The sequence below is a fragment of the Ensifer oleiphilus genome (assembly GCF_013371465.1).
GTDB classification, from domain to species: domain Bacteria; phylum Pseudomonadota; class Alphaproteobacteria; order Rhizobiales; family Rhizobiaceae; genus Ensifer; species Ensifer oleiphilus.
This window is the reverse complement of record NZ_JABWDU010000003.1, coordinates 1-114,637: the sequence shown is the minus strand read 5'-3', so window position 1 is coordinate 114,637 and position 114,637 is coordinate 1. Positions and strand designations below refer to the sequence as shown.

General features: G+C 57.8%; 105 protein-coding genes, 7 pseudogenes and 2 riboswitches (1 of these 114 cut by a window edge). Of the genes and pseudogenes, 74 read left to right on the top strand and 38 right to left on the bottom strand.

Annotated features, from left to right (window positions below; genetic code table 11):
* Both HT585_RS13270 and HT585_RS13265 read right to left on the bottom strand, forming a co-directional pair.
* Window positions 1–264, bottom strand: the 5' portion of a protein-coding gene (locus HT585_RS13270) for a phage tail protein (RefSeq protein ID WP_246707675.1). The gene continues 237 nt to the left of window position 1, outside the view; 264 of the gene's 501 nt are visible here — the first part of the coding sequence; its start codon is at window positions 262–264; its stop codon lies beyond the left edge, outside the window.
* A 53-nt stretch (window positions 265–317) separates the two neighbouring features.
* A complete protein-coding gene (locus HT585_RS13265) occupies window positions 318–848 on the bottom strand; it encodes a phage tail protein (protein WP_176353388.1) in 531 nt (176 codons plus the stop codon).
* A gap of 298 nt (window positions 849–1,146) precedes the next feature.
* Here HT585_RS13265 and HT585_RS13260 point away from each other — a divergent pair, with 298 nt between their 5' ends.
* Window positions 1,147–7,554: a putative Ig domain-containing protein gene (locus HT585_RS13260; protein WP_176353387.1), complete on the top strand. Its 6,408-nt coding sequence runs from the start codon at window positions 1,147–1,149 to the stop codon at window positions 7,552–7,554.
* 166 nt (window positions 7,555–7,720) lie between these two features.
* Here HT585_RS13260 and HT585_RS32245 read toward each other — a convergent pair whose 3' ends face one another.
* The 4 genes from HT585_RS32245 to HT585_RS13240 form a co-directional block, all read right to left on the bottom strand.
* On the bottom strand, window positions 7,721–7,882 hold the full coding sequence (locus tag HT585_RS32245) for a cryptochrome/photolyase family protein (protein ID WP_425513756.1): 162 nt from the start codon (window positions 7,880–7,882) through the stop codon (window positions 7,721–7,723).
* Window positions 7,883–8,076: 194 nt separating this feature from the next.
* Window positions 8,077–8,658 (bottom strand): universal stress protein, encoded by a 582-nt coding sequence (locus HT585_RS13250; RefSeq protein WP_246707674.1) that lies wholly within the window; start codon window positions 8,656–8,658, stop codon window positions 8,077–8,079.
* Between the two features lie 262 nt (window positions 8,659–8,920).
* Window positions 8,921–9,271 carry a c-type cytochrome gene (locus HT585_RS13245; protein ID WP_343213974.1) on the bottom strand — a complete coding sequence of 117 codons (351 nt, stop codon included), beginning with the start codon at window positions 9,269–9,271 and terminating at the stop codon, window positions 8,921–8,923.
* 12 nt (window positions 9,272–9,283) lie between these two features.
* Window positions 9,284–9,682, bottom strand: coding sequence for a hypothetical protein (locus tag HT585_RS13240; RefSeq protein ID WP_176353386.1), 399 nt, complete (start codon window positions 9,680–9,682; stop codon window positions 9,284–9,286).
* Between the two features lie 248 nt (window positions 9,683–9,930).
* Between HT585_RS13240 and HT585_RS13235 the strand changes: the two genes are divergently transcribed.
* From HT585_RS13235 to HT585_RS13220, 4 genes are all read left to right on the top strand, one after another.
* On the top strand, window positions 9,931–10,623 hold the full coding sequence (locus HT585_RS13235; RefSeq protein ID WP_176353385.1) for a CBS domain-containing protein: 693 nt from the start codon (window positions 9,931–9,933) through the stop codon (window positions 10,621–10,623).
* Between the two features lie 196 nt (window positions 10,624–10,819).
* Window positions 10,820–11,161, top strand: coding sequence for a DUF5335 family protein (locus HT585_RS13230; RefSeq protein ID WP_176353384.1), 342 nt, complete (start codon window positions 10,820–10,822; stop codon window positions 11,159–11,161).
* Window positions 11,162–11,263: 102 nt separating this feature from the next.
* The gene (locus tag HT585_RS13225) at window positions 11,264–12,247 is read left to right on the top strand and encodes a zinc-dependent alcohol dehydrogenase family protein (protein WP_176353383.1); all 984 of its coding nucleotides are present in this window, start codon (window positions 11,264–11,266) and stop codon (window positions 12,245–12,247) included.
* A gap of 277 nt (window positions 12,248–12,524) precedes the next feature.
* The gene (locus tag HT585_RS13220; RefSeq protein ID WP_176353382.1) at window positions 12,525–13,166 is read left to right on the top strand and encodes a phosphoribosyltransferase; all 642 of its coding nucleotides are present in this window, start codon (window positions 12,525–12,527) and stop codon (window positions 13,164–13,166) included.
* A 663-nt stretch (window positions 13,167–13,829) separates the two neighbouring features.
* Here the strand turns inward: HT585_RS13220 and HT585_RS13215 are convergent.
* The 4 genes from HT585_RS13215 to HT585_RS13200 all read right to left on the bottom strand — a co-directional run bounded on the left by HT585_RS13215 (window position 13,830) and on the right by HT585_RS13200 (window position 18,578).
* A complete protein-coding gene (locus HT585_RS13215) occupies window positions 13,830–14,855 on the bottom strand; it encodes an ABC transporter permease (RefSeq protein ID WP_176353381.1) in 1,026 nt (341 codons plus the stop codon).
* A gap of 35 nt (window positions 14,856–14,890) precedes the next feature.
* Complete coding sequence (locus HT585_RS13210) at window positions 14,891–16,432, bottom strand: sugar ABC transporter ATP-binding protein (protein ID WP_176353380.1); 1,542 nt, start codon at window positions 16,430–16,432, stop codon at window positions 14,891–14,893.
* Between the two features lie 166 nt (window positions 16,433–16,598).
* Window positions 16,599–17,528 carry a sugar ABC transporter substrate-binding protein gene (locus HT585_RS13205; RefSeq protein WP_176353379.1) on the bottom strand — a complete coding sequence of 310 codons (930 nt, stop codon included), beginning with the start codon at window positions 17,526–17,528 and terminating at the stop codon, window positions 16,599–16,601.
* A 237-nt stretch (window positions 17,529–17,765) separates the two neighbouring features.
* Window positions 17,766–18,578 carry a TIM barrel protein gene (locus HT585_RS13200; RefSeq protein WP_176353378.1) on the bottom strand — a complete coding sequence of 271 codons (813 nt, stop codon included), beginning with the start codon at window positions 18,576–18,578 and terminating at the stop codon, window positions 17,766–17,768.
* Window positions 18,579–18,729: 151 nt separating this feature from the next.
* On the opposite strand from HT585_RS13200, the gene HT585_RS13195 reads away from it, so the two are divergent.
* The gene (locus tag HT585_RS13195; protein WP_343213973.1) at window positions 18,730–19,974 is read left to right on the top strand and encodes a capsular polysaccharide export protein, LipB/KpsS family; all 1,245 of its coding nucleotides are present in this window, start codon (window positions 18,730–18,732) and stop codon (window positions 19,972–19,974) included.
* 27 nt (window positions 19,975–20,001) lie between these two features.
* On the opposite strand, the gene HT585_RS13190 is transcribed toward HT585_RS13195, so the two are convergent.
* Complete coding sequence (locus HT585_RS13190; protein WP_176353377.1) at window positions 20,002–21,033, bottom strand: LacI family DNA-binding transcriptional regulator; 1,032 nt, start codon at window positions 21,031–21,033, stop codon at window positions 20,002–20,004.
* Window positions 21,034–21,198: 165 nt separating this feature from the next.
* Here HT585_RS13190 and HT585_RS13185 point away from each other — a divergent pair, with 165 nt between their 5' ends.
* From HT585_RS13185 to HT585_RS13135, 11 genes are all read left to right on the top strand, one after another.
* On the top strand, window positions 21,199–22,290 hold the full coding sequence (locus HT585_RS13185) for a fatty acid desaturase family protein (protein WP_176353376.1): 1,092 nt from the start codon (window positions 21,199–21,201) through the stop codon (window positions 22,288–22,290).
* Window positions 22,291–22,326: 36 nt separating this feature from the next.
* Entirely contained in the window at window positions 22,327–22,644 is a 318-nt protein-coding gene (locus tag HT585_RS13180; protein WP_025428998.1) for a MocE family 2Fe-2S type ferredoxin, read from the top strand.
* 54 nt (window positions 22,645–22,698) lie between these two features.
* Window positions 22,699–23,925, top strand: a complete 1,227-nt coding sequence (locus HT585_RS13175; RefSeq protein ID WP_176353375.1) for an NAD(P)/FAD-dependent oxidoreductase — start codon at window positions 22,699–22,701, stop codon at window positions 23,923–23,925.
* Window positions 23,926–23,977: 52 nt separating this feature from the next.
* Window positions 23,978–24,775: a 3-methyl-2-oxobutanoate hydroxymethyltransferase gene (locus HT585_RS13170; RefSeq protein ID WP_176353374.1), complete on the top strand. Its 798-nt coding sequence runs from the start codon at window positions 23,978–23,980 to the stop codon at window positions 24,773–24,775.
* A gap of 87 nt (window positions 24,776–24,862) precedes the next feature.
* Entirely contained in the window at window positions 24,863–25,681 is an 819-nt protein-coding gene (locus HT585_RS13165; protein WP_176353373.1) for a sterol desaturase family protein, read from the top strand.
* 160 nt (window positions 25,682–25,841) lie between these two features.
* Entirely contained in the window at window positions 25,842–26,828 is a 987-nt protein-coding gene (gene cysP, locus HT585_RS13160) for a thiosulfate ABC transporter substrate-binding protein CysP (RefSeq protein WP_176353372.1), read from the top strand.
* A 90-nt stretch (window positions 26,829–26,918) separates the two neighbouring features.
* A complete protein-coding gene (gene cysT, locus HT585_RS13155) occupies window positions 26,919–27,740 on the top strand; it encodes a sulfate ABC transporter permease subunit CysT (RefSeq protein WP_176353371.1) in 822 nt (273 codons plus the stop codon).
* Between the two features lie 2 nt (window positions 27,741–27,742).
* A complete protein-coding gene (gene cysW, locus HT585_RS13150; RefSeq protein ID WP_425513742.1) occupies window positions 27,743–28,630 on the top strand; it encodes a sulfate ABC transporter permease subunit CysW in 888 nt (295 codons plus the stop codon).
* Window positions 28,627–29,646 (top strand): sulfate/molybdate ABC transporter ATP-binding protein, encoded by a 1,020-nt coding sequence (locus HT585_RS13145; RefSeq protein WP_176353370.1) that lies wholly within the window; start codon window positions 28,627–28,629, stop codon window positions 29,644–29,646. Before cysW ends, HT585_RS13145 begins: the two co-directional genes overlap by 4 nt.
* A 126-nt stretch (window positions 29,647–29,772) precedes the next feature.
* A complete protein-coding gene (locus HT585_RS13140; protein ID WP_176353369.1) occupies window positions 29,773–31,707 on the top strand; it encodes a glycosyltransferase family 2 protein in 1,935 nt (644 codons plus the stop codon).
* Window positions 31,704–32,849, top strand: coding sequence for a glycosyltransferase family protein (locus HT585_RS13135; RefSeq protein ID WP_176353368.1), 1,146 nt, complete (start codon window positions 31,704–31,706; stop codon window positions 32,847–32,849). The genes HT585_RS13140 and HT585_RS13135 overlap by 4 nt, the downstream gene beginning before the upstream one ends.
* Here HT585_RS13135 and HT585_RS13130 read toward each other — a convergent pair.
* Window positions 32,841–34,054, bottom strand: a protein-coding gene (locus HT585_RS13130) for an IS3 family transposase (RefSeq protein ID WP_176353367.1) whose coding sequence is annotated in 2 segments (ribosomal slippage) — window positions 32,841–33,718 and window positions 33,718–34,054 — 1,215 coding nt in all. Because the reading frame shifts where the segments join, the coding sequence is not laid out codon by codon here. The genes HT585_RS13135 and HT585_RS13130 overlap by 9 nt on opposite strands.
* A 570-nt stretch (window positions 34,055–34,624) precedes the next feature.
* On the opposite strand from HT585_RS13130, the gene HT585_RS13125 reads away from it, so the two are divergent.
* The 12 genes from HT585_RS13125 (at window position 34,625) to rfbA (ending at window position 51,304) form a co-directional block, all read left to right on the top strand.
* Window positions 34,625–35,278 carry an ABC transporter ATP-binding protein gene (locus HT585_RS13125; protein WP_176353366.1) on the top strand — a complete coding sequence of 218 codons (654 nt, stop codon included), beginning with the start codon at window positions 34,625–34,627 and terminating at the stop codon, window positions 35,276–35,278.
* Window positions 35,279–35,295: 17 nt separating this feature from the next.
* Window positions 35,296–36,561 (top strand): KpsE/RkpR family capsule polysaccharide export protein, encoded by a 1,266-nt coding sequence (locus HT585_RS13120; RefSeq protein ID WP_176353365.1) that lies wholly within the window; start codon window positions 35,296–35,298, stop codon window positions 36,559–36,561.
* 14 nt (window positions 36,562–36,575) lie between these two features.
* A complete protein-coding gene (locus HT585_RS13115) occupies window positions 36,576–37,631 on the top strand; it encodes a hypothetical protein (RefSeq protein WP_176353364.1) in 1,056 nt (351 codons plus the stop codon).
* Window positions 37,632–37,657: 26 nt separating this feature from the next.
* Entirely contained in the window at window positions 37,658–38,992 is a 1,335-nt protein-coding gene (locus tag HT585_RS13110) for a KpsE/RkpR family capsule polysaccharide export protein (RefSeq protein WP_176353363.1), read from the top strand.
* Between the two features lie 158 nt (window positions 38,993–39,150).
* Window positions 39,151–40,092, top strand: coding sequence for an NAD-dependent epimerase/dehydratase family protein (locus tag HT585_RS13105; RefSeq protein ID WP_176353362.1), 942 nt, complete (start codon window positions 39,151–39,153; stop codon window positions 40,090–40,092).
* A gap of 148 nt (window positions 40,093–40,240) precedes the next feature.
* Complete coding sequence (locus tag HT585_RS13100) at window positions 40,241–42,445, top strand: class I SAM-dependent methyltransferase (protein ID WP_176353361.1); 2,205 nt, start codon at window positions 40,241–40,243, stop codon at window positions 42,443–42,445.
* Window positions 42,446–42,519: 74 nt separating this feature from the next.
* Window positions 42,520–46,956: a glycosyltransferase gene (locus HT585_RS32180; RefSeq protein WP_176353360.1), complete on the top strand. Its 4,437-nt coding sequence runs from the start codon at window positions 42,520–42,522 to the stop codon at window positions 46,954–46,956.
* Between the two features lie 125 nt (window positions 46,957–47,081).
* Window positions 47,082–47,753 (top strand): class I SAM-dependent methyltransferase, encoded by a 672-nt coding sequence (locus HT585_RS13090; protein WP_176353359.1) that lies wholly within the window; start codon window positions 47,082–47,084, stop codon window positions 47,751–47,753.
* Window positions 47,754–47,880: 127 nt separating this feature from the next.
* Window positions 47,881–48,450, top strand: a complete 570-nt coding sequence (gene rfbC, locus HT585_RS13085; RefSeq protein WP_176353358.1) for a dTDP-4-dehydrorhamnose 3,5-epimerase — start codon at window positions 47,881–47,883, stop codon at window positions 48,448–48,450.
* A gap of 18 nt (window positions 48,451–48,468) precedes the next feature.
* Window positions 48,469–49,524: a dTDP-glucose 4,6-dehydratase gene (gene rfbB, locus HT585_RS13080; protein WP_176353357.1), complete on the top strand. Its 1,056-nt coding sequence runs from the start codon at window positions 48,469–48,471 to the stop codon at window positions 49,522–49,524.
* Window positions 49,525–49,529: 5 nt separating this feature from the next.
* Complete coding sequence (gene rfbD / locus HT585_RS13075; protein ID WP_176353356.1) at window positions 49,530–50,441, top strand: dTDP-4-dehydrorhamnose reductase; 912 nt, start codon at window positions 49,530–49,532, stop codon at window positions 50,439–50,441.
* Window positions 50,438–51,304 carry a glucose-1-phosphate thymidylyltransferase RfbA gene (rfbA, locus tag HT585_RS13070; RefSeq protein ID WP_176353355.1) on the top strand — a complete coding sequence of 289 codons (867 nt, stop codon included), beginning with the start codon at window positions 50,438–50,440 and terminating at the stop codon, window positions 51,302–51,304. Before rfbD ends, rfbA begins: the two co-directional genes overlap by 4 nt.
* A gap of 539 nt (window positions 51,305–51,843) precedes the next feature.
* On the opposite strand, the gene HT585_RS13065 is transcribed toward rfbA, so the two are convergent.
* Together HT585_RS13065 and HT585_RS13060 are read right to left on the bottom strand one after the other, a co-directional pair.
* Entirely contained in the window at window positions 51,844–52,986 is a 1,143-nt protein-coding gene (locus tag HT585_RS13065; RefSeq protein ID WP_246707724.1) for a glycosyltransferase family 2 protein, read from the bottom strand.
* Window positions 52,987–53,009: 23 nt separating this feature from the next.
* A complete protein-coding gene (locus tag HT585_RS13060; RefSeq protein WP_176353353.1) occupies window positions 53,010–53,579 on the bottom strand; it encodes a polysaccharide biosynthesis C-terminal domain-containing protein in 570 nt (189 codons plus the stop codon).
* A 46-nt stretch (window positions 53,580–53,625) separates the two neighbouring features.
* On the opposite strand from HT585_RS13060, the pseudogene HT585_RS13055 reads away from it, so the two are divergent.
* Together HT585_RS13055 and HT585_RS13050 are read left to right on the top strand one after the other, a co-directional pair.
* Window positions 53,626–54,214 (top strand): annotated as a pseudogene (locus HT585_RS13055) (IS21 family transposase); the annotation flags it as partial.
* Window positions 54,205–54,384, top strand: a pseudogene (locus HT585_RS13050) (ATP-binding protein); the annotation flags it as partial. The pseudogenes HT585_RS13055 and HT585_RS13050, both read left to right, overlap by 10 nt.
* A 223-nt stretch (window positions 54,385–54,607) precedes the next feature.
* On the opposite strand, the gene HT585_RS13045 reads toward HT585_RS13050, so the two are convergent.
* Entirely contained in the window at window positions 54,608–55,426 is an 819-nt protein-coding gene (locus HT585_RS13045) for a class I SAM-dependent methyltransferase (RefSeq protein ID WP_176353352.1), read from the bottom strand.
* Window positions 55,427–55,572: 146 nt separating this feature from the next.
* On the opposite strand from HT585_RS13045, the gene HT585_RS13040 reads away from it, so the two are divergent.
* Window positions 55,573–56,352 (top strand): ABC transporter permease, encoded by a 780-nt coding sequence (locus tag HT585_RS13040; RefSeq protein WP_176353351.1) that lies wholly within the window; start codon window positions 55,573–55,575, stop codon window positions 56,350–56,352.
* A 19-nt stretch (window positions 56,353–56,371) separates the two neighbouring features.
* Here the strand turns inward: HT585_RS13040 and HT585_RS13035 are convergent, their stop codons facing one another.
* The gene (locus HT585_RS13035) at window positions 56,372–57,568 is read right to left on the bottom strand and encodes a hypothetical protein (protein ID WP_176353350.1); all 1,197 of its coding nucleotides are present in this window, start codon (window positions 57,566–57,568) and stop codon (window positions 56,372–56,374) included.
* Window positions 57,569–57,854: 286 nt separating this feature from the next.
* Here HT585_RS13035 and HT585_RS13030 point away from each other — a divergent pair.
* The 12 genes and pseudogenes from HT585_RS13030 (at window position 57,855) to HT585_RS12985 (ending at window position 67,673) form a co-directional block, all read left to right on the top strand.
* Window positions 57,855–59,068 (top strand): IS3 family transposase gene (locus tag HT585_RS13030; protein ID WP_176353349.1). Its coding sequence is split into 2 segments (ribosomal slippage): window positions 57,855–58,191 and window positions 58,191–59,068, totalling 1,215 coding nucleotides; the frame shifts between segments, so codons are not numbered across the junction.
* Window positions 59,069–59,599: 531 nt separating this feature from the next.
* Entirely contained in the window at window positions 59,600–59,776 is a 177-nt protein-coding gene (locus HT585_RS13025; protein ID WP_176353348.1) for a hypothetical protein, read from the top strand.
* A 46-nt stretch (window positions 59,777–59,822) separates the two neighbouring features.
* Window positions 59,823–60,116, top strand: coding sequence for a glycoside hydrolase family protein (locus tag HT585_RS32240; RefSeq protein WP_425513741.1), 294 nt, complete (start codon window positions 59,823–59,825; stop codon window positions 60,114–60,116).
* Window positions 60,067–60,279, top strand: a pseudogene (locus HT585_RS32235) (glycoside hydrolase family protein); the annotation flags it as partial. The gene HT585_RS32240 and the pseudogene HT585_RS32235, both read left to right, overlap by 50 nt.
* Before the next feature lie 124 nt (window positions 60,280–60,403).
* Window positions 60,404–61,639, top strand: a complete 1,236-nt coding sequence (locus tag HT585_RS13020; protein ID WP_176353347.1) for a methyltransferase domain-containing protein — start codon at window positions 60,404–60,406, stop codon at window positions 61,637–61,639.
* A 561-nt stretch (window positions 61,640–62,200) separates the two neighbouring features.
* A complete protein-coding gene (locus tag HT585_RS13015) occupies window positions 62,201–62,455 on the top strand; it encodes a hypothetical protein (protein ID WP_176353346.1) in 255 nt (84 codons plus the stop codon).
* Between the two features lie 399 nt (window positions 62,456–62,854).
* Window positions 62,855–62,957, top strand: a riboswitch (TPP riboswitch).
* A 148-nt stretch (window positions 62,958–63,105) separates the two neighbouring features.
* Window positions 63,106–63,840 carry an ABC transporter permease gene (locus HT585_RS13010; protein ID WP_425513740.1) on the top strand — a complete coding sequence of 245 codons (735 nt, stop codon included), beginning with the start codon at window positions 63,106–63,108 and terminating at the stop codon, window positions 63,838–63,840.
* A gap of 35 nt (window positions 63,841–63,875) precedes the next feature.
* Window positions 63,876–64,823, top strand: coding sequence for an ABC transporter substrate-binding protein (locus HT585_RS13005; RefSeq protein WP_176353345.1), 948 nt, complete (start codon window positions 63,876–63,878; stop codon window positions 64,821–64,823).
* Window positions 64,820–65,560: a hydroxyethylthiazole kinase gene (locus HT585_RS13000; RefSeq protein WP_176353344.1), complete on the top strand. Its 741-nt coding sequence runs from the start codon at window positions 64,820–64,822 to the stop codon at window positions 65,558–65,560. The genes HT585_RS13005 and HT585_RS13000 overlap by 4 nt, the downstream gene beginning before the upstream one ends.
* The gene (gene thiE, locus HT585_RS12995) at window positions 65,547–66,206 is read left to right on the top strand and encodes a thiamine phosphate synthase (RefSeq protein WP_176353343.1); all 660 of its coding nucleotides are present in this window, start codon (window positions 65,547–65,549) and stop codon (window positions 66,204–66,206) included. Before HT585_RS13000 ends, thiE begins: the two co-directional genes overlap by 14 nt.
* Complete coding sequence (gene thiD, locus HT585_RS12990; RefSeq protein ID WP_176353342.1) at window positions 66,203–67,012, top strand: bifunctional hydroxymethylpyrimidine kinase/phosphomethylpyrimidine kinase; 810 nt, start codon at window positions 66,203–66,205, stop codon at window positions 67,010–67,012. Before thiE ends, thiD begins: the two co-directional genes overlap by 4 nt.
* On the top strand, window positions 67,002–67,673 hold the full coding sequence (locus HT585_RS12985) for a hypothetical protein (protein ID WP_176353341.1): 672 nt from the start codon (window positions 67,002–67,004) through the stop codon (window positions 67,671–67,673). The genes thiD and HT585_RS12985 overlap by 11 nt, the downstream gene beginning before the upstream one ends.
* Here HT585_RS12985 and HT585_RS12980 read toward each other — a convergent pair.
* Window positions 67,632–68,577: pseudogene (locus HT585_RS12980) on the bottom strand (IS630 family transposase). The gene HT585_RS12985 and the pseudogene HT585_RS12980 overlap by 42 nt on opposite strands.
* A 60-nt stretch (window positions 68,578–68,637) precedes the next feature.
* Between HT585_RS12980 and HT585_RS12975 the strand changes: the two are divergent.
* Together HT585_RS12975 and HT585_RS12970 are read left to right on the top strand one after the other, a co-directional pair.
* Window positions 68,638–68,996: pseudogene (locus tag HT585_RS12975) on the top strand (TRAP transporter large permease subunit); the annotation flags it as partial.
* A gap of 276 nt (window positions 68,997–69,272) precedes the next feature.
* Window positions 69,273–70,202, top strand: a complete 930-nt coding sequence (locus tag HT585_RS12970; RefSeq protein WP_176354146.1) for a nucleotidyltransferase and HEPN domain-containing protein — start codon at window positions 69,273–69,275, stop codon at window positions 70,200–70,202.
* 136 nt (window positions 70,203–70,338) lie between these two features.
* On the opposite strand, the gene HT585_RS12965 is transcribed toward HT585_RS12970, so the two are convergent.
* The 4 genes from HT585_RS12965 to ugpB form a co-directional block, all read right to left on the bottom strand.
* Window positions 70,339–71,391, bottom strand: coding sequence for a sn-glycerol-3-phosphate import ATP-binding protein UgpC (locus HT585_RS12965; protein ID WP_176353340.1), 1,053 nt, complete (start codon window positions 71,389–71,391; stop codon window positions 70,339–70,341).
* Window positions 71,391–72,239, bottom strand: a complete 849-nt coding sequence (gene ugpE / locus HT585_RS12960; RefSeq protein WP_176353339.1) for a sn-glycerol-3-phosphate ABC transporter permease UgpE — start codon at window positions 72,237–72,239, stop codon at window positions 71,391–71,393. The genes HT585_RS12965 and ugpE overlap by 1 nt, the downstream gene beginning before the upstream one ends.
* A 9-nt stretch (window positions 72,240–72,248) precedes the next feature.
* Window positions 72,249–73,130, bottom strand: a complete 882-nt coding sequence (gene ugpA / locus HT585_RS12955; RefSeq protein ID WP_176353338.1) for a sn-glycerol-3-phosphate ABC transporter permease UgpA — start codon at window positions 73,128–73,130, stop codon at window positions 72,249–72,251.
* Window positions 73,131–73,201: 71 nt separating this feature from the next.
* Window positions 73,202–74,509 (bottom strand): sn-glycerol-3-phosphate ABC transporter substrate-binding protein UgpB, encoded by a 1,308-nt coding sequence (ugpB, locus tag HT585_RS12950; protein ID WP_425513739.1) that lies wholly within the window; start codon window positions 74,507–74,509, stop codon window positions 73,202–73,204.
* Between the two features lie 497 nt (window positions 74,510–75,006).
* On the opposite strand from ugpB, the gene HT585_RS12945 reads away from it, so the two are divergent.
* A complete protein-coding gene (locus tag HT585_RS12945; protein ID WP_176353336.1) occupies window positions 75,007–75,174 on the top strand; it encodes a transposase domain-containing protein in 168 nt (55 codons plus the stop codon).
* Here the strand turns inward: HT585_RS12945 and HT585_RS31705 are convergent.
* On the bottom strand, window positions 75,155–75,388 hold the full coding sequence (locus tag HT585_RS31705; protein ID WP_246707672.1) for a DUF6429 family protein: 234 nt from the start codon (window positions 75,386–75,388) through the stop codon (window positions 75,155–75,157). The genes HT585_RS12945 and HT585_RS31705 overlap by 20 nt on opposite strands.
* Before the next feature lie 58 nt (window positions 75,389–75,446).
* Between HT585_RS31705 and repC the strand changes: the two are divergent.
* Window positions 75,447–75,665: pseudogene (repC, locus tag HT585_RS12940) on the top strand (replication initiation protein RepC); the annotation flags it as partial.
* A gap of 140 nt (window positions 75,666–75,805) precedes the next feature.
* On the opposite strand, the gene HT585_RS12935 reads toward repC, so the two are convergent.
* The 10 genes from HT585_RS12935 to HT585_RS12890 all read right to left on the bottom strand — a co-directional run bounded on the left by HT585_RS12935 (window position 75,806) and on the right by HT585_RS12890 (window position 84,115).
* Complete coding sequence (locus HT585_RS12935) at window positions 75,806–75,970, bottom strand: PIN domain-containing protein (RefSeq protein ID WP_176353335.1); 165 nt, start codon at window positions 75,968–75,970, stop codon at window positions 75,806–75,808.
* Between the two features lie 309 nt (window positions 75,971–76,279).
* Window positions 76,280–76,897: a thiamine phosphate synthase gene (locus tag HT585_RS12930; RefSeq protein ID WP_176353334.1), complete on the bottom strand. Its 618-nt coding sequence runs from the start codon at window positions 76,895–76,897 to the stop codon at window positions 76,280–76,282.
* Complete coding sequence (locus HT585_RS12925) at window positions 76,894–77,667, bottom strand: thiazole synthase (RefSeq protein ID WP_176353333.1); 774 nt, start codon at window positions 77,665–77,667, stop codon at window positions 76,894–76,896. The genes HT585_RS12930 and HT585_RS12925 overlap by 4 nt, the downstream gene beginning before the upstream one ends.
* 2 nt (window positions 77,668–77,669) lie before the next feature.
* On the bottom strand, window positions 77,670–77,867 hold the full coding sequence (gene thiS / locus HT585_RS12920) for a sulfur carrier protein ThiS (protein ID WP_176353332.1): 198 nt from the start codon (window positions 77,865–77,867) through the stop codon (window positions 77,670–77,672).
* A complete protein-coding gene (gene thiO, locus HT585_RS12915) occupies window positions 77,857–78,852 on the bottom strand; it encodes a glycine oxidase ThiO (RefSeq protein WP_176353331.1) in 996 nt (331 codons plus the stop codon). Before thiO ends, thiS begins: the two co-directional genes overlap by 11 nt.
* A 221-nt stretch (window positions 78,853–79,073) precedes the next feature.
* Window positions 79,074–79,205: riboswitch (TPP riboswitch) on the bottom strand.
* Window positions 79,206–79,363: 158 nt separating this feature from the next.
* Complete coding sequence (locus HT585_RS12910; RefSeq protein WP_176353330.1) at window positions 79,364–79,540, bottom strand: hypothetical protein; 177 nt, start codon at window positions 79,538–79,540, stop codon at window positions 79,364–79,366.
* Window positions 79,541–80,134: 594 nt separating this feature from the next.
* The gene (locus HT585_RS12905; RefSeq protein WP_176353329.1) at window positions 80,135–81,205 is read right to left on the bottom strand and encodes an ABC transporter substrate-binding protein; all 1,071 of its coding nucleotides are present in this window, start codon (window positions 81,203–81,205) and stop codon (window positions 80,135–80,137) included.
* A gap of 48 nt (window positions 81,206–81,253) precedes the next feature.
* Window positions 81,254–82,021 (bottom strand): ABC transporter permease, encoded by a 768-nt coding sequence (locus tag HT585_RS12900; protein ID WP_343214020.1) that lies wholly within the window; start codon window positions 82,019–82,021, stop codon window positions 81,254–81,256.
* Between the two features lie 85 nt (window positions 82,022–82,106).
* Window positions 82,107–83,006, bottom strand: coding sequence for an ABC transporter permease (locus HT585_RS12895; RefSeq protein ID WP_176353327.1), 900 nt, complete (start codon window positions 83,004–83,006; stop codon window positions 82,107–82,109).
* On the bottom strand, window positions 83,003–84,115 hold the full coding sequence (locus tag HT585_RS12890; protein WP_176354145.1) for an ABC transporter ATP-binding protein: 1,113 nt from the start codon (window positions 84,113–84,115) through the stop codon (window positions 83,003–83,005). The genes HT585_RS12895 and HT585_RS12890 overlap by 4 nt, the downstream gene beginning before the upstream one ends.
* 282 nt (window positions 84,116–84,397) lie before the next feature.
* Between HT585_RS12890 and HT585_RS12885 the strand changes: the two are divergent.
* The 6 genes and pseudogenes from HT585_RS12885 to HT585_RS12865 form a co-directional block, all read left to right on the top strand.
* Window positions 84,398–85,024 (top strand): annotated as a pseudogene (locus HT585_RS12885) (GntR family transcriptional regulator); the annotation flags it as partial.
* Window positions 85,019–85,096, top strand: coding sequence for a hypothetical protein (locus tag HT585_RS32230; protein ID WP_425513755.1), 78 nt, complete (start codon window positions 85,019–85,021; stop codon window positions 85,094–85,096). The pseudogene HT585_RS12885 and the gene HT585_RS32230, both read left to right, overlap by 6 nt.
* A gap of 102 nt (window positions 85,097–85,198) precedes the next feature.
* On the top strand, window positions 85,199–86,557 hold the full coding sequence (locus tag HT585_RS12880) for an aspartate aminotransferase family protein (RefSeq protein WP_176353325.1): 1,359 nt from the start codon (window positions 85,199–85,201) through the stop codon (window positions 86,555–86,557).
* Window positions 86,554–88,263 carry an acetolactate synthase catalytic subunit gene (locus tag HT585_RS12875; RefSeq protein ID WP_176353324.1) on the top strand — a complete coding sequence of 570 codons (1,710 nt, stop codon included), beginning with the start codon at window positions 86,554–86,556 and terminating at the stop codon, window positions 88,261–88,263. Before HT585_RS12880 ends, HT585_RS12875 begins: the two co-directional genes overlap by 4 nt.
* Entirely contained in the window at window positions 88,260–89,036 is a 777-nt protein-coding gene (locus HT585_RS12870; RefSeq protein WP_176353323.1) for an SDR family oxidoreductase, read from the top strand. The genes HT585_RS12875 and HT585_RS12870 overlap by 4 nt, the downstream gene beginning before the upstream one ends.
* A gap of 36 nt (window positions 89,037–89,072) precedes the next feature.
* The gene (locus HT585_RS12865; protein WP_176353322.1) at window positions 89,073–89,768 is read left to right on the top strand and encodes a winged helix-turn-helix transcriptional regulator; all 696 of its coding nucleotides are present in this window, start codon (window positions 89,073–89,075) and stop codon (window positions 89,766–89,768) included.
* A gap of 399 nt (window positions 89,769–90,167) precedes the next feature.
* Here the strand turns inward: HT585_RS12865 and HT585_RS12860 are convergent, their stop codons facing one another.
* Window positions 90,168–90,575: a hypothetical protein gene (locus HT585_RS12860; protein ID WP_176353321.1), complete on the bottom strand. Its 408-nt coding sequence runs from the start codon at window positions 90,573–90,575 to the stop codon at window positions 90,168–90,170.
* Window positions 90,576–90,904: 329 nt separating this feature from the next.
* Window positions 90,905–91,138, bottom strand: a complete 234-nt coding sequence (locus HT585_RS12855; RefSeq protein ID WP_210270411.1) for a hypothetical protein — start codon at window positions 91,136–91,138, stop codon at window positions 90,905–90,907.
* Window positions 91,139–91,503: 365 nt separating this feature from the next.
* Between HT585_RS12855 and HT585_RS12850 the strand changes: the two genes are divergently transcribed.
* The 3 genes from HT585_RS12850 to HT585_RS12840 all read left to right on the top strand — a co-directional run bounded on the left by HT585_RS12850 (window position 91,504) and on the right by HT585_RS12840 (window position 94,036).
* Complete coding sequence (locus HT585_RS12850) at window positions 91,504–92,259, top strand: response regulator transcription factor (protein WP_176353320.1); 756 nt, start codon at window positions 91,504–91,506, stop codon at window positions 92,257–92,259.
* Window positions 92,260–92,397: 138 nt separating this feature from the next.
* A complete protein-coding gene (locus HT585_RS12845; protein WP_176353319.1) occupies window positions 92,398–93,681 on the top strand; it encodes an 8-amino-7-oxononanoate synthase family protein in 1,284 nt (427 codons plus the stop codon).
* The gene (locus HT585_RS12840) at window positions 93,662–94,036 is read left to right on the top strand and encodes a hypothetical protein (protein WP_176353318.1); all 375 of its coding nucleotides are present in this window, start codon (window positions 93,662–93,664) and stop codon (window positions 94,034–94,036) included. Before HT585_RS12845 ends, HT585_RS12840 begins: the two co-directional genes overlap by 20 nt.
* A gap of 97 nt (window positions 94,037–94,133) precedes the next feature.
* Here the strand turns inward: HT585_RS12840 and HT585_RS12835 are convergent, their stop codons facing one another.
* A complete protein-coding gene (locus tag HT585_RS12835; RefSeq protein ID WP_343213972.1) occupies window positions 94,134–94,502 on the bottom strand; it encodes a helix-turn-helix domain-containing protein in 369 nt (122 codons plus the stop codon).
* Window positions 94,503–94,573: 71 nt separating this feature from the next.
* Here HT585_RS12835 and HT585_RS12830 point away from each other — a divergent pair, with 71 nt between their 5' ends.
* From HT585_RS12830 to HT585_RS12755, 16 genes are all read left to right on the top strand, one after another.
* The gene (locus HT585_RS12830) at window positions 94,574–95,095 is read left to right on the top strand and encodes a hypothetical protein (protein ID WP_176353317.1); all 522 of its coding nucleotides are present in this window, start codon (window positions 94,574–94,576) and stop codon (window positions 95,093–95,095) included.
* Entirely contained in the window at window positions 95,082–95,804 is a 723-nt protein-coding gene (locus HT585_RS12825; protein WP_176353316.1) for a lysozyme family protein, read from the top strand. Before HT585_RS12830 ends, HT585_RS12825 begins: the two co-directional genes overlap by 14 nt.
* Window positions 95,801–96,097: a TrbC/VirB2 family protein gene (locus tag HT585_RS12820; protein ID WP_176353315.1), complete on the top strand. Its 297-nt coding sequence runs from the start codon at window positions 95,801–95,803 to the stop codon at window positions 96,095–96,097. Before HT585_RS12825 ends, HT585_RS12820 begins: the two co-directional genes overlap by 4 nt.
* A complete protein-coding gene (locus tag HT585_RS12815) occupies window positions 96,097–96,426 on the top strand; it encodes a VirB3 family type IV secretion system protein (RefSeq protein WP_176354142.1) in 330 nt (109 codons plus the stop codon). Before HT585_RS12820 ends, HT585_RS12815 begins: the two co-directional genes overlap by 1 nt.
* 3 nt (window positions 96,427–96,429) lie before the next feature.
* Window positions 96,430–98,799 carry a VirB4 family type IV secretion/conjugal transfer ATPase gene (locus HT585_RS12810; RefSeq protein WP_176353314.1) on the top strand — a complete coding sequence of 790 codons (2,370 nt, stop codon included), beginning with the start codon at window positions 96,430–96,432 and terminating at the stop codon, window positions 98,797–98,799.
* Window positions 98,796–99,488 carry a P-type DNA transfer protein VirB5 gene (gene virB5, locus HT585_RS12805; protein WP_176353313.1) on the top strand — a complete coding sequence of 231 codons (693 nt, stop codon included), beginning with the start codon at window positions 98,796–98,798 and terminating at the stop codon, window positions 99,486–99,488. Before HT585_RS12810 ends, virB5 begins: the two co-directional genes overlap by 4 nt.
* Window positions 99,489–99,630: 142 nt before the next feature.
* Window positions 99,631–100,563: a TrbL/VirB6 family protein gene (locus tag HT585_RS12800; protein WP_176353312.1), complete on the top strand. Its 933-nt coding sequence runs from the start codon at window positions 99,631–99,633 to the stop codon at window positions 100,561–100,563.
* A gap of 79 nt (window positions 100,564–100,642) precedes the next feature.
* Complete coding sequence (locus HT585_RS12795; protein WP_176353311.1) at window positions 100,643–100,897, top strand: hypothetical protein; 255 nt, start codon at window positions 100,643–100,645, stop codon at window positions 100,895–100,897.
* Window positions 100,894–101,565 (top strand): VirB8 family type IV secretion system protein, encoded by a 672-nt coding sequence (locus HT585_RS12790; RefSeq protein WP_176353310.1) that lies wholly within the window; start codon window positions 100,894–100,896, stop codon window positions 101,563–101,565. The genes HT585_RS12795 and HT585_RS12790 overlap by 4 nt, the downstream gene beginning before the upstream one ends.
* A gap of 11 nt (window positions 101,566–101,576) precedes the next feature.
* On the top strand, window positions 101,577–102,440 hold the full coding sequence (gene virB9, locus HT585_RS12785) for a P-type conjugative transfer protein VirB9 (protein WP_176353309.1): 864 nt from the start codon (window positions 101,577–101,579) through the stop codon (window positions 102,438–102,440).
* The gene (gene virB10 / locus HT585_RS12780; protein ID WP_176353308.1) at window positions 102,437–103,609 is read left to right on the top strand and encodes a type IV secretion system protein VirB10; all 1,173 of its coding nucleotides are present in this window, start codon (window positions 102,437–102,439) and stop codon (window positions 103,607–103,609) included. The genes virB9 and virB10 overlap by 4 nt, the downstream gene beginning before the upstream one ends.
* A gap of 13 nt (window positions 103,610–103,622) precedes the next feature.
* Entirely contained in the window at window positions 103,623–104,630 is a 1,008-nt protein-coding gene (virB11, locus tag HT585_RS12775; RefSeq protein ID WP_176353307.1) for a P-type DNA transfer ATPase VirB11, read from the top strand.
* 316 nt (window positions 104,631–104,946) lie between these two features.
* Window positions 104,947–105,156: a dodecin gene (locus HT585_RS12770; protein WP_176353306.1), complete on the top strand. Its 210-nt coding sequence runs from the start codon at window positions 104,947–104,949 to the stop codon at window positions 105,154–105,156.
* A 516-nt stretch (window positions 105,157–105,672) separates the two neighbouring features.
* Window positions 105,673–105,996, top strand: coding sequence for a DUF736 domain-containing protein (locus tag HT585_RS12765; protein WP_176353305.1), 324 nt, complete (start codon window positions 105,673–105,675; stop codon window positions 105,994–105,996).
* Window positions 105,997–106,064: 68 nt separating this feature from the next.
* Window positions 106,065–106,409: a DUF2958 domain-containing protein gene (locus tag HT585_RS12760; RefSeq protein ID WP_176353304.1), complete on the top strand. Its 345-nt coding sequence runs from the start codon at window positions 106,065–106,067 to the stop codon at window positions 106,407–106,409.
* A gap of 354 nt (window positions 106,410–106,763) precedes the next feature.
* Complete coding sequence (locus tag HT585_RS12755; protein WP_176353303.1) at window positions 106,764–106,910, top strand: hypothetical protein; 147 nt, start codon at window positions 106,764–106,766, stop codon at window positions 106,908–106,910.
* Window positions 106,911–106,917: 7 nt separating this feature from the next.
* Here the strand turns inward: HT585_RS12755 and traG are convergent, their stop codons facing one another.
* The 3 genes from traG to HT585_RS12740 are packed head-to-tail and all read right to left on the bottom strand — an operon-like array spanning window position 106,918 to window position 109,344.
* Window positions 106,918–108,840 (bottom strand): Ti-type conjugative transfer system protein TraG, encoded by a 1,923-nt coding sequence (traG, locus tag HT585_RS12750; RefSeq protein ID WP_176353302.1) that lies wholly within the window; start codon window positions 108,838–108,840, stop codon window positions 106,918–106,920.
* A gap of 17 nt (window positions 108,841–108,857) precedes the next feature.
* The gene (locus HT585_RS12745) at window positions 108,858–109,070 is read right to left on the bottom strand and encodes a conjugal transfer protein TraD (RefSeq protein WP_077499001.1); all 213 of its coding nucleotides are present in this window, start codon (window positions 109,068–109,070) and stop codon (window positions 108,858–108,860) included.
* A 49-nt stretch (window positions 109,071–109,119) separates the two neighbouring features.
* The gene (locus HT585_RS12740) at window positions 109,120–109,344 is read right to left on the bottom strand and encodes a TraC family protein (RefSeq protein WP_176353301.1); all 225 of its coding nucleotides are present in this window, start codon (window positions 109,342–109,344) and stop codon (window positions 109,120–109,122) included.
* 176 nt (window positions 109,345–109,520) lie between these two features.
* On the opposite strand from HT585_RS12740, the gene traA reads away from it, so the two are divergent.
* Window positions 109,521–114,119 (top strand): Ti-type conjugative transfer relaxase TraA, encoded by a 4,599-nt coding sequence (traA, locus tag HT585_RS12735; protein WP_176353300.1) that lies wholly within the window; start codon window positions 109,521–109,523, stop codon window positions 114,117–114,119.
* Window positions 114,120–114,637 lie beyond the last annotated feature (518 nt).

Sequence of the window (114,637 nt, the reverse complement as noted above, 5' to 3'; positions counted from 1 at the left end):
ATGGTTGTGCGGCGGCAGCTGGGTCCCGAGAAGCGTCACGGTTTCGGAGCCGCCAAGTTGGCCGGGTAGGCGCGTGCTTAGGCCTTGCCCGGTGCCCTGATGCAGGGGCACGCGACCGCGAAGGTCGGGCACGCCGAACGTGTTCTGGCCATCGCCGCCATAGGTGGTGCCAAGCAGCGTGTACAGCGTGTCATAATCCGCGATAGACAGCAGCGATCCATCGCAGGCCTGCCAGCCGGTTGGCACGCGGGAAAAGCCAAACATCCGAATTTCCCCGATATAGGGAGTGCCCATTAGTTATCCTCCGGCGGCTGGGTTCAATTGCGGGACGGGTAGATGCCCTGTAGCGCAATGCAGAAATTGATGACGTTGAATGGCTGCATGTTTGAGTGCGGCTGTCCGCCGCCCGCCGCCGCGACGCTCTGGGGCGCCAGCACAACCTGCGCTTCGCCTGCTGGCGCATAGATCGGCAAGGAGGTGGTGCCGTAAAGTGTGTTCGTCGGGTTGCGCTGATTGGCCTGCGCAGTCGTCCCGTTGCCCTGATGTTGGTGGGCAGGAATCTGCTGCTGCGTGAGCGTCACAACTTCAATGCCACCGACCTCTCCAATTTCATAGGGTGTCGGGTTCCAGCTGGGGTCGACGGATGGACCGGCCGCTGCAGGCGTTCGCCCCTGCAGATTAGGCAGTGCAAAGGTGGTCGAGCCGTTGCCGCCGTAGTACGTCCCCAACAATGAGAACAGGGCCTGGTTCTGATTGATCCCCAAAATCTGGCCGTTGCACAGCGCAAAACCGCGTGGCGCAAACCCGAATCCACTCATCATGATCTGCCCCACAAAAGGTTCGCTCATGTTCCCCCATCCCGATAAAACTTGACGACTCTGGATTTATTCTGCGGCGCACTCTCTCTCATAACGAGCACGTTGGGAAGGGGTGGCCTTACAAACTTTTTGAACGAGTTTCTCGCAAAAGTCGCACGATGCTGGGTTGTGTGACTCAAAAATACATGTCAATCAGTGGGTGAGGCGGTGAACGGATTAATCGTGGCGATGGACTTCCGTCCATTTGACGTGCCGTGCGCACAAGGGCGGGATAATGGCGCAGAAATCAGTTGGTTGGGCAAACCTGGTGTGCGGATATCGCACGAACGTGGCTTATCTCCTTGCTTTGGTGATGTTCGCTTGCCTGACGGCTCTGTGGCCGATATCGGCGGCTCGGGCTGCCTGTAGTTCACCGCAGACTGCAACTATAAGCTCGGGCGGTACGGCAACCTTTACCTGCGCGGATTTCGGCTTTATTTCGCCGGCCAACGTATCCCCGTCTCACGGCAGCCTGACCTTCGGAATACCGTCAAACGTTTCGGCGCTCATCTACACTAACAACGGCGACGGTGCGACATCCGACACGTTCATCGTCAAGGATGATTTCGCAACGCCGATTACATTCAACATCACGATCAATCCGTCGACCTCCCCGCTGACGGTCACGCCCTCGGGTCTTGCCACACCCGTCATCGGCACGTCCTATAATCAGGCGCTCAGCACGAGCGGCGGAACCGGCCCCTATACCTATTCGCTCGTCGCAGGCAGCAATCTGCCGCCCGGCCTCTCCCTTTCATCCTCCGGCGTCATCTCCGGTACGCCGACCGGCTCGGGTCCCTACAATTTTACCGTCCGTGTAGTCGATTCGACGACGCCGACGGCCAATACGCTCGATAAGGCCTACAGCGTTCTCATCGCCGCGCCTGTCATCGACGTGACACCGGACACTCCGCCGGACGGCGGCGTGGGTGCGGCCTATAGCGTCCAGTTCTCCGCAAGCGGTGGTACTCCAGGCTATACCTATACCCGCGACAGCGGCAGCCTGCCCCCCGGGCTTACGCTCTCGGCCAGCGGGCTCCTGTCCGGCACGCCTTCGGCGGTTGGCAGTTCGACCTTCAACCTGAAGGTCCAGGACAGCACCACCATCTCGACCGGCGGGGTGCACTTCATCACGCAGAACGTTACCGTCACCGTCAATGCCTTCCCGCCGGTGTCGCTGACGCCGGCAAGCGGCACGGCGCTTTCGGCCGGCGTGGTGGGAACCTCCTATTCCAACGCATCGATCTCGGCGAGCGGGGGGTCTGGTACAATCACCTACGCGGTCACCGCCGGCGCACTGCCGGCAGGCCTCAGCATCAATGGATCGACTGGCGCGATTACTGGCACGCCCACAGTGGGCGCGATTGGAACCGCGAATTTCACTGTGACGGCGACGGCTGCGACTTCCGGTTCGGCTTCGGCCAGCTACTCGATAACGGTGTCAGCTCCACCGGTGGTGCTGTCGCCGGCGAGCGGCGCTTTGACCGGCGGTACCGTGGGGGTGGCCTACTCCAACACCTCGATCTCGGCGAGCGGCGGTGTCGGGACGATCACTTATGCGATAACGTCCGGCTCGCTGCCGGCGGGTCTTTCCATGAATACATCGACCGGTGCGATCAGCGGGACGCCGGCGGTGGGTGGGTTCGGCACGGCGAACTTCACGGTGATGGCGACGGCCGCGACAACGGGCTCGGCTTCGGCGAGCTACTCGCTCGCGATCGCAGCACCACCGGTGGTGCTGACGCCGGCGAGCGGCGCCTTGGTGGGCGGCACGGTTGGCGCGATCTATCCTGGTGCGTCAATCTCGGCGAGCGGTGGACTCGGAACGATCAGCTACGCGGTCACATCGGGTGCTCTTCCTGCAGGCCTCGCCCTGAACCCGTCAACCGGTTCGATCAGTGGTACGCCGACGGCCGGCGGGTTCGGCACGTCCAATTTCACGGTGACGGCAACAGGCGCAACTGCGGGCTCAGCTTCGGCCAGCTATTCCATCACGGTGGTCGCGACGCCGGTGGTGCTGATTCCGGCAGACGGAACAACGCTTACGGCAGGAACGGTTGGGGTTGCCTATTCAGACGCATCTATTTCGGCGACCGGAGGCGCGGGCCCAATCTCCTATTCGGTGACCGCTGGCGCTTTGCCTGCGGGCCTCACCCTGAATGCATCGACCGGTGCAATCAGCGGCACGCCGACGGCGGGCGGGTTCGGTACGGCCAATTTCGAGGTGACGGCCACGGCCGCGACCAGCGGCTCGGCTACCGCCAACTATACGATCATAGTCGGAGCACAACCAGTGGTGTTGACACCGGCCACAGGTACGGCTCTGACGGCCGGGACGGTCGGTTCTGCCTACTCACAGACGATTTCGGCGAGCGGCGGTGTGGGTGCGTTCACGTATGTGGTTAGCAGCGGAGCGGTACCCGATGGCCTCTCTCTGAATGCGACGACCGGCACGATCAGCGGCACGCCGACGGCGGGTGCATTCGGCACGGCGAACTTCACGGTGACAGCCACAGCGGCCACCTCTGGTTCGGCTTCGGCGACCTACTCGATTGAGGTCGGAGCTCCGCCCTTGGTCATGACACCGGCCAGCGGTGCGGCGCTTTCGGCCGGTACCGTTGGTGCGTCCTATCCGGGTGCGTCGATCTCCGCAACCGGCGGCCTGGGGAGCCTCAGCTTTTCGGTGACATCCGGTGCGCTTCCTGACGGCCTTACGATTGACCCGGCAAGCGGTGCGATAACGGGTACGCCGACTGCAGCCGCACTCGGCACGACGACTTTCACCGTGACGGCTATCGCGGCGACAAGCGGCACCGCATCAGCAAGCTATACGATCACGGTGGTGGCGCCACCGGTTGTGCTGACGCCAGCAGGCGGTACGACCCTTGCGGGCGGCATGGTCGGATCGTCCTATTCGGAGACGTCGATCTCGGCGAGCGGCGGTGTGGGTGCGATCAGCTATGCCGTGACTTCGGGCGCTCTCCCGGCGGGCCTTGCCATTGATCCGGCAACCGGCGAGATATCAGGAACGCCGACGGCCGCCGGCTTTGGCACGGCGAACTTTGGCGTGACGGCCACGGCGGCCACGGCAGGTTCTGCTTCGGCCAACTACACTATCGTAGTCGGGGCACTGCCGGTCGTAATGACGCCGGCAAGCGGCACGGCGCTTTCGGCAGGCACGGTCGGTTCGTCCTACTCCGACACTTCCGTCTCGGCGAGCGGCGGCGCAGGGGCGATCAGCTTTGCGGTGACCGCCGGATCCCTGCCTACCGGCCTCACGCTCAACGGATCGACCGGCGCGATCACCGGCACGCCCACTGATGCCGCGCTCGGCTCGGCGAATTTCACCCTGACAGCGACAGCGACGACCAGCGGGAGCAGTTCTGCAAGCTATACGATTGTCGTGGGCGCGCCGGCCGTCGTGATGACACCTGCAACCGGTACGGCGCTTTCGGGCGGGACGGTGGGTGCCGCCTATTCTGGCGCCACGATTTCTGCCAGTGGCGGTGTCGGAACGTTCAGTTACGCGGTGACATCAGGCGCTCTGCCGACTGGCCTGAGCCTCGATGTATCCACCGGGGCAATTACCGGCACGCCGACGGTTGCAGCGCTTGGAACGGCGAACTTCTCGGTGACGGCAACCGCGGCGACCAGCGGCTCGGCTGCGGCCAACTACTCGATCACCATCGCGGCCCCGCCGGTGGTGCTGACGCCGCCGGGCGGCGCACTGGCGACTGGCGTCGTCGGCGCGTCCTATTCGGATACCTCGATCTCGGCGAGCGGCGGCGTGGGTACGATCAGCTATGCCATCACGTCCGGTGCATTGCCGGCGGGTCTGAGCATCGATGCGACAACCGGTGCCATCACCGGCACGCCGACAGCGGCCGGGTTCGGTACGACAAACCTCACGGTCACGGCGACGGCTGCAACCGCTGGCTCCGCATCGGCCAGCTACACGATCACGGTGGGTGCTCCGCCCGTCGTCCTCACGCCGGCAACAGGCACAGCGCTTTCCAGCGGGACGGTGGGATCCACCTATTCGGACACATCAATCTCCGCGAGTGGCGGTGTCGGTACGTACAGCTATGCGGTGACATCCGGCGTGCTGCCGGCGGGTCTGGCACTTGATGCGGCGACCGGCGTGATATCAGGCACGCCGACGCCGGCTGGCTTCGGAGCGGCAAGTTTCACTGTTACGGTAACGGCAGCGACTAGCGGTACGGCCTCGGCCACCTATTCGATCGCCATTGGAGCGCCGGCTCTGGTGCTGACGCCGGCCACCGGCACGGCGCTTACGGCCGGCACCGTCGGCTCGTCCTATTCGGATGCGTCAATCACAACGGTCGGCGGTGTTGGTACGATCAGCTATGCGGTAACGGCCGGATCACTGCCGGCGGGCCTGAGCCTGAATGCCTCGAACGGCGCGATATCGGGCACGCCGACGGACGGCGCGCTCGGAACGGCGACCTTCACCGTGACAGCAACTGCCGCAATCAGCGGCTCTGCCTCTGCAGCCTACTCCATCACGATCGGGGCGCCGACCCTTGTGCTCTCTCCGGCCACCGGCACAGCACTTTCCGGCGGCACGGTTGGCTCGTCCTATTCGGACACTTCGATCTCAGCGAGCGGCGGTGTTGGTACGATCAGTTATGCGGTAACGGGCGGTTCGCTTCCAGCGGGCCTCAGCCTGAATGCGTCGAACGCCGCGATATCAGGCACGCCGACAGTTGGAGCGCTCGGCACTGCCAACTTCACGGTGACGGCGACTGCTGCGACCAGTGGCTCCGCCACTGCGAACTATTCGATCACGGTCGCCGCTCTACCGGTCGTGCTGACGCCGGCCACAGGCGCGGCGCTTCCATCCGGCACACTTGGCGTCGCCTACTCGGACACCTCGATTTCAGCAAGCGGCGGTGTTGGTGGTGGTTTTACTTACGCCGTGACATCAGGCGCCTTGCCAGGAGGTCTTATGCTGGATGGGGCCAGCGCCCGCATCTCCGGAACGCCGACTGCTGACGGCGACTTCCCCTTCACCGTAACAGCAACGGATGCGAGCGGTGCCACAGGGCAGGCGAACTATACGCTCTCCGTCCTTTCCACCAGTTTCGTCTTCAGCCCACCTGCCGGTGCGCTGCCAGACGCCATGGTCGGCGAAGCCTATTCCGCGCGCATTTCGGTAACCGGAGGCGTCGGCGGGCTCATTTACAGCATTAAGAGCGGCGACTTGCCGAAGGGCATGGTCCTAAACATATCCACCGGAGAGCTGACAGGGCCAATCGCCGGCGATGCGACGCCCGATGATTACCGCTTTACGATTGCCGTCGTCGACAGCCGCGGCGTAAGTGGATCGGCGGCCTATACGCTGAGACTGAAGGGGCGAGCGGTGACCGTACCCGACGTCGTCGTCGATGTTCCCGCCGGGTCGACGCCGAAGAACGTCTACCTCAACAGTGGTGCAACTGGTGGTCCATTCGTCAGCGCCGCGATTGCTTCCGTTACACCGCCCAACGCTGGCAAGGCGGAGATTATCGAAGGTGAACTCGCGGCTGCCGGCAGCTTTACACCGGTCGGCTATTACCTCAGGTTTACGCCCAATCCGTCCTATTCTGGCTCTGCCGTCATCGGTTACACGTTGCAGAGCGCGCTCGGGACTTCGAATGTCGGACGCGTTACCTACAGGATTGCCCTGGACCGAGTGGCTGCGGGAGAGGAAATCGACAGTCTTGTTCGCGATTTCGTCCGCACGAGGCAGAACCTGTTGTCATCGACAGTCAGGGTCCCAGGCCTCCTGGATCGGCGCAAGGCTGCAGGGAGCACCGATCCGGTAACGACGGCCGTCACGCCATCCGAAAGAGGCGCACGTCTTGGCTTCTCCTCCAGCCTCGCCCAGATCCAGGCGGCACGCGATGCCGCCGATGCGGCCGCGGCCGGCGAAACCTTCGTGATGACCAATCGCCCCTTCGACATCTGGATGAACGGCAGCTTCCTGTTCCATAAAGACGAAGACGACAAAAGCGACAAATGGGGTAACTTCGGGCTGCTTTCCGTCGGCGCCGACTATCTCGTCAATGACCGCATGCTCGTCGGCCTGTCGTTCCACTACGACTACATGACGGACCCAACCGACGAGGACGCCGAACTGAAGGGCAATGGTTGGCTTGCCGGCCCCTATGCCTCGTTCGAAATCGGTAAGGGCCTCTTCCTCGATGCCAACTTGCTCTTTGGCGGCTCGTCGAACGACATCGACACGGGTATCTTCCACGGCAGCTTCGACACTAGCCGCTGGATGGCGGATGTGAAGCTCACTGGCGAATGGCAACTGGACGAAATGACCGTGCTCACGCCGAAGCTCCGCGCGGTCTATTTCACCGAGGAGACTGAGGACTATTCGGTCTCCAATTCCCTCGGCGAAACAATCGATCTCAAGGGCTTCATAGAGGAACAGGCCCGCTTCAGCATCGGGTTCGATGTCGAGAGAACGCTGGAGCTGGAAAGCGGACTAACGCTATCACCTTCGATCGGCGCGGATGTCGGCTTTGCCTCGCTTGATGGCGAAGGCCTGTTCGGGAGGGTCTCGGCCGGGCTCGCTCTCTCCAACAACGACAACTGGAATATCGACTTTTCACTGCTGTTTAACGTCGAGGGCGATGGCTCACGATCGGGCGGCGCGAGAATTGGCGCTCGCGTGAACTTTTGACCAAAGCAGTTTACCACCTGTGTTCGGTGAAAATCGTATTGACAACCGGCCTGTCCGAAAGTCGCTACGCCCACCGGCAGCGGCTATGGCCCTGCACCAGTAGGTAAAAGCTTCAACCCGGTGAGTTGCTGTGACCGCCAATGTCTTGCCCGAGGTGGGTGCTGTTTTATTGACCTGCGCGACATGAGCCCGGCTTGTTCACCTCACCCTGGCCGTGCATAGCGGACGTGAGACCCGTGCGCCGTTCATCTGCAAAATGGCGCTTGGCGGAGAGAACCAGCGCAACTCTCTCAAGGTGATGGCGTACATAGGTCGTCACATGCGCCACTTCGCATATTGGATCACCACCCGCGGCGGATCGGCGCCATTTAAGCTTCACATTGCGGGCGAACGTTGGGCGGGAGTGAAGATGAGGTTCCAACAGCAGGCCATATGAACATGATCCGACTTAAAGCACAGCAATTGTACGAGCGAGGCGCTCAGACGGGTCACTAGTGTTCTGCGGATTCCACGCTGTCTGAGTCATCGCACCACCATGACGGAGCAAAGGGCCCGCTGGACGATCTTTTGCGAAACACTGCCGAGCACCATACCCGACAATCGTCCGAGGCCACGACTGCCAACAAAGATTAAGTCTGCACCAATCTCCTGGCCCACCGCCAGAACGGTCTCGGCATAGTCGCCCGGTTCGACCCTCGGGCTCACGTCCTTGACGCCGATAGCCCGGACTTCTTCCGCTGCATCTTCTGCGATGCGTTCTCCAAGCACCGCTACCGTCTCGCCGATGTCGACCTGCGCACTTTGAAACAAATCATGCATCGAGATGAAGCGTTGCTCCTGGCCAGGCAATACAACGCCCGACACGCTTCGTACCAAATGCTCGGATCGAGCCAGCCGGTTCATCTCGTCTGCCCTCACTCCGTGCAGGATGACGTGGAGGATCGTAACACTCGCCCCGATTGCCCTGGCGAAGTTTGCGGCAAGGGCTACAGCTTCTTGCGCCTTGTCTGAGCCGTCGGTTGCGACAAGTATGTGCCTGATCATAGCCATGCTCCCATTTCCAAGTCTGCCCGTGTCCAGCGGGATGGCATTGACCGTGGTCAAAACAACGACCTCCATTTTCCAGGCGAAAGACCGGGTGACCAGTTGGGTGACGTCAAGGCGGCGGCCCGTCAGACGTGACTGGCGTAGCGCGGGCTCAAATGGGTGCACGGCAATGGCCGTGACGATATCAACTATCGGCTGATCCGCGCTTGGGCTCTTTTTCGAAGTTATCGTCGATCTGTTACCTGTCTATAACGGCCGAAAGTGACGCGCCGGTTCGGCGCTGAATGCCGATAGACCCGTCGCTTTGCCTTTGATGCCTCTAGTCGCCTGAGTTCCGACCAACCTTACGCTGCGCCTTGATATAGGCGACGAGGTCGGCAATTTCGGCGCGCGTCAGCGAGAGATTGGGCATGCGCGAATGCTCGGGGGCCGACAAGAAGGCCGTCAACTGGGCTTCGTCAAGGCGATCTGAAGCCTTGATCTCCGCGAATGTTGGAACGGCATCGGAGCCGTGGCCTTGCCCGGGTGCAACCATATGGCATTCGCTGCACCATCGAACGGCAATGCTGTGGCCGCGGGTGAGGTCGGCCGCCGCACCCTCCTTGAAGGACAGCAGGAAGATGGCAATGACGACCGCGTTCTTGAGACTTTCCGCCCTGATGAATGGCACGGTCTTGCCTCGCTATATTACTGACTGTACGGCCAAATTTTCGACCAAGTTCTTCTCGTCTTGCTGAAGACGATTTGCGGTTTTCTTAGCGAGTGACGCGCCAATTTCGGCCATCCGGGCACCCTCTTGGGCATAATCAATAAAGGCGTTTTGGCAAAAGCTGCACCAAACATCGAACAGGTCGTTGATGTGATCGGGCTGTTGGCTGTTTTCGAGGAGGCGCAAATGGCTATCGAGGCGTTTCCCAAGAAACTTCAACCCCTCAATCTGATAACGCAGGGTCGCCTCGATCGCCGCTATTTGAGCGCGTGCGACTGGCAATTGCGCACTTGCAATGTCGTTCAAAGGAAATTCGGACGACGCGTCCGGCCAGAAGGACGGCCTCGTTTGGGGAATGGCTGCTGCTTGCATGTTCTAGCTCCTTCTTGCCGAAGTTGATCGAGTTGACGTGCACGCCTTTGCTGCATCGGTGCCGCTTGAGCGATACCGGCAGACTGCAACCATCCTATAGAGGTCCGGCGTCCGCATCTTTGATGCCGATCAATGCGTCATCACTCGGAGCGCGATTAAGAATCCACGTGTCCAATATTTGACGGGCATCAATCTGAAGTACCGCTCCTGGGATATAGTACTCGTCATTCAAAGCCGAGGAGGCCCAGATGCGCGCCGCGGACATCATGACCAGAACGGTCATAACGATCAGCCCCGACCACAGTGTAAGACATGCCGCACGACTGATGCTCGACAACCATATCAGTGGGTTGCCGGTATGTGACGATGAAGGGGTGCTGGTGGGTATGCTGTCGGAGGGGGACTTGCTGAGACGCGCCGAGTTGGGATCGGCAGCACTTGGAAAAAAGGAAACAAGTTTGTCAACGCAAGTCGCCGAGGCATACATCAAAGGTTATGGCTGGCGCGTAGGCGACGTGATGACACAAGGTTCCCTGACTGTTGGGACCGATACGCCAGTAGGCCAGATCGCTGAGCTGATGGCAAAGAGAGCCATAAAGCGCGTTCCCGTCGTTGCTGATGGCCGGATCGTCGGTATCGTCAGCCGTCGTGACATTCTCGAACTGATAACTGCAGCTGAACCCGAAAGATCCGCCAGCGGTGACGAGGCGATCAAGTGCGCTGTGCAGGCGCGTCTTGCATCTGATCTGGGACTCGATCGAAACCTCATCGAGGTGAGGGTCGATCGCGGTGTCGTTAGTTTGTGCGGCACGATCGAAAGTGGGGTGAAGCGCTTGGCTGCACGCGTGGCAGCTGAAGCCGTCGATGGCGTCGGATGCGTTAGAAATGAGCTTCGGATTGCCCATGAAACAGAGCGTGCGTCGCCCAAGCCGAAGCCGTGAGCGATGCGGGTGCTTGCGATACCGAGAGAGTTTCAGTCGCGCTTTTGCTTCTCCGTTTCGATCGGCGCCACGAAGAAGCGAGGTGCCGGAGCGACTGGGCGGCGGTGAAACGTCGATACGCGAAGTTCGGCAAGAAATGGGCGGTCCGTCGAAATGGGGACCGTCATCAAACAGATCAGCAAGAGGAGCATGAACCATGACTAGTCGTGTATTGGCCAGGTCGGAATGGCATTCCTTCTTCGAACGGATGGCGAAAGCCCTCCAAGGCAAGCGCGCCGACGTCGAAGTGACGGGGATTCACCTCGGTGACCAGATCCAGGCAAAATCAGTCCCGCTGCTTGGCATAACCTTTGACCACAAGGATGATCTGCTTGAGATCGCCATGGAAGGTCTTGATCATCTCATTCACAAGCCGACAAGCATTGCTGTTCTCGAGAGTGCCGACGGGCTCAGCGCTTTGGAGATTGTGGATGCCGATCAGAACCGACAGATCGTCACATTGGTGAGCCCGGTCCGTCTGCCGCCGCCAGGAGAATAATTGGTTAGAAGAACAGCGGTTCACACGCCAGCCACAGTCGCAGTCCCCGTGTGCGTGGCGTTGGTCTTCCATAAGTGTTTGTTGTGCCCGTTGAGGTATTCGATGAAGGCGATGGTGCTTGAAAGACCCGGAACGCCATTGGTCTTGAAGGAACTTGCCGATCCACAACCTGGCCCGTGCGAGATCCGCTTGCGCGTCGAGGCCTGTGCGGTATGCCGCACCGACTTGCACGTGATTGACGGCGAACTGGATCGTCCCAAACTTCCGCTGGTGCCCGGCCACGAGATTGTGGGGATCGTTGAGGCGGTTGGTCCTGGTGTGGCACCGTCTCGGCTTGGGTGCCGTGTCGGGGTTCCTTGGCTCGGCTACACCTGCGGCAGTTGCTGCTATTGTCGTTCAGGCTCTGAAAACCTCTGCGATGCACCGCTTTTTACGGGTTTCACGCGCGATGGTGGGTTTGCCACTCATGTTATCGCCGACGAACGTTTTGCCTTCGACCTCGATCAGGCAGCCGATCCCGTGGCGATGGCGCCGTTGCTTTGTGCCGGCCTTATTGGGTGGCGGGCCTTGAAAAAGGCCGGAACCGGAAAACGTATCGGCCTCTATGGCTTCGGCGCAGCCGCCCACATCATCGCACAGATCTGTGTCTGGCAGGGGCGTGAGGTTTACGCATTCACTCGGCCGGATGACCTTCGAGCTCAGCGCTTTTCAATCAGTCTCGGTGCGGCATGGGCAGGAGGGTCGAACCAGGCGCCAGCCGACTTGCTGGACGCAGCCATAATCTTCGCACCGGTGGGCGAACTGGTTCCGACAGCATTGCAGGCGGTGCGAAAGGGCGGGCGCGTGGTGTGTGGCGGCATCCACATGAGCGACATTCCTTCGATGCCCTACTCGATGCTGTGGCAGGAGCGCGAGATCGTATCCGTTGCAAACCTGACGCGCGCGGATGCGTGGGAGTTCTTCCCGCTCGCAAGGGAGGCCGGCGTCGAGACGCATACAGTGATCTACCCCCTAAAAGAGGCGAACCAGGCGCTGGACGATCTGCGCTGCGGCCGGTTGAACGGTGCAGCCGTTCTTGTCCCGTAAAGTGTCGCGCCGCGATCTCCAGGGGGCCGCTATGAGCGCTTTAACATTTTGTTTTTGCACATACTGTCAATGCAATTTCGCTGCACACTCAACACTCTTGCGCGACAGGCTTTGGGCCGGAGGCGCGTGGGATCTGCCGCGGCCGAAATGACGGACCCGAATAGAGCATAAAGCGGCTGGCATTTCGGCAAATGCGTCGACCTGGATGCGCGATAACGGTTTGACGGGCTTCCGGTGTGTACTAGGCGCCGCGCAGAACAATAGGATGGGACCTATAATGCGATTCTCCAACCGGTCGGAGGCAGGCAGACAGCTGGCGATAGCGCTTGAACACTACCGCGAACTGAACGTGGTCGTGCTCGCTCTTGCACGTGGCGGTGTTCCTGTCGGTGCGGAAGTCGCAAACGCTCTCGATGCGCCGCTTGAGGTGCTTTTGGTGCGCAAGATCGGCGTCCCCTGGCAGCCGGAAGTGGCAATGGGCGCCGTCGTCGACGGGGCCAGGCCGATTGTCGTGCGGGACGAGGCAGTCGCCGGACTGGCTGGCATTTCCGAGGCTGCATTCGAAACGCTTTGCCAGCGGGAGCTCGTCGAGATCGATCGTCGCCGTCGGCGCTATTTCTTCGGGTGCGTTCCCCTCTCGATTGCAGGACGTATCGTTATCGTCGTCGATGATGGGATTGCAACCGGTTCCAGCATGCGGGCGGCTGTGCACGGCATCAGACAACGTCAGCCATTGAAGATCGTCGTTGCTGTGCCGGTCGCTTCACCACAGGCGATTTCGAACCTGCAAGCCGAGGTTGACGAGGTTGTTTGCCTCTATATGCCGCCGGCAATGGGCGCGGTCGGCTACTACTACGACGAGTTTGCTCAAGTGAGCGACAACGACGTTGTTCGTTTGCTCGGCGCGTTCCAGAAGTGAAAATCGCTGGCGCTCCCTTTCGCCTCTTCGGCGACCGATCGATTGGTGTTGTTCCCGAGAAGTTGATTGTGGACGTCGTCGACGTGGAGCAGCATGCCGTTCAGGTTCGCGTCTTCACCAAAGATCGGTCGATTGATTGAGTTGCAGAGTATCCGTACGTGTCGCAGCGGCCTGGTGCTGGACAGACGTTTCATCGGTTGCGTCAGTCTCAGTGACTTGCTGGAATAAGGCGTAGAGAATGCCAACCTCATTGAGAGCCGGGAAATCAGGGGTGTCGGGAAGGTTGTTTCCTGCACGAACCGTTGCTGGTCGAAAACATCTATGGCCGCCCGCACAGTCCCTCACTCGCTAAAGCGCGATTGGCGCGCGCCCGCGGGCGGCTGTGCCAGCGCCGAACAACACCACTCGGCTGGCCACGATCTCGCGGCGCCGTGAGCCCGCCTCAAACGGGACCGAGAGCGCTACTGCGGTCAACACGCGCGGTTTATGACGATGCGAGTGTATAGCAATCGGAATCAGCGTCCAGTTCCTATCAGGCTCCAATAGCTCGGTTTGCTGTTGGCTGGCTGCCAGCCAGAGCGCCATCGCCGGTAAAAAAGCCGGGATGATTTTCATCATCCCGGCCAGGTGGCTCACTGGGAGGAGGGGGGCTTCTTTGGAGGATCAGGCTTTCTTGCGGTTCTTCTGTCTGTAGACGTCGATGACGACGGCAGCGACGATGATCAGACCCTTGACGATTTCCTGGTAGTAGGCGTCGACCCGAAGGAAGGTGAAGCCTGAGGTCATGACCCCGAGGATGATCGTACCGATGACGGTGCCGGTGATGCGGCCGACGCCGCCGGTCAGCGATGTGCCGCCGATGACGGTCGCCGCGATCGCGTCGAGTTCATACATCACGCCCATGCCGGCCTGCGCCGTCTGAGCGCGGGCGGCGGTGACGACGCCTGCAAGGCCCGCGAGCATGCCGGCAATGGCGTAGACCTTGATCAGATGCGCCTCAACATTGATGCCCGAGACGCGCGCAGCCTGAACGTTTGCGCCGATCGCATAGGTGAACTTGCCGTAGCGGGTGTAGCGCAGCGCAATATGGAAGATGATGGCGACGACCAGGAACACGACAACGGGCCAGATGCCGGTGCCGATGAAATTGAACTGCTCGGTTAAGCCCGAGACCGGCTGACCTTTGGTGTACCACTTGGAAATGCCCCGCGCCGAAACCATCATGCCGAGCGTGGCGATGAAGGGCGGGATCTTGGTTCGGGCGATCAACTGGCCGTTGATGAGGCCGGCAATGAGACCAACACCGATGCCAAGACCGATCGGCACGATGGCGGGAAGGTCGGTGAGCGACGGATAGAGCGCCCGCGGCCAGGTGGAGGCCTGCGCCACACTTGCCGAGAACATCGCGGTCATGCCGACGACGGAACCGGAGGAAAGGTCGATGCCGCCTGTGATGATCACTTGGGTCACACCGACGGCGATGATGCCGATCACGGCAACCTGCAGGATCATGATCGTCAGGCGCTGCGGGTTTAGGAGGAAGCTCTGCCCGACGAAAATCCAGCCGAGGATTTCGTAGACGAGCGCGATGCCGATCAGCACCAGGAAGATGCTGAATTCGGGCGGCATCCGGCGCTTGGCAGCCGGAAGGGCCGAGCCGGTGCCTTGTGCGGCGACATTGGTTTCCATTGTTTGTTCCTCCCTGTGGTCCGTTCGGTTCGCGCTTAGCTGGCGGCGAGTTCCATGACCTTGATCTGGGTTGCCTCGGCACGGTCGAGGATGCCGGTAACGCGCCCTTCATGCATGACCATGATGCGATCGCTCATGCCCAGCACCTCCGGCATTTCTGAAGAAATCATGATGACGGCGACACCGTTGCGGGCGAGTTCGGTGACGAGGCGGTGGATTTCCGCCTTGGCGCCGACATCGATCCCTCGCGTCGGCTCGTCGAGGATCAGGATGCGTGGGTTGGTCAGCAGCCAGCGACCGATCAGCACCTTCTGCTGGTTGCCGCCCGAGAGGTTCTCGATCCGCTCCTGCAGATTGGGCGTCTTGACCCGAAGCTTGCGGCTCATCTCTTCGCAAGCCGCGGTGATGTCCTTCTCCGCCACGAAGCCGCCCTTGACGAAGCGGTCCTGCAGCACTGCGATCTGCATGTTTTCGAGTACATCAAGGATCAGCAGGCAGCCGGTGTCCTTGCGGTCTTCCGTCAGGAACGCCATGCGGTTGCGGATGGCTGTGTTGGGGCTGTCGATCGAAACTGTCTTGCCTTCGATGGCGATCGTGCCCGAGCTTGCAGGCGTCACGCCAAACAGCGTCTCGGCGACATTCGAGCGGCCGGAGCCGACAAGCCCGGCGATCCCGAGGATCTCACCGGCGCGCACGTCGAAGGAAACGTCGCGGAACACGCCGTCGAGCGTCAGGTTCTTGACCGAAAGCACGACGTCGCCGATCGGTACGTCCTCTTTCGGGAACATCTGAGTGATTTCGCGGCCGACCATCATGCGGATGATGTCGTCGCGGGTGACGTCGCTCGAGGCATGTGTGCCGATGTATTTGCCGTCGCGGAACACCGAGAACTCGTCGGCGATCTCGAACAGCTCATTCATCTTGTGGGTGATGTAGACGATGCCGATGCCCTGTGAGCGGAGATCACGGATAATCTCGAACAGGTGGGCAACTTCGCGCTCCGTCAGGGCCGAGGTCGGTTCGTCCATGATCAAGACGTCGGATTCGTAGGAGACTGCCTTGGCGATCTCGACCATCTGTCTGTTGGCAACCGAGAGGTGGCGGACTTCTATTTCGGGATCGAGCTTGATGTTCAGGCGGTCGAACAGCCGGGCGGTGATGCGCCGCATTTCGCCATGATCGACGAACCCGAAACGGTTTTTCGGCTCGCGCCGGATCCAGATGTTCTCGGCGACCGTCATGAACGGCATCAGGTTCAGTTCCTGATGGATCATGGCAATGCCGTTTTCGAGTGCGTCGAGCGGCGATTTCAGCCTGATGTCGACACCCTTCAGCCGGACCTCGCCCTTGTCGGGCGTGTAGATGCCGGCAAGGATCTTCATCAGTGTCGATTTGCCGGCGCCGTTCTCGCCCATCAGCGCATGGACCGTGCCGCGCTTAAGCCGGAACGACACGTCGTCGAGCGCGACGACACCGGGAAATTCCTTGCGAATGCCTTCGACGTTGAGAAGGTATTCGGCATTGGGTACGGCGCCGCTGGCGCGCACGGCGGCCATCGTTGTCGGACTGAGCGTCATGGTCATTGCCTCCCCGTCAATTCCGGCTTTCGCGGAAAAGTCCTCGCAGCTGGTGGGTCAACCAGCCATTTTCCTCCGCAGGCGCCAGTCTACAGGATCAGCGCATCTGCCGCGGGACTGTTTTTGAATGAGAGCGCGGGGTATCCCGCGCTCTCGACGCAAACGATCAGTTCTTCGCCTGATAGCTGGCCATGTTTTCCTTGGTGACGAGTTCGAAGGGGATGTAGACCTTCTTCTCGATCGCTTCGCCCTTGGCGAGCTTGAGCGCTGCGTCGACCGAGCCCTTGCCCTGGCCGGCCGCGTTCTGGAACACCGTCACGTCGAGGTCGCCGGCGGCCATCGCAGCAAGGGCGTCCTGGGTGGCATCGATACCGCCGATGACGACGCTGTCCATCGAACGGCCAGCGGCTTTGAGCGCCTGGATCGCGCCGATCGCCATTTCGTCGTTGTTGGAGATAACGGCGTCAAATTCCAGGCCGGCAGAAAGCCAGTTGGTCACAAGGTCGGAGCCTTGGGTACGCGACCAGTTGGCGGTCTGCTCTTCGACGATCTCGATGCCCTTGCAGGCTTCCGTCGCCAAGACGTCATGGATGTCCTTGGTGCGCATGCGGGCGGCCTGGTTGGAGAGCTCGCCCATCATGACGACGGCCTTGCCCTTGCCGTTCAGCATCTTGCAGATTTCCTGGGTCTGCAGCGTGCCGGATTCTTGTTCGTTCGAAGCGACGAAAGCCTGCTTTTCCGGCAGCGTGTCGACGTTGACAGGTTCGCGGTTGACGTAGACGAGCGGAATACCCGCGTCGGCGGCGATCTTCGACATGGCGGCCGTTGCGTCGGTATCGACAGGGTTGACGATGATGGCGGTAACGCCGGCGGCGATGAAGTTCTGGATCTGGCTCTGCTGCTTCGAAACGTCGTTCTGTGCGTCTTCGATCTGCAGGTCGACGCCATTGAGCGTCTTTGCGTAGTCGGACATGCCGTTGCGCAGGACCGTCAGGAAGTTGTCGTCGAACTGCGCCATCGAGACGCCGATGGTTTCGGCATGCGCCGCCGTCGACATCATCACGGCCATGGCTGTACCCAGCAGGAACTTTTTCATTGTCTTTCTCCTCCACATTCGGTGCCCGGCTACACCTTCTCCAGCCGGAAACGCTGACCACAGCGGGTTGCGTCGGTCCCTGATCGGAAGCGGCACTCCCGCTACGCCCCAATCAAAACGGAATAAAAGAACCAGTGATTTGCAATTACGGAATATGTATTCCATTTTATGCGGACGCCGTCAAGAGTGTCTTTCGGCGTCTCGCTTCGTTTTCCAGTGATCGATCGGTGCCGCTGGTCAGAGCCCGGCTTCGATGTAAGCCATGCTGGCCTTGAGGGCGCTGACGGGGTCGACAAGCCCGTGGACTTCATCGGCAAAAGGTTCGAACGAGAACGGACCGGCATAACCCGCCGCCAGCAGGCGCCTGATCTGACCGACATTGTCGAGGGTGTCATTCTGGTCGACCAGAACGCGGTGCGAGTCGCGCAGATCTGCGATCGCCACGTTGCGGTCAGTCACGCCGGAGATATGCACAAGGCCGGTTATCTCAGGGTAGATTGCCGTTTCGCCAGCGAGATGGTGGTGGAAGGTGTCGTGCACGATACGGAAGCTGCTCTCGCCGCCAATCGCCACTATAGCGTCGACAGCCTCGGTTTTGGAGCGAAGCGAGCAGATTTCGAAGCCGAGAGGCTCGACAAGACCCATGATTCCGGCGGCATCAAGCATCGGCTTCAGTGCGACAAGAGCCTGCTTCAGATTTGCCTGGCGCTCGCCATCGGCCTGGCCGCTGCCGTCATTGACAGGCACAAGAACGAGCGCCTTTGCACCGCAATCCTTGGCATAGGAGATAAGGTGGGCGGCTTCGGTCGCGCGGATTTCGTTCCATTCATTGAAGCGCTGAAGGGCGTTGATGGAGATGATTGTCACGCCGTGACGTCGCGCAAGTGTTGCCACGTCCGCGGCGGGCGTTCCGTCGAGAATGGCGTTACCGGTCAGATCGTTGCGGATTTCGACGGCCGTCATGCCGAGCGAGCGCGCAAGGCCAAAGAATGCGTCGAGTGGCAGGGCGGGCGTGGTCATGTGGTTGAGTGCGAAGGGTAGGGTGGTCACGGGAATGTCTCCTCCAGGTTCGGTTTGTTGCTAGCAATAAATGGAACGTTCATTCCATTTATTGCTAGCGTTACAAAACGCCGATGGCTAGGAGGTGGCGAGCAAACGCGCCGTCAAAGCACTTGCATCGCTGCAAGATTGTCGATCGTCAATGATGGGATTCAATCAACTTCATGGCAGTTGCGCCGGCATGCCGTGTTCGCGCTCAATCAGGCTTGGTCTTGCGCTCATCGGCCATGGGAGCAACAAAGCTACCGTCAAACGGCGATCACGTCGAAAGTTCGGTTTGCATTTGCCTTTGCAAGGTGGTTCTTGGCGCAATCCACCGCGATGGCCGAGTGAAAAAATGGACGTGCTCGACAATTCAACGCTTGCCGTGATGCAAGCCCGCCCTTGGCACCCGAAATGGGGAGCAAGGCTCGGAGCGACTTACTTCGTGCACAAGGCTTTTCCCTGGCTGGGCCGGTATTTCGGCGAGGCGCGGCTTCGTTCGACGCTTGCGCCTGGGCTCGACGGTATCGTCTCATGGGGTGGCCGGTTGCCGGCAAAGACTGCAATGCGAATTGCGCGATTGCGCAAGCTACCGCATTGGCATCTCGAGGACGGTTTCCTGCGCTCCGTTGGTCTCGGTAAGGATGGAAGTATTCCGATCTCGATTGTCGTCGATGACAAGGCGCTGCCGGTCGATGCTGCTCGCGCCTCACGATTGGAATTGCTGATCCGCGATGCAGCGGGCGGCCTTGCGCATGACATCGGTGCACCGATCCGTGAGGCGCTGGTCGAGCATAGGCTGTCGAAATACAACAATCTCCCTCACAGCGAGCCTCGTCTCGACCCGTCGACACGGCGCAGGCTCCTGCTCGTCGATCAGGTTTTTGGCGATGTTTCCGTCGAGAAGGCGCTGGGTTCGGCTTCGGCCTTTGACAAAATGTTGGACGACGCGATTGCAAGTGGTGGCCAAGTCATCGTTCGCACGCATCCAGACGTTATCGCCGGTCACCGCAAGGGCTACATGACCGAGCGGGCATCGAAATTGCCAGGCGTGACCCTGATGGCCGACAAGGTCTCTGCGGCCGCAATCCTAGCCGTCGTGGATGAAGTCTGGACTGTCTCCAGCCAAATGGGCTTCGACGCGCTTTTGCGGGGCCTTCCCGTCCGTTGTTATGCAACGCCGTTCTATGCAGGTTGGGGGCTGACAGACGACCGCGTGGAGGATCGAGCGCAAGCGGCGCATGCGCGGCGGGCAACCGCACGCCCTACAGTCGATCAGCTAACATTCGCAGCTTTCAGTCTTTACCCCGTTTATCGCCATCCAAAGTCGTGGAAAGTCCTGGAGCCGCTACAGGCAATTGATTATTTGATCGAGGAAATCGCCGCAAATAAATCGAAAGGCTAACTTTTTCTTCAGTTTGTCTATTCGCCGTCAGATGTTCTCCGGCGTGAAAAGATCAAACGGCAGGAAGGTCTGTCCGGGCGCACCTGTCGGCCCCTTGTCGATCGCCTGTATCATCAGATTGATCGTCTCCCGGGCCAAGGCTGCGGTCGGCGTCGAGATCGCGAGTGTCACGACATCGTCGGCGAGGGCGGCTCGCGATTCCGGGGTCAACTCGTTGACGACGGCGATCAGCTTGCCTTCGAGCTTTTCCTCGCGGATCGCCGAGATCGCGCCTTCCATTCCGCCGCCGCAGACGTAGAAGCCGGTCAGATCCGGGTGACGCTGCAACAGATTGAGTGTCGCTTCGTGGGTGATTTCGGCCGTATCGAGATTGACCATCGTGTCGAGCACTTCGAAGTCGGGGGCGTGCTCGCGGAAATAGGAGCGGAAGCCGATTTCGCGCAATTCGTGGCCGAGAAACCGATGGCTGCCGACGAATGCTGCGACCTTGCCGGGACGCTTCGCTGCCTTGGCAATCATCCAGGCGGCAGTCCTGCCGACCTTGTGATTGTTCAAGCCGACATAGCCTTCACGCACGCCGGCGGCAAAATCCGAAAGTAGCGAGAAGATCGGAATCCCGCGCTCCTTCAATTCTTCGACGACAGTTGTCACCGCAGGATAATCCGGCGCCACAAGCGCAATAGCCTGATTGCGGGCGGCCATTGCTCGCAGTTTCTCGGTGATGCCTGTCGGTGTCGAGTTGGCGACAAATTCCACTTGTGGCACCGCACGGACGGTTGAAAGCGCAAGGGCTGCGTTCTCCATCTCCTTGGCGACAAACTGATAAAAAGCCTGCTGCGGTTTTTGCAGCAGGAAGCCGAGGCGGTATTGCGGCAGATCCTCAAAGACGCGCTGACGCAGCAGGCCGACTGCGTGATAGCCGATCCCCTTGGCGGCGTCATAGACCCGGCGGGCCGTCTCCTCGCGTACCGGATGTCGGCCGTTGAGAACGCGGTCCACGGTGGCAACGCTGACGCCTGCGGCGCGGGCGAGATCGGCGATTGTCGGTCGGTTGCTCATGGAACACCCCTGAAATGATTCCATCATTCATGAAATGCAAGATCTGATGGTATTTGAGAGAATATATCATCACTGCATTGAAGGCTTGCAAAAGTCAACCTATCGTCAGTTCCATGAGATGAGGAATGGCCGGCGAGATGCGGCCGATTGCGGGAGGAGAAAACGATGACGATCGTTCCGACGAAGCGTGATTACAGCCTGCTTGGGCGCGACGCTCAAGCGGCCGTCGCCAACGGGCTATCGGCGGCGGAGTGGTATCACACCGACATCCCGCGCAAGCAGATGAAGGAACTGATGAAGCGTGAGGATGGGCCGGCCATTCGTGATACCGCCATCTGGTTCGGCAGTCTCATTCTCTTCGGCGGCCTCGGCGTCTATTTCTGGGGCAGCTGGCTGGCTGTTCCCTTCTTTCTCGCTTACGGCGTTCTTTATGGCTCGGCTTCGGACAGCCGCTGGCACGAGTGCGGTCATGGCACGGCTTTCAAGACGATGTGGATGAACGACGTCGTCTACCAGGTCGCCTGTTTCATGATCATGCGCAATCCGGTGACCTGGCGCTGGAGCCATACCCGGCATCATACCGACACTGTTATCGTCGGCCGGGACCCGGAAATCGCCGTCATGCGGCCACCGGATCTGCTTCGGCTGGTGCTGAATTTCTTCGGCATTCTCGATGTCTGGCATGCGGTGGTCGACATGGTCCGCAATGCCTTCGGAGTCATCAGTGCTGCCGAGAAGACTTTCATCCCGGAAATGGAGCAGTCGAAGGCGATCCGCGTCGCGCGGATCTGGTTTGCGATCTATCTCGTTACAATCGGCCTGTCCTTTTATCTCGGCTCGATCCTGCCCTTGATGTTGATCGGCTTGCCACGCCTCTATGGTGCTTGGCACCACGTGCTGACGGGCCTGCTGCAGCATGGCGGGCTCGCCGACAACGTCACGGACCACCGGCTGAACAGCCGCACGGTCTACATGAACCCGATCAGCCGCTTCATCTACTGGAACATGAACTACCACGTCGAACATCACATGTTCCCGATGGTGCCCTACCACGCGCTGCCGCGGCTCCACGAAATGATCAAACATGACCTGCCGGAGCCGAACCCATCCATGCTCCACGGCTATCGCGAGATGATCCCGGCCTTCCTTCGGCAACTGAGGAATGAGGATTATTTCCTGAAGCGGCAGCTGCCGCCGACGGCAAAACCCTATCGCGAAGAGTTTCACAGTGACGAACTGGTGCATGCCGCCGAATAGGCAGACCAGCAAACAACCAACATTGGAGGAAAGACCATGAGCGGCAACTGGATCGAGGTCTGCGCGGCCGATGAGATCGACGAGGAGGACGTGATCCGCTTCGACCATGACGGACGTACCTTTGCCGTCTATCGCAGCCCCGACGACGAGTATTTCGCGACCGACGGGCTCTGCACCCACGAGCATATCCACCTCGCCGACGGCCTGGTGATGGACGACATCATCGAATGCCCCAAACACAACGGTCGTTTCAACTACAAGACCGGCCAGGCCAAGGGCGCCCCCGTCTGCGTCAACCTGAAGACCTATCCGGTCAAGGTCGAGGCGGGCAGCGTTTTCATAGCCGTCGCTTGAGCGGGCGCTGACGGCGGCGGACGCGAAAATTGGGAGAGGCACATGAACAGGCCCATGAACAGAATTATCATCGTCGGCGCGGGTGAGTGTGGCGCAAGAGCGGCGTTCGGCCTTCGGGAAAAGGGCTATGAGGCCGAGATCACGCTCATTGGCGCCGAGCCGCATCTGCCCTACGAGCGGCCACCGCTTTCGAAAGACGGCTTGGCTGATCCGCAGGATCCCAAATTTGTCGCTGATGCTGAACGATATCAGGCTGCGGGTATCAAAGTGCTGACGGACTCATCGGTTGAGGCCATTGATCGAGCTGCCAAGACGGTGCGAACCGCCGACGGGCGAGAACTTACCTATGACCGGCTGCTGCTCGCGACCGGTTCACGTCCCAGGCTCCTTCCAGGTCAGCCTCAGGCAACGCCGTTGATCCGGGTTCTCCGTACGCATGCCGACGCTGCTGCCATCCGTTTGCATCTCGCGCCCGGGAAGGTGATCGCCATCATTGGAGGAGGCTTCATCGGCCTGGAACTTGCGGCGACCGCCCGCAAGCGTGGCGCTGATGTTGTTCTTCTCGAGGGGTTGCCACGCGTGCTTTCCCGTGGCGTGCCCGAAGAAATCGCCACAGTCGTTGCCGAGCGGCATCGGCTGGAGGGCGTCGATATCCGCTGCAACGTCAGGATCCTTGGCATTGAGGCCGGTGAGGAGAGGGCGAAAATCGATCTTGGCGATGGAGGCTTGCTTGAAGCCGACCTGGTCGTCGTCGGCATCGGCGCCGTGCCGAATACGGCCTTGGCCGAGGCTGCGGGCCTTTTCGTAGACAATGGCATTGCCGTCGACGAGACGCTTTGCACCTCCGACCCCAACATTTTTGCAGCCGGCGATTGCTGCTCCTTTCCGCTCGGGCATTATGGCGGCCGGCGCATACGGCTTGAGGCCTGGCGCAACGCGCAGGATCAGGGAACGCTCGCCGCCGCCAATCTTTTGGGGGCAGCCGAGCCGATCGCCAGCGTGCCGTGGTTCTGGTCGGATCAATACGATCTCACCCTGCAGATTGCAGGCCTTGCCGAAGGGGCGGCAACGACGGTGCGGCGCGACCTTGGCGACGGTGCCTTCATTCTCTTCCATCTCGACGCCAGCGGCCGGCTGATCAGCGCCAGCGGCATCGGGAAAGGAAACGCCATTGCGCGCGATATCCGTCTTGCCGAGATGCTGATTGCTGCCGGCAAGCGGCCAAGTCCGCAGGCGCTACGCTCGACCGAAACCAAGCTGAAGGCTCTGCTCGCCGCCTGAGGCGCGATGCAGTTCCCTCTTTCATAACAATAACCGATATCCGGAGATTCCGATGCGAAACCGCCGCCCGACCGTTGCCGATCTCCTGTCGATCAAGGGCAAGAGACAGTTGACGATGCTGCGAGTGGAAACGCTTGAGGAGGCCGAAGCGGCCGAAGCGGCTGGTATCGACCTCGTCTCCGTGCCGCCGTCCCTCCTCGGTCCGGAGTTTCGCGAAGTCGCGCCCACCTGCTTTGCCTTTCCCGGCCTCGAATATGGCGAACTCGTCACCGCTGACGAGTACATCCGCGCCGCGTTCAAGGCGCTGAAGGCGGGAGGCGACGCCGTCTATTGTGCCGCCAGCCTCTCAACCGTCCGCCGCATGCGCGACGAGGGCATTCCGGTCTGCGGCCATGTCGGCCTCATTCCCTCCAAGGCCACCTGGACCGGTGGGTTTCGTGCGGTGGGCAAGACTGCAGCCAGTGCGCTCGAAATCTGGCGGCAGGTCAAGGCGCTGGAGGAAGCAGGTGCCTTTGCTGCCGAGATCGAAGTGGTGCCGGGCGAGGTCGCCGCGGCCATCAGCGCCAAGACGTCGATGCTGATGCTGTCTATGGGCGCGGGTACGGGCTGCGACGCGCAATACCTCTTCAGTGATGATGTGCTTGGCGCCAACCGTGGCCACGTTCCTCGCCACGCCAAAATCTACCGCAACTTTGCCGCCGAACATGAGCGCTTGCAACGCGAACGCATTGCCGCTTACTCGGAGTTTGCAGAAGACGTGCGGTCCGGGGTCTATCCGGAGAAGGGCCATCTCGTCGGGATCGACCAGGCGGAGCTGAGCGCATTCTTGTCGGATCTGGAGCGGGCGTAGGCCGGGGACGCCCTGTCTTGCCTTGCGCGATCCGGTTGGTGTATTCAGCCTGTCTGTTAGTCTCCCACCGCAGCACCGGATCTCCACTTGAACGCGTTCGTCCAGGGTACCCTGACTTTTCTCGCCATTCTTGCGGTCATCTATGCCGCGACGGTGCTCCTTTATTTTGCGCTCGGCTACGGCATCACCTGGCTCAATGATCGCAATCCGGAGCGTCGCATCCAGAAGGAGCGGCGAGGGGAGAAGCGCAAGGCGATCGAGATTCGCCAGAGCATGGCGTCGATCCTCGTGACCTGCACCTCGGTCGCAATAGGCCTCTTTGTCCAGTATCAGGGATGGACCCTGTTTGCACCCTGGGACTTCAGTTGGTGGACGGCCGTGCCGCTCTTCCTGCTATGCATGGTGCTGTTCGATGCATGGTTTTATTTTGCCCATCGGCTGCTGCACACCAAGCTGTTCTACAAATACCATCTGCTGCATCACCGCAGCGTCGCTCCGACCGTTTGGAGCAACGATTCGATCGGTCTGGTCGACACCGCCCTGTCGCAAGGCTACTACGCCGTCATCACCTTCGTGGTGCCGTTTCCGCCGTTGATCCTGCTGGCACACCGGCTATTCGACCAGATCAATGGCACGTTCGGGCACGCGGGCTTCGAATATTTTGCCTCGCCGACGGCGCGCTACCCTTGGCCGCTGCTCTGCACGACCTACCACGATCAGCATCATGCCGAGTTCAAATACAACTATGCCAACTACTTCTCCTTCTGGGATCGCGTTCTCGGCACGATCTCGCCGGTCTATGATCGGCGTGTCGAGGTGTTTGAAGGAGAGGCGCCGGCCATCAGCCTCAAGCGACCGTCGCAATCTGCGCAAGCACAAGAAGCATCAGCAACTTCCGATCGGTAGTCCGCGGGCCTCGTCCGCAACGCCATTTTCTCTGATATCCGAGATCGTTAGGTGAATTTTCCGGTTAGGGAAACAACCGCAGATCAAGGTGCCTCGTCGTCTCCGGTGGCTGCCGCTAGGTTTCATGCAACCTACCGCCTCTATTTCACCGGAGAGACCCATGAAGAAACTGCTGATTGCGGGCGCCGCCTTTGTCGCGCTGCTGAGCGGCCCGGCCTTTGCCGAGGCGCCGACCACCCTTCTCAATGCTTCCTACGATATCGCCCGGGAAATCTTTGCGGCCGAGAATGAAGCCTTCATCAAGGCGCATCCGGGCATCACCGTCGACCAGTCGCATGCCGGCACCTCGAAGCAGGCGCGTGCCATTGTCGAAGGTCTTGAGGCTGACGTCGTCACCTTCAACCAGGTCACCGACATCGACTTCCTGGCAAAGAATGGTTTCGTCGCCGAGGGCTGGCAGAAGGAGTTTCCCAACAACGCTTCGCCCTTCTATTCCTTCCCGTCCTTCCTGGTGCGCGCCGGCAACCCGAAGGGCATCAAGGACTGGGGCGATCTCGCCCGTGACGACGTGAAGGTGATCTTCCCCAACCCGAAGACCTCGGGCAATGCGCGCTACACCTATCTGGCGGCAACGGCCTATGCCAAGGAAGCATTCAAGGATGATCCGGCCAAGGTCACCGAATTCGTCAAGAAGATCTTCGACAACGTTCCGGTCTTCGACACCGGTGGGCGTGCTGCTACCACGACCTTCGTCGAGCGCGAAATCGGCGACGTGATCATCACGTTTGAGGCAGAGACCCGCTCGATCGCCAAGCAATACGGTACCGACAAGTTCGAAAGCGTCGTGCCTTCCGTCAGCCTGCTTGCCGAATTCCCGGTCGCCGTCGTCGACAAGGTCGCCGAGAAGCGCGGCTCGCGCGAGTTGGCCAAGTCCTACCTCGATTTCCTCTATACCGAAGAGGGCCAGAAGATCGCCGCTGAATATGGCCATCGCGTCCACAACGAGAAAGTAGCGGCCGAGTTCAAGGACCAGTTTCCCGAGATCCGCCTTGTAAAGGTCGAAGACGTGTTCGGCGGTTGGGGCAAGATCAAGGACGAGCACTTTGCCGCCGGCGCCGCGCTCGATCAGATCTACGGCAATCGCTAACGAGCGATAACAAGTCAACCTTTTGCCCGGCGAGTTCTGCTCGCCGGGTTCTGCCATGTATGAAAGCCAAGCCGCCGCGGAGGCGAAATCTTGAAACGCAATGTCCTGCCCGGCCTGCCCCTGTCGCTGGGCATCACCCTATTTTATGTCGGGTTGATCGTCGTACTGCCCTTGGCGGCGCTCGTCTTCAAGGCGGCGAGCCTGGGTCCCGCAGAATACTGGGCGATCGTGTCGTCCCCGCGCGCCGTCGCCAGCTATCGCGTCACCGTGCTTTCAGCGCTTGTCGCCACTGCCTTCAATCTCGTCTTCGGCCTGGCGCTTGCCTGGGTCCTCGTTCGCTATCGCTTTCCGGGGCGGCGCATCGTCGACGCGATCGTCGATCTGCCCTTTGCCTTGCCAACGGCTGTCGCCGGCATCGCCTTGACGACGCTCTTTGCCTCGAACGGCTGGTTCGGTTCGCTTCTGGCGCCCCTCGGCATCAAGGTGGCCTACACCCCGCTCGGCATCATGGTCGCCATGTGCTTCACCAGCCTGCCCTTCATCGTCCGCACGGTACAGCCAGTGCTTGAAGACCTCGATCCGGCGCTGGAGGAGGCGGCACAATCGCTCGGCGGATCGGATCGCGCCATTTTCCTGCGTGTCATCCTGCCCTTGCTGATGCCTGCGCTGCTTGCCGGCCTGTCGCTCTCCTTTGCCCGGTCACTCGGCGAGTTCGGCGCGATCATCTTTATTGCCGGCAATCAGCCGATGGAAACTGAAATCACCGCATTGCTCGCCTTCATTCGGCTTGAGGAATACGACTACCAGGCGGCCGCTGCGATCGCCTCGGTGCTGTTGATCACCGCCTTCCTGATGTTGGCCGCCACCAATCTGTTGCAGGCGCGTGCCTTGCGCTACACCGCGAGGTCCTGACGATGACCCCGACCAGACGCAAGCCGCCGCGTGTCGGCGACGGGCCGATTATCCGCCGTCTACTGATCGGCACGACACTGTTCTTTGGCGCCATTCTCGTGTTAGCACCACTGCTCGTGATTGCCGTCGAAGCCTTCGGCCAAGGTTTGAAGGCCTATGCCGCGACCATCGCCCATCCCGATACGCGCCACGCTATTTTCATGACCGTTGCGACGGCGTTGATCGCGGTGCCCGTCAATACCGCCTTCGGTCTCGCCGCCGCCTGGGCAATCACCAAGTTCGATTTTTGGGGAAGGCGCTTCCTACTCGTCGTCATCGAGATCCCGTTTTCGATCTCGCCGATCGTTGCCGGCGTCGCCTATCTCTTCGTCTATGGCCTGCAGGGCCTGTTCGGGCCAATGCTTGAGGCGGCTGACATCAAGATCCTGTTTGCTCTGCCAGGTATCGTCCTTGCCTCGATGTTCGTGACCGCACCCTTCGTTGCGCGAGAACTCATCCCGTTGATGCAGGCGCAGGGCAGGGACCTTGAAGAGGCGGCAACCTCGCTTGGCGCATCAGGCTGGCGCACGTTCTTTTCCGTTACGCTGCCGAATGTGAAATGGGCGCTGCTTTACGGTGTTGTTCTCTGCAACGCCCGCGTCATGGGTGAGTTTGGCGCTGTCTCCGTGGTCTCCGGCAACATTCGCGGCCAGACCAACACACTGCCGCTTCATATCGAGCTGCTCTATCACGACTACCAGGCGGCCGGCGCCTTTGCCGCTGCCTCCATCCTCGCGACGCTCGCCGTCGTCACCATCATTGCCAAGGTCGCGCTTGAGCGCCGCGGTGCTGGCCGCAGGCCGGCGCTTGCCGCCGTGGCCAAAGAACAGAATGCAGGAACCCGCCCATGAAAATCCGTCTCGACCAGGTCGTAAAGACCTTCGACACGTTCCGCGCCGTGCACGGCGTCTCGCTCGACATCGAGAGCGGTCAGCTGGTGGCACTCCTTGGCCCTTCGGGCTCCGGCAAGACGACAATCCTGCGCATGGTGGCCGGGCTCGAATATGCCGATGGTGGCCACATCTATTTCGGCGATCAGGACGCGACCGATATTCCCGTGCGCGACCGCGGCGTCGGCTTCGTCTTTCAGCACTACGCGCTCTTCCCGCATATGACGGTGGCCGAAAACATTGCCTTCGGCATGAAAGTTTCCAAGACCAAGCGCAGCAAGCCGGAAATCGCCACGCGCGTGGATGAGCTGCTGCGCCTCGTCAAGCTCGAAGGGCTCGACGACCGCTTCCCCGGCCAGATCTCCGGCGGCCAGCGTCAGCGCGTGGCGCTGGCCCGCGCGCTTGCTGTCGATCCGAAGGTGCTGCTGCTAGACGAACCGTTCGGCGCGCTCGATGCCAACGTCCGCCGGGACTTGCGCCGCTGGCTGCGTGAGATCCACGATGAACTCGGGATCACGACCCTGTTCGTGACGCACGACCAAGAGGAGGCACTGGACCTTGCCGACCGGGTGGTCATCCTCGACCAAGGCAGGATCGTTCAGGAGGGTACACCTGCAGAGGTCTGCCGTGCGCCAAATTCGGCATTCGTCATGCAGTTCCTGGGCGATGCGAACCGCATATCGGCGACCGTTCGGGACGGCCAAGCCTATATCGGCGAGACCGTGGTCGACGCTCCGACTTCACTTGACGGCCCAATCGACATTTACCTCCGGCCGGGCGACGTCGACTGGCGTCCCGAGGGCGATGGCATACCTGCAACTGTCATCCGTGTGCTTGATCGACCCGGCGGCAGACGGGTTCTCGCCAACGTGGAAGGCGGAACGGCGCTGGAGTTCGATGTCGCACCCGAGATGGCTGTAAGGTCCGGTCAAGTCGGAAAGTTGTCGATCAAGCGGTCACGCCTCTATCCTGCCTGATACACAATCGAAAACGTTGCGCCTTGCTTTGTGCCGGTTGCGGACATTTACGAGTTAATTTTCGTTCGAAGCTCTGGCATAAGCGGATATCGAATCCGGTTTCGCTGACTTGCAAGATAGAGAACGATGGCTGACGTTTCGCAGGATAAACTCGAGGTACCGCTCAAAGCGGCGCCCGAATGTTATGCCGACAGCCCCATCGTTCTCACGGTTCATGACCCGGAGCATCGCTTGGGGTTTCGTCCGCAGATCGCGTTGCATCTAAAGGACAGGGTGCCCGCGACGGTCTTCCGCTCCTTCTTGATCAATCGCCGTGGGCGCGGACGGTTTTACGGCTGGATGCCGGAGCAACTCGAAGGTGCCACTCTTCTCGCCGATAAGGCGACGGCAGAAGCATCAGGGAGAGCGAACCCTGAGATCAGTGTGCGTCGGTTATCGTTGCTCGAGCTCGCGCTGCTTCTCGTGCTGCGGCGACCCGTGTTCGTGCTCCGCATCCTACGCCTGCTCATGGTGGGCAATGTCAAAGGCGCTAAATTTCGTTTCGTCCGGCAATGCGACGCCCTGTCGGCACCAGATTACAACGAATGGGTAGCGGCTCAGGAGGCGGCGGAGCGGGCGGAGGCGCCGGATTCACCGAACAACTGGCCGGTAAGACCCATTGTCCTCGTGTCGATCGGGCGAGGTACGGAGAAGGCAGTAGCTGCGACACGCGCCTCACTGGCGAAGCAGACGTGGGGCGATTATGTCGAAGCTTCTGCCGAGGAAGTTGCCGCGATGGAAGATGCGGGTTCGGCTCGACCGCAACTCTGGATGCGGCTTCCCGCCGGCATGCGTCTGGCGCCTCGGGCCTTGGAACGGCTGGTCAGACCTTTTGCCTTTTCGGCTGCGGTTGCGGCGGTCTATTGCGACGAAGACCGCATAAATAGCCGTGGTCGGCGAACCCTACCGTTCTTCAAACCCGCCTGGAACCCGCCGCTTGCGCAATCCGGTTGGCTACCGTTGGACGGAGCAATTATTCGCCTGGCCGATCTGCCTGATGGCCTCGATCTCGAAAACATGCCGTTTGGAGAGTTGATCGCAAAAGCTGCAACGGGGCGGCGAGGCGCGGTTCTTCATGTGCCACGGGTGCTTTTGCACAGGAACCCGCCCCACCGACGAGCGACGAGAGCTGTCGCGCCTCCGGCTCGGGCTGCTGAGACGCCGAAGGTCAGCGTCATCATCCCGACACGCGACCGGGCAGACCTGCTTGAGGCCTGTCTCAACGGACTTTTTGAAGGAACCAAGGGCGTTGAACTGGATGTAATCGTCATCGACAATGATAGCAGCGATACCGCCGCGCTTGCCCTCATGAACCGTTATCAGGAGGCAGGGCGTATCCGTCGTCTGCCGCTCCCGGGCGAGTTCAATTTTTCGACGGCCTGCAATCTCGGCGTCGAAGCATCGCGCCACGAACTCATCCTGCTGCTCAACAACGACGTTGAGCCATTGCAATTGGGTTGGCTCGCCAATCTTGCCGGGGAACTAAATGATCCAGATGTCGGTGCTGCGGGCTGCCTCTTATTATTCCCTGACGGCTACGTGCAACATGGCGGCGTGACGCTCGGCGCCGGCACTGTTGCCCGCCACAGCTTTCATTTCCTGCACCCTCGATCAGGCGAGGATAATGGCCTGCTGCGAGAGCGACGCGAGATCTCCGCGGTCACTGCAGCCTGCCTGTTGACGCGCAAGAGCCTGTGGGCGCGTCTCGGCGGTATGGATGAGGACAATCTCACTGTTGCGTTCAATGATGTGGACTACTGCGTCAAGGTGGTGCGACAAGCGGGCATGAAGATAATCTGGACGCCCGATAGCGCCATGCTGCATAGAGAGTCGGTATCGCGAGGTGCAGACAATACACCGGAAAAGCTGCGCCGCTTCGCGCGCGAGGAAAAGACCGTGTACGAGCGGTGGGGCGCTATCTTGCAGAACGATCCATACCACAACCCGAACCTTTCGCTGATCACAGAGGATCTCGTTCTGCAGGCTCACCCGCGCGATCTGTCGCCGAGGTCGTCAGGATGATCGATTTCAGAGAACAGCTCGCACTATGGATTGAGCGCAAGCTGCCACAGCCGAAACTGCGACGTGGTGCAACAGGTTGCCCGCGCAAGCCTGTCAAGCACATCATCGTCTTCGGACGTATGCCGAACCCGACGTTTGACTATTATTTGGCCGCTCGGCTCAATGCGCCGGGCATGCCCCCTTCGCAGGCCGTCGATATCAGGCATGGCAATCTTTCGGACCTTGATGCAGAGAGTGCCTTCATCATCATCTGTCGCTATGCGTCGCCTGACGTGCTGACTTGGCTGGATACCAATGCTGATCGGCTGTCAGGTGTGGGACTGTTTCTCGATGATAATATACCGGCCGTGGTGACCGGCCAGGATGCGGATTTTCTCTACCGCATACGCCTCTGCTATCGCGCGCTCTGGCCTCTACGCCGTCTCAATCGCCACCTCGATATTGTCTGGGCCTCGACGCCGCATTTGGCTTCGACCTTGCGGCTTGAAGAAGCCCAGGTCTTGCCTCCAGCGCCGCCGGAAAGGTTGTGGAAGCGGGAAGACACAACAAATCTCGCTCCAAACCAGGCTTCAGACCAGGTTCTGATTGCATACCATGCGACTGGCGTTCATCTCAAAGAACACCGATTTCTCCGTCCGATCATCGCGGACGTCCTTGCGCAGCGCCCACAGGCTCGTTTCGAGGTCTTCGCCGATGGTCGAGCGGCATCGATTTGGGCCGGCATGGAACGTGTATCGATCCGAAGGCCGCTACCTTGGGAGGACTATCTCGAGGATGCCAACCATCGCACCATCGATATCATGCTAATACCACTCGATCCTTCACGGGTGAATGATTGCCGTGCGCCGACCAAGCGAATTGATGTTGTACGGTACGGCGCCGCAGGATTGTTCTCGTCAGGTCCGGCCTATGGCGCGTCTGTCGAGTTAGGAGAGTCGCTGCTGTCATATGACCGGGATATTTGGGTGTGCGCCATTCTCGATTTGCTGCGTAATAGAGAGGCGCGACATGTTAGCGCTTCGGCCACCGCACATTCGGTTGAATTGATGGCAATCGCGCGTGGAGATCTGGTGCGGACGTTCGCCAATCCTAATAACAAGCTGGAGTGCACCCCGTTTGACCGGACATGTCGGCTAGTTTGATTTAGCCCTGATGAACTGCCGAGGGGAAGCCATCTTGAGCGCGGAATGGGGATGGATTTCGTTGTAATCCTCGATCCATCCGTCGATGAGCCGGAGCGCCGTTTCTGCGTCCGGTAGTGCTGAGATGCGGATATAATCCCGCTTCAGGGTTTTGACGAAGGCTTCCGACATGCCGTTTGACTGCGGGCTGGCCACCGGCGTGAAGCAAGGCGTCAGATTGAGCGCCTGGGCAAACAGCCTCGTGTCCCTCGCGGTGTAAGCAGAACCATTGTCCGAGAGATGCTCGATTGCGTGCGGGGCTCGCGTTGATACGAACCGCTTCTCGACTGCTTCCAGCATCATGTCGCGCACGTCAGAGCCGGAGATGCCCGCGTTGGCGACCGCCGTCCAGGCAATGATCTCCCGGTCGAAGGCATCGATGATGAAGGTGAGACGGATGACCTCGCCATTCCAGCAGGTGAACTCCAGACCGTCCGAGCACCAGCGCAGGTTCGAGCGCATCACCATGACTTTGCCGTCGTGGATGCGACCTTTGCGAACGGCCGTATGCTTCTCCAGCAGCATGGCGTGGTTGCCCATGATGCGATGAACCCGTTTGGCGTTGACGACAGGCTTATCGGCGGCTCGCCTTTCGCGATTGAGGAGCGCGGCAATCCGCCGATAGCCATAGGTTGGCCTTTGATCCACCAGTCTGCGGATGACAGGCAGAAGCTCCGCATCCTCGGCCTTGTGATAGGCTCCGCGCGGCTTTGATCTGCCTTTCAACCGCTCCACGAGGTTGGAACGGGAGACGCCCAGCGTGTCTGCGACGGCTTTCATAGGGAACCGTCCTTCGGCAACAAGATCGGCCGCGATATCCGTTTTTTTGAGTCTGCTTTCGAAAGTGCTTCGCGGAGTATCTCGACCTCCATCGTCTTGCGGCCGAGCATGCGCTCCAACTCGCGGACGCGGTCTTCAAGCTTCTTCACTTCCGAATTGCCGACAACCGGCTCGTCTGAATCCACGGCTGCAGCACCTCCCTCGCTCAACAGCCTGCGCCACCGGTAAAGCAGATTGGGCGCAACGCCATGGCGGCGAGCGGTGGAAGACACCGTCTCGCCCGGTTCGAAACTCTGCTCAATGATCGTCAGCTTCTGCTCGGTTGTCCACCGCCTGCGGCGAACATCACCCGTCAGCAATTCAACCTGTCGATACTCGTTAGGCATAAGCCTGTCCTCAAGCCTGTGCTTGAGCCTTTCTGCTTATGCCGACTGTCCGGTCGAATTGGGGGGCAGTTCACAAGCCAATTGCCCAAACCACCATTTTTTCTAAGATCTAACGCATAGTGCAATAGATTGGCTTCTCTGATACATAAACCTCAGCCGATGATCGAATGCTTGCGTACGATCTGAGTCGCTGAACCGCCATGTCCTCAGCAGTGCTTTTTCGCCGCAAGGCCTATTGGTCGGCATCGTGAACCGCAACTCAACCGCGGTTCAGGATGCAATGGTCATCCTGGTTCAGCAGCGAATGCTTTTCTCGGAACGATGCTTGTTGGGGTCTCAATCAATTTTGTCATAAATTAGCGCTAAAAATCTTCGTACGGCTTATGGGCTGGGTTGATTGAGCCTGTGGCATTCGACTATGGACTGCGAAGCGAACATTAACGTGGATCGAAAAGCTTGTTTGACGAGCCGCCACAATGTTTGCGTTGACTCTGTGAGACAGCAGGATGCAAGTCGCTTGAACTCCCCGTACCTGTTTGAGCACTTTGTTCGAGGAAAACTGTTGTCAATATGATTGCCCTGTCAAATGTCTTCAAATTTTACCGCACGAGCGGGCGTCCGAAGATCATTCTTGATCATGTGACGACCGAGTTTCGGGCTGGTACCTCTTACGCGATCCTGGGTATCAACGGTGCCGGAAAATCCACGACCATGCGCATGTTGGGTGGTACGGAACTCCCTAATTCGGGCAAGATCACCCGCAAGGCACGTGTCTCCTGGCCCCTCGGTTTCGCTGGCGGGTTGCATGGCGCGCTGACAGGGCGAGAGAATGTTCAATTTGTCGCGCGCGTGTACGGTCATGATCCTCGAAAGGTGGTTGATTTTGTCGAAGACTTTGCTGAGATCGGGGCATACATCGACGAGCCGTTTAAGACGTATTCATCTGGGATGATGCAACGGTTGGCATTCGGGCTCTCTATGGCTATAGACTTTGAATGCTACCTTATCGATGAGGTCACGGCCGTTGGCGACGCCCGTTTTCAAGCGCGGTGTTTGGAGGAGTTCGACAAACGTCGAGAGCGTTCGGACATAATTATGGTTTCTCACTCGATGGAGACCATTAGAAGTTACTGCAAGCGGGCGATCGTATTGGCGCACGGCGCAATTCATGAGTTCTCCAACATTGATGATGCTATCGAGCTTTACAAGAAATTGAATCAGTGAGCACGGAGGCTTGCAATATGGCTTCAGTAGCTGAGAAGACGAATACCGCAATGTCCGAAGGCGCAGCCCAAACTGCAAATGCCATCTCAATAGAGCTCAGGCGTGCTGCAAGGAAGGCGCGTACTCCTCGCCCTGTAACAAGTGGGGGCGGCGGATTTCGGGCGCGGCAAAGCGATCGCTACTTTTACGCGCTTATCGCACTCAACTTTGTGCTATTTTTTGCGCTGCCCGTTTCCTTGGCAACGATTTATTATGGCTTTGTCGCTGCCAATCAGTACGTATCCGAGGCTCGTTTTGCTGTTCGAGCAGGCCAGGATATGTCCATTGCTGGACTGTCTAAAATGTCGGGGATTAGCGCCCTTGTCGATACAGGCCAAGCGCGAGATGGGTTAATTATAGCGGACTATGTCGAAAGCAGAGCCCTTGTTGACGTGCTCTCCCCGCAATTCGACCTTCCCGGAATATTCTCCAAAGCCGGCGCGGATCTGATCGCGAGTTTTGATCCCAGTGATTCCATTGAGGACTTTGTCGATTATTGGAAGGACCAAGTCGATATCTCAGTGGATAGGAACTCAGGTCTCATATCGATTAAGTTGCGCGCGTTTACGGCAGAGGACAGCCTCGCCTTGACTGAAGCTGTAGTCAAGGCCTCCGAGCGTATGGTTAATAAACTGACGAGACGGAATGAAACCGACTCATTGGTCAGGGCGGAAGAGGAGGTGGAAACTAAGAAGGGCCAACTGTCCAAAGCGGTTTCTGAGCTTAGAGATGCACGGAATAAAGCTGGAGTGCTCGATATTGAAACGGCAGCGACGGGCTATTCGGAATTGATAACCGAGCTGCGGCTCGAGCTATCTAAATTGGAGACGGTCATCAGCACGACAGCGACCGACGCTCCGCAACTCGCGTCGCTCACTAGCCGAGCAAGTTCTCTGCGGGCGCAGATCGAATCGTATGAAGGCGCTATTGCTGGCGGAGGCAGGTCGACAAGCGTCCAAGGTTCAAACCTAGCGGAATTGGCGACAGGCATACAGCAAAAGGATACTGAGGTGTCGATTGCACGGTCGGAGTATGCGTCCGCAGTAGCAGCCTATGAACAGGCTAGGTTGACGTTGGAGAGACAGAGGTCATATTTGTTGACATATATTGAGCCACAGCTAGCTGAGGAAGCGCTGTACCCGAGGAGGTTCCTTATGTGGATATCAGTTTTTGGGACTAGTCTTCTGATTTCTGCCACGGTCGCGGGCCTATCGATCGTTGTTCGCGACCATATGGCCAGCTAAAGATAATCACGCAGATGTACTTTGCTATTGATTCAGACCAGGGCCACACAATCTCAGGCTGGCTTATCCTCGACAATCCTGCTGACGTTCCGCAGTTCGTAATCCGAATCCCCGGCAAAGCTCCGATAACATTCAACGCGAATGTAATTCGCCCGGATTTGCGCGACCACGGATTGCACAGTACAGGGCTGGTCGGGTTCCAGATCGACGGGCAGCTGATTCCAGATCTAACTCATGTATCTGAACTGACCTTGGCGGAGGTAGAAAGCGATCTGCCGATTTTCAGGCGTAACGCGAACGCCCGATCCGTGCAAAAGAGGCTTCTCCTTATGGAGGTTGGAGCCATTCCCCAAGTTAAACTGATGCGCCGCGTAATTGATATGTTTGACCTAGCATATCCCGTTGTCGATCGGTTCCCATTGGAAACCGTCAGTTCCATCATCGGCAGTTTCACTTCTTCACTGTTTGTCTCAGGTCAACCGAGTTGGCAGCGCCATGGCTCTCTTGCACGCGAGAAAGGGTTTGTGACGGCCGCATTATTGCGGGATCCCTTTGAAGAACTCGCCGAGCGCTTGATAGCTCTCGTCCATATGAAAAAATGGTCCGAAAAGGCATTAGGTAATTCTGTGTTCAAGCGCCATGCGACGCTCTTGAACATTGTCGATGGACTTGATCTCGGGAGCGAGAAGTCTTTGCTTGGGGGTTTTCGAAAACTTAGTGCGGAGCAATACAACCTTCTCCGGTCTCCTATGACCAGGGCGTTCGGTTGCTCGCCGGAAGAGGAGGTACAACGCCGAAGTGTTAGTATCGCGCTGGACAATCTTGCTCAGTTCGACCTGGTCGGCACACGCGAAAGATTCGGCGAATTCTCAATTCTGCTGGACGCGTTGCTAGGTGCGCCGATATTCGAAGGGGCGGAGTTGCAGACGTTACCAGGTGCGCCAGAGCTGGCTTTGATCTTGGCAAACATCGGTCTCGTTGCAGATTTGATTGATGAAGATATTGCGCTTTACTCGTTCGCAGCCGAAGCGGTGCAGAGTGGACTTGGCGAAAGAGGCGTCCATGCCTAGCAGTACGTCAATCGCCGGAGGCCGTTATGAGCGCTAGAAATCGTATTGCGGATATAGTTCGTTTGAAGCCACTCAACTCTATTCGACAAGGCAAGGGCAACCTGACGGCGGGTTCAGATCAGTCCGTGCAAGCCACAACCAAGGATCTCAAATCCCGTTTTCTCGGGATCCCGTCAATTTCGAAAACACTAGTTCCGCGTATCAAGGAGCTGCCTCAATCCGACCAGCGTCCACTTGAACCGCGGACAGCGGTGGGCGGCATCGGTGGAATGCTCCTGAAGAGCTTCTCGCTCGGGGTTCTAGCTCCGTCGGCCATCGCTCTTGCGTATTTCGCGTTCTTCGCGTCGGATGTGTTTGTTTCGGAGGCGAAACTAACGGTTCGCGATGCCATCCAGCAATCGAGCGGTAAGGATCCTTCCGCCATCTTGGGTCAATTGGGCTTGTCATCCGCTAGTAACACTACACAAGACTCCATGATTATTCTTGACTACCTCAAAAGTCGCGCAGTAATAAACGACATTGGGGGGGCGGAAAGAATCGCGAGTGTCTATGATCGTGCGGAGATCGACTGGCTATCTAGGTTGGGATCGCAGAGGGACACAGAAAATATATGGATATATTGGAAAGACCATGTGACGGCTTCTGTCGACAGCCTTTCAAGTATTCTGACGCTACGTGTGCGTGCTTACAGTCCGGAAGATTCACTTCAGTTAGCAGAGGCAGTAATAACTCAGAGCGAAAACTTAATTAATCGCATTTCCAAGAGAAGTAAGCAAGATGCACTAACGAGGGCGGAGGATGAAGTGAAGCTTGCTGCTCAATCTCTGGCTGAAGCCCGAAGCAATATGTTGAGTTTTCAGACGAAAATACAAACTATAGATCCAACAGATACTGCAAAGCAGGTCTTGAAGATAATATCATCCTTGACTATACAAAAGGTCGCTATAGAGAATGAGTTGGCGACTACAATGTCACTCGGGATAACAAATAAACCTGGTGTATCGCAACTCAAAGCGCGGCTAGCGGCAGTTTCTAAGCAGATTGCCGATTTGAATGCAAAGCTTGCCGGAACAAGTGACCCCGAGACCATATCAACGCAGTTGCGTGATTTTGAGCTGCTGAAACTCCAGGAGGAGTTTTCTGAGTACATCTATAAGCTTGCGAGGAACGGCTTCGAGAATGCCCGTCAGAACCTGGAGCGCCAACAGCTTTATGTTGCAGTCATCGTTCCGCCTACTTTGCCGGAACGAGCTCTCTATCCTAAACCTTTCGTCAACACGGCACTGATTTTCGCCGGACTGACTATAATCTGGGGCATCTTTTCACTAATGTTCGCCAGTGTTCGGGATAGCATGAGCTGAATTACTGGAGAAAGCTTACTTATACTTTTGATTTTACAAAGGTTGTGCACTCGGAGATGCCCAGGTCACGATTTTCCAAGTGTTAGCGGTACGGGTCTAACCGATGTCGGTTGACAGCGTTCATAGGGTTTCGTTCTAGGAAAGCGTTTCAAGATAGGATGACAAAAGGGAAGTCGTTGCGAGATCGAAGATGTGTCGTCCTTGGCGGCGGAGGTTTTATTGGGACGCATCTCAGCCGACGGTTGGCAGGGAAAGTCGGATCGCTTCGAGCCTTTGGGCGAAGTGAAAATCGTCCCCGTGCGCTATCGGGTATCGAATGGTTGGGCGGTGACTTCAATGACCCGCGCAGCATAAGAGGCGCATTGGAAGGTTGCGATGTTGTTTTCCACCTTATCAACGCCAGCACCCCGTCAAGTGCCAACCTCGACAAAATTGGGGACTTGAAATCGAATGTTGTTAGTACAATCCAACTGCTTGATGCATGCGTGGCTGCGGGCGTTCAGCGAGTAATCTTCGTTTCCTCCGGGGGCACCGTGTATGGGGTGCCGCAGAGTCTGCCCACGCGGGAAGATGACGCCTGTTGGCCTATAACTTCATATGGCATATCGAAGTTGGCAATCGAACGCTATCTGCATCTCTATGAGTATATCCACGGGTTGGAATACAGAATCTTGCGTGTTTCAAACCCATTCGGGCCACATCAAACGGCTGAAAGAGACCAAGGTGTAATCGGAGCCTTCTTGAGGCGGATTATCAACGAGCAGCCAATCGAGCTTTGGGGCGATGGTAGTGTAAGTCGTGATTATCTTTACGTCGACGACGTCATAGACGCGTTCGAATTGGCGATGTTGCACGAAGGCCGCAGCCGCGTCTTCAATATCGGCAGTGGTGTGTCGAGGACGCTGAACGAAGTAATTGCCGCACTCGAAAACGTCACAGGGAAGAAGATCGACATCGTCAGAAAGGATGGTCGGTTGGTCGATATACCCGTGAGCGTGCTGGATATTTCCCGTGCGCGCAACGAGCTCGGTTGGATCCCGAAGACGGAATTTGATGCTGGCTTAAGAAGCACGTTCCAATGGCTGATCGAGACGCAGTAGGTTTGCGAGATTGCACTGATTAAATCCCGCGCTCAAATTGACTGCCCTTTCGACATGAGGCATATGTCGGCGCGCGTTCGTCCAGCGGAGGATCGAGCGCTCTGTGACCTGTCGGGCCTCAAGAGATCTATCGTTTCAGGCTCGCGGATTGGAACTGGATAAAGATTTGCCAGGTATCGTGCACCCGAAGTATTCGTATGTGGCCTCAAGTAATATCTGGGTAGTTTCTGAGGGCGAAAGCGCTTTTGATTACTCAGACGGCGATCAATTTGAGACGGGACTGCTTAATTTCTTGTCTGGTCTTGAAGATAGATCCGTGAATTCTCAAGAGGTATTCCAGGGAATATACGATTGGCCATCAAAATACCACCTAAGTCTGCAGCGTTCAAACTTGCTCCGCCCATTAGTTAATACTTTACGGGGGCCGGTACTAGAGATTGGCGCGGGTTGCGGGGCGATCACACGATATATCGCGGAGCAAGGTCTTGAGGTTGTGGCGCTGGAAGGCAGCAGCCGCAGGGCGCAAATCGCAGCTGAACGTTGTCGCGGCTTTCCAAACGTCAGTGTGGTCTCCGATTCGTTTCAAGAATTTAGCTCAGACACTAAGTTTAAGACCATTCTCCTAATTGGCGTCCTGGAGTACGCGCGGGTCTTTTTTGCTGAATACAAAGATCGTGATCCCGTGGATTTGATGCTGGAGCACGTATCTAGATTTCTTGCCGACGACGGTGTCGTCATTCTGGCTATTGAGAACCAGCTTGGCCTCAAATACTTCGCAGGCTATCCGGAAGACCACATTGGACGCCCGATGTATGGGCTTGAGGATCAGTACACCAAGAGCAGCGCAGTAACATTCGGACGACACGAGCTTCGTGAGAAATTGCGTGTGGTGGGATTTGCGAAGCAGCAATGGTGGTTTCCGTTCCCCGACTACAAGCTTCCAGTGGTCGTCCTTTCCGAAGCTGCTCTGGCGGACAGCTGTTCGGCCGACTTTAGTTCGTTGATTAGGCTTGCATCTGAGACGGATTCTCAGAAACCGGCAGTGAGTACCTTTGCATTGTCGCAAGCGTGGTCAGTCGTTGCAAGAAACCGATTGCATGGTGACTTGGCGAACTCCTTCGTTGTGGTTGCTTCACGACGCGAAATTGAGATCGATAATGCGTTGGCATTCTATTTCAAGAATAGCAAGCCATCGAAGTATAATAAAGTAACAGAATTCCGTTTGGAAGATGCAGCAATAAAGGTTACCCGCACTCCACTGGCTGGAATTCAGGCTGAATCGGACGCTTTCTCGGCGCGCGCGCATCTTGAAGAGGAGGTATTTGAGCAGGGGGTGTTGTGGAAAGATCGACTGACTTTAATCGTGCTACGCGATGGGTGGTCAGTCGACGAAATTTCGGAATGGGCCAAGGTTTGGTGGAGGGCCCTACTCCTGAAGGTGCAGGAACGATCCGACGAGAGCTGTAGGGCTATTTCCTGCATGGTCAGCGGCCGCTTGGTTGACGCTATTCCCCGTAACTTGATTGTGGGTGGAGATGGGGTGCCGCGCTTCATTGACCAGGAGTGGGAGATACCGTTTGAAATCGAGCTGGGTTACATTTTTGTTCGCGGTTTGCTGGATGCGCTTTGGGGGGTCGAGCATTGTGGAGAACCTGCGGTCGGCACATCATTGCAGTTCGGAAAACTGGTAGTTGATGTTGCCTATCGCCTTGGCGTCATGTTGTCGCTTGGTGATGTCACCCGATACATCGATTTCGAACGGCAGTTCCAGGATAATGTCTCTGAGCTTACTGCGGGGCCGAGTGTATTTGAGATAAATGAAAGCATAAATCTTACGCTGGAAAGAAGCATTCCGCGTAGGGGGCGAATTGAAAGCGCTCTTGCTTTGTCGCAAGCTCTTGATGCAAAGGAGCTTCAGCTTGGGGAGTTGCACTCGGTCCTTTTGAGCGCCGAAGAGAAACTCGGGACGGTCGGATACGAGTTGGATGCCGCTACTGAAAAGAACGAGATGCTATTGGTGGAGCTCGATAAGGCGAATCAATCATCTTCCCGTTTGTTAGTTGATCTGGAGGCCGCAAATGCATCAAAGCTGGAGATTGAAGTGGTCGCGAGCCGTAACGCGGATAAGATCGCTACGGTTTCAAGGGAGTTGGAGCGTACTTCTCTAGACGCCGAGACTCTTCGCAATGGCTTGCTTACGTTGCAGGAAGAGTTGGAAGTCACCCGGCGCGAGAACGCCAAGCTGCAGGTTCTATTCCGAGAGCTTAAACACTCCTTGCGGCTCGCAAATCTAGAGCGTGATGAACTTCGTCGGTTTGGTTCTGGAGTAGGACGTTTTTTTCGCAGGAAGTAATGAAGTGGTGGCGTGCTTCCCGTGAGCGAAGGCTTCAACCGCAATTGTTTAAATTGAACGTTTGGGAATTGGCAGTGAAGAAGATTTTGAGAAGGCGGTTTGCGCGCGATTTTGATGCATTGCTTCTATCTGGTTCTCGTCTTTTCCAAGCGGACTGGTACTTGTCGAACAATCCTGATGTGGCAGCCTCCGGCTTTACTGCGGTTGAACACTACCTGCGATTTGGCGGCGTAGAGGGGCGAGCGCCGAGCCCCCTATTCTATGGTGAGGTTTATTTGGCGCGGCGGCCCGATGTTGCGCGAAGTGGCATAAATCCTCTGGTACATTTTCTTCGCTACGGCATCAGCGAGATTGGCCCTGAGTATGAAGATTACGGCGTTATGCTCAATAGCGTTAGCAAAGGTTGGGCATCTGAATCTGACCAGTTGCATTTCTGGGCCGAAGATGCGGATCTACTGAGTTCTTCAGGATACTTTGACGCCAGCTGGTACCTGGCAATGAACGCAGATGTTGCTGGGTCGGGAATTGACGCCCTCTCACACTATCTAACGTATGGTGCGGCGGAGGGGCGGCATCCTGGCCCGAATTTTGATAGCGATGCCTATTTATCGCAACATCCGGCAGTCGCCGCTAGCGGCACGAACCCTCTCGTACATTTCCTGCGCTATGGTGGTGCAGGAGCTGGGTCGTTTGGCGTCACCGGCCCCTTGGCAATCCGCGATGGTCAGGATGACGAAACGGTTGTGAGGGCGTCGAAGTACTTCGATGCGGGATGGTACCTTGGGCAGAATCGGGACGTGGAGGCGGCAGGTTTTGATCCCGTACTTCACTACATTGCTTTTGGGGCTGAGGAGGGCCGAAATCCCGGACCTTACTTCGACGGCGGCCTGTATCTTTTGCGCCGGCCCGATGTCGCCGCAAGTGGGATAAATCCGCTGGTTCATTTTCTCAGGTGGGGTTTTCTCGAAGTTAAAGATGATCTTTCCGCACACGGAATATTGCCAATCCGTGATCCGAAATCTACGTCAGACTTGCGAGACCCGAGTGGCCCGGAAGAGGACCGCAATCTAAAATTGCTGAGGTCCTGTAAATACTTTGATGCCGACTGGTATCTTCAACAAAACGCCGATGTGAAAGATGCAGGGTTGGATGCAGCCAAACACTACCTCGACTTTGGCGCTGCAGAGGGGCGGGAGCCAGGCCCCCTTTTCGACAGCAGAAAGTACATTGCACACTTCCCGGACGTCGGATTGAGAGGAATAAATCCCTTGCTTGATTTCATCCGTCGGGGCATAGCCGAAATTGCTGGTGCGCTTGAGGCACTAGGGTTCCCCGCTCGGCGCGAAATATCGTCAGAGCATAGCAACCGCCGCAGGAATAGTGGTCGAGTAGCCGTGTTTGTCACCCATGATTTAAACATCGGGGGTGCACCGACACTTCTGGCAACGATCGCGAAATGGTTTCAAGAGAGAACGAACTACGATGTTCGGATTGTGGCTATGAATGGCGGCCCCCTCGCGCCTGTTTTTGAGCAGATAGCTCCGTTACATGTGGTGGGAAAAATCGACATATCACATCGGGACATAGCTCAGTTACAGGCAAGATTGCATGAATTTGTAGGCGAAGAACCTGCGTTTACGTTCATAAACTCCGTTGCAGCCGGTGATTACTGCAAGATCGACCCTTATGAGGCACCAGTTTTTGGTTACGTGCATGAAATGCCCGCGATCTTAACTCTGTTCAAGGATCGATTGAAGAGCCTTCTCGCGCATGCCGACCATATATTTTGCGGGGGAAAGAACGTATATGAATATTTTCTGTCTACGGAAGGTTTGCCGGAAAGCAAACTAACAAATCGACCCGCATTCATTGAAGCTCTTCAAGAGCAAAGGAGTTGGACCGCCGCTGAAAAGCGGGCTCAGCGTGTTGCGCTAGGTTGGTCGCCGGATACAAAAATCGTTGTCGGTTGCGGAGTCTTACATTGGAGGAAGCAACCGGCGGTATTTGTCCGAATGGCGGCGAAGCTTGCTTTGGAGTGGAACCGAGACGTTCGCTTTGTTTGGGTCGGCGACGGCGAAGACTTATCGGAGATGCGCAAGCTCTCGCGTACGCTCAACGTATCTGATCGGATCGAATTTCTCGGCCACAGAGAAGATTTTCGCTCCATTTTTGCGGCGGCGGATGTTTTTGCGTTGACCTCTCTCGAGGATCCTTTCCCTCTCGTTTGCCTTGAGGCGTCAGTTGTCGGCGCTCCCTCGGTAATCTTTCGTGAGGCGACAGGGATGACAGCTCTTGTCGAACCTGATTGCGAGCCGCCGGCAGGATTGGCGGTTCCTTTGAACGATGAGGAGGCATATTTCGCGGCTGTAGACCGACTTCTGGGTGACGATGTATTGCGCGAGAATATGGCCCGATCGGCGCGCGAAAGGGTGCTGTCGCAGTACACCGCGGAAAGGGCGTGTGCCGAGATACTTAAGGTTATTCGGGAAATTGCCGGAATTGCCCCCTTGGTGTCGGTGGTAGTGCCTAGCTACAATTGCGGAGAATACCTCGGGCAACGGCTGCAGAGCATCGCCGGCCAATCGTTCAAGGACATAGAGATACTCCTTTTGGATGACGTTTCACAGGATAATAGTCGGGAGATACTCGAGCAGTTTGCGGCTGAGAATATTTACGCAAAGTTACATTTTGCATCTGAGAACAGCGGGTCAGTTTTCAAGGCTTGGAAAAGGGGAATCGAGGTCGCGACCGGCGAGCTAATTTGGCTAGCGGAGGCGGACGATTGGTGTGAGCCAACCTTTCTTGAAAAGGCGATCGCGGCGTTCGATGTGTCGGGGGTTCGGCTTGTTCACGGCAGATCTATCCCTGTGAGGGCGGATGGCGAGGTTGCCGGCGACTGGAACGACCTCTATCTCGATCGGATTTCCATCGGGCGCTGGCGAGAATCCTTCGTTTCTCCCTCGTTCAGAGAAGTCAATGAAACACTAGGTCGTGCGAACACGATCCCAAACGCGAGCGCCGTTGTTGTTAGGCGTCAATCAGCACTTCGTGCCATCCGTGTGGCAACAAAATTTAAGCTCGCAGGCGATTGGGCGTTTTATCTTGTGGCCATTGCAGGGGGCAGAATCGCTTACTGCCACGATGCTATCAATTATCACCGGCGGCACGATACTAGTGTGACTGCCAAAGTTGAGGGCGGCTTTGAATATTTTCAAGAACTGCAAGATGTGTACGCGATTGTGGAAGCATTGTACGGCGTCAATGACTCGCGAAAAGAGCTCTTTGACAAGCACGTTGCACAAGAAGTAAAGCGATTTGCTTTTGATCAGGTCTTGCCTGCGCCGCGGGTTCCCACGGAAATTAACGACGTCAGGCACCCCGCCGTTCTTTATGGTGTGGGAGATCTATCTGGCGGCGGCGCCCAAATGTTCGCAGTTCGCTTTGTAAATTCCTGGGTTAGTTCTGCGGCTTCCGCCGTTCTATTCGTTGCAGGGCACGAACCTGACAATCCCGGAACCGCAAGGCGCCTGTCACCGGAGGTCGCAGTAGTCAATCATCGGGATATAGAGGAAGCAGGCGGCTTGTCGCGGTTCATGGCAGATTGGGGCCTTGAAATCGTAGTGAGTGGGCATTGGTGGGGCGATCGAGCGCTCGGTAAGCTAATCGCGCGCGCCGATGCGCACATCCCCTGGATAATAATTATGCATGGGTGCTACGAAAACGTCTTAAGCAATGCCAAAGCGTTCCCTACCATGCTCGAAGACATGAAGACGGCAGAACTCTATTGTGATCACTGGGTTTGGACGGCTGAGAAAAATAAAGAGGTATTTGAAGCGGGATATATCGAGCCGAAGCGCATATCAAACATCGTGAATGGGTTTCAACCCGTATCAGGTTTTGATCTAACTCGTTCTGATGTTGGTTTGCCTGATGGGGCGCTTGTTTTTACTCTGGCAAGTCGCGCCATTGCGGCCAAAGGTTGGAACGTGGCAGTAGAAGCATTCAAAGAGCTGCGGCAGCGATTCACTCAGACGGTTGATGTTCGGCTTCTTTTGATTGGGGATGGCCCCGAGGCGGATACGCTAAGATCTGCCGGAGAGGTGGATGGGCTTCATCTTGTTCGGCACACGACCCGGCTCGCCGAATACATCAACTTAAGTGACGTATGTCTGCTCCCGAGTTGGTTTGCAGGAGAGTCGCTACCTCTTGTGTTGCTGGAGTTTCTTGCCCAGGGCAAGCCGGCGATTGTGTCTGATATCGGCCAGTGCGCTTGGGCTATTCAGGCAGGAGAGGCCACTGCTGGCTTGGTGGTCCCGCTTGATACTATCTCAGGCGAGGTGAGGTGCGACGTGCTTTCGAGGGCGATGGAGACATTCATCGTTGAGAGGTCGCGAGCGCAGATGCTCGAAAGGTGCGCCCTTCAGGCATTTGAGAAGTTTGACATGAATCGTATGGTTGGCGAGTATAAGGCGCTAACCATCGACGTTCTCAATGAAGCGTCGCCGCGGTGATCTTATCTATCGTAACGGTTTAATTTCGCCTTGCGGCGACGTGGGCGTCTTTGGAAAAACTGCTTGAGCAGTGTGGTGGATAGCTCCCGTCATCAGTTGCCGGCAATAGTTGGAGAAAAGTAGTCGTGACTAACGCATTTGAAGATTTTCTTTTTGATGACGGCGTCAATCAAAATTGGCATATGCAGTTGAGTGAGCGAGTTGCGCTTATGCATGTGTTGGGGCGAGTAAAATCTGAAGTTAGCCTTGAGATTGGTACGTTTCAATGCGGTAGTTTGAGACCCATTGCTGCTGCAAGTAAGCGCGTAATCACTTTCGATATCGATGAGAATCAGCATCGTATTAGCCCTCTGTTTCCCAACGTAAAATTCGTTACTGGCGATTCTGCTCAAACGCTGCCTCCCATTATTGAAGCGCTTAATTCTGGAGATGAGGAAGTTAATTTTATACTGGTAGATGGGAGTCACGAAGAAGACGGCGTTAGGCGAGATCTCATTGAGTGTATAAAATATGTACCGAAGCGACGGCCAACCGTGATACTCGCGCACGATAGCGCGAATCCGGCTGTCCGGGCTGGTATTACATCGGTTCCCTGGGTCGGATGCCCATATGTACATGCGATAAATTTGGATTTTGTACCGGGTATGCTTTATGATCGAGCGGATATAAACGGCCAGATTTGGGGAGGGTTAGCAGCGATCCTGATGTTGCCTGAGCCACGTAAATCAGAGATTGATATATCAGCGACCTTTGAGCCGTCCCGAAGAGCGCTTCTTGAAAAGTCTGTGTACAACTAGCTAGGTCAAAATGCCGATCGTGTAATCGCGCTGCAGCGGCCGTCATTGAAGTAAGAATTTGTGCGCAGGTTTGCGGCGGCGCAGCTGCATCGTCTGCGTTGGCCTTAATGTGGAACGGGAGCTGAATATGTCATCGGTTGCGTTGCTGCAGCCCAAGCGCTTTGGTGATGCGCGTGGATGGTTTGCCGAGGTTTATAGCGAGACGACGTTTCAAGGCTATGGCATCACAGAAAGGTTCGTTCAGGACAATCACTCCCTTTCTATCGTCCAATATACACTTCGGGGGTTGCACTTTCAGACCGAGCCTTTTGCCCAGGCAAAATTGGTGCGGTGCGTCCGTGGCAGTATATTCGACGTTGCGGTCGATCTACGTTCGAAGTCGCCAACTTTTGGACAGTGGGTAGGTGCCGAGCTCTCTGCGGAAAATGGCAACCAATTGTATATACCGGTCGGTTTTGCACATGGATTTTTGACACTCGAACCGATGACTGAAGTCGTCTACAAAGTTTCGAACGTCTACTCGCCTGCCTGTGATTGTGGATTGAAGTGGGACGACCCTGCTGTTGGTGTCATTTGGCCTCTTCCAAAGGGAGCGTCACCAATTTTAAGTGACAAGGATCAGCGGCAGCCACCGCTGTCAGAGATCGGAGATGTGTTCGAATATGATGGCACTCCGATGAGCCTTGTTCAGATCTGAGTTTGAAACGGAGCATTTATGCGCGTACTTGTTACTGGGGGATCAGGTTTTATCGGGTCTGCTTTGGTCCGTCACCTTATTGAGCACACGACTCATGAGGTGCTGAATTTCGACAAGATGACCTATGCGGCAACGTCAGGGTCGACCGCCAAGGTCTCAGGGTCTTGCCGGTACAAATTCGTCAAAGCGGACATTTGCGACGAATTGGCGGTAGCGAAGGCGATCTCGAATTTTCAGCCTGACGTCATCACGCACCTTGCCGCAGAATCGCACGTAGATCGATCAATCGATGGCCCCGCGGCGTTCGTGCAGACGAATTTGCTGGGGACATATACGGTACTTGCGAAGGCGCTCGAATATTGGAAGGGGCTCGATGAAGGCCGTAGCAATTCGTTTCGGTTCCACCATATCTCGACCGACGAAGTATTTGGGTCACTTGGTGACACGGGATACTTCACTGAAGCGACAGCCTACGATCCGCGATCGCCTTATTCTGCAACAAAGGCAGGGTCGGACCATTTGGTATCAGCTTGGGGGCACACTTTCGGGTTGCCTGTGTTGATTACTAACTGTTCGAATAATTATGGTCCTTATCACTTTCCTGAAAAGCTCATCCCGTTGGTGATCGTTAAGGCGTTGGCTGGTGAAAGGCTTCCTGTCTACGGCACCGGAACCAACGTTCGGGATTGGCTTTTTGTCGAGGATCATGTGCGCGCGTTGCAGACGGTGTTCGAGCAAGGTATCCCTGGTCAGACCTATAATATTGGCGGCAACAGCGAGCGACAGAACATCGAGGTTGTCGAAGCAATCTGCGCAACGCTTGACAGGTTGCGGCCACGTGCAGACGGTAAGTTGTATAGAGAGCAAATCAGTTTCGTTGCCGATCGGCCAGGGCATGATCAAAGGTACGCAATTGATGCAACCAAAATTCGCAATGAGCTTGGCTGGGCACCGCTGGAAACCTTTGAAAGTGGTGTGGAGAAAACAGTCTCTTGGTACTTGCAGGAACAGGCTTGGTGGCGTGAGATACTTGCGCGACAGAAGGCGGATGACCGCCGCGGTTTGGGCAACTAGTCCTCATGAAGATTCTCGTTACCGGTGGTGGAGGGCAGGTTGGAACAGAGTTTCAGCGTCTTCCGTGGAGCCAAAGCGTTGATGTCTGTGCGCCGCATCGGTCGGAGCTCAATCTCACTGACCCGGAGCGCTTGCAGGATTTTGTTCTACAGGGTCGCTTCGATGCGGTGATCAATCTAGCTGCTTATACGGCGGTGGATAATGCCGAACACGATATCGTCAACGCATGGCGGGTGAACGCTTTAGCGGTCGCTGCACTTGCCGAAGCTACGAAGCGTGCAGAGGTGCCACTGGTTCACGTTTCCACGGATTACGTGTTCAATGGTTCGAACTGCACACCGTACAAAGAGGATGACAGCCTGAAGCCGCTAGGGGTCTACGGTGCCTCGAAGGCGGGCGGCGAGCAGGCGCTACGCACCGCGAATGCTCGCCACGTTATACTGCGTACTGCTTGGCTGTTTAGCCCATTTGGCGGCAATTTCGTGAAGACGATGCTGCGGCTGGCCGCAGAGAGACCCGTACTGCGGGTAGTCGACGATCAAATAGGTTGCCCGACTTCGGCGAAGGATGTTGCGGCGGCTCTGGCGATCATTACTCGTCGGTTGATTGAGGACAAGGGAGCTCCGACCGGGACCTATCATTTCGTCAATTCTGGAGAAGCGAGTTGGTGCGCGTTCGCGCGTGAGATTTTTCGACAGTCCGCAGATGCAGGGTCCAGGGTTCCTACGGTCGAGGCGATAAGCACTCAAGACTACCCTACACCTGCCGTACGTCCTGCATATTCTTGTCTATCGACCGAGAAGATTACTCGTGACTTCGGCATTGTGCCTAGAGCCTGGCAAGAAGCTCTCACGGAAACGATCGCCCAACTACATGCCAATGCGCGAACGCGAATTGAAGGGAAACGGAAAACATGAAGGGTATTATTCTGGCGGGTGGTTCGGGGACGCGTCTTCATCCCGCTACTCTGGCTGTAAACAAACAGCTCATCCCGGTATATGATAAGCCGATGATTTATTATCCGCTGTCAGTACTGATGATGGCCGACATTCGTGAGATCCTAATTATCTCTTCCCCGGAGCATATAGATAGTTACAAGCGGCTTTTTGGGAATGGGTCGAAATGGGGGCTGACTTTGTCGTATGCAGAGCAGCCAAGTCCTGATGGGCTTGCTCAGGCCTTCATTATCGGCGAGGAATTTGTGGGTGAGGAGAACGTCGCCCTGGTGCTTGGAGACAACATTTTCTTCGGGGCCGGATTGAGTGAGCTCCTGTTGAGGGCACGGCAACGGAAGCACGGCGCAACAGTTTTCGCGTACGAGGTGGACGACCCGGAACGGTATGGTGTCGTTGAACTGGCTAGTGATGGACAGGCGATAAGCCTTGAAGAGAAGCCAACAAATCCCAAATCAAGATTCGCAGTAACCGGGCTCTATTTCTATGACAACAATGTCGTAGACTATGCGAAAGAATTGAAGCCCTCCGCTCGAGGGGAGTATGAGATTACGGACTTAAATCGAATCTACATGGAAAAGGGCGGGCTCTTCGTCGAGAAGATGTCGCGGGGATATGCTTGGCTAGACACCGGCACTCACGATAGCCTTCTGGAGGCTTCAGAGTTTGTTCGAGTAATTCAGCATCGGCAGGGCAATAACATCGCTTGTATTGAGGAAATAGCATATCTAAATGGCTACATCTCGAAGGAAACGCTCTACGAATATGCGAGCGCCTACTCGAAAACTGCCTACGGCCGCTACCTGCTTAAAGTCGCGGACAGTTAATTGCATTTCAAATGACTGAGGTCTGGTTAATAGCCGCACCCATCATCGCAAGATAATGTATTATTTTGTCGGTTTTCGAGCGAATGCACAGCTTTGAGGACTTGACCTGCCATGGAACTTTTATCCAGCTGGGACTAGAGCCGCGGCGGCCTTGAATGCGCCAAGTGGCGCGGCATGAGACACCGGCGCAAACGCGAAGCCTCCATCTTGCGCAGCGTTGACGTCGGTTGCAGCGATGGTCCCGGCTAGTCTGCCGGGGTCTGATATCCGAGCGATGAGTGTGGCCGGCTTCAAATCGGAATGGTGGCCGGTCTTTGATTGGAATGGCGGCCGGCTTCACGTCGGAATCCGCACCTTGTCCTACGAATAGGTGAAGATGCTCAGTGTGAGCGCTCGAACCGTTTAAGGAACGGAGGGGCAGCGAATGCCGTACGCTAGCGCCGAGCCCTTAAATGCGGGTAAGCGTTGCTGCGAACCTCCTTGACCGGTTGGCGAGATGAAGGGTTTTGAAGTGCGGCGAACACGGCGGCTAGGACCCATCAACGAAAGCGAGATAGGAGGCGCTGGATAGACAAGTGAAGCTTCCAGGCCACGGTGGACTGCATTGCGTCAATCTCCAACGCCTTTTCCGCAACCCTAGCATTGGCTTCGGCAAGTAGCGAGCTCGTTTTCTGATTTGCGAGATCGAGTGCGTGAGACTTGTCTTCCAACGCAGAAAAATCACGTTGCAAAGCGTTGACCAGATCCAGCGCCCCTAATAGCTGATCGCGTTTGGTTGTTAGTTGGCCCCTAGCCATCACGATTTCACCTTGTGTGGCAGACAGTTCCCGCTGAACTGCCGCGTAGGCGGGACGCACAATCTGAATGTCTTCCCACGCGAGTCGCGCTATCAAGTCGTTTGTCGCGCGGCGAACTGTGTCGCTCCAGCCATGCGGATCGGCACGCATCAGGTCCGAATAGACGTTTTGTTCAGTTTTCTCGCTCGAAATTGCGACGCGCAACGGACTCGGCCACCAATAAGCGCGATCAGCAATATCCAATGCTGTCGCGAACTCGGGCATTCGCGCATACCGAGATGCCATCCGTTTCGCGCTAAAGTGAAGGACAGTTGGTGCGCGACAATAGAAAATTGATTGATCGTAAGTTTCACCGACTATTCTACGCCAAAGCAGCCAGTCAGCTGCACCTTCCACGTCCTCTCTCCAAACATCTCGCGTGGGCAGGCAATCTGCTCGATATAAGAAGCAACTTGCCGGTATGCTGTTCCGTTGCTGCAGGAATGTGTTCAATTCGTCGGAAGCCGTCAGGTTTGTCAAAAACGGAGCAGCAATTCCGTCGGTAGACACCCAGAGCGCTTGGCTGTAGGCCAGCGCGCCGCCCCCTTCCAACCCGGTCAACAGCCGCTCCAAGTGGTCATGAAACAGGAGATCGTCGTCGGCGGCGAAACCAATGTACTTTCCTCGGGACTCTCGGAGCGCGACGTTTCTATTTGCGTAGCCGAAGTATGGTGCTTTCGGCAGGTCGAAGAACCGGATGCGCGGATCGTTGAAACCAGCGACGACTTCCGCCGTTCCCGCCACGCAACCGTCACCGACCACTAGTAGTTCGAAGTCGCCCATCGTCTGTGCTAGAACTGACTGAATTGCGAAGCCGATAACATCCACCCGGCTATGCGTTGGCATCAAAATCGAGACGAGCGGCCCGCTTACCATCCCTTGGCGTCGCCAAAGCTGTACGGGATCAAGTCCGTGTCGATCGGCAGCCTATATTTATCCGGCTTTGAATGGTCGTATTGGATAGTCGGGAAATTCACGACCACGACGTCCGAAGACCCGATGTTGCGATCAGCATGCCACACGAACTTCGGCACGTTGACGAGGCGCGGGCGACTGCCGGAGAGAAAGACCTTGCAGATCTTCCCGCACGTGCTCGAATCGGGCCTCGGATCGAACAATACGAGTTCCAATTCGCCACTCAGAACGAAGTAGCGGTCCTCGTGCTGCTTGTGGAGGCCCCATCCCTTAACCATTCCAGGGCGGATCGTGAATACGTACGAAAAGACCAGCGGATCAGGATGCCATCCCCATCGCGGGTCATATATTTCAGTGACGCTACCCCGGTCGTCGTCATGCCGAATACTCTCGTAAAACGACATACCATCGAGCAGCGGGGCTGTGCTGCGCCTCTTTTCGTCAACCGTACGTTGGTCTTGAACCGCAGCCTGCAAAGTCTGCTGGAGCAGATCTGAAGTGCCGGCGCGTAGGTCGTCATGCATTGCTTTTGCCCCCCATTTGAGAGGCTTCTATTACATGTTTGGGTTTCGCGCCACAGAGTTGCGCGGCGACAATCACGGCGAGATTCGCAAAGCAAGCCGCCGCGCTCGGCGTCGCCTCGATCCGCTTGAGGATATCTTTGATGCGGAGATCGTTCCGCTTCTCAAGGCCGCTCCCGGCATTCGTACGGTCGCCGTTTACGACGAGATGCTGCGGCGTCATCCGGAACTGCCCTAAGGCATTCGCCGCACACTTGAGCGGCGCATCCGGTCCTGGCGGGCCGTTCACGGTGAGGCAAAGGAGGTGATCTTCCGCCAGATGCATGAACCCGGTCGGTTGTGCCTGTCCGATTTTACCGACATGGGCAGCCTTAGCGTGACGATCGCCGGCCAGCCCGCTCGACCATCTGCTCTATCACTTCCGGTTGGTCTGGTCGGGCTTCGAACACGCCCATGTCATCCTTGGCGGCGAAAGCTTCGTCGCCTTGGCGGAGGGACTTCAGAACGCCTTGTGGTCGGTCAGCGGTTCGCCGCTCTATCACCGCGGCGACAGCCGGTCGGCTGCCTTCCGCAACATCGATGCCGATGCCAAGGTCGATCTCATCAACCGCTATGAGGACCTGTGCAATACCCTCCGTTCAGTGCTTCAGGCGGAGCGCTGCCCTTCCACCTGCTGAGCAAGCTTTATGAGCGCACCAGCGTCGTCATCACCACCAACCTCAGCTTCAGCGAATGGGCCACGGTCTTCGGTGACACCAAGATTACCAACGCTTTGCTCGACGGCCTTACACTCAATGCCGGAAATGATCTCCATGCGAGCCATGCCAACCTCTCAGATCTGATATTAGTGTCAGCACTAATGCCAGAACATCGCCTAACTGGCTCGTTCAGCAAAATCCGCTCACCGGACGCTCACAAACCAACAGCCAAGTCACAAATGTTATCGGAAACGAAAAAGGCCGCTCCTTGCCTGGAGCGGCCCACTTCTTGGAAAACTGTTGGTTCTTTATTGCTTTCTCAGAACGACGTCATCAGGCTGGTTTGCGGATTACCCACTCGTCCTGAATGCCAAACCAGTCCTTGGCGGCGAAAGAAACGAGCTTGGCATCCGGCAGGGTAGCAATCATCTTCACCACGTACTCGGGCAAGGCGATCGTAGTACCATACTCGCTGCTTTCGATATCGGGCTGGTCGGAATCGCCGCGGTAGGCATAGCCGGGCTGTTCGAACTTGAAGGCACCGAAATGCTCCGGGTAAGTCTCGATGGCGCATTCGCCGTGCGTGGTGAACATGAGAAAGCCGCCAGGCGCCAGTGCGTCATAGAGCGCCTTGAGCCAGCCTGCAAAAGATTTGTGCGGCAGATGCGAGAAGAGGGACAGCACGAAAATGAGGTTGAAGTCAGAACCGACGTCCAATTTCCTGGGATCCAGAGCGGACGGACGAGCGACCACGCCAAGTTCGTTCTGCTTGAAGTCTCGGGCTTCAAGGTGGATATCGGAGGCGACGAGGTTGGTTCGCGGGGAAAGGGCTTTCAGGTGGCGGGTAACGCGGCCGAAGCCGGCGGCAAATTCCAGAACCTTGGCCGGCTTGTTGCTGAGGCCTAGTTTCTCCAGTAGGCGCGTAACCTTCGATGCGTCGTTGAAGCCGCCATCGATGTACGCTTGGACAGCCGCGACTTCGCTCATCTTCGCTTGGTGAACGAAGTATCCTAGCAGCTGGTCACATTCATGCAGGGCAGGGCTGACGCCATAGTGTGCGGCCTGCGTCGTGGCAGCAGACTTCATGTCCTCAGAAATATCAATGGCTTTCTTCGCAGCGATACTCACGGAAAATTCCTCAAAGTTATTCAATCTAGTTCCTCAGGTGGTTCGATCCTTATTACAATTCACTGACGCAAGTCCAGAGCGGCGCTGTGAAGATGGTAGGGTGTCTCGCCAAGCTCGCGTCTAGATGATAGATCGCAGATCGATATGGCGGACTTGCAGGCGAAAATCTCATGATGAAGGAAGCTATCAACGCTCGACTGGCGGTCATTCATGCCCTCATGCTGCGGGACATGAGGACCCGGTTTGGCCGATCGTATCTTGGCTACCTCATAGCCATAGCGTGGCCGCTGACGCACTTGGTCGCTATCGTTGTGTTGACGACATATGCCAATCGGATCATGCCCCTGGGCGGTGATCCCGCCGTCTTCATCTCAACCGGGGTGATGCCCTACGTTCTATGCCTCTATCCGTCGCGGATGATGGGCTACGCGATCGAATTGAATAAGCCGCTGTTCTTGTTTCCAGCCGTCAAGCCGCTCGACTTGATCGTTTCTCGCGGGATCATAGAGTTTCTGACAGCATTCGTGGTCGTTTTCCTGTTTTTTTGCGGCGCTGCGGTTGCCGGTGTGGATCTGATGCCAATCGATATAGAAACTGGTGCAACAGCGATCCTGGCGACCGTATTCTTTGCCATATCCGTTGGCGTTCTGAATACGATCATCTCGGCCCTGTTCAAGTTCTGGCACATCATATTCATCATTGTGATGCTGATCCTATACATGACGGCCGGTGTGTTTCTGTTGCCGACCGCCATGCCGCAGCGTGTCCAGGATGTGATCTGGTACAATCCATTGTTTCAATGCGTGGAGTGGTTACGGTCGGCGTACTATGAAGGCTATGGTGATGCGATGCTCTCCAAGGGCTATCTGTTGTCTTTCGCTGTAACTTGCCTGTTTCTTGGCCTGCTCGGTGAACGGTTCATCAGAGGCAAGCTGCTCTCGTCACTTTAGATAATTGCTGCAATTGGGATCATAGGGCTTCGAATGTCCCGTTCACGATTATCTCGTCTTTCGAGCCAATAGGGAAGGCGCCAGCATAATCGAGAATTTGGAGGTTAGTGCTGTTCGCCTCGGCAAGACCTTGGAGCATTTTTCGGGACACGAATGAGCTTCCGGCGAACACCTGTGCGGCCTTGGCGGCTGCAGGTAGGCTAACGGATATTTGTCCGGAACAACTAGCCAGGTCATCGATACGTACTTGAAGCCGAACGTGAATTGTCTTGCCAAAGCCCTTAAAGGCGCCGATCGTATCAGCCTTTCCAATCATTCCAGTGCCACAGGTGATCAAGGGTGTGTACGAGGCCCATGCTGGATCGGACGGAAGCCCAAGGGCGCCTGCTTCCGAGATTTCAAGGAGAGTGGCGCTGTCATCGGCATTACGGATCTGAAGGACGCCGCCATTGTTTCGGATTGTTTTGGGAGCCGATGATCCGATAACAACGTCGCCAGGTTGCTGACCTCTTTCTAAAGCAGCCGTCCCGCGCACTCGGAAATAGGCGTTGCCGGTTGTCCTGTCAGCCGTCGCCAGAAATGCATTCTTCCAGCCGGTCGAGGCGTCAGACTGGAGATATGCGCCAGCGGTAAAAGCGGCAAAATTGGTGCCATCAAAGCTCTCAACATAGGAGCCATAACCCCCTCCTCCGGACATATCGGTTGTCGGCGCCATGTAAGGCCCGTAGGAGTGGACAGCATTGAGCACCGATCCGGAGGGATCAACGAAGGCGGCCCGAAACTCATAGCCTAGAGCTCCTCCAGTATCTTCCGATGTTCCGGTCTTTACTTTGCTGGTGGATGCCAGAACGGTAGCGGCATCGCCCTTTCGTCCTTGCTCGTTGACCAGAAACTGCGTCAAGACTTCGCCTTCAATGTTGGATGTGAGGTAATGTTCCTTTCTTACCGAGAACAAAGTGGTCACATCGGCATTTGCCGGGCCGAATAAATGGCTTCCTGGCGCGGTCATGGTTTTGGCGAACCCGACGTATGCACCACCTCCGCGAGGGCCTGAAATGGTATCGCGGTGTTCACGAGCCCGGAAGCTACCGAAGGAGATAGCGTTCCTGCCGTCTGGACCGATCAAGGCACCTTTAGCTCGCAGTGGGGGAACCTCCTGCGCCATGGCCGAGTTGAACACGAAGGCGAAGACCACGGTGATTGCAATTTTCTTCATTGGTTCTCTCCACGGCTGTTCGAACGGTGAGCCCAGCCACCATTCTCGAAGCAGGTTTATATTGCCGGATGAGGCTAGCGCCCGGTGACCCGATCTCAACACCAAGACTGAACAAAATTGCTCGGGAAGCTTTTGCAGCCTTGAATTCGGTACTTAGGCCCCTTCACAAGGCAAGAATATTGGATGTGTTGATTAAGCGGTGTATAGGCTTCGTGAACTGCCCCCCAATTCGACCGGACAGTCGGCATAAGCAGAAAGGCTCAAGCACATGCTTGAGGACAGGCTTATGCCTAACGAGTATCGACAGGTTGAATTGCTGACGGGTGATGTTCGCCGCAGGCGGTGGACAGCCGAGCAGAAGCTGACGATCATTGAGCAGAGTTTCGAACCGGGCGAGACGGTGTCTTCCACCGCTCGCCGCCATGGCGTTGCGCCCAATCTGCTTTACCGGTGGCGCAGGCTGTTGAGCGAGGGAGGTGCTGCAGCCGTGGATTCAGACGAGCCGGTTGTCGGCAATTCGGAAGTGAAGAAGCTTGAAGACCGCGTCCGCGAGTTGGAGCGCATGCTCGGCCGCAAGACGATGGAGGTCGAAATCCTCCGCGAAGCACTTTCGAAAGCAGACTCAAAAAAACGGATATCGCGGCCGATCTTGTTGCCGAAGGACGGTTCCCTATGAAAGCCGTCGCAGACACGCTGGGCGTCTCCCGTTCCAACCTCGTGGAGCGGTTGAAAGGCAGATCAAAGCCGCGCGGAGCCTATCACAAGGCCGAGGATGCGGAGCTTCTGCCTGTCATCCGCAGACTGGTGGATCAAAGGCCAACCTATGGCTATCGGCGGATTGCCGCGCTCCTCAATCGCGAAAGGCGAGCCGCCGATAAGCCTGTCGTCAACGCCAAGCGGGTTCATCGCATCATGGGCAACCACGCCATGCTGCTGGAGAAGCATACGGCCGTTCGCAAAGGTCGCATCCACGACGGCAAAGTCATGGTGATGCGCTCGAACCTGCGCTGGTGCTCCGACGGCCTGGAGTTCACTTGCTGGAATGGCGAGGTCATCCGTCTCACCTTCATCATCGATGCCTTCGACCGGGAGATCATTGCCTGGACGGCGGTCGCCAACGCGGGCATCTCCGGCTCTGACGTGCGCGACATGATGCTGGAAGCAGTCGAGAAGCGGTTCGTATCAACGCGAGCCCCGCACGCAATCGAGCATCTCTCGGACAATGGTTCTGCTTACACCGCGAGGGACACGAGGCTGTTTGCCCAGGCGCTCAATCTGACGCCTTGCTTCACGCCGGTGGCCAGCCCCCAGTCGAACGGCATGTCGGAAGCCTTCGTCAAAACCCTGAAGCGGGATTATATCCGCATCTCAGCACTACCGGACGCAGAAACGGCGCTCCGGCTCATCGACGGATGGATCGAGGATTACAACGAAATCCATCCCCATTCCGCGCTCAAGATGGCTTCCCCTCGGCAGTTCATCAGGGCTAAATCAAACTAGCCGACATGTCCGGTCAAACGGGGTGCACTCCACTTCGTGTCTGTGAATGCGAACGGTTAGACGGTCCTCTTTGCCTATTCGTAAGGAAAGGGTCTTTTGCTTCTTATCGCGCCCTTGTCACGACCTGCGCTGCGATTGCGGCCAGTAGACCCGTCAATGACACAGCGCTTCCGGACCACGACACCTTCAACCGGCGCCAACTGCGGCCATTGCAATCATCGAAGAGCTCCATCAATGAAAGAACCGCAGTCCGGAGAACTGGATTGTGGTCCTGAGTTGCCGGCGGGGGGGCTGGGGGCGACGGCAGTTGTCGAGTGCATGCCGCTCACTCGTTAAGTGAACACTGCGGGCTGTGTATGCTTCGTCGCTACTAAGCATCTTCTGCCGGTCGGCGAGCAATTCGCGGGCTTACGCCCGCCGTAATCGACCTTAGTCGCGCTCGAGACCCTCGCTGAGTGTGTTATATTTCTTGAGCATTTTGGGATCTGGCGTCATCTGCTGGTGCCACTCGAAGCGGCTCGACACCATGATATGGCAAACTTCGATCAAATCATCGATGGTCTGGAGGTTCGCGTCGGGAATCTGTTTCCGATGCGCCGGCAACCGCATCATCAAGTGATCGCGACCGACATTTTGGAATTCGACAGCCTACGCCTCAGCCCGACGGTTGAAAAGGATTGGCCCACGAAAACAAAAGTGGCGACATGAACATGAGCCGACGCATTGACGTGGCGAGCCTTGCGCTCGTCAAACAATGGGCGGCCTGAAGACGAGGGCATATCGGAATGTCAGTCGAATCTGGACTGTCGCCTGTGGCCACACCAGCACCGCCGGTGTTCCGGTCGTGCTACCGAGCATGGCAATCACCGAAGCGGAGGCCGAACAGATCCTGCAGGTCGCTCTCGCCAAGTCTAAAGGAGCGGGGCTCGCGCATGGTCAAGGTGCCGCCGACCGGAAATCAGTTCGCCGTGCTCGCGTCCTACTAATTCAACACCGGCAAGCTGGACAAGTCGATGCTCCTGAAACGGCTAAACACTGGCGACTATGAAGCGGTACCGGGCGACCTGATGAGATGGGTCGATGCCGGCGGTAAGCGCTTCAAGGGCTTGTCAACCGATGCTCGGCGGAAGCAGTCCCTTTGGTCCAAGGGTGAGTTTGTATCGATCAACTTTGTGCCGGCCGCACCGAAGCCGTCTGTGGATAGCGGATGAATTCTCCGCAGAAGTGCCGTTCTGGGCTCTTCCCCATCGCGCTCGAAGGGAATGCCAAAAGATGTTGTTTCGTTCACCGACCGATAATATGACATCCTCGTCGCAGTTCGGTGGAGAATATGGAATGGCAACCCTTGTACTTGGTCCTTCAAACGTTGGTAAATCAACCTTTATGGATGCCCATACCAAAAAGGGAGAGCCACAAGCATTCGGATCCCAAATTGCCACACACATCGATGTGCCCGAGCGGGGATATCTGCACTACAATTTGCTACACCGGTGCTTAGCGCTTAGGGACGCAGGGATTGAGTTTCGCGAGTGGGACCTCCTCTCGGAGCCGTTGCTTGAAACGATAGTTTCGTCAGGCAGAATCGAAAAGGCCGTTGTGATTGTGGCGCCGATCGAGGAGCTTATCGAACGCGCCTCTAGCCGCAAGCATTTTGAGAAAGCGCTCGAGCAATCATCGGGTTACAATTCCGCCCTGTGGGTTGAGATTCTACAAGCCGTAGATTTTTTCGCTCTTTACGAGAAAACTTTTGAGATGCTCGAGGCAAAAGGCATCAACTTCGAGGTGCTTTATTCCTCAAATGAATTCACTCACAAAGGCTCGCCGGTATTTCTACCGTCTGATCGCACTCTTGCCCATCACAACCTTCGCGGGGTCTTCATTTCCGCGCCAAGCCGGGCGGCCATCCAAGCTGTTATTGATTTGCCCGGACGCGACTATCAAAGGGTGATGCTGCCCAGAAACATGTCGACTGACACGACGAATTTCGATCACGTATCCGAAGGACGTGCGCGAACCTTCAATACATTCCGTGATCGCTCGTTTGTCGGTCGAAGCGTACTAGACATTGGGTGCGCCTTGGGGGATTTTCTGCTGCGTTACGAACGACATGGCGCAACAAAATTATGTGGCGTGGAGCTGAAGCCTAGTCGTTGGGAGGCGGCTGCCGCAATCGCGTCCCTGATGCACAGCAAGGCACTCATACACTGTGGCAACTTCCTGGAAATTCAACTCCACGAACAGTTCGATGACGTTCTCATCCTCAACGTCCTGCATCATGTGCCGGACTTTAAGCGCTTTCTTGCAAAGGCAGTCGAAGTCACCCGAGAGCGCTTGATTATCGAGTACCCAACGCTCGACGATAACAAGTTTCAAGCACTCTCCACGGTCGAAGGTGATTTCGAGCATCTTCCAATAATCGGTGTAAGCAACGCAACGGCCGACCAGACGTTCGTCTATACGCAGGCTGCCCTCGTGCGCTTGATCGCTGATCTGGGCCACTTCTCGGTATCGAGCCATCCGTCCCCGATCAAGGAAAGAAGAATCTTGGTCTTTGAACGGTTGCCAGGCTGAGTGGCGCGCGTCCCAATCGACCTCATGCCGGGCCTTTGGCCGCCCAAGGTCGAATGCGCAGCCATTGGGACCCGACTGGTGCGATCGCATCCGGGCGATTGGGGTTCTATTGTTGTTCGATAAATCCCTAGAGCGGTGGAGGTCCAATTGAAACCTCACCCTGCGGGAATGAAGTAGTTTCCGCATTCAGGCAACAACGTGGCGCGAAAGTCACCGATGGTTTCCATGGGGCGTTGACTTTCCTGACAGCCTGGCTCGTAGAGATGATCTAAGCTTGGCGAAGGCCGCTTGGATGGGATGGGGATTGGACTGTAAGATGGCAGTAAAGGCAGACAGGCGCCTTAGCCCGGATCATCGGCTCGACAAGAGAGATTGTCGATAATGACGGCGTCGCTATCTCGCAGTGTGGGGCAAGCAGCGTTTCGACAAAAGTCTCGAAGATGAGCCGATTCATCTTCCAGTCGGCAACGAAATGGTGTCAATCAGTCGCTACGCATACCGGCGGTAGAGGTCTGTCTTTCCCAATGATTGAGCAGCACTTTGCTGTTCAGGCGATCGCCCTTGCTGCTTCGGCATCTCACTCTGGTGCCCTTGACCGTCAGTCAGGCGCTGAGTTCCTGCATAGTGATGTCGGCTCTCATCGATCTCGCGCAGCAGAAGGGTATGATGCAGGTCGAGCTTGAAATGCTGCGGTTCGCCTTCGCGCTTCGGATCAGGTCTACCGGACCACTGCGAGATTTTCATCATCACGACGAAGGAACCCCATACGCTCCAATGACCGGCGGCGGCGTGACAGGAATAGCCGGCATCAACTAACGGAAGACGCGCTCCTGAAGACCACGCGAATGGGCGTCGGCATCGCAAGCCGTGGCGGGCCGAAAGGGAGTTAGGGAAACCCCCACTGCAGAATTCCTACTGATTGAAACTATAAATCTGCCGCACTAATTTGTCTGGCAAACCTATCCAGTCATGTAAGGTCGACTCTAGGTTTAACTATCCCGGAGGCAGATCCAACAATTCGTAAGACCGGATCTTCCACCGAACACTAAGGATCTGACGGGTTCAGAGACAACACATTAGGCGGAGGTGCTTCCTGAAGCTGGACTCAACGGCATAAAAACCAGCACATCGCACGAAGGGATGGACTCCCGGCGTCTACCCCATTTCGTCGGTCTCATGTTGTTGACAGCCGTCTAAATCTCTCTCATACACTTGGCATATTCCGAGGGGAGCACTTCACAGTGCTGAGATGGCGGTGAGCCGGACCCTTGAACCTGATCCGGGTCATGCCGGCGTAGGAACGGGAAAAGAGCCCTTCGGCAAACTAATCGCGTCTTCGCTTTCACCTGGGTCTCCGTGATGTTTTGTCTGGAGATCGTTCGATGTTGTCTTTTGCCAATTTGCCGCCGAATGGCGGGGGTGCATTTCGTCCGGGTTGCTGCGTCGGCTGACCGGCGGTGCGTCTGGTGTTCACGTTTGCTCGCAGTCTCGTTGTGCTTGTCATTCTCTGGCAGGCGGTCGCTGTCGTCTTCGCGCCGCCTCGCTTTCTGCTGCCGACACCGTTTGAGGTGCTGGCCGTGTTTGCGCGGCAGCCGGGCTTTCTGCTTGAGCAGAGCCTGGTGACGATTACCGAGATGCTGGCCGGCCTCGCGGTAGGGACGTTTTTCGGCGTTGTCACGGCAATCGGTGTTGCGGCTTTTCCGCGGCTCGGAAAGCTCATCTGGCCGTTCGTGCTTGTCCTCCAAGCCTTTCCCGTCTTCGTCATCGCGCCTTTGCTGGTTTTGTGGTTCGGATTCGGCGTGGTTTCGAAGGTCGTCATGGCCACGATCATCATCTTCTTTCCTATCGTTTCCGCCTTCTCTGATGGCCTGCGCCGCACCAATACGCAGATTATGGATGCAATCGCGCTGACCAAGGCAAGTCACTGGCAGGCGCTGAGGCTTGTGCGAGTGCCTCTGGCCTTGCCTGGGCTGGTGTCCGGTCTGCGTGTTGCGGCGCCCCTGGCGCCGCTCGGTGCCGTCGTCGGTGAATGGGTAGGCGCCTCCGCCGGCCTTGGCTTCGTTATCGTTCAGGCGAATGCCCGCATGCAGACCGATGTCGTTTTTGCGGCGATGGCCATTCTTGCTGTGCTTGCCGTTGGTCTGAGGCTCCTCGTCGACGAGGTAACCCGTCCTCTCGCGCATTGGGCGCGGGAAACCTGAATTTCTGTGACCAAATGGGGAGAGTTCACAATATTATGTTCCGCAAATCTCTACTTTCCGCCGGCCTAGCGCTCGGCGTCATCTTTGCAGCCGGTTCGGCCTCCGCCGACGAAAAGCTGACGGTGATGCTGGAGTGGTTCGTCAATCCCGACCACGCTCCGATCATCGTCGCCAAGGAGCTTGGCCTCTTCGAAAAGGCGGGGCTCGATGTCGAGCTCGTCCCGCCCGCCGACCCCTCGAGCGTGCCGAGGTTAGTGGCCGCCGGAAAGGCGGATATCGGCGTGCACTATCAGCCGAATCTTTATCTCGATCACGCCGCGGGTCTGCCGCTCGTTCGCGTCGGCACCCTGGTCGAGACACCGCTCAACACCGTGACCGTGCTGGACGACGGCCCGATCCGCAGTCTTGCCGACCTGAAGGGTAAGAAGATCGGCTTTTCCGTCTCCGGCTTCGAGGATGCGATGCTCGGCCAGATGCTGGCCTCGGCCGGTCTCAAAAAGGAGGACGTCGAACTGATCAACGTCAACTTCGCCCTTTCCCCGTCGCTGATCGCTGGCAAGGTCGATGCGACGATCGGGGGGTTCCGGAATTTCGAGCTGACGCAGATGCGGATTGAGGGGCATGAAGGCAGATCCTTCTTTCCCGAAGAGCATGGCGTGCCCGTTTATGATGAACTTGTCTTCGTTGCCGACAAGGCAAAGGTTACCGACAAGCGCATGCGACCTTTCCTGGCCGCTGTGGAGCAGGGCGCGATTTTCCTCACCAATCATCCGGATGATGCCTGGAAGCTGTTCATCAAGGCCTATCCGAACCTTGATGACGAGCTCAACCGAAGCGCATTCTCCGACACACTTCCACGCTTCGCCAAGAGGCCGGCGGCGCTTGACCGTGGCCGCTACGAGCGGTTTGGTGCGTTTCTCGCTGAAAACGGGTTGATCGGCAAGGCGCCTGCTGTTGACGATATTGCGGTGGAAGTTCGATGACCGATCTGTCGAGGCTCATCGAAAATGCCGCGGCATCGTTGACGCATGTGCGACAGCGGCGCCCGCGCGTGCATTGCCTGATGAATACGGTGGTGCAGAAGTTCGTGGCCGATGGTCTTGCGGCGCTCGGAGCGAACCCCTCCATGACATCGTCTCCGGATGAAGTCGCAGCCTTTGCCCGGCGCGCCGACGCACTCGTCGTCAATCTCGGCACGCTTGATGACGGGCGTCGCACGGCAATCCGGCTGGCAACCGCTGTTGCGCGTGATGCCGGCAAGCCGTGGATCGTCGATCCCGTACACTGCGATTATTCCCCGTCACGGCTTGCCTTTGCCCGGGAACTCATCGCTTCGGGTGCATCCGTTGTTCGGGGCAATGCAAGCGAGATGGATATCATCGGCGAAGTCACTGAGGCCCTGAAGATCAAGACCGGGCCGGTCGATGAACTCACCTTGGAACGACACAGGATCCGGATTGAGAACGGCCATCCGCTCATGGCGCAGGTCACGGGCACCGGGTGCCTGTCGGGCGCGTTGATCGCAGCTTTCATGGCGGTTGAGCCGGATCGCATGAAGGCTGCCACCGGCGCACTGTTGGCAAGCGGTGTGGCTGCAGAATTCGCGGCGAATAGCTCGAATGGCCCCGGGACGTTCGAGGCAGCCTTCCGCGATGCTCTCGCGGCACTCCGCCCTGAGGATATCATTGCCAATGCTAGGATTTCCCATGCCGAAGGATGATTATCGCTTGAATGCCATCCTCGATGCGCGCCTTGCAGATAAAGCGAACCTGGCTGATCTGGCGCGTACCGCTGCGCGCAATGGCGCGACGCTCATCCAGTATCGCGACAAGACGAACACCACCCGAGCGATGGTTGGGCAGGCGCGGGCAATCGGCGCAGCGCTCGCCGGCACCGGCGTACCCTTCGTTATCAATGACCACGTCGACGTGGCGCTGGCAGCGGGCGCCAATGGCGTGCATCTTGGCTGGGACGATATGGCGGCGGCGGCGCGCGCGATAATCGGTGAGGCCGCGATTATCGGCCTGACGGTCAAGAACGACCCGGACGCACAGGTCGCCATTGCCTCGTCGATTGACTATGCCTGCATCGGCGGGGTCTACGGGACACTTTCGAAGCACAATCCGGACCCGCCGGTCGGGGGCGAGGGGTTTGCCAGAATTCGCGAGATGCTTCTTGCAGCCAGGCCAAGCCTGCCGGTTAGCGCCATTGCCGGCATCAATGCGCAGCGCGCAAGTGAAGTCGTTGGCGTAGGAGCTGATGGCGTTGCGGTCATTTCCACGATCTTCTCGGCGATTGATCCTGCCGTAGCCACACGCGAACTGCGTGCCTGCGTCGATCGGGCGCTGAAGGAGGCCGCCCGATGACCGCCATCGCCGTTACCATTGCAGGCTCGGATTCCGGCGGCGGGGCCGGAATCCAAGCAGACTTGAAGGCTTTCTCCGCTTTGGGCGTCTATGGGGCCAGCGTCATCACGGCGATCACCGCACAGAACACCCGCGGCGTAACGGCAGTCGAAGACATCTCGCCGGCCATAGTCGAGGCACAGATCGACGCTGTGTTTTCGGATCTCAAGGTCGGCGCCGTGAAGATCGGCATGGTGTCCCGAGAGGAAACGATTGCGATCATCGCCGACGGGCTTCGCCGTTACGGCAAGATGGCGGTGCTCGATCCGGTTATGGCCGCCACGTCAGGCGACGCGCTGCTCCGTCCGGACGCCATTGCCACGCTGAGGGAACAGCTTCTGCCACTGGCGCTGGTCGCAACGCCCAACCTGCCAGAAGCGGCATTGCTGACCGGGCGCGCGATTGCGACAGATGAGACAGAGATGGCCCATCAGGCTGAGATCATTCTTAAAGCTGGCGCGCGCTCCGTTCTCATCAAAGGCGGGCACGCGGACGGACCCGAGGCGACGGATATCTTCTTCGGCGGCGGAGAGCCTATTCGGTTGAAGGCGCCGCGCATCGAAACCAAAAATGATCATGGCACCGGATGCACGCTGTCTGCAGCGATCGCCGCCGGCCTTGCACGTGGGCTCACACTTGTTGATGCAGTCGTCGCCGCCAAAGAATATCTGCACGGTGCAATCGTTGCCGCCGGCAATCTCAAGGTCGGGGAGGGCCGGGGACCGGTGCATCATTTCCACCGTTGGTGGCAGCCCGATGCTCGTTAGCGTGGCGCAGGCTCTGTCGCTGCGGCTGGAGCGAACGCTCGAGCTTGCCGGCGCATCGGTCCTTGCGCTGCTCCTTGCCACGGTCACGCTCTCAGTGCTCCTCCGATACGCGGTAGCAAGCGGCTTTACCGGTGCGGAAGAAGCGGCAAGCTGGCTGCTGGTGGCGCTGGTCTCGATTGGATTACCGCTCGCCTTGACGGCGAAGGGCTGCGGATCGATTTGTTCGAGGGACCGCCGGCGTCTAGAGATGGCGGTGATCAAAGACTATCCGCGCGGCTTGGAACTCCTTTTTGACGACAGAGGCACCAAGCCATTTTCGTCGGAAACCTGGTTCGTGCCCCAAGGACTGCGCGCTGTATTCTTCCGTGCCGTCACCATGCTTGCCTGCATCGTCGTGATATCCGGCAGCGGCCAGGCCGCGCTGGACCTTGGCGGCGTTTCGCCTTCGCTCGGACTGTCCGAGGGACTGCGCCCGGCCATGCTGAGTGCCGGAGGCGTCTTGGCGATTGTCGCGATCCTGCTCCGCCACGTCGCGGACGGCCGGCTCGTCGTGTTCGCCTCGATCCTTGCGATTGCCGTGGGATTACATTGGATGGTCGGGGCGGTATCACCTTTCGACCTAGTGTCTGTCCCCATAGCCTGCGTGCCTGAGATAGTTTGAGCATTCCTGCGGGCTTAATGCGATGAGAAGTTCTCCGATACGCCTCCATGTTGTTTCGACGGTTCGCTCGTCGGCCTTTCTGACGAGTGTCTTGAGCTTTGCGAACATCATTTCGATGGGATTGAGGTCTGGGCTGTAAGGCGGCAGGAAGAGGAGATGGCCACCGACTTTGCGGATAGCATCACGTGCCGGCTTTGCTTTGTGGCTTCCCAGATTGTCGAGGATGACGACGTCGCCCGGTTTCAGAGTTGGAACCAGGCTTTGTTGAACCCAGGCCGTAAAGGCAATGCCATTGATGGGGCCGTCGAGTACAAGGGGCGCCACGATGCGATCACGGCGCAGGCCGGCCAGAAAGGTCAGCGTCTTCCAGTGACCATGGGGCACCTTTGCGATCAGCTGCTCTCGCCGCTGACACCAGCCGCAGGTTCGCGTCATGTTGGTCTGACCCAGGTCTCATCGATGAAGACGAGCCGATCCGGGTTAAGTCGATGCTGATGGGTCTTCCACCGCATCCGGAACCGGGCCACCTTCGGGCGATCCTGCTCGCTTGCCACCAGTGCTTTTTTTGAAGGTTTTGCCTTCGGCACGCAGAAAACGTCAGGCCGTGTCGTGGGAAACATCGATCCCCGCAGCCTTCAGGTCTGCCGACAGGCCACGGACCGTCCAGTCCGACTTGACCTGAAGCCGCTGACGCACGGCGTCTGCCGCAGCACCCCGCAGTGTCGGCTTGACGTAGCCGCCGATCTTCGCCGGCATCAAGCCCTTGCGAACGATCGAGCTGTCCGATCCGCACGGCAGTCGCTGCCGAGACGCCGAACCGCTCGGCGGCGGCGCGAACCGTCAAGCCATCCCTCAGCGCAGCTGCAATGCGTGTTCGCAAGTCCAGAGAAAGAGGTCGCACCATCATTGCTGGCATCCAAACCAGCAATGATCTTGAATCACAAATTCAACGAAGAGTGAATCCGGCTGCCCTGCGCTTCTGGCAATTCTCGCAGGAGTACCACTTCCCCATGCCTTCATCGCTGCGGCCTATGCCGCCGTCGCTTTCGACCCGCCGATGCCGGAGGGGGGATAGTGGCGGCGACGTTGTCCGCGCTGTCGCGCTATCTGATGGCCGCCATTCCATTCTTCCTGCTCGCCGGAGCGCTGTTGACAGCCTCCGGGATCGCCGGTGACCTGGTTCGCTTTGTCGCCGCCCTTGTCGGCCACCGTCGCGCCGGCCTCGGGCAAACTGTGTTGCTGACCGGCGCACTCTTCTCCGGCGCCTCCGGATCGTCTGTCGCCAACGCGGCATTCGGTACCGCTGCTTTCATGCCGCAGCTGACGGCGCTTCAACGCCGCCGAGGACCGCGACCAGTGGATCGTGGGCGCTCGGAAGGTCTGGGCAGTATACGCTGACAAGGTCGGCGGTATGGCGGCAATCGAGTCCGTACAGGCAATGGGTTAGGAGTGCATAGTCGGTGAAAACCGCTAACGCTGAAATCTTCTTGCTTTTCATGATATTGCTAGGGTTCTCACTGCCATGCCCGCGGTTTAGAGTGTCGCGAGTCACATGCCACAGGTTGATAAATGCAGGGTCCACAACACAGCCACGCGCCGATGAAATCGAGCATCGCTCATCTTCCTGAGCGTAAGCAGCGCGAACTCGCTCGCGTGGTGGAGGTGCTGCATGAGGAGTTCGAGGATGCGCTTAAGGACGGGACTGCCGACTTCAAGAAACGTGGACGCATACTGAAGATCATTTTGTTCGGGTCTTACGCACGCGGAAACTGGGTGGATGAGCCGCACACGAAAAAGGGTTACCGCTCGGACTACGATATCCTTGTTGTTGTGAACAACAGCAAGCTGACGGATTTCGCGCGCTATTGGGCGAAGGCGCAGGACCGATTGCTGCGTCTCACCGGAGTTGAAACACCGGTTAGCTTGATCGTCCACTCCCGCCGCGAAGTGAATACCGCTCTCTATGACGGAAGGTATTTCTTTGTCGACATTCGGCGCGACGGCGTAGTGCTCTACGAACTCGATGATGAGCCTTTAGCAATTCCGAAACCGCTGACACCGGCAGATGCGCATCGTGTGGCGAAGGAGCATTACGAAGCACGGATAGTTACTGCGGTTAACTTTCTGCAGCTCTCTCGTTCCGCGGCGACGGCGAGTATGTGGAAAGAGGCCTCCTTTCTTTTGCATCAGTCAATCGAGCAGGCCTACTCCACCCTGTTACTTGTGCTGACGAATTACAGTCCGGCATCCCACAATCTGAATTTCCTGCGTGGTCTTGCCGAAGAGCAGAATCGCGAGCTGGCGGAGGTCTGGTCGCGCGACCAACAGCGTTTCTCTGCTTGGTTTAACATCGTCAACGAAGCCTATGTAAAGGCACGCTATTCAAGACATTATGAGATTACTGAGGAGGCATTGGTGTGGCTCCTGGACCGGACCGAAACCCTGATCGATCTCGTGGAAAAAGCTTGCCGTAGTCACCTCGAGAGGCTCAAAGCAGAAGTCGAAAGTGCCAGAAAGTTCGGAGAATAGAAAACGATATTAGGTGGTTGTGCTGCATTCTTGATATTCTTCGTTAGTTTCGCGATCGAAGCGCGGGTCGGGGCTAAATAGCGCTGACGTGCGAAGCGACCTTAGCCGGTTCTCCGCCCGCCAAGTGCTCACGGTGTTAGGCCACGCGCCGACCCCTATCATCGAACACATGCAGGTCCTTGGCCTTCGCTCCGACCATGACATGATCGTCGATCTGCCTTACCGAGCGGCCTGGAACTCGGAACACTAGATCCTGACCATTGGCGAATTTGCCATGCACGTAGCTTTCCGCTCCAACGAGTTCGATGCTGTCGATTCGGACCTTGGCGGTGAAATCAAAGTCTGTCGCGGTGGGTTCACAGACTGCGAGGTCTTCCGGGCGGATGCCGATGGTGAATGCGCCTTTTGGTTTCGGCACGTTGGCTGAGATCGACCAGCCCTCAAGGGTTTCTGCATGTTTGAGAAGGTTCATCGACGGTGAGCCGATGAAGGTCGCGACAAAGGTCGTTGCCGGCTTTTCGTAAAGTTCGATTGGCGATCCGACCTGCTCGATCTGCCCGCCGTTGACCACCACCAGCTTGTCGGCAAGCGTCATTGCCTCCATCTGGTCGTGCGTGACATAGACGCTGGTCGTGCCAAGAGACCGTTGCAGGCGCTTGATTTCGATGCGCATCTGCCCCCTCAGCTTGGCGTCGAGGTTCGAGAGCGGTTCGTCGAACAGGAACGCCGCGGGTTCGCGCACGATCGCTCGCCCCATGGCGACGCGCTGTCGCTGACCGCCGGAAAGCTGGCGCGGTTTGCGCTGGAGATAGGGTTCGATTTCCAGTGTTTTGGCGGCCTTGGCGATACGCCGTTCGATCTCGTCCTTCGGGGTATTGCGGTTCTTCAGCCCATAGGCAAGGTTCTGGTGAACGGTCATATGCGGATAAAGCGCGTAGTTCTGAAACACCATCGCGATATCGCGCTCGGCCGGCTCCAGATCGTTGACCGTCCTGTCACCAATGGCGATCTCGCCGGAGCTGATGCTTTCAAGTCCGGCGATCATGCGCAAAAGGGTGGACTTGCCGCATCCGGAAGGGCCGACGAGAACGACGAGTTCACCATCATCGATCTGGAGAGACACACCCTTGATCGCCTCGATATTGCCGCCATAGACCTTGCGGACGTTGTTTAAGGTAATTTGAGCCATTACTTCTCAGTCTCCACAAGTCCTTTGACGAACCAGCGCTGCATCAGGACGACGACGAGGATCGGCGGGATGATCGCAAGGATCGCCGTCACCATCACGTAGTTCCAGGGGGTCGAGGCGTCGGTGAAATCGACCATGCGACGCAGGCCGATAATGATGGTGTTCATCTTGGCGTCGTTTGTCACCAGCAACGGCCAGAGATATTGCGTCCAGCCATAGATGAAGAGGATAACGAACAGGGCGGCGATGTTGGTTTTTGAAAGCGGAAGCAAGATGTCGCGCATGAAGCGAAAGGGCCCGGCATTGTCGATGCGTGCCGCTTCGACCAGTTCTCCCGGGATCGTCAGGAAGAATTGCCGGAAGAGAAAGGTCGCGGTTGCCGACGCCATTAGCGGCAGCGTCAGGCCGGCATAGGTGTCGATCAGGCCGAGGTCGACGATCACCTTGTAGGTGGGCAGGATACGTACCTCGACCGGCAGCATGAGCGTGATGAAGATCATCCAGAAGAAGACCATCTTCAGAGGAAAGCGGAAGAACACGATCGCGAAAGCCGACAGGAACGAGATGACGATCTTGCCGACCGCGATCGCAATCGCAACGACGGTCGAATTGAACAACAGCCGCTCAAGGCTGACACCGACCACGCGCTCGACGCCCTCAGACATCGCCTCCGTGTAGTTCTCGCTCAGTTGATCGCCGAGGGTCAAGGACATCGGCGGGCGGATGATCTCGACCGACGTCCGGCTCGACGCAATGAAGGTATAGTAGATCGGAAAGGCGACGATGATGACGCCGATGATCAGCACGAGATGGCCGATGAAATTGGCAATGGGACGTTTCTCAATCATCGGCGCGCCTCATGAGTAATGAACCCGCTTCTCGACGAAGCGGAACTGGAACGCCGTCAATGCGACCACGATGACCATGAGAATGACCGATTGTGCCGCCGAGCTGCCGAGGTTGAGATTGACGAAGCCGTCATTGTAGACCTTGTAGACGAGGGTTTCCGTTGCCTTAGCCGGACCGCCGCCGGTCACCGCATGGATAATGCCGAACGTGTCGAAGAACGCGTAGACCGTGTTGACCACGAGCAGGAAAAAGGTGGTGGGCGCCAGCAGCGGGAAGACGATCGTCCAGAAGCGCCGCGCTCCGCGCGCACCATCGATCGAGGCTGCCTCGATCAGCGATTTAGGGATCGCTTGCAGGCCGGCGACGAAGAACAGGAAGTTGTAGCTGATCTGCTTCCAGGCGGCCGCAACGATCACCAGCGCCATGGCCTGGTCGCCATTCAGGAGCGGGTCCCAGGCAACTCCGTTGCGCCTCAGCATATAGGCGAATGTGCCCATCGCCGGATTGAACATGAACAGCCACAGCATGCCGGCCACGGCCGGTGCGACCGCATAGGGCCAGATCAGCAGGGTACGGTAGATGTTTTTGCCGCGCACCACCCGGTCCGCCGCAGTCGCGAGCAGGAGGGCAACCGCCATCGACAGCAATGCCGTTGACAGGCTGAAGACGACCGTCACCTTGAGGGAGTGGAGATAGTCCGGGTTGGAGAGCACGGCGCGAAAATTGGCAAGCCCGACAAAGCCTGACTTCAGGCCGAACGGATCTTCACGCAGGACGGATTGATAGAGCGCCTGGCTCGCCGGCCAAAAGAAAAAGACGACCGTCAGCACGATCTGCGGCGCGAGCAGGAGATAAGGCAGGATTTTGTTGGGGAAGACGACAGGCTGCAAAGCGACACCCTTCTTTGCGCGAGGAGAGGGCCCGCCCCGGTTCGTGCCCGGGGCAGGCCTCTATTGCGTCGTTAGTTGCCGATGGCCGCGGCGATTGCGGCATTCGCTTTCTTGGTGCCTTCGGTCAGGGCCGCCTGTGCATCCTTCTGCCCTGCAAGCATCGCCTCGAACTCTTCGTTGAGAATATCTCTCACCTGCGGAAGATTGACGAGCCGCACGCCCTTGGAGTTTTCCGTCGGCGCCTTGCCCATCATCTGCAGGATTGGCGTTTCGCGGCCGGGGTTCTTTTCATAAAAGCCCGACTTCTTGGTTTCCTCGTAGGCGGCGAGAGTGACGGGCAGGTAGCCCGACACCTGATGAAGGCGTGCCTGGATTTCCGTCTTCGACAGGAAGTTGAAGAATTCGGCGATGCCCTTGTATTCATCGTCAGATTTACCGCCGAAGACCCAGAGGCTTGCACCGCCCGGGATGGTGTTCTGCGGGCCGTTGCCCTCATAATAGGGCAACTGGCCGATGCCGTAATTCAGGCCCGACTTGATGATGTCGCCGAGACCGCCGGATGATTCCGTCAAAATGGCGCATTCACCGGACATGAAGAGCTGCTTGGCTTCCGAGGTGCGGCCGCCATAGCGGAACGTGCCATCCTTGGCGAGGTCGGCGATAGCCTGAAAATGCTGGACGAACAGCGGCGCGTCGATCTTCAGTTCAACGTCAAGCCCGGCAAGACCGTTCTCGTTGGTGCCATAAGGGACGTTGTTCCAGGCGGCGAAGTTCTCGGTCTGGATCCATGTCAGCCATGTGGACGTGAAACCGCAGGCCGAGGCACCGCTCGCCTTGATTTTCTTGGCAGCATCGAACACTTCCGGCCAGGTCTTCGGCGGCTTGTCCGCGTCAAGCCCCGCTTTGGTAAACGCATCCTTGTTGTAATAAAGGATCGGCGAGGACGAGTTGTAGGGGAAGGACAGCATCGTGCCGTCGGCCTTCGAATAATAGGCGACGATACCCGGCAGATACTGGTCCTTATTGAACTCGAAGCCGCCCTTTTTCAGAACATCGGCCACCGGCAGCATGGCACCTTCAGCGCCCAGCATCACGCCACTGCCGGCATCGAAGACCTGCAGGATGGCGGGCGCCTGCTTGGAGCGGAACGCGGCGATGCCGGCGTTCAACGTTTCCGGGTAGGTGCCCTTGAAGACCGGAACCACCTTGTAGGCGCTCTGGCTATCGTTGAATTCCTTGGCGAGTTTATCGACAACTTCGTTGTTGGCACCGGTCATGGCGTGCCACCAGGAAAGCTCGGTAGCGGCCAATGCGTTTGAAGCAAGGCCAGCTGAAAATGCGGACGCGACCACGACGGTCCAGTTCAAATGTCTGAACATGATTCCTCCCATTTCTCAAAAGCCAGGTCATCAGGCATGCCCGGCGAAATCGATCCTCCTCGATCGAAGCTTGCGCAACCTTCGCTGCGAAACCCAAAACCAGTAGAAACGAAATGAAATGAATATGCAATGCAAATATGACGATAGAATTTGTATTCCATCGGCCGCAACGGGAGTGTTTCTAAGCGCCAGTTTTTGTGGATGCTTTCAGTGAGCCCGTGCGGGCTGTATCCTACCGTTTCGTCCGCAGCAAAGGGACGGCTTGGCGTTCTTTCCGCTACATCAGCGGCCTGCCTGCGGCATTTTCACAACATCGAGAAGCAGGCACACTTTCTCTTCAATCTTTGCGCACTTTGCTTCCAAGTCGGTCAGGCGCTTCAAAACACGCGGGTTTTGCCGTTCGCGGTCACGTTCCTGTGTGGTCGTTGCATAGGCCTCAAATAGATGATCAAGCGCGAGTGCATTGTGCGATCGTAATTGATCACGGCGGGCGGGGAATGAACCCCTTACTGGCATCCAATGAGGCCACGCTCAATGACATCGATCCTCAAGCTTGCCTTGCCGACGCGCTCGCCCGCATGATTAATCATCCTGTCTGGAAGATTGACCAGCTCTGGCCTTGGAACCGGAAAGCGAAAGAGACCGTTATCGCGGCTGCCGAGTAAACAATGCTCGAAAAAGCTCCTCCGAGCGCTCGAGGCCTTCATCCGTCAAGATCAATGACTTCGTCTTGTTCGCCGGATCGCCGATCAGGCCCTTTTTGAACAACCGATCTGTCGTATCCCAATCAAAACCCTTCCACGCCCGACGCCCGTCATGCACCGTCAGCCAAAGTAGCGCCAGGACAGCGTTGTCGATCTTGTCCTCATCGATATCCATGCCGAAATGATAACATGCCTGCGATCCAATATCCTGCGGCCTTGAGTGTATGCATACGATCTGCCAGCGTGCAGACCAGATCAACAGCGCCAGCGGCTATCTGCTCAGCCTGACCGACAAGGCAAGGGAAGGAAAACTCTCGACTTGGCCAATGGTCATGGCGCTGTTGCGCGCCAAGCTGGACGAAATCAAGAGACTTCACACACCGGGGGAGGCGAATTTTGCGACTAAGCTACAGTTCGATGTGTCGGATTCGCTCCCGAGAAGCCTGGAGTAGTTGAACCGGCGATGATGATTCGGGCTGGCGCGATGTTCGCGATAGCCACTTGGCATTCGTCATTGGTATCGAGGCGTCACACAGGCATTTTGATCTAAGGTGGAATGTCGCCCAATCTGGTGCCGAAGCACTTGCTCCGCTCAAACAGGTACCGCCATGAGGTCGATGCCGAACGGCTCAAAATGCCGCAGGTTCAGCGTTACCACCGTCAAGTCATGGGCCTTCGCCGTTCCGGCGATGAGCGCGTCAGCCATGCCAGGATTGTGTCCCGAAGCGATTGCTTCGGCCTCGAGCTTGCCGGACATCGCAGAAACCGCCGAGTCGATCGACGCCCGATCGCGAAGAGCGAAAATATCTCGAGTGTGCGGAGCGGCTTGCCGGGGGTAGTCGGTCCCGGTTCCCGGCCTGCGGCCGGCGCTTGCGCTGAACCTCCTGCGGCGACCCTTTTGAACCGGTCAAGCCGCGCGCGAACGGGCTCTGGCCGCGATAGCGGCCGCCGCCTGGTACGCTCATCCTTTTCTGGTCCGTGCAGCACAACCAACGTGGGCACAACGCCCACGAAGTCGGTTTCACGGAGTGCCCAGCCGGCGATGGGCGGGAAACGAAGATCTCGTTCAAGCTGGCGCAATGCGCCCGCGTGAGGTTGCAGCGATCCATTGCCGTGTTCTGCCCTCGGGATCCTGGCTACGTGTAATGTCGGTGACGACCGCGGCGCAATCCGCGCCATGCGTGAGGACGCCATCAATGCGTTCAAGGTTCAGTCCACCGATCGCAACCAGCGGGGTCGATCCGATCTTCTTCTTCCATGTGGTGAGGCGGGCAAGCCCCTGCGGCGCCCATTTCATCTTTTTGAGAACGGTCGGATAGACCGGTCCCAGAGCGACATAGTCGGGCGCAACTGAGAGCGCCATTTCGAGCTCGGCCTCGTCATGTGTGCTGATGCCGAGCTTCAGTCCGGCCCCACGGATTGCGGCAACGTCAGCTTGCTCCAGATCTTCCTGACCGAGATGAACGAAATCGCAGCCTTCGTCGATCGCCACGCGCCAATGGTCGTTGATGACAAGTTGGCAACCGTGTCTGTCGCATATGGCCCTGGAAATGCGAATGTCGCGACGAACCTCGCTGTCGGGTCTTTCCTTGATGCGAAGCTGGACCAGTTTGACCCCGATTGGAACGAGTCGTTCGACCCAATGGGCCCTGTCGACAATGAGGTAGAAGGGATCGAGCCTCATGAGAAGACCGCCTTTCCGATCACCGGGGTGGAGGGGACAGCCATGTCTCTCGGTTCTAGCATGCCGGCTTCAAAAGCCAACCGACCGGCCTCGACCGCCTTGGCGAAACCCGACGCCATCACGGCCGGATTTCCGGCACCGGCCACCGCCGTGTTCAGGAGCACGGCATCGAACCCGAGCTCCATCACCGTCGTTGCATGCGAAGGACGGCCGATGCCCGCATCGACAATCAAAGTCACATCAGGGAAATGCGCCCGCATCGACCTCAAGGCGGACAGGTTTTGCGGCCCCATGGCACTGCCGATCGGAGCACACCAGGGCATCAGCACGCGGCAACCAGCTTCCACCAGGCGTTCGGCAACAACCAGATCGTCGGTCGTATAGGGAAAGACCTCGAAGCCTTCGTTCGAAAGGATCCGTGCGGCTTCGACCAGCGCGAACACATCCGGTTGCAATGTGTCTTGATTGCCGATCACTTCGAGCTTGATCCAGTTCGTCTTGAAAACTTCGCGCGCCATCTTGGCAGTGAGCACCGCCTCCTTGGTAGTGTGGCAGCCGGCGGTGTTCGGCAGTATTTTCGTCCCGAGCCCGCGGATCAGTTCGAAAAACGCACCTCCCGCTTTGCCGCCGGCTGTTTCTCTCCTCAACGAGACCGTGATGATTTGTGTCCCTGAAGCTCGCACGGCGTCCGAAAGCACGGCCGGAGAGGGGTAGCCCGCAGTGCCCAGGAATAGTCTCGAGGTGATTTCCGTGTCGTAGACTTGCAGCATGTTCAGCCACCTTTCATCGGCGAGAGAATTTCGATGCGATCATGATCGCGCAAGCGCCATCCATCGCGGTCGGCCGCGTGCACAAGTTCGCCGTTGACAGCGGTCGCCAGCCAGCTTCCTTCATAGTCGAGTGCTGCCATCAGTTCGGCGAGCGTTGAGCAAGCGATCTCGTGCTCTTCGCCATTGACATTAAGGTTCATCATAGAACTCCGATCCGTGGTCCGGGTTGAGCAGAAGTTCGGCAACGTCGTGCGCTAGGGCCGGCGAGAGCAGGAAACCGTGTCGATACATGCCGTTCAGGGAATAGATTGAGCCGCTTCTCGTGATCCTCGGCAGATTGTCGGGGTAGGCGGGGCGAATACCAGTTCCAGTTTCAGTAATCTGCGCCTCGCCGAAGGCCGGGTGCAGGGCGTAGGCGGCGTTCAAGAGCTCCATCAGTGACCGTGCCGCGATAGGACCGGACAATTCGCTCTCAATCATTGTTGCCCCGACCATGAAGACGCGCTCACGCCGTGGAACGACATAGATGGGGTGTCGTGGATGCAGGAAGCGCACCGGACGCGACAGCCGAATGTCGCCGGTGCGCAGATAGAGCATCTCGCCACGCACGCCCCGCAGAGCCGCGTCATCCGGGAGCCTGGCATGGCCGGTGCAATCGATACACCAAGAGACATGGAGGTCGAGGGTGGGATCGCGCGTCTGGCCGAAGTGAAAACGCGCGCCCATGGCCACTAAAGTGTCATGGAGTGATGACAGCGCCTCTCTTGGATCGAGATGCGCTTCCTTCGGGAAGAAGAGTGCACGCGAGAAGCGGCCGGCCAGATCCGGTTCCAGTGCGGCTATCTCGTCGGCATCAAGCCATCTGTACCCGGTGGTTCGTGTCGAAAACCGATCGAGCTCGCGAGTGTCACGTGGGGCGGCGACGACAAGTGTGCCCTCCTGCGCGACTTTGTCGGGCAGCGCCGCCTGCCACCACTCAATGGCTGTCGCACCGACGCGTTCGACTTTCTCGTCGGCACCTTCGCGCTCACACCAGGGTGCCAGCATGCCACCGGCAAACCAGGATGCACCGGCGCCAATGCGTTCAGCCCGCTCGACAATCTCGACCTCGATGCCGCGACGCGCCAGTTCGTAGGCCGTGACAAGACCGACGACTCCCGCTCCCTTAATGGCCACCGGTTGCATTCGCCTTCCGCTCGATCCGATACTTGGGTGTCGCGGTAGGGTCATTTGCCCATTCGCCGCTGCGCTAACGGACGTCGGTGTTGGCGTCTATATCTGCGGTACGGTTCGTGTGCTGCATATGAAAAAACCATTCGCTGGCTCCAACTTTAACGTTTGGAGACCCAGATCCTGGCGCTGGAAAGATAGAGACACGTCCACGCGATCGCAAAGGAGCTGTCGCAGCGCCGTCGTTCCCACCGTCCCTACGCCAGCATGAACTGGATCAGGTTCAACGGGTCATTGCGCTGCGGTCGAAAAAGCCGATCCGCCCAGCAATATCTCAGCCCTTTGTCAGGACCCCCCTGGTGAATGAACCGAGTTCAAAGGCCAATGCCCTGCTTTGTCAAGTGTCGTTTTGGTGGACATGTTGACAACGTAGGTCGCCAGATTTTGTAGCGGTCAGCGCAAGAAACGCATCGTCATGCCTGACGCCGTCATCATGATCTGCAAGGAGCGCGCCTGCATGGCGAAGCTATTTCAGGTGCTTCGGCGGCTCGTCATTTTCATCCGGGTTTGGGTTGGGAATCTCGTCGGGAAGGACGTCGGGCTCCGGTTCCTCGATAGGAGGCTGCGGCAGGTCCGGCGGCAGACCTGGGGGCAGGTCGGGAGCGGGCGGCCTCGGGATAGGTTCAGTCGGTATCGTGCTCATGTTGGTCTCCTCATTTGGAAGGCCAACTTATGCCGCGCCGGTTTTGTTCCGCTGGATGGCTGCATCATGCGCAAAGGACGACCTGACGGATCTGCCGATCCGGCGGCGATCGGCTCGATCATCGAGTTTGGGGCTCAGACTGATTTGTCTGCGACGACCCTGTGAACATTGTCGTCGCAGGTCGAAACGCCCAGACGAGCAGGATGCTCATCGAGACGAAAAACAAAGAGAATACAAGACGATTTGACATGGCGCTTTCCTTCACATTTGGAGCTCAGTGAAAGCAGATTTCAGCATTCGCCGCGGTGTCAGGTCGAGCATTTCTGGCATGGAGACGCGCAGACGCGATAATCAAGGCGTCGCGGCTGTGCAGGTGACGTGTCCTGTCGCCGCATCGCGCGTCTCTTAGAGTGGCGCGAGACCGGGGTAGCAGCCGCCGCCAGGAGCCATATGGGATGAGACGGGGAGGTATTCCGACTTGCGCGTGCCTTTATCCGCTCTCCGACGCGCAGCCGGATTGCGCGACAGCCCGGATCTTTCCCGGGAGGATCCGAGCTGTCGGTTTCATGCTTGCGGCTTTTTCATCGTAATGGGCTAGCGAAGCCACTCGTTCCAGCGTTGCAGCAATTGCGCCGCATTGGCGTTGATCCATTCCGCGTCGGGGACAACCATAAAGTCCCGAACCTCGTTCGCATGCGGCATCGTCTTGCGCACGTCCTCCGACATCAGGGCGATCGCGTCGGTGCTTGGCGGCGTGCACGAAAGCACTTCGCAAGCCATCGCCTGCGCTTCCGGCGAATTCAGCCAGAAGGCCATCAGTTTTAGCGCGTTGTCACGATTCTGTGCGCCTTTGACGAGCGCAATGCGGTCGCCGACCAGAAACGATGCCTTATAGGACCAGCCGATCGGCAAACCTTCGTTCTGCATCGCCTTGGCGCGCGTCAGCCAAATCTGCCCAATCGAATAGTCGCCATTGCGAAAGCCCTGCACACTCTGATCGCCGGTTTTCCACCACACTGAAACCGCGGGCCGGATTTCGTCGAGTTTTTTCAGCGCCCGTTCCACGTCGAGCGGAAACAGCTCGTCTCGGCTGACGCCATCGGCAAGCAGCGCCGCTGCCATCACACGCCAGGGGTCGTCGAAATTGGGAAATGCCCGCTCGCCGGAAAAGGTCTTGCTATCCCACATGTCGGCCCAGGTCTCAGGTGTCGGTCCGCCATCGCCGGTTCGATAGGCGAGCAACGTGGCCGTCGACTGCAACAGCGCGCCGCCGGCAGCGCAAGCGTTCACGCCGAGATCTTTTCGTCCGGCAAACTGTTTGCAGAAATCCGTCAGGTCCTCCGTGACCGCCTTATGGGCCGTCGATGCCGCCTGGATCTCACCGTCGAGATAGAGATCCCAGGTGACATTCCCAGTCTTGACCATCGCCGCGACCTTGGCCCGCATTTCAGCGTTGGTGGCAACAACGGTTACGACCTTGATCCCGGTCGCCTTTGTGAAGGGATCGAACCAGGCCGCTTTCAGCGCGCGGTCGTAGGCACCGCCCGTCGAAGCGATGACAACCTGCTCGGTTGCAAGCGATACCGAGGACCAGGATAAGAGAGACAAGGCGCTTGCAGCCACCACTCGGTGAGCTCTCGTCCAACGCAGCGGAAATGAAATCATGGCAGTTTCCTTTGTAGGGTTGGCAGGGGAAATGGATCGCGCACTTGCTCAGCCGCGCTTCTGGGCATTGGCCAAGTGAATGGCGCCCATCAACAGGAGGGAGATGACGACCAGCACCGTCGAGACAGCTGCGATGACGGGCGTGAGGTTGAAGTCGATATCTTCGAACATCTTGCGACCGATTGACTTGCCGCCGATATCTGAGATGAAGAACGCGACCGTGGCTTCATCGAACGAAGCCAGAAAGGCAAACACCGCCCCAGCCGCTACCCCCGGTGCAATATTGGGCAAGACCACAAGGACGAAAGCCTGCAGCCTGTTGGCGCCGCAGTTCAACGCCGCCAGTTCCAACGCCGGGTCGAAGCGTTGCAGCGCCGCCGTCACCGTAATCATCACGTAAGGTGTGGCAAGCACCGTATGGGCGATGAGAAAGCCGAAGAAGTTGCCCGTCAGTTGCAGCGGCGAGAACACCAGATAAAGGGCGACGCCAAGCACAATGTGCGGCACGATCATCGGCCCGAGCGCAAGCGCCTGCAGCGCCGAACTGAAGGGGAGACGCCCGCGCACGATCGCCAGGGAGGCCATCGTGCCTATAATCGTAGCGGCCGCAGTCGTGGCAAGCGCAATCTTAAGGCTGAACCAGGTTGCCGCCATCCAGTCCGGATCGCTGAAATAGGCGCGGTACCATTTGAGGCTGAACCCGCTCGGTGGAAACTCAATATAGTCCTTTTCGCTAAGCGACATCGGGATGACGATCAGCGTGGGCAGCAGCAGGAAGAAAAGGACGCAACCGATGACGACAGCCAGAATAGTCACGCCAAAAGCCTTGGCAAAGACCTGAACGGCGGCCGAGTCGTAAAGGTCGCGAACCGGTGACAGACGATTGGTGGAGTGGGTGAGATCAGTGGACACTGTGCAATCCCTTGCTGAGCGAGAGTGTCTTTCGAAACAGGAAAACGAAGATCAGCGTCACGGTCAAAAGGACCGTCGACAGCGCTGCGGCAAACGGCCAGTCGAGCAGCACAGTCGTCTGCTGCCCGATCAGGGTTGCCATGAGCATCGATCCGGGACCGCCAACCAACGCCGGCGTGATGTAAAAACCCAGCGCAAGGACGAAGCACAAAACGCTGCCGGCAAAGACACCCGGCAGGCTGAGGGGCAAGGTGATGCTGATGAACGCACGAAACGCGCCAGCTCCCAGATTCCGCGCAGCCCTGTTATAGTCGGGCGGCAAGGTTCGCAGGGTTGAATAGATCGGCAGGATCATGAACGGCATCAACACATGCGTCATTGCGACGATCACCGCACCCTGCGTGTAGATCAGCTTCATCGGTCCGTCGGTGATACCGGCATCGGCTAGAAGCGTATTGACGATACCGTTGCGCTGGAGAAGCACCACCCAGGCATAGGATCTGACCAGAACCGAGGTCCACAAGGGTATGAAGACGCAGGCGGCAACGACCATGGCGATGCCATGTCTCAACCGTGCCATCAGATAGGCGACGGGAAAGCCGAGAAGAAGGCTTGCAATCGTCACAACGACGGCAACCTTGACCGTACTCGCCAACACGCCGAGATAGAGCGGCTCGGCAACAAGACGCCGATATTGTTCAAGGCTTCCGCCCTCAAAACTCAAGCCAACAAGCCGGGTTACGGGATAGACGAACCCGATGGCCAGAGCCACGACGAGGGGCGCCGCCAAGCACACTGAAACGCCACGCGAATAAAACCGTGCGGATGCCGCACTCGATCGTCGCTGGCGGGGAAAAGCCGGCTGCGGAACTTCGGAAGGGCCGCTCATGCCGCGTGCCTTTCCGTGTCTGCAAACAAGTGGATGGCGCCATCATCAAGCAGGAGGTCAACCGTATCCCGCTCGCGAAACGGCTGTCCTCCTTCGGCCGGTAGCTGTATCTGCAACAAAACGTCCGGGCGGCATTCCAGCCGAACCACGAGAATATGGACTGAGCCGACGAAGACGCAGGTCTGAACGACCGCCGCAAGGCAACCCGAACCGCCTTCACCACGCCTGGCAACGCGGACACGCTCTGGGCGTATCGCGAGCTTTATGGATTGCCCGGCTGATGGGCGCGCCGGCAGACCTTGCGCGCGAATGGAGAGAACCGTGTCGTCTGAAAGACGCACCATGGCCGTGCCACCTGCATTCTCGATGCAATTGCCTTCTATGAAGTTCATCCGCCCGATAAAATCGGCGACAAATGCGGAATTCGGATGCCGGTAGAGTTCCGTCGGCGTGCCGAACTGCTTCAACTCGCCGCCGGCCATCACCGCTACGCGGTCCGACATGGTCAGTGCTTCGTCCTGGTCATGCGTCACATAGACAACCGTTGCGCCCAGCCGCTCTTGCAGACGCTTGATTTCGAACTGCATCGCCTCCCGTAGCTTTTTGTCCAGCGCGCCCAGTGGTTCATCCATCAATAGAACGGGTGGTTCGAATGCCAACGCGCGCGCCAAAGCAACGCGCTGTTGTTGGCCGCCGGACAATTGCTGGGGGTAGCGCTCGCCATAGCTTGAGAGCTGCACGAGTTCGAGCATCTCGTCGACCCGCGTGGCAATCCGCGTCTTGTTCGATTGCCCTCGCATGCGCAACGGAAACGCGATGTTCTGTTGCACCGTCATATGCGGGAAAAGCGCGTATTTTTGAAACACCATGCCGATGCCCCGGCGATTGGGGGTAACATGCGTTAGGTCGCGTCCTCCAATGACGATCTTGCCGGCGCTCGGTTCCTCAAACCCTGCAATCATGTTCAGCGCGGTTGTCTTTCCGGAACCGGAAGGGCCGACAAGCGAGACGAATTCACCGGCACCGATCTCCAGCGACAGTGTTGTGACGGCCCGAACACTGCCAAAGTGCTTTTCGAGCCCGATGAGAGACAAATATTGACCAATCAATTCCGATCTTCCTTTCAACTGTTCCTGTGACGCTCTGTGGCGCCCGACCTCTGAAGGGCCGCCTTGCCGCCTATTCCCAACGATCCTCTCGGACGACCCGCAGGCGCCGTCGGGGCAAACCAATGGCAATGAAAGAATCCGCACCAGCCTCGCAGGCGGCACCCGTGACGATAATCAAGAAAGCTGCTAGGACTGGTTGATGCGACAAAAGCTTTGCAGAACTTTCACATTTCAATTTTGTTGCATCAAAAACTTGCATTGTCAACTGAGTGAGGGGTTTGAATGGCGGTCCATGTAAGCGAGCTGGCCAATATTGATCGTGCGGCGGAAAACCTTGGTGATGCGGCCTATCGCCAGATGAAGGAGCGGATCATTCGCGGCGTCTACCGTCCGGGACATAAGTTGACGGTAAGGGCGGTTGCCCAGGATTTGGATGTTAGTACTACTCCTGCGCGTGATGCGATCAATCGCCTCGCAAGTGAGGCGGCGCTTGTCTATGCCGGCCCAAAGACGGTGGTCGTGCCAGTCCTTGATGCAAAGGCGCTGCAGGAGATTACGCTGATCCGGCTGGCGCTCGAGGGCTTGGCGGCGCAGCAGGCCGCCGAACATGTTGTTCCTCAGGATGTGGAAGCTCTTAGGGCTCTGCAAAGGCAGATCAATTCGGCGCTTGATGCCGGGCAATATGCAGATGCCCTGTGGCATAATAAAGAGTTCCATTTTGCGATTTTCCGGCTGGCTAGATTGCCGCACCTTGTTTCGATGATCGAAACGCTTTGGTTGCGGATCGGCCCGTCCTTGCATGATCTCTATCCGGAATTTGCAAAGGAGCGGTTTGGCGTTCACAACCATGAGGTTGCGATGGAGGCGCTTGAGGAGCGCGATGGTCCAGGCGTTCGCGCTGCAATGGAGAACGATATTCGCGACGGCTATCGCCGCTTGAGGCGGGCCTGTCGTGAAAGGGCGACGCGCTCAGCGCAGTAGGAATTTTGTTGCGTGGACTTGACGGCGTATAATTTTGTTGCAACAAAACTGTAAAGCTCGTACAAACGACGAGCCGAATTTGTTGCTCAGAAAGCTCAAGCCATGCCAGTTCAAGGAATTCAAGCCGCGCAGGCCCTGCCTGCACGGACCAAATCAACGCGTCTATTCAGTCGCGCAATGCCCGTTTTTCCAGGTGGAGTGACCCGCGCCACTGTCGAGAAAGATCCTATCCCGTTTTACGTCGCTTACGGGGAGGGCGCCTATCTGGTTGACGTCGATGGCAATCGCCTGCTCGACCTCAATAACAACTTCACGACCCTTATTCACGGGCATGGCTTCGAGCCGGTCCGTCAGGCTGCAAGCGATCTTATGCGGATGGGGACGTGCTTTGCCAATCCGACGCAGCACGAGATCGGGCTTGCCGAACTGCTTGTCGATCGGATCCCGGCCATCGAACAAGTCCGCTTCGTCAATAGTGGTACTGAGGCGGTGATGTTCGCAATCAAAGCCGCCCGCGCGTTCACGGGACGACCTGGAATTGTCAGGATCGAAGGGGCCTATCATGGCGCATACGACTGGGCTGAGGCGGGGCAGGCGGTGGACCCAAACCTTAGCGACCGGGCCGCGATCCCACGGGCGATCCCTGCCTATCACGGCACACCTGCAAGTGTCGCCGATGACGTTCATCTCATCCGGTTCAACGATGTCAACGGACTGGAACAACGTCTAGACGCCTTGCGTGGCAGGGTTGCCTGCGTGTTGATCGATCCGATGCCTAGCCGCGCCGGTCTTATTCATCCCACTGCCACCTTCGTCGAGACCCTCAGTTCGGTTGCACGCAAGCATGGTATCCTCATCATCGCAGATGAGGTTCTCAATCTCAGGCAGGGCTACGCAGGCGCCTCGCCGCGATATGGTCTCACCCCTGACCTTGTAACGGCGGGCAAAATCATCGGCGGTGGGTTCCCGATCGGTGCGGTCGGCGGACGTGAAGAGGTCATGCGGGTCTTCGGTACGCAAGTGAACAAACCGCTATTGCCGCAGGGAGGCACCTTTTCCGCCAATCCCGTTTCCATGGTGGCCGGTCGCGTCGCCATGGAAGCAATGACCCACGAGAACTTCAATCATCTGGAGGCGCTTGGAGAACGGGTGCGGGTCGGCCTTGAAAGCAGCATCAGCCGCACTGACGCGCCATTTTGCGTCACGGGTGCATCGTCCCTGTTTCGCATACACCCCAAACGACTTGCGCCAACCGAATATCGAGAAGCCCTGCAGAACGATGCGCAGGACCGCGTGATGAAGGAACTTGCACGGCATCTCCTTCAATGGGGAATCCTGCTTCCCCATGGCGCCGCAGCCAGCCTTTCGACCCCAATGACGAACAGCGACATCGATCTCATCGTCGCTGCCTTCGATGATTTCCTGAATGTTCACGCCGCCAACGGAAGGGCGCAACAATGACCAAACCCGCAACCGAAACTGTCGCCGAGCGTATTGCCCGCATACTTTGCCGCCACCAGGTAGAAGTCATCTTCGCCCAGAGCCTCCCCTCGGCGGTCATTCTCGCGGCGGAAGCGGCCGGCATCAGACAAATCGCCTATAGACAAGAAAACATGGGCGGTGCAATGGCTGACGGATATGCCCGTGTATCCGGAAAGGTGGCTGTCGTTGCCGCACAGAACGGTCCTGCCGCGACACTTCTTGTCCCGCCGCTGGCCGAAGCCTTAAAGGCCAGTGTTCCGATCGTCGCGCTCGTTCAGGACGTCGAAAGCGACCAGACGGACAGAAATGCTTTCCAGGATCTGGATCAGATCACGCTGTTCCAATCCTGCGCCAAATGGGTTCGGCGCGTTCACACCCCGCAACGGATAGACGACTATATGGATGCCGCCTTTACCGTCGCGGCTTCTGGCCGGCCCGGGCCCGCGGTCTTGCTGCTGCCTGCCGACTTGTTGCGCGCGCCGGCTCAGCCGGCCGTCCTTCCAAGAACAAGTTGCCTCGGCCGTTTTCCACTTGACCGCACGCGGCCACCGGAGGAGGCCCTTGATGCGGTGGCACGGCGTATTGCATCGGCGCAGGCACCCATCATCGTTGCAGGTGGCGGCGTGCACGGCTCAGGCGCTGCACAAGAACTGATGGCCTTGCAGCACGAAGCAAGTCTGCCCGTAATAACGACGAATATGGGCAAGGGGGCGGTCGACGAGTTTCATCCATTGTCTGCCGGTGTCCTTGGATCATTGACCGGGCCCCGCTCGCTCGGGCGTCACTCGCTGCCATTGATGGAGGAAGCGGATCTGGTCATTCTTGTGGGGACGCGAACCAACCAGAATGGAACGGACAACTGGCGCCAAATTCCAGCCTCTGCGACGGTCGTGCATGTGGACGTCGATCCGACAGAGGTCGGGCGGAACTATGAGGCGATCCGTCTCGTTGGCGACGCCGCGGAAACCCTCTCGACCCTTCGCAAAGCACTTGGTGGCGTCGACCTGACACGCCGCCATAATCAACGCGCGCGATTGGAGGAGCGTATAGCGGGCTTCTGGACGGCCTTCGAGCGCGATCGCTTGGACGTTGCGACCGCTGCGTCCGGACCCATCCGCCCGGAAAGGGTGATGGCAGACCTTCAGCCATTGTTGTCTCCCGATATGACAATCGTCGCCGATGCCTCCTACTCCTCGATGTGGGTTATCGGGCAACTACGGGCACCCGCCATCATGCGCTTTATCACGCCCCGCGGTCTCGCAGGCCTTGGTTGGGGGGTGCCGCTCGCGATTGGCGCCAAGGCCGCACGACCACAAAGTTCAGTCGTTGCGCTCGTCGGCGATGGCGGATTCGCGCACAGCTGGGCCGAGCTCGAGACCATGGTGCGCATGCAGCTTCCCGTTATCATTATCGTTTTGAACAACGGCATCCTTGGTTTCCAGCGAGATGCGGAGACCGTGAAGTTTGGCAGCTACACGACGGCCTGCCACTTCGCCGACGTGGACCATGTTCAAATCGCAAAGGCGTGCGGTTGCCCCGCGGTGCGCGTTGAAGATCCTCGTGATCTGGCCGATCTGCTCACAAAGAGCCTGGATGCCAAGGGGCCAATGCTCATTGAGGTCATGACGGACCCGCAAGCACATCCTCCCCTGTCCCTATTCGCCAGCATGGATGCGGCAGCATGACGAATACCCAAACGGAAAGGATCGCCGTGGTGACAGGCGGCACGACAGGTATTGGGCTGGCAACAGCCCGATATCTTCTCGCAATCGGTCACCGGGTTGCGATCTTCGGACAAAATGAAGGGCATGTGCGAAACGCCAAGGAAGATCTTGCCCGCGAATTCGATCCTGAGCGCTTGTTGGCGCGTACCGTCGATCTCGGGCAACCACATCAGATCACGGCATTCTTTCGCGAACTCGAGCAAAGCTGGGGAAGTCCTGCTGTGCTCGTTTGCAATGCCGGCATCTCACCGAAGGGTATAGACGGTCCGTCACCATTCGCTGAGGTCGACCTTAATGAGTGGAACTCAGTTCTTTCCGTCAATCTAACCGGCGCGATGCTGTGCTGCCAGGCGGTGTTGCCAGGCATGGTCCGGCACGGATTCGGACGCATTGTGTTCGTTGGCTCGATCGCCGGGCGAACACTTCCGCGCATCGCCGGGAGTGCTTATGTAACCTCTAAAGCAGCAATGGCGGGTCTCGCACGTTCGCTTGTCTGGCCCTATGGCGCACAAGGCATCACGGCCAACGTCGTTGCTCCGGGCAGAATTGCGACCGCCATGGCCGGCGCTATCGGCACCCCAACCAATCAGGCGGCTATCGCACGCATTCCCGCTGGCCGAATGGGTGTCCCGAGTGAAGTCGCCGCTGCCATAGGTTTTCTCGCCTGCGATGAAGCGGCCTTCATCAACGGGGCCATCTTGGATGTCAATGGCGGCGAATACGCGCCGGCGTGAGGCTGAAGTCGGGCAAGGTCGAGAAAGGGGCGACAGATGAGCGAGCGCATATTCATCCATACCGGCGACGCGGAACTTTACCTGCTTCTTAAGCACATCCTGACGCTCGAAGGCTTCTCGGCTGAAAACACCAGCCGTTTGAGCGAGTTGCTGAACCGTGTTGATCAAGCCCCACCGATGGCGGTCATCGTCGACTGCTCCGATCCCGACACGAATACACCCGCCTTCTTCGACCGCATCGCGGCCGTCATGCAGCCTGCGGTCAAGGTCGTGTCCCTCGTGAACACGGAGAACGCAGACCACGATCATCAGCCAGGACCGGCAGCCGTGGACTGCATCCTACACCGCCCGTTCAATCCGGAGCGGCTGCTTGCATTTCTGCGCGATTTGCGCGCCGATATGGCGGCGCAATCGGGCATGCAATCACCAACGATACTGCGCTACGCCGATATCGAAGTGAACCTCAGTCGGCTTCGCGTCGAGCGAGACGGCCACCCAGTTCTTCTGTCGGCACTCCAGTTTCGTCTGTTGCTGTGCCTGATCCGGGCTCCCGACGTTGTCCATACGCGCGATGACCTCATTGCCGCTGCCTGGCCGCCGGATGCGGAGGTTGAACCGCGCACCGTCGATATTCACATTGGACATATAAGGCGAGCAATGAAGCGGGCAGGGGTCGACGCCATTCGAACCGTTCGCTCCGTCGGGTACGCGCTTTACCTTCCATCGCACTGATTTGTGCCGGCTACATCAGCCTGCCGTCGAGGAAGTGAACAACGGGCCTACGTTCTGCAATGTGTGGTCATAATTGGCCTCGCAAGCGGTATCTCCATCAGGGCAGACTAAGCCTCGACCAAATGCCGCTTCCCACTTCGACATCTGTTCAGGTCCGCCATTTCGGCGTGCGCTGTGCGTTGTGTAGCAATTCGCGGGCAGTAGCGAAGTGTCCAAACAGATACCTGAGCCTCTTCTCCTCCTCGTAGCAGAGGCGGTGTCGTTTGCAGAATTCGCTCACTGACCAGACTTTCATTGCTGCCTCAGCAGCAAGCTTCTCGGATTCTATGCGCTCCATCTCAACCTCCCGACCCGTTACATTCGGCTATCCTAATAAAAACTCATGTAGCGGGAAATAAACTAAGACATAGCCATTTTGGGCCATGACAGAGCACCTGCTCTCGCGAGATCGTGAGAATGCGGCCGCTCTCCCGCTGCCTGCAGGATAAGCGGCCACCATTTTCTTATTGCGCCGGTGGTGTTGTCGACGGCTGCGTGGTTGACGGTTGGGTAGTGGACGGCTGCGTCGATGGCGCCGTTGTCGATGGCTCGGCAGTGGAGGGTGTTGTGGTCGACGGTGCGGTCGTCGTCGGCTCCGTAGTGGATGGAGTCGTTGTCGACGGCGCTGTTGAGGGTTCCGTCGTGGTTGCCGGCGGGGTTGCCGTTTCTGTCGCGGTGTCGTTCGTCCTTGGCATTAGGAACATCACCGCCAAGAGGATGATCACGGCAGCGACGACTATACCGATTACTGTATTCCGGTTCATGCAAACTCCTCCTGGATGTGGCTTTCACTTAGAAACTTGGAGCGCAGCCTAGGGTTTTCAATGTGGGAAACCATTGTGCGACAAGCTTGATGACCCCGCGCCACATGCACCTATCGCCCTCCTGACCAAGCGCAGTGCGTCGAGACAAAGATATCTGCGCAGGTCCGGACGGCTTGGTTTTGTTCGAAGCAGAGGCGAGGGCGGAGAGCCGAGGCTCGGCCACCGTTGTCTCAAGGATGCCAGAGGCCGTCTAGAGCCGCGTTCGCCCAATGGTGCGAAGGCAAAGTCTGCCGTCCGTTCACCTTGCTGTAAGCCAGCAACGCTCTGCCCGAGCTACGTCGTCCTGCGATCTCTTAGCTTTGAAAAGACCCCAAACCAGAATTTGTAGTCATCACTACGCGCCTCAGTCCAGGCATCCAGTGCGCAATAAGCGGCGGCTGTCGCGGCCTGCGGCCCATAAAGATCGATCGCGGCGGTGACCGCTTCCTCGGCTCTGAAATTCTTCCAGATGCCGTCCTTTCCGCCCGTATCGCTGATGCCGGACGGCTTAACGAGAATTTTGGACAAGCTCAATCTCCCTGCTGTCCGGCAGGTGATGTTGAAGTTGCCGGACGTTGGAACTCCGTATCCGTGAGCCACAGAACCCGTTTGGCGGTTCTTATCGTGTCGTCCCTGGCAACATCATTCGACACCGAACGCTTGTCCTCGTCGGCTGTCGATAGCGCCAAGATAGCGGTAAAACGCCGGGCTTTCCAGTCTTATGTTGTATCAATTATTGGAGGATTGTTGCGAATGATAAATACACGTTCAGAAAAACTGGGAAAATTGAGGGATTTAACGAGATTATAGATCTTTTAGAAAGTCATTTTGTGACATCAAAATATGAGGCGCTCGATGAAACGTCAGCGAGCAACAGTCATGGAGACAGCGCGATGAAACCTTTGATCCTTATCTGCCCGCGCAACGTCGACATCTACCTCCTGCTCACGCATATCCTCAACGTCGATGGCTTTCGAACCGTGCTGGCCAGTGAAGAAGAGGTCGTCGAGAAAGCGGCGGCGATGAAGCCTGATGTGATTATCCTGGATACGGGCACCGACGCAGCATCGACTTTAAGGACATGCGCGACGATCAGGTCGAACGAGGTCACCGCCGCAATCCCAACGATTGCCCTTGTTGCAGCCGGCGACGAGCGGCATTATCTGGATCTATTGAAGGCAGGCGTGGATGAAAACTTTGTCCGGCCCGTGTTGCCGATTAGGCTGTTGAATTATCTACATTCTCTTTCAATGCTCCCCGCACGGACGGCGCCGGCACAACCGCGGTCGGCGGACACATTGGAGTTCGGAGGGCTGAAAATTCACGTGGGGCGACGGCAGGTGAAATATGAAGGGCGTGAGCTCCAACTTGGTCCAATCGAGTTCAAGTTGTTGAGCCGTCTTCTCGAGGCCCCCGGCAACGTCTTCACCCGTCAACAATTGATCGAGGTTGCCTGGCCGCCAAACCTCTATGTTCAGTCGCGCACCGTCGATGTGCATATCGGCCACCTGCGTCGTTCGCTGCGACGCCTGACTGGCGGCAATCTCATTCGCACAGTCAGGGCGTCCGGCTACGCGGTGGAACTTAATTCGTCTACGGCGGATGTTGATCGTTGTAATACTGCAAAAACGGAAATAAGAGGTTTCTAATTCAGCAATCTACAAAGTAAGATTTAATTTTGAGCTTTTGTATTTCGCGTAATATTCAAGAATATTTATGCAATGCTTCGTTGAATAGGATCGTTACAACGGTCAGTCTCCGGTTAGTTCAAGTTCTGGAGGCACGAGATGTCGATAAACGCCAAGACCGGTCCGAACGGCGCAGGCAGCAACCTTCGCCGGAGCACCGATAGTCTCATCCGCCATTCGCGAAGCCACTTCGATGCTGCCCATTTCCATGGGCTCATGGCGCTCTATGCACGACCTTCAACTGGTCGCGCTGTCGTTCTGCCGCATGAAGGTGAGCGCCGTGTCGTCGATTTCGTGCGCTGCTCCTATCTGGGGCTCGACAATCATCCGAAGATTATCGATGGCGCAATCGAAGCGCTGGTCAAATACGGTGCCCTGCACTGGTCTTGTGCGCGGACGCGCCTCAACTTCGCGATCATCGGCGAACTTGAACTGGCCTTGTCCGAACTGTTCGATGCGCGCGTCATTGCGTTTAGCACGGTGCTGGCCGCAAACATGAGTGCCCTTCCCTTGATCGCTTCCGGTCACCTGACAGGTGGGGCCAAGCCCGTGATTGTTTTTGATCGTCTCGCCCATGCGACGCTAGCCTATCACAAGGGGACGCTCGCCGGCGAAACCAAGGTCGAAACGATCGAGCACAATGATATCGAGGCCCTCGAGACACTTTGTAAAAAACACCCGGCGGTGGCCTACATATGCGACGGTGTCTATTCCATGGGAGGTTGCGTCAAGCTCGAACAGCTGCGTCTGTTACAAGACCGCTACGGTTTGTTCCTCTATATCGATGACGCCCACGGCATATCCATCTTCGGTGACAACGGCGAAGGCTATGCCAGGTCGCAGATTGGCGGTTCTCTCGGTGACCGCACGATCATCGCAGCATCACTCGGCAAGGGGTTTGGCGCATCGGGCGGGTTGCTTATGCTCGGCAACGATCACCAGGAGCAGCTCTTTCGAAGGTTCGCGGTTGCCCATGCTTTTTCTGCATCCTTGAACGTAGCGGCGATCGGCGCTGCACTGGCATCCCAAGCATTGCATCGCACGCCGGAACTTCAAAATCTGCAACTTGAGCTGCAGTCACGGATTGCTCTTTTTGACTGCCTCGTCCCAACCGAGCAGCGAGGCTCGTCACTGCCGATACGGACAGTCGAGATCGGAGATGAGCTACGAGCAATCGCGGCGGCGCGAACTTTGCTGAATAGAGGTTTCTATACATCGGCAATTTTCTTCCCGACCGTCCGAAAGGGACGGGCAGGATTGCGCATATGTCCGACAGCGGGACACAGCGAGGGCGATATCACGGCAATCGGCGAAGCGATCGTTGCCGTTCTCGAAGAGTTTGAGCAAGCCGGGGTAGGAACGAATGCTGACTTCAAACGCTAAATTTACCTTGCCCACGACCGCGAGCGAGCTGTGCATTGAGGTTCCAGGTGCCGCCTATGTCGCCAGGCGCCTGGCAGAACGTCCAGCGCTTGGCCAATCGCTCCAGACGGACCACGGCGATTTCGTCAAGTTTGTCGCTGACGGCAAGATCACAATGTGGGCGCGCGGGCAGCACTTGTTTCTGCTTGTGGAGGCAAGGGACCTACTCTCCCGCATCGCGATCGAAGACGTTCTGGCCGTGGAGCTTAGTTCCATCCACCCGACGCTGCCGACCTTGCTCTTATGGCATGCCGCCAAGTTCGATCGCCTGAAGCGGCCACATGATCGTGGACAGGGCGTATGTCAGCTCCAGTGAGACCCATGTGTGGGTTCCTATTCCAGTGACGTTTCCAGCCCGCCTCCAATGAACCCAAAGGAGTGACCGACCATGACCAACACGAGTTTATGGCCGCTCAAGACGAACTGGCCTGCTTCAGTTTTGCAAAAAGCGCATCCGATATCTCGAATTCGCGGGCCTTGCCCCGTCCGAGCGCGTTCTTTGCCCAACTTTCCCTTAATAGGCCTCGGGCAACCAGTTGATCGATCGGTTCGGCCGCTCCGCCTCGCGTCAATCCAGTTTTCTCCGTGATGTTTGTCAGCGTCAGCGGGATGTTGGCCAGGTGCAACGTATAGAGCAGGCTCAGCATTCCCAACTGCTTAAGGCGAGCCTGCGGGGTCTCCCCTTCTGCCGGATTGTCCATGATCTCGCTCATTGCCAGCGAGGAAAACGTAATGTTCTGCCAGCGCGCGTCAAACGATGTTGGCATGGATTTAGTTGTCATTCTTGTCACACCCAAGCGATCTGGCAAATCGCTTCCCCAAGGTCTCTCTGGTTGCTTGGTGAGGTTCTCGCATGGTTTTCAGCATCTCAAAGATCGCCCTGTCCGGCTCGTTGTCGATTGCACTATATGCCGTGTGTGAGACGAAATCCTATGCGGATCATTGGGCATGTGAAGTCCTTCTTTGCCTGGCTAACCCGGGCGGCCCAACCGAGTTCGCGGAATGCCGGCCGCCAATCCACAAGCTTTGGGACCATTTGGCGAAGGGGCGGCCCTTTCCGGTGTGTGGCGGTATCGGTTTTCGAGCGTCCCGTCCGGGTTATGAACCCTATTACTGCGAAGCCGGGTATCGGCTGCGCCAGCGCAATGGGGATCGCGGCCGCGAGGCGACCTGCGTTTCGGTGCAGCCGGTCCCCACGGGCAACGACAATTGTAAAAGGCGGTCGCAGGACGGGCCACAGGTCGGTCAATGGCAATGGGCACAAGGGCAACGCGTCTGCGTAGCATACCGGCTGAAGCCGCCCCACCTGCGTCAACGCCCTCGTTTCGTCGATCTGAAGATTGATGGGGTGGCGCCCCAACGTGTCTGGTTTTGATCCGATGCCCGTCCTATTCGTCGAATTGGCTGAGGCCTGCGCACCCACGATCTCGAGCGAGATCCTGGCGGCTGTCGTCAGCATTGAAAGCGGACTGGCGCCGTTGGCGATCCGTGTCAACAGCGACTATCCGCTCAGTGCTCTCCCGCGCAACATGGGCGAAGCCGCCGATATTGTGGCCAGGCTCATCGCCGAGGGACAGAGTGTGGATCTCGGGCTCGGGGGCATTAGCCCCGATGACCTTGCCAGAATGGGAATGGGCATCGCCGATGGCTTTGACCCCTGCCAAAACCTAAAGGTCACCGCGCAACTTCTCACGCAATACAGGATCGCCGCGGCACGCGCAGGGTTCGACGGCGCGGCGCTCGATGCCGTCACGCTGCGCGCCTACTTCGGTCGAGGCGACCCAAAGATCGGTGAGATCGTCGGATATGACCGCCACGTCCAAAAAGAAAAGGAGCGGTTGAAACCGCGCCTGGCCGAGCTCGCACTGGGCGATCTGACTGGGCAGGCACTGTCACGACACCGCGCAATGGAGGGAGGCGGCATAGAGCCAATGCCGGATGAACACATGCCGGGCGACGAAGTCACAAAGGCAAACCAAGTTCAGCCGCTGTCCCCCGGCCGTCAAGGTGACTGGGATGTATTTGCTTCCAAAGCGGGCTCTTCTGTTCTCGCTTTCCCAAACAACAAAGGGAGTTTCGAATGACCTTGCGATCGCATCTAAAGTCTGTAGCGGCGTCAGCGCTGATCACGGGTGCGACCACCCTGGCGATGATGGAACCCGCCTTCGCCCAGGCCGCTGGTATTGAGAATGTGCTTCAGAACATTGTCGACATGTTGACCGGCAATATCGCACGTCTGCTGGCGGTCATCGCCATCATCGTCATCTGCATCTCCTGGATGTTCGGTTACATGGATCTGCGCAAGGCAGGATTCTGGATCATCGGTATCGGCGGCATCTTCGGCGCCACCGAATTGGTCAACACGATCGTCGGATGATGCTCATGTCGCGCGCTGCTGTTGAAGAAGACACGCTATTTCTTGCTTGCACGCGTCCCATCATGGTTGCCGGGGTCACGATGGAGGCGATGGCGATCAACGTCATGCTGACGACGATCCTGTTCATCGCCGCCGGTTCGATTGTCTATGCTCCGGTTGGTGTGGTTCTCCATCTCGCTTTCAAAGCGCTCGTCAAGCACGACCACAATATGTTTCGCGTCCTTGTTGCCTGCGTCGAAACGCGAGGCAGGGCGCGCAACGCAGGTCTGTGGGGAGGCTCGACTGTCACTCCCTTGCGCCTTGATCATGCCATGGCGGGGAGGATCTAAACCTTGGCTAGACTTTCAAAGTTCAAAGCCCGCGAGCTTCAACCGGAAACCTTCATTCCCTACGTCCGTCATGTCGATGAGACCGTGATTGGCCTGGATAGCCGCGCTTTGATGACGGTCATCGCGCTTGAAGGCATCGCCTTTGAAACAGCCGATCCTCTCGACATCAATGCGTTTCACCGCGATCTCAACACGCTCTATCGCAACATCGCCGACGAGCGGCTGGCGCTATGGACCCATATCATCCGCCGGCGCGACAACGACTATCCGCAGGGCAGCTATGTCAATGCCTTCTGCGACAGTCTCAACCGAAAATATCGCGACAGGATGGTTGGCGAGGATCTCTTCCGCAATGATCTCTATCTGACGCTGGTGTGGCATCCGGCCCGTCATCCCGCCCGCAAGATCGCTTCGCTGCTGAAGAGGCTAAAGACCGCACGCACCACTGGCTTTGAACTTGATCGCCAGGCCCTCAAACATCTTCTCGACGTGACGACCGACGTCGCATCCGGCCTGGCGCGGTTCGCGCCGCGCATTTTATCGCTCTATGAGCGCGACGGCATTGTCTTTTCCGAACCGAGTGAGGTGCTCCATCAGCTTGTCGGCGGCAGGCGGGAACCGATACCTCTGACACAAGGGCGCATTTCTTCTGCGATTTACTCCGACCGGGTCATCATCGGCAGGGAGACCGCCGAGATACGACATGAGGCCGCGAGCCGTTTTGCCGGCATGTTCGGGTTCAAGGAGTACCCGGCGCGTACCCGTACGGGCATGCTGAATGGCCTGCTGACGGCACCCTTCGAGCTCATCCTCACCCAGTCCTTCGTTTTTGTCAGCAAGGCCGATGCCAAGGTGATCATGGGGCGAAAGCAAAACCAGATGGTCAGCGCCGGCGACAGGGCAGGTTCACAACTGCACGAGCTTGTCGACGCCCTCGACGATCTGGAGTCAAACCGGTTCACCCTAGGCGAACATCATCTGACGCTCGCAGTCTTTGCGCCATCGGTGAAGGAGCTCAATGACAATCTGGCAAAGTCGCGCGCACACCTCACCAATGGAGGTGCCGTCGTTGCCCGTGAGGATCTCGGGCTTGAAGCGGCCTGGTGGGCGCAGCTTCCGGGCAATTTTCGCTATCGGGCCCGCTCGGGCGCAATCACGTCCAAAAATTTCGCCGCCCTTTCTCCGTTCCATTCCTATCCCCGAGGACAGGAGCACGGCAACGAATGGGGACCCGCCGTCGCTCTCTTGAAGACCGCATCCGGATCGCCGTTCTATTTCAACTTCCACCATGGCGATCTCGGCAATACTTTCGTCTGTGGACCCACAGGATCGGGCAAAACCGTCGTCGTCAACTTCATGCTCTCGCAGTTGCAGAAGCACGATCCGCATATTGTCTTCTTCGATAAGGACCGCGGCGCCGATCTGTTCGTGCGCGCCGCAGGCGGGACTTATCTCTCTCTGCAAAATGGTGCACCGACAGGATGCGCACCCCTTAAGGGCCTTGAGCTCACCCCGCAGAACAAGGTCTTCCTGTCCCAATGGATCGAAAAGCTGGTCGGCTCGAGGGCGCGTGAGCTTTCCGTCAGAGAACTCCGCGATATTGCTGGTGCCATCGACGGAATTGGCGACCTTTCGCGCGATGATCGAACCATTGGGGCACTGCGCGCTTTCCTCGACAACACCGATCCCGAGGGCATAGCGGCGCGCTTGCGACGCTGGGAAAAGGGAGGGCCGCTTGGCTGGGTGTTCGACAATGACACCGACGAGATAGGAATCGGCGCGAAGTTCCTCGGCTATGACATGACGCATTTCCTCGACAATGTGGAAATCCGCACGCCGCTCATGGCCTATCTTTTTTATCGGGTCGAGCAGTTGATCGATGGCCGTCGGATCATCATCGTCATCGACGAATTCTGGAAGGCGCTTGCCGACGAGGCGTTCCGCGATCTTGCAGAAAACAAGCTGAAGACGATCCGCAAGCAGAATGGATTGCTGCTGTTTGCCACGCAAAGCCCACGCGACGCTATCGGTTCACCGATTGCACATACGATCATCGAGCAATGCCCCACACAGCTCTTCATGCCGAATGCGCGTGGGAGTCATGCCGATTATGTCGATGGTTTCAAACTGACGGAACGCGAGTTCGAACTGATATCGCGTGCGCTCCCAACCGATGCCAGACGGTTTATCGTCAAGCAGGGCCACAACAGTGTTGTCGCCGAACTCAATCTCGCAGGGTTCGACGATGAGCTCGCCGTGTTGTCCGGGCGCACCGCCAATGTTGAGCTGGGGGACCGTATCCGTGCAGACGTGGGAGATGATCCCTCCGTCTGGTTGCCGATGTTCCAGCAAATGAGGAGTAAAAGCTCATGATCAGGAAGAAGATTGCGATCATCGCTGCAGCCGCAGCCCTCTATGCGACAGGGGCCTCAGGGCAGGGGATCCCAGTTGTCGACAACGCTGCAATCGCCAAACATATAGAGAGCATAGCCCAGTTGACCAAACAACTGGATACGATGAAGGCGCAGCTTGATCAGGCCCAGCAGCTTTACGGCTCCCTGAACAAACTGACCGATATGGCTGATATCGCTACCATCTTGAACGATCCGGCCATCCGCAACGCGCTACCGCGTGACTTCTCAACTGTCCAAGGGGTGCTTAAGGGCTCAGGCGCCGGCGCCTTTGGCGACGCCGCTACGAAATTCCTCGATGACAACAGCATCTACAAATCAAGCGCCAACGATTTCTATGCCTTAGAGCTTGCTCGGATGCAAAACCGCACCGCCGGTCAGATGAGCCTCGGGCAGCAGATCTATGACGCGGCAACCAAACGCATCAACGGCATCGACGCGTTGCGCAAACAGATTGCCGTGGCCGGCGACGCCAAGGATATAGCCGACCTTCAAGCCCGGCTGCTTGCCGAGACAGCCTTCCTCGAAACGGACACCCTGCGCATGCAGGCGCTGCAGATGATCCAGCAAGCGCAGGTTCAGGTTGATCTGCAACGCCAGGCCGAAGACTGGCGCAAGCGCATGGACGCAATGGGGGCCGCACTCAAATGACAACGTCGATATCGACCCTTTTGCTGTTATCCGCCGCCTGCTGGCACGGTGAGGTTCTCACTGTTTTGAACCGCGTGGCCGAAGCGGCCGGCGGCAAGGCTCGGCTCGAGCGAATGAAAAAGGTGGTGGGGGGCTAAGGCGGATGTACCAGGTCTTTGCTTTCCTAGACAACCAGTTCAAGGCCCCACTTGAGAGTTTCATTTCTTCCGGAACATCCAATATCAGCACGTGGGTGGCGGGGCCGTTGACGGCGGCTCTCGTGCTTTATGTCGTCCTCTATGGCTATCTGGTTCTTAAGGGGGCCATCGAAGCGCCAGTGCTGGAGTTTGCCTACCGCGCGATCAAGCTCGGCATCCTGGTGATGCTCGTGCGCAATGCGCCCGACTATCGGGTGTTTGTCACTGATCTTTTCTTCACCAGTCTGCCGCAGGAAATCTCAGGCGCGCTCAACACCGGCACTGTGCCGAGTGCTTCGACATTTGATGCGCTGCTCGACAAGGGGCAGACGTCGGCCAACCAGATCTGGAACAGAAGCTCTTGGCCGCTCGACATCGCCACCGCGTTCGGTGGTCTCCTGATGGTCGTCATCACATTCGTCGTCGCAGCAATCGGCTATGTTGTTTCCCTTTATGCCCGTGTCGCACTGGCAATCATTCTGGCACTCGGTCCCATTTTCATCGCTCTGGCGATGTTTCAAAGCACGCGGCGCTTCACTGAAGCCTGGATCAGCCAGCTGGTCAATTTCGTTATCCTGCAGATCCTGGTCGTTGCGGTCGGCTCGCTGTTGATCACGACGCTCGAGACGTCGTTTAGCACCGTCGAAGCCTATCAGGACGTTTTGATGCGGCCGATAGCGATCGGAGCCATTGGGATCGCAAGTCTCTATGTCTTTTATCAGCTCCCCGGGATCGCTGCATCCCTTGCTGCCGGTGGTGCGTCGCTCACCTACGGCTACTCCGCGGCACGCGACGCTCATGAGAGTAATCTCACCTTAGGCGCGGCGGCCGTTCAGCGCACCGCGCGACGCGGTGTGCGCGCCGCTGTCCGCCGTTTGTCGGCACATGACACGTCGTAATCCTGCCAAAGCCTGTCCACCAAGGTGCCTCAACGGTGCTGCGCCCTCTTTTTCGGATGAACAAGGGATACCGGTCGATATGCCGCGAACTGTCTCCTGCCTCCTATTGTTGGCCCTGGTCAGCGGATGCAACACGATGACTTCTCATGCACCAAAATGCGACGGATACGCCAAACGCCCGCTCAACCGTTCAATGTGGCAATGGGAGGCCGGCAAGCAGCTTGGCTCAAAACCGCTCGGCTACTTCCGTGAGGAGCGCGTTCCCGGTGCCTTTGAGGCGTTTGACGAACGCGCGTCTTATCGCAAATGCGCCAAGGCGCTGGCGAGCCAATGATCACCCCGGATGGATTGAAGGCCTATTTCGAAAGGGCCCGCCGCTTCGATCAGGATCGCTTGATAAGCGTTGAACGTTCGGCGCGAATTGCCTGGCTGATTGCGATTGTTGCAAGCTTCGCTGCCAGCGCCGCCGTCTTTGCCGTCGCCGCGCTCGCACCATTGAAGACGGCCGTGCCGTTCGTCGTGCGCGTGGACAACTCGACGGGGATAGTTGACGTGGTGTCTGCCTTGACCTCGCAGGCTGGAAGCTACGACGAAGCGGTGACCAAGTATTTTGCTGCGCGCTACGTCAGGGCGCGCGAAGGCTACGTTTGGTCGCAGGCCAAGGAGAATTTCGAGACCGTCTCTCTTCTGTCGTCGCAAGCCGAGCAAATGCGCTTTGCCACTCTTTACCGCGGCAGCAACCCCCATTCACCGCAAAATGTTCACGGGCGCGGTTCGACGGTGAACGTGACGATCAAATCGATTTCGCTGATCAACGCCAACGTCGTGTCGGTGCGCTTTCTCAGCACCATCACCCGTGCAGACGATGTGCGCAAAACCCATTGGGTGGCCACGATCACCTACTCTTATGTCAACGCCCCGGTCTCCTCCAGCGACCGGCTGGTTAACCCACTTGGCTTCGTCGTTAGCGACTATCGGGCAGATCCGGAGGCGATCAATTGAGGACAAATTCAGTGTCAGTGTTGGCCTTCGTCGCCGTCGCCGCGGTGTTTCACCCGGCCTTGGCCCTCGATATTCCGCGCGGCGCCGGGCAGGACAACCGTGTTCGTTTCGTCAATTACCAGCCCTACGACATCACCCGCATCGTCGGCACGCTGCGCTCTTCGGTTCAGGTGGAGTTTGCGCCCAATGAGGAGATCGCGCATGTGGCGCTCGGCAACTCGGTAGCCTGGGAGGTGGCGCCGGCCGGCAATATCCTGTTTCTAAAACCCCGCGAGAACCAGCCGGTCACCAACATTTCCATAGTGACGACAAGACGAGATGGCTCAAAGCGCAGTTACCAGATGGAACTGACGGTGCGCGACGGCTCCGTTGCTGCCGGGCAAGACACTTATTTCTATGTGAAGTACCGCTATCCCACTGACGAGGCGGAACGCCGGCGCCTGGAAGCGCAGGCCCGTGGCCAAGCGGAGAAAGCCGGTGCTGCAAATGACGCATTGGCGCTCCATGAGCACTATGGCCCGCGCAATTGGCAATATTCGGCGCAAGGATCTGGCAGGATCGAACCGCAGGCCGTTTACGACAATGGCAAGCTTACGACCTTTGTCTTCGGCGACAATAGAGAGATCCCGGCAATCTACCTTGAGAACTCTGACGGAACCGAAAGTCTCGTCCCGAAATCCGTCACCGGTGGTCTCGTGCTCGTTCATGCAGTCAGCCGCAAGTTCATCCTGCGTCGTGGACGAGATGTGATCTGCGTCTTCAACGAAGCCCATGACTTTGGCGCAGGCAACCTCGGTACGCATACGACATCCCCATCGGTGGAGAGGATCGTCAAGGCATCAAATGAGGTCGCCACTCAAAGAGACGCACAATGACAGACGAGGTTCCAACGACGATACCCGGCGAACGCGGACACACCCAGCTTCCCAAAGGGTTCGACAGCAACCCGGCACTCAGACGCGGCGCCGTTGTCGCAGCTATGCTTGCCTTCATAGGTTTTGGGCTGTGGTCAATGCGTTCGCAGCCCCTTGATCCGAATTCCAATCGTGAGGAGCGGGTTGTCATCCGGCAAACCACGGCCTTCGAGCCGGCAAAAGAAGTCCCGAAGACGGTCGAACTATTGCCCGAAGTCAAATTGCCAACGCCTGTAGTCGCCGAACCGCCCGCAGAAGCCGAAAAGGACGAACTCCTGGACTCTGCCCGGCGAGCGCCAGTCATGGCTTTCAGCGCAGGCCAAGGGATCGATCACCGTTCCGAATACACGCAATCACCGTCGGATCAGGCTTCGAGCTATCTGCCTCTCAACGGTTCGCTAGGTGGGGAGGTGGGCGAAAACGATGATCAGCGCTTCGACCGCATGCTGAAACCGACACGGCTCGAAGGTTCGCGCGCCGGACATCTCGGCAACAGAAACTATATCGTGGCGATGGGGACTTCGATCCCTTGCGTGCTCGAAACAGCGCTGTCTTCCGACCAGCCGGGCTTTGCGAGTTGTATCATCAATCGCGATTTGTTCTCGGATAATGGCCGTGTGGTGCTCATGGAGAAGGGTACGCAGGTTGTCGGCGAATACCGCGGCGGACTGCGGCGCGGCCAGAAGCGGCTCTTCGTCCTCTGGAGCCGAGCGAAAACCCCAACCGGTGTCATCATTGCGCTTGCTTCACCGGCAACCGATGCGCTCGGTCGCGCCGGTTTTGACGGTCATGTCGACAGCCATTGGTGGGAGCGCTTCGGCAGTGCTTTGCTCCTGTCGATCGTTGGTGATGTGGCGAGCTTTGCCGGAAGGCAGTTGCAGGACCAGAACGTCGACGCGGAGAGTACGACGGGCGCTGGAAGGCAAGCAGCAGCGATCGCCGTCGAACAATCGATTAATATTGCCCCGACGCTAAGCAAGCATCAGGGCGAGCTCGTGTCGATTTTCGTGGCGCGTGATCTAGACTTTTCCGGGATCTACGATCTGCGTGTGACCGAGCCTCGCAATCGTGTTCTCGAACGTGCGGGTTTCGGGGGCTTGCGCATGCACGACCGCGTGATAGCGAAATGAGGGTGCGCGCGTGATGGGGTCGCCTGACGCATCGGTCGTGCGCCAGCTTCTGTCGCCGATCGCCTGGCTGTTGCAAAACCCTGCACTCTATGAAGTCGTCATCAATCGGCCCGGCGAAGTTCTGGCCGAAGGTCCCGATGGCTGGTCACGCTATGACGTTGCGGAATTGACCTTCGACAGATTGATGCGCCTAGCGCGAACCGTTGCCAGCCACTCCCATCAGGCGATCGACGAGGCGAGGCCAATCCTTTCGGCAATCCTTCCCAACGACGCGCGCGTGCAGGTCGTTATCCCGCCGGCCACGGCAAAAGGCACGGTCAGCATCACCATTCGCAAGCCCTCGTCAGTGTCGAAGTCGATAAGCGACCTCGATGCATCCGGGCTTTTTGCCGTCACCGCTGCGGCGGATGATCGAGCGAACCCGCAGCACAGAAAGTTGACGGAGCTTTACGAGACGGGGAGCTATGCGACCTTCCTAAGGCATGCGGTGCTCGCCCGGAAGAACATCATAATTTCCGGGGCGACCGGATCGGGAAAAACCACACTCTCGAAGGCGCTGATCCAGCACATCCCGATGAACGAACGTATCATTACGATCGAAGATACGGCCGAGCTGGTCATCCCACAACCAAACCACGTTCGGCTGTTCTATTCGAAAGGGGAGCAGGGCCTTGCTAAGATCGGCCCCAAGGAACTGCTCGAATCGAGCCTGCGGATGCGTCCCGATCGTGTCCTGCTGCAGGAACTGCGCGACGGCACGGCTTTCTATTACATTCGCAATATCAACTCTGGCCATCCTGGTTCCATCACCACAGTGCACGCTCACTCGCCAGCCCTCGCGTTTGAACAGCTGACCCTTCTCGTTAAGGAATCGGACGGCGGGCAGGATCTTGCACGCGATGATATTCGCGACCTGTTGAAGATGTTGGTCGATGTCGTCGTTCAGTGCAAACGGGTCGAGGGGAAGTTCCGGGTGACAGAAATATGGTCAAGTGGCTCAGCACAGCGCCCTCTGCCGTAGTGAGCCCGTACGGGTACTCTCGACCATCTCTTTATATCCTTCATGATGACAGTTGGCTGCAAAGTTCTGCCGTGCGGTGAATCGGGTCAACCGTGGTCGATTGATTGGCGGGCCGCGGCGGCAACCTTCGCCTCTGGCATTGTTTGACAACAACCCGGTATTGCAAGATCGTTGGGTTTGCTGTGAATTCAAGCAGTCCCTTGGCGCAGCGTCTCGGTGTGACGATGTCCGCACTATTGATCAGCGATCCCGTCGAGCGGTGCCCTCGAGCCCCTTTTGAAGCCAAGCGTAGCCTGAACCAATTTGGGAGGATAACGTGAGCGATCATGTCTACAAGAAGGTGGAACTTATCGGCAGTTCGACAGTCTCGGTGAGCGAGGCGATTGAGACTGCGATTATGCGGGCCTCGAAAACCATGAGAAATCTCGAATGGTTCGAGGTGGATCAGATCCGGGGACAGATCAAGGATGGAGCGGTGGCGCACTATCAGGTGGTCGTGAAGGTCGGATTTCGGATCGACGATTGACGTGCTGGGTCGTTTGTCTGTGCCGACGCAGAAAGCTGTCTGGGCTTGTCGATCGGCTGTTCCCGCAGACCACGGCTAGCGTTTGCATCATGCCGGCGAGCAATACCTCTCTGTCAAGCTGGAACGCCCTCGAGATGGCGTAATCTTTGGCGGCTCGCGGAGTTCGCGGATCCTGTCAGTCCGTTCCTCGGCGGTCTTGGCCAATGCCTAGCCGCAGGGAGGCCTCGCAGCCTTGCGCCGAATTCCGGGCGAGTGCGCTGCTCTTGATTGCCGGCCCATACCATCCTCGCTGCCGGTTTCTGGACACCGGGATGGCGCGCGTTGGCCATGTGTCTTCCCGATCGTTCGCGTCGGAAACCATTCCCGTTTTCGATGTCGCCTTTCTAAGGGACCGGCCGCGTCCCGCGTCAACCCGCAAGGGGTTTCCCTCCGCTTCGCTGCGGTGACACTTGCGGCTCTGCCCCTTCTTCGGGCGCCATCGGGAATGGTTCCCGAGCAACCGAAGGAGACAGCATCATGGCAACCACGATCGCAACCCTCACCGAAAAGGCCGACGGCACCCTCGAAGGTCTCTTCGCCACCATCAAGGTCAACGCCCCAATCGCTCTCATCCCGAATGCCCAAAAGGCAAGCGAAGGCGCCCCTGACTATCGCATCATCCACCGCCGCACTGGCTTCGAGATCGGGGCCGGCTGGTACCGGAACTCGCAGCGCACCGGCGAAGAATACCTCTCGGTCAAGCTTGAAGCCCCTGAGATCGGCGTGATCTTCGGCAATGTCGCACCTGCACCTGGCGGCGAGACGAACCGCAAGGTCATCCTCTGGAATGATCCAGCCTGAGCGTCGCACGCCGGCCCCGCGGTGATCGCGGGGCCGCTCCGTCCAACCCATCGTCCTGGAGATTACCAATGCGCCTCATTACCGATGAAATCAGCACGTCCCTCATCACGAACGGTCAGCTCTTTCAACGCAATCCAGACTTCGATCCACTTCCGGTCGTCAAGCTGTTTACGCCCGATGCCGCAGCCACCTGGTTGATCGCCGCGGCCGACCCGGAGGACCCGGATCTGCTCTTTGGGCTCTGCGACCTTGGCGTCGGGTTCCCCGAACTCGGTTCCGTACTTCTCTCGGAGATCCAATCGGTTCGCGGCCGCCTTGGTCTGCGCGTCGAACGGGACCTCACCTTTAAAGCGGACCGGACAATTTCTGCCTATGCCAAAGCCGCGACTGCAGCCAGGCGGATTGTCGCCTAGCTGAGTAAATAGCCAGCAGGGGATCGTAGCTGTCAGGCTACGGTCCCAGTTTCTTTGTCATCATCGGCGAGATGCTACAACGAGAAGCTACAATCGCGTCACGTCAGAAGGCAACGCAGCCAGTTGTCGGCACATATTGGGTGGCATATCCAACCCACCCTGTCTGCTCAGAAACGTCAGCCTGCCATGAGTAGCTGGAACGCTTCAAGGCCGCACGGCCCCTCCAATTTTGCCGCAAACGACAAAATCGGTTCCTCCGCGCGCCGGCTCCGCCGGTCGCGTGCCGCGAGCCTTGACCCCTTCCTGCCCCTCACGACCGACGGCGTCATCTTTCACAAATCAAAGGAGATTACGATGACGATCGAACAGCACATCGACGAACTGCGCGCCGAACTGAAAAATTGCCTCGATGCCGAGGAGCGCCATCAGATCGAAGCCGAACTGGAAACGGCACAACAGGAACTCCTGCGTCTCAGCGCCGATGACCCGCCTCCGGAATAGACGTCGTTCAAGTCGCCACTGCCTTGACGAACCGATTGGGTTCGACCGCCGCATTCATGTCCCTTCTCCGGAAATAGATCGCCCGTCCGCAACGCAAAGGCCTATGGCCCTGGACAATGATGATCTGCTCGTCCTTGCGCATCGACTGGATGATTTCGTGCGGCATAATCAGTGGCCTGCGCTGAAGGCTGACACTTTCTGAACGCCTTGACGCTTTGTCGGAACTGCTCCCACCGATGTTGCGGGACCGCCCCTCGACTTCAACCGTCATTTCACCGCATTGAGCCGAAACATTGCGGGCCGTGTCGAGCGCCTTGATTGCCGCATAGGACGCAAAGGCGCATCCATCGATCCAGGAGGTCGCGCCGTCACGGCCAAAATGCTTTTCCAGCTGGCCCACCGATTGATACATCAGCATGAGCGTTATGCCGTATTTCCGGCCGTAGTCACGGGCATCCTCGAGCACACGCATGTAGCCGAGCAGATCGACCTCGTCGAGCATGAAGAGTGCGCGGCGATCGAAGGCCCCGTCGGCCTGGATCATGGCATTGATCAGGGACCCGACGATGACACGGGCGATGCCCGGATAGCTGCGCAGGATCGACGCGGGAATGTTCAGGAAGACGTCGATTCCGCCTTTGACGAAATCGACCGATTTGAACGCTGTTCCGCAGACGAGTGCTGCATAGTCGTCAAGCGACAGCCATTGTGTATCCTTCGATGCGGTGGAATAGACGCCACTGAACGTTTGTTCCGTCATATTGGTAAAGACGCCGAGCGTCTCGCGGACAAAGGCCGATTGCGATGTTTCCTGAATGTCGCGCAACATTGCCAGAACTGATGGTTCGGGCTCGGAAACGATTTGGCGCAGGCTGCGAAGATCGCGACGGCCGGCGTAATCAGCAGACAGCATGACGTGCGCCAGCAAACCCGTCAGAAGGTTGTGCGCTTGGTTCTGGAAATATGAACCTGTCGACGTTTCGATCCGCGCGCTTTCCGACAAAAGCATGTGAGCAACGGCGACGATATCCTCTTCTTTGGATCTCGAGGTTTCGATCCAGTCGAGAACGTTGAAGCCCCAGGCAGGATTGGATGGTCCAAGTACCACACAGTGTCGATTGAGCTTTGATCGGCGGTGGGCAACCACCATCGGCGCTACTTCGGTCGAGGGGTCGAGGCAAATCAGAGGCCCAGTATAACGCAACGCTGTCGGAACAACGTTGCTCGTGGTTTTGTAACCGCCGGAGCCAGCGAAAAACAGCATATGAGTGGAATCGAAATCCTGCCGAAATGTGAGCAGCGGCCCCTTGCCCCCTTTGCCCCACGTTGAACGGTCGTCAGGCCGAAAGGGGATGCTGCGGATTGTGTCGAGGTCGACCCGATAGCGCTCGCCAATGACGATCTCGCCATCTGGCGGAAACCGAGCAGCAGCGGCAGACATCGACAGCCAATCAGCGTCACCGAAGGTGCCCCGCCGGGCGCGCTTGACCGATCCGCCGACGACTATGGATAAACGGGCCGAGATTGCCACGATGGCAAAGCCGCCGGCTGCGCCTGCGACGGCATAGAGATCGAGGTATGACAGGGCCGTTGGCCAGGTGATCATTCCGGACTGAACGAATGGGGACAGGCGGGCGTATTCCCGCACCGCGTACAGTACGCCAATGCAAAGAAACGTAGTGACGCTGACGAGCGCGATCGGTCTGCGCCGATGCAGAGGCAAGACAGCAACAGCAATGAGTCCTGAAATCGGCCCAAAGAAGAGGTTCGCGATCGGCGACGCACGCATAAACCAATTGGCATATCCGGGCGCAACGATCGTTGCCACGGTCGTCCACTTGTATGTTGTGATAAACAGTGTCCCGATGCTCACCGCAATCGGCACGAGTGCCAACAGGTTTATTGGGCTGAACCGCCGCTTCGTCGCCATCCCGCCCGCCCCCTTTCTTACAGCTTTATTCGTGCGCGGGCCTCCGCCCGAAAAGCCTGGGTGCCGAGAGCTGATAGCCGGTCATGCTCAACCGTACCGACGGGAATCTGGCTCGCCTGAATGAGTGCGCCGAGCAGGAACGCCCGATCGGCATTCTTTAGGCCTGCCTTGACGATCAATCCGCCAAGGATGGTCTTCTCGTGGATTTCGCGCTTGTGCCCTTGCGTCATCCTGCTTTGCCGCTTTCGTTCGAGAAATACGATCCGTTGATTGAGCCGTTTAAGCGGTCGGACCATCAGCCCGCCGGTGCCGCTCGCGAAATCGCGAAACGATCTCTGCCAAGATGGCGTCGAGTTCGCCGTCCGGGATGTCGAGTTCAGCCAGGCCGGCTTTCTGCGCCAACCGGGCGAAGCGCTCATTCGCTTTTATCAGCAGGTTCTTGCGTTTCGCCCGCAGTGTTTCAATCTGCGCGTCGATTTCAGAGATGGTTGTTTTTGCACGCACGTCTCGTCCTTCCTTTTTTACCATGAACCTCGATTATACTGATATAAATATCATAGTCAAATTTTCGATGATGAGGTAGGAATATCGGAACTCTGGATCGACAAGCCCGAAATTTTGGCGGAATGGCGCAATATACGTCGCAGTGGCGACTTGCTTAGAAGAGGATTTCTCCTGATTTGGCTATCATGTTTATGAGGGTACAAGTGATCAGCCGGGGCGCCGGGCGCAGCATCGTCTCTGCAGCTGCCTATCGTCATCGCACCAAGATGATGGACGAACAAATCGGTAAGGAGTTTCGCTACCATGGTGGGCGTGCGGAGATGGTGCATGAAGAGCTTGCTTTGCCCGATGCGACACCCTCATGGCTGAGGGCCGCAATAGATGGGCGCACGGTCGCCAGTGCGAGTAAAGTGCTCTGGAACGCGGTCGACCGTTATGAGACGCGCTGCGATGCGCAGCTTGCCCGCGAAATCATTCTAGCGCTTCCGGTGGAATTAGGTCGCGAGCAGAACATAGAACTTGTGCGCGACTTCGTGCGGGAGAACCTCACGTCGCGAGGAATGGTCGCCGATTGGGTTTACCACGACAAGGACGGCAACCCGCATATTCATATCATGGCAACGCTGCGCGCTTTGGCGGAGGAGGGATTCGGGCCGAAGAAAGTCGCGATCATCGGTGAAGACGGCCAACCGGTACGCGTCAGAACGCCTGAGCGACCTGAGGGAAAAATCGTTTATCGGCTATGGGCAGGCGACAAGGAGGTGCTGAAGAAATGGAAGGTCGCCTGGGCGGAAACCGCAAGCCGCCATCTGGCGCTTGCCGGCCATGATTTCCACCTCGATGGTCGTTCTTACGATGAACAAGGACTTCGCGGTCTGGAGCAGCGGCATTTTGGTCCGAGTCGTGCTGCGCTGGTTCGCAAAGGCTTCGAAACTCACTTTTCACCGGCGGCATTGGCCAAGCGCTATGAGATTGCCGACCGGATCACGGATGATCCCGCTCTGTTGCTGAAGCAACTCGCCAATGAGCGATCGACCTTCAACGAGTGGGACATCGCCCGCGCAATTCATCGCTATATCGACGATCCGATTGTCTTTGCCAACGTGCGCGCCAGACTTATGTCATCGGACGATCTCGTTTTACTGCAGCCACAGCGGCTAAATGGCGAAACCAGCAAAGTCGAGCAGCCGGCAGTATTTACTACGCGCGGTCTAGTGAAAACCGAGTATGAAATGGCACGCTTGGCAACTACGTTGTCGAAGATGACCGGCTTTGGTGTCTCAAGCACCAGCGTTGATGCCGCCGTTGCATCACCAGAAAGCGCTGCCGCGGGTGTTCGGCTCGACGCAGAGCAAATCGAGGCCGTCCGTCATATTACCGCAGACGGCGCCATCGCCGCGGTCGTAGGTGTTGCCGGTGCCGGTAAATCGACATTGTTGAGTGCTGCCCGCACTGTCTGGGAAACAGAAGGGCGGTGTGTGGTCGGTGCGGCCCTCGCCGGCAAGGCTGCTGAAGGGTTGGAGGAAAGCTCGGGCATTCGGGCGCGCACAATCGCCTCCTGGGAGCATTCTTGGCAGCGAGGAAACGACCTTCTCGAAAAAGGAGATGTCCTAATCGTTGACGAGGCCGGAATGGTGTCGTCACAACAGATGGCGCGTCTGTTGAAGCATATCGAGGAAGCGGGCGCAAAGGCGGTACTCGTTGGTGATCCTATGCAACTTCAGCCGATTCAGGCGGGCGCGGCTTTCCGAGCGATTGTCGAGCGCATCAGCTCTGTGGAACTGGCTGGTGTTCGACGGCAGAGTGAGGAATGGGCGCGTGCTGCCTCCATGCAATTTGCCCGTGGTGGTGTGAAAGAGGCGCTTACCGCTTATGGCGATCGCGGACATATCGTTAGCGCCGAGACTCGTCAGGCTGCCATCGAGCGAATTGTCGTAGACTGGACAACTGCACACCGCGAATTGGTAGCGAAAGCGGCAGCCGAAGGTCGACAGCTTCGTGGCAACGAATTGGCTGTGCTCGCGCATACCAATGACGACGTAAAGGTGCTGAACCGTTCTATTCGCGAAGTGCTTTCGACTGATGGATTGTTGTCGGACGGCAGGCCGTTCTTGACCGAGCGCGGTATGCGAGAGTTCGCGGTTGGCGACCGTATCATCTTCCTTGAGAATGCCCGGTTCGTTGAGCCACATGCCGCGAACCTCGGTGTTCAACACGTGAAGAACGGCATGCTCGGGACCGTTCGTCCGACGGCAGCCGGTAGGGAATCGGCGACGCTCACCGTTCGGCTCGACAGTGGACGCGATGTCATTTTTGCCGAGAGTGCCTATCGAAATGTCGATTACGGCTACGCCGCGACCATCCATAAAAGCCAAGGTTCGACTTTTGATCGCGCCTTCGTGCTGGCCACTGGCATGATGGACCAGCATCTGACGTATGTCGCGATGACCCGCCACCGTTGTCGCGCAGATCTGTATGCCGCGTCGGAGGATTTCCAGCGGAGACAGGGATGCGAAAGACAGTCGCGTGCCGATTACACCTACGGCGTTACCGGCGAACTCGTCGAGACAGGTGTTGCAAAGTTTCGCGCACGCGAGGGTGTCGGTCCAAGTCCTTATGCTGATCTGCGTCTGGCAGATGGAGAGACGCATCGCCTGTGGGGCGTCAGTCTACCGAAGGCACTAGAGGATGGCGGAGTGAAAGTCGGCGACGCCGTAAGACTTCGGAGGGACGGGACAGAAAAGGTCACGATCAAGGTTGCGGTCATCGGTGAGGAACCTGCCAGAACCCGCGTCGAAAAGCGTGTGGTCGAGCGCAACGTCTGGACGGCGGGATTGATTGAGAGGGCCGGGGATCGACAACGTCGGATTGCCAGGGAGAACCGCTTGCCGGCCCTGTTTCCTGAACTGGTTGAACGACTCTCGCGTTCTGGCGGAAAAACAACCACGCTGGATTATGTGACTGAAGATGCATATCGTTCACTTGCAGAAGACTTCGCGCAGCGCCGCGGAATTGAGGCAATTTCGCGCTCGGACCTGGTGAAGACAGCCATAAGTGCGCTGAGTTGGGTCTCAGATCAGCGCCGTCGTGTTGTCCGGCTCTGGCAACGAGCCAACGTCGCAATTGAGCTTGCGCCTGACCATTCCGAACGCATTAGATCAAGGTGCGGTGCAGCCGAGAGGCAACCTTTTGAGATAGAGGCGGATGGTGATAGAGAATTGCTCTCAGCAACGATTTCGTTCTCGCGCCCACTCGTGGAGGATGCACGTCTCGCCAATCTCGCATCCCCGGCTTGGGCGGAGCGGGAAGCGATCATCATGCCTCTACTCAAGCGGATTTACCGTGATCCGGCGGTCGCGCTTGCGCGATTGAATGCGCAAACCTCAAATGCTGTCGGGGATCCGCAGCTGATCGCAGATGGGCTTATTCGCTCGCCGAAAGAACTTGGGAACCTGCGTGGTGGCCAGAACCTTGTCGACGGCCAGGCTGCCCGGAAGGAGCGGGTTGCAGCACAATCAGTTTTGTCAGAGCTCGCGCTTTTGGCACGAGCCCATGCGGCGGAGTTTCGCAGACAAGAAGCGCGCTTTCTAAACGGCGAGCGAATGCGCAGAGCGTGTATGGGTTTTGCTATTCCGCCGCTCTCCAAAAACGCGAGAGCGCGGCTGCTAGAGGTCGAAGCAGCCGGGGAGCGTGGGGCATATGAAGCCTATCGGTCCGCGTTCCGGATTGCCACTGAGGATCGCTCAATCGTCCACGAGGTCAAGGCCATCGATGAGGCCCTTACCCGTCGGTTCGGATGGCTTGCGTTTTCCGACAAGGCCGATGACTTCGCTAAGCGCAACACGACGATGCGCATGCCGGAAAACATGTCCGAGGAGAGGAGGGCTGAACTGACAGTTTTGTTTGAGGTCGTTAGACGGTTTGCAGCAGAGCTGCGTATAGTCGAGAAACGCGAGCCCGGTCAACTCATTGTGCCGGCAGCATCTGCTCCACAGTCTCCCGTCGCGCGCTTGCCAATGTTGCCCGCTGTAACCGAATTCAAGAACTGCGTTGAGGACGAGGCGCGGTTGAGGGCCGTGAGAGCCGAACATTACAGACAGGAGAAGGCGATATTCGGCCGAGACGCGGTTCGGATCTGGCGTGATCCGAGTGCTGCGGTTACGACGATCGAAGGCATTCTAACGATGAAAGTTGATCCCGAACGCATTGTCCGTGCCGTTGTCACTGATCCCGCCGCCTATGGCACATTGCGTGGCTCTAGCAGGATGTTGGATGGGTTCTTGGCAGCCGGACGAGAACGTCGGGTAGCTTTGCAGGCTGTCAAGACCGCTGCCGCCAGCATTCGTGCCATGGGACGCTCTTATGCCGCCGCATATGAGGCTGAGTTGTTGGCAGTGAGCACTGAACGAACCCGCTTGTCCGTCGCTATTCCAGGATTGACGAAGGAAGCTGAGAGAGAACTCCGACGCTTGACTAAACACACGGCGAAGAACGCAACCCACCTAGCGCGGAGGGTTCGGGCGCTTAGTCCGGAGATCCGTGCGGAGTTCCAAGCCGTCAGTAAGGCACTTAATGCACGTTTCGGACCGGGAGCACTCGCCCACAGCGAGAGAGGTGCGAGTAAACTGGTCCCGAAATCGCAAAGAGCGGCATTTCATGCGATGCGCCATCGTTTACATAGCCTTCAGCGGGCCACTAGCGCCTATCAAGCAGAGGAGGCAAGCGTCGTCCGGCAGCGCCGTGCGATCGAACACCGCGCGCCCGCGATAGGTTGAGGAAGTATGTAACCGGCAGCGCCGTGCGATCGAACACCGCGCGCCCGCGATAGGTTGAGGAAGTATGTAAATTGTCTGTAGGACGAATTCGACGTCGAGTTGCAATCCAAAACCCGGAATGGCTGGCGCAATCTAAGCTGAGCGAAAAGGCGTAGCCGAGGCTTATTGCCGCCCAGCGCGGCAGGAGCCATGTCAAGCTCGCGACAAGAATGCCGGCGACCATTTCAGCATTGCGGTCTGACATCTTGTCGAGGGGCGTGGCAGCAGGGCGGAGATCATTGAACGCCGCAAGATCAAACGTAGTTGCGCTCTGGGTTAGGCCGCATTCCGCTCGGACCAGCACGGCAAATTGACGATGACCATCAACCCTACCGTCGAGACGGCGAGGCGTACGGCGAAAGTTCAGCACACTTCTTGCAGGATCGCGACATTCTTGCAGCCTCGGCATGCGAAATCTTGCTCCGACTAAGGTCTGAGAACAGTGGAGACCAAAGTATTCCGGTCCGACTGTCCTTTAG

What these genes read in the sequence shown, in the direction of transcription:
- HT585_RS13265 (WP_176353388.1), bottom strand. Translation starts at nt 848, where the DNA reads ATGAGCGAACCTTTTGTGGGGCAGATCATGATGAGTGGATTCGGGTTT.
- HT585_RS13240 (WP_176353386.1), bottom strand. Translation starts at nt 9,682, where the DNA reads ATGCAAGCAGCAGCCATTCCCCAAACGAGGCCGTCCTTCTGGCCGGAC.
- HT585_RS13235 (WP_176353385.1), top strand. Translation starts at nt 9,931, where the DNA reads ATGCGCGCCGCGGACATCATGACCAGAACGGTCATAACGATCAGCCCC.
- HT585_RS13230 (WP_176353384.1), top strand. Translation starts at nt 10,820, where the DNA reads ATGACTAGTCGTGTATTGGCCAGGTCGGAATGGCATTCCTTCTTCGAA.
- HT585_RS13225 (WP_176353383.1), top strand. Translation starts at nt 11,264, where the DNA reads ATGAAGGCGATGGTGCTTGAAAGACCCGGAACGCCATTGGTCTTGAAG.
- HT585_RS13220 (WP_176353382.1), top strand. Translation starts at nt 12,525, where the DNA reads ATGCGATTCTCCAACCGGTCGGAGGCAGGCAGACAGCTGGCGATAGCG.
- HT585_RS13215 (WP_176353381.1), bottom strand. Translation starts at nt 14,855, where the DNA reads ATGGAAACCAATGTCGCCGCACAAGGCACCGGCTCGGCCCTTCCGGCT.
- HT585_RS13210 (WP_176353380.1), bottom strand. Translation starts at nt 16,432, where the DNA reads ATGACGCTCAGTCCGACAACGATGGCCGCCGTGCGCGCCAGCGGCGCC.
- HT585_RS13205 (WP_176353379.1), bottom strand. Translation starts at nt 17,528, where the DNA reads ATGAAAAAGTTCCTGCTGGGTACAGCCATGGCCGTGATGATGTCGACG.
- HT585_RS13195 (WP_343213973.1), top strand. Translation starts at nt 18,730, where the DNA reads ATGATGGGATTCAATCAACTTCATGGCAGTTGCGCCGGCATGCCGTGT.
- HT585_RS13190 (WP_176353377.1), bottom strand. Translation starts at nt 21,033, where the DNA reads ATGAGCAACCGACCGACAATCGCCGATCTCGCCCGCGCCGCAGGCGTC.
- HT585_RS13185 (WP_176353376.1), top strand. Translation starts at nt 21,199, where the DNA reads ATGACGATCGTTCCGACGAAGCGTGATTACAGCCTGCTTGGGCGCGAC.
- HT585_RS13180 (WP_025428998.1), top strand. Translation starts at nt 22,327, where the DNA reads ATGAGCGGCAACTGGATCGAGGTCTGCGCGGCCGATGAGATCGACGAG.
- HT585_RS13175 (WP_176353375.1), top strand. Translation starts at nt 22,699, where the DNA reads ATGAACAGAATTATCATCGTCGGCGCGGGTGAGTGTGGCGCAAGAGCG.
- HT585_RS13170 (WP_176353374.1), top strand. Translation starts at nt 23,978, where the DNA reads ATGCGAAACCGCCGCCCGACCGTTGCCGATCTCCTGTCGATCAAGGGC.
- cysP (WP_176353372.1), top strand. Translation starts at nt 25,842, where the DNA reads ATGAAGAAACTGCTGATTGCGGGCGCCGCCTTTGTCGCGCTGCTGAGC.
- cysW (WP_425513742.1), top strand. Translation starts at nt 27,743, where the DNA reads ATGACCCCGACCAGACGCAAGCCGCCGCGTGTCGGCGACGGGCCGATT.
- HT585_RS13145 (WP_176353370.1), top strand. Translation starts at nt 28,627, where the DNA reads ATGAAAATCCGTCTCGACCAGGTCGTAAAGACCTTCGACACGTTCCGC.
- HT585_RS13140 (WP_176353369.1), top strand. Translation starts at nt 29,773, where the DNA reads ATGGCTGACGTTTCGCAGGATAAACTCGAGGTACCGCTCAAAGCGGCG.
- HT585_RS13135 (WP_176353368.1), top strand. Translation starts at nt 31,704, where the DNA reads ATGATCGATTTCAGAGAACAGCTCGCACTATGGATTGAGCGCAAGCTG.
- HT585_RS13125 (WP_176353366.1), top strand. Translation starts at nt 34,625, where the DNA reads ATGATTGCCCTGTCAAATGTCTTCAAATTTTACCGCACGAGCGGGCGT.
- HT585_RS13120 (WP_176353365.1), top strand. Translation starts at nt 35,296, where the DNA reads ATGGCTTCAGTAGCTGAGAAGACGAATACCGCAATGTCCGAAGGCGCA.
- HT585_RS13115 (WP_176353364.1), top strand. Translation starts at nt 36,576, where the DNA reads ATGTACTTTGCTATTGATTCAGACCAGGGCCACACAATCTCAGGCTGG.
- HT585_RS13110 (WP_176353363.1), top strand. Translation starts at nt 37,658, where the DNA reads ATGAGCGCTAGAAATCGTATTGCGGATATAGTTCGTTTGAAGCCACTC.
- HT585_RS13105 (WP_176353362.1), top strand. Translation starts at nt 39,151, where the DNA reads ATGACAAAAGGGAAGTCGTTGCGAGATCGAAGATGTGTCGTCCTTGGC.
- rfbC (WP_176353358.1), top strand. Translation starts at nt 47,881, where the DNA reads ATGTCATCGGTTGCGTTGCTGCAGCCCAAGCGCTTTGGTGATGCGCGT.
- rfbB (WP_176353357.1), top strand. Translation starts at nt 48,469, where the DNA reads ATGCGCGTACTTGTTACTGGGGGATCAGGTTTTATCGGGTCTGCTTTG.
- rfbD (WP_176353356.1), top strand. Translation starts at nt 49,530, where the DNA reads ATGAAGATTCTCGTTACCGGTGGTGGAGGGCAGGTTGGAACAGAGTTT.
- rfbA (WP_176353355.1), top strand. Translation starts at nt 50,438, where the DNA reads ATGAAGGGTATTATTCTGGCGGGTGGTTCGGGGACGCGTCTTCATCCC.
- HT585_RS13065 (WP_246707724.1), bottom strand. Translation starts at nt 52,986, where the DNA reads ATGCCAACGCATAGCCGGGTGGATGTTATCGGCTTCGCAATTCAGTCA.
- HT585_RS13060 (WP_176353353.1), bottom strand. Translation starts at nt 53,579, where the DNA reads ATGCATGACGACCTACGCGCCGGCACTTCAGATCTGCTCCAGCAGACT.
- HT585_RS13040 (WP_176353351.1), top strand. Translation starts at nt 55,573, where the DNA reads ATGATGAAGGAAGCTATCAACGCTCGACTGGCGGTCATTCATGCCCTC.
- HT585_RS13035 (WP_176353350.1), bottom strand. Translation starts at nt 57,568, where the DNA reads ATGAAGAAAATTGCAATCACCGTGGTCTTCGCCTTCGTGTTCAACTCG.
- HT585_RS13025 (WP_176353348.1), top strand. Translation starts at nt 59,600, where the DNA reads ATGGCAAACTTCGATCAAATCATCGATGGTCTGGAGGTTCGCGTCGGG.
- HT585_RS32240 (WP_425513741.1), top strand. Translation starts at nt 59,823, where the DNA reads ATGGGCGGCCTGAAGACGAGGGCATATCGGAATGTCAGTCGAATCTGG.
- HT585_RS13020 (WP_176353347.1), top strand. Translation starts at nt 60,404, where the DNA reads ATGGCAACCCTTGTACTTGGTCCTTCAAACGTTGGTAAATCAACCTTT.
- HT585_RS13005 (WP_176353345.1), top strand. Translation starts at nt 63,876, where the DNA reads ATGTTCCGCAAATCTCTACTTTCCGCCGGCCTAGCGCTCGGCGTCATC.
- HT585_RS13000 (WP_176353344.1), top strand. Translation starts at nt 64,820, where the DNA reads ATGACCGATCTGTCGAGGCTCATCGAAAATGCCGCGGCATCGTTGACG.
- thiE (WP_176353343.1), top strand. Translation starts at nt 65,547, where the DNA reads ATGCCGAAGGATGATTATCGCTTGAATGCCATCCTCGATGCGCGCCTT.
- thiD (WP_176353342.1), top strand. Translation starts at nt 66,203, where the DNA reads ATGACCGCCATCGCCGTTACCATTGCAGGCTCGGATTCCGGCGGCGGG.
- HT585_RS12985 (WP_176353341.1), top strand. Translation starts at nt 67,002, where the DNA reads ATGCTCGTTAGCGTGGCGCAGGCTCTGTCGCTGCGGCTGGAGCGAACG.
- HT585_RS12970 (WP_176354146.1), top strand. Translation starts at nt 69,273, where the DNA reads ATGAAATCGAGCATCGCTCATCTTCCTGAGCGTAAGCAGCGCGAACTC.
- HT585_RS12965 (WP_176353340.1), bottom strand. Translation starts at nt 71,391, where the DNA reads ATGGCTCAAATTACCTTAAACAACGTCCGCAAGGTCTATGGCGGCAAT.
- ugpE (WP_176353339.1), bottom strand. Translation starts at nt 72,239, where the DNA reads ATGATTGAGAAACGTCCCATTGCCAATTTCATCGGCCATCTCGTGCTG.
- ugpB (WP_425513739.1), bottom strand. Translation starts at nt 74,509, where the DNA reads ATGTTCAGACATTTGAACTGGACCGTCGTGGTCGCGTCCGCATTTTCA.
- HT585_RS12945 (WP_176353336.1), top strand. Translation starts at nt 75,007, where the DNA reads ATGAACCCCTTACTGGCATCCAATGAGGCCACGCTCAATGACATCGAT.
- HT585_RS31705 (WP_246707672.1), bottom strand. Translation starts at nt 75,388, where the DNA reads ATGGATATCGATGAGGACAAGATCGACAACGCTGTCCTGGCGCTACTT.
- HT585_RS12935 (WP_176353335.1), bottom strand. Translation starts at nt 75,970, where the DNA reads ATGTCCGGCAAGCTCGAGGCCGAAGCAATCGCTTCGGGACACAATCCT.
- HT585_RS12930 (WP_176353334.1), bottom strand. Translation starts at nt 76,897, where the DNA reads ATGAGGCTCGATCCCTTCTACCTCATTGTCGACAGGGCCCATTGGGTC.
- HT585_RS12925 (WP_176353333.1), bottom strand. Translation starts at nt 77,667, where the DNA reads ATGCTGCAAGTCTACGACACGGAAATCACCTCGAGACTATTCCTGGGC.
- thiS (WP_176353332.1), bottom strand. Translation starts at nt 77,867, where the DNA reads ATGAACCTTAATGTCAATGGCGAAGAGCACGAGATCGCTTGCTCAACG.
- thiO (WP_176353331.1), bottom strand. Translation starts at nt 78,852, where the DNA reads ATGCAACCGGTGGCCATTAAGGGAGCGGGAGTCGTCGGTCTTGTCACG.
- HT585_RS12910 (WP_176353330.1), bottom strand. Translation starts at nt 79,540, where the DNA reads ATGAGCACGATACCGACTGAACCTATCCCGAGGCCGCCCGCTCCCGAC.
- HT585_RS12905 (WP_176353329.1), bottom strand. Translation starts at nt 81,205, where the DNA reads ATGATTTCATTTCCGCTGCGTTGGACGAGAGCTCACCGAGTGGTGGCT.
- HT585_RS12895 (WP_176353327.1), bottom strand. Translation starts at nt 83,006, where the DNA reads ATGAGCGGCCCTTCCGAAGTTCCGCAGCCGGCTTTTCCCCGCCAGCGA.
- HT585_RS32230 (WP_425513755.1), top strand. Translation starts at nt 85,019, where the DNA reads ATGGAGAACGATATTCGCGACGGCTATCGCCGCTTGAGGCGGGCCTGT.
- HT585_RS12880 (WP_176353325.1), top strand. Translation starts at nt 85,199, where the DNA reads ATGCCAGTTCAAGGAATTCAAGCCGCGCAGGCCCTGCCTGCACGGACC.
- HT585_RS12875 (WP_176353324.1), top strand. Translation starts at nt 86,554, where the DNA reads ATGACCAAACCCGCAACCGAAACTGTCGCCGAGCGTATTGCCCGCATA.
- HT585_RS12870 (WP_176353323.1), top strand. Translation starts at nt 88,260, where the DNA reads ATGACGAATACCCAAACGGAAAGGATCGCCGTGGTGACAGGCGGCACG.
- HT585_RS12865 (WP_176353322.1), top strand. Translation starts at nt 89,073, where the DNA reads ATGAGCGAGCGCATATTCATCCATACCGGCGACGCGGAACTTTACCTG.
- HT585_RS12850 (WP_176353320.1), top strand. Translation starts at nt 91,504, where the DNA reads ATGAAACCTTTGATCCTTATCTGCCCGCGCAACGTCGACATCTACCTC.
- HT585_RS12845 (WP_176353319.1), top strand. Translation starts at nt 92,398, where the DNA reads ATGTCGATAAACGCCAAGACCGGTCCGAACGGCGCAGGCAGCAACCTT.
- HT585_RS12840 (WP_176353318.1), top strand. Translation starts at nt 93,662, where the DNA reads ATGCTGACTTCAAACGCTAAATTTACCTTGCCCACGACCGCGAGCGAG.
- HT585_RS12835 (WP_343213972.1), bottom strand. Translation starts at nt 94,502, where the DNA reads ATGACAACTAAATCCATGCCAACATCGTTTGACGCGCGCTGGCAGAAC.
- HT585_RS12830 (WP_176353317.1), top strand. Translation starts at nt 94,574, where the DNA reads ATGGTTTTCAGCATCTCAAAGATCGCCCTGTCCGGCTCGTTGTCGATT.
- HT585_RS12820 (WP_176353315.1), top strand. Translation starts at nt 95,801, where the DNA reads ATGACCTTGCGATCGCATCTAAAGTCTGTAGCGGCGTCAGCGCTGATC.
- HT585_RS12815 (WP_176354142.1), top strand. Translation starts at nt 96,097, where the DNA reads ATGCTCATGTCGCGCGCTGCTGTTGAAGAAGACACGCTATTTCTTGCT.
- virB5 (WP_176353313.1), top strand. Translation starts at nt 98,796, where the DNA reads ATGATCAGGAAGAAGATTGCGATCATCGCTGCAGCCGCAGCCCTCTAT.
- HT585_RS12800 (WP_176353312.1), top strand. Translation starts at nt 99,631, where the DNA reads ATGTACCAGGTCTTTGCTTTCCTAGACAACCAGTTCAAGGCCCCACTT.
- HT585_RS12795 (WP_176353311.1), top strand. Translation starts at nt 100,643, where the DNA reads ATGCCGCGAACTGTCTCCTGCCTCCTATTGTTGGCCCTGGTCAGCGGA.
- HT585_RS12790 (WP_176353310.1), top strand. Translation starts at nt 100,894, where the DNA reads ATGATCACCCCGGATGGATTGAAGGCCTATTTCGAAAGGGCCCGCCGC.
- virB10 (WP_176353308.1), top strand. Translation starts at nt 102,437, where the DNA reads ATGACAGACGAGGTTCCAACGACGATACCCGGCGAACGCGGACACACC.
- virB11 (WP_176353307.1), top strand. Translation starts at nt 103,623, where the DNA reads ATGGGGTCGCCTGACGCATCGGTCGTGCGCCAGCTTCTGTCGCCGATC.
- HT585_RS12765 (WP_176353305.1), top strand. Translation starts at nt 105,673, where the DNA reads ATGGCAACCACGATCGCAACCCTCACCGAAAAGGCCGACGGCACCCTC.
- HT585_RS12760 (WP_176353304.1), top strand. Translation starts at nt 106,065, where the DNA reads ATGCGCCTCATTACCGATGAAATCAGCACGTCCCTCATCACGAACGGT.
- HT585_RS12755 (WP_176353303.1), top strand. Translation starts at nt 106,764, where the DNA reads ATGACGATCGAACAGCACATCGACGAACTGCGCGCCGAACTGAAAAAT.
- traG (WP_176353302.1), bottom strand. Translation starts at nt 108,840, where the DNA reads ATGGCGACGAAGCGGCGGTTCAGCCCAATAAACCTGTTGGCACTCGTG.
- HT585_RS12745 (WP_077499001.1), bottom strand. Translation starts at nt 109,070, where the DNA reads ATGACGCAAGGGCACAAGCGCGAAATCCACGAGAAGACCATCCTTGGC.